At 58.5% G+C, this 115,343-nt stretch carries 77 protein-coding genes, 1 tRNA gene and 1 pseudogene (2 of these 79 only partly in view); 51 read left to right on the top strand and 28 right to left on the bottom strand.

What is annotated here, in order from left to right; translation table 11 throughout:
* From ybeY to ACPOL_RS10760, 5 genes are all read left to right on the top strand, one after another.
* On the top strand, positions 1 to 332 hold the 3' portion of the coding sequence (gene ybeY, locus ACPOL_RS10740) for an rRNA maturation RNase YbeY (RefSeq protein ID WP_114210755.1). It extends 199 nt beyond the left edge of the window; the window shows 332 of its 531 coding nt (coding positions 200–531); the start codon falls outside the window, past its left edge; the stop codon is at positions 330 to 332.
* The gene (locus ACPOL_RS10745; protein ID WP_114207067.1) at positions 329 to 1,609 is read left to right on the top strand and encodes a hemolysin family protein; all 1,281 of its coding nucleotides are present in this window, start codon (positions 329 to 331) and stop codon (positions 1,607 to 1,609) included. The genes ybeY and ACPOL_RS10745 overlap by 4 nt, the downstream gene beginning before the upstream one ends.
* A gap of 78 nt (positions 1,610 to 1,687) precedes the next feature.
* Positions 1,688 to 2,800 carry a GTPase Era gene (gene era / locus ACPOL_RS10750; protein WP_114207068.1) on the top strand — a complete coding sequence of 371 codons (1,113 nt, stop codon included), beginning with the start codon at positions 1,688 to 1,690 and terminating at the stop codon, positions 2,798 to 2,800.
* A gap of 52 nt (positions 2,801 to 2,852) precedes the next feature.
* A complete protein-coding gene (locus tag ACPOL_RS10755; protein WP_161557290.1) occupies positions 2,853 to 4,673 on the top strand; it encodes a DUF885 domain-containing protein in 1,821 nt (606 codons plus the stop codon).
* 35 nt (positions 4,674 to 4,708) lie between these two features.
* On the top strand, positions 4,709 to 6,541 hold the full coding sequence (locus ACPOL_RS10760; protein ID WP_114207070.1) for an amidase: 1,833 nt from the start codon (positions 4,709 to 4,711) through the stop codon (positions 6,539 to 6,541).
* 133 nt (positions 6,542 to 6,674) lie between these two features.
* Here the strand turns inward: ACPOL_RS10760 and ACPOL_RS10765 are convergent, their stop codons facing one another.
* Complete coding sequence (locus ACPOL_RS10765; RefSeq protein WP_236657390.1) at positions 6,675 to 8,378, bottom strand: alkaline phosphatase family protein; 1,704 nt, start codon at positions 8,376 to 8,378, stop codon at positions 6,675 to 6,677.
* A 173-nt stretch (positions 8,379 to 8,551) separates the two neighbouring features.
* Here ACPOL_RS10765 and ACPOL_RS10770 point away from each other — a divergent pair, with 173 nt between their 5' ends.
* Together ACPOL_RS10770 and ACPOL_RS10775 are read left to right on the top strand one after the other, a co-directional pair.
* Positions 8,552 to 10,516, top strand: a complete 1,965-nt coding sequence (locus ACPOL_RS10770; RefSeq protein ID WP_114207071.1) for an ABC-F family ATP-binding cassette domain-containing protein — start codon at positions 8,552 to 8,554, stop codon at positions 10,514 to 10,516.
* Complete coding sequence (locus tag ACPOL_RS10775) at positions 10,513 to 11,400, top strand: FkbM family methyltransferase (RefSeq protein ID WP_114207072.1); 888 nt, start codon at positions 10,513 to 10,515, stop codon at positions 11,398 to 11,400. The genes ACPOL_RS10770 and ACPOL_RS10775 overlap by 4 nt, the downstream gene beginning before the upstream one ends.
* A gap of 86 nt (positions 11,401 to 11,486) precedes the next feature.
* On the opposite strand, the gene ACPOL_RS10780 is transcribed toward ACPOL_RS10775, so the two are convergent.
* On the bottom strand, positions 11,487 to 12,098 hold the full coding sequence (locus ACPOL_RS10780; protein WP_114207073.1) for an energy transducer TonB: 612 nt from the start codon (positions 12,096 to 12,098) through the stop codon (positions 11,487 to 11,489).
* 302 nt (positions 12,099 to 12,400) lie between these two features.
* Here ACPOL_RS10780 and ACPOL_RS10785 point away from each other — a divergent pair, with 302 nt between their 5' ends.
* From ACPOL_RS10785 to ACPOL_RS10820, 8 genes are all read left to right on the top strand, one after another.
* Positions 12,401 to 12,811: a response regulator gene (locus ACPOL_RS10785; protein ID WP_236657391.1), complete on the top strand. Its 411-nt coding sequence runs from the start codon at positions 12,401 to 12,403 to the stop codon at positions 12,809 to 12,811.
* A gap of 31 nt (positions 12,812 to 12,842) precedes the next feature.
* Positions 12,843 to 13,331, top strand: a complete 489-nt coding sequence (locus ACPOL_RS10790) for a DinB family protein (protein WP_161557291.1) — start codon at positions 12,843 to 12,845, stop codon at positions 13,329 to 13,331.
* 105 nt (positions 13,332 to 13,436) lie between these two features.
* Positions 13,437 to 15,485, top strand: coding sequence for a heme lyase CcmF/NrfE family subunit (locus tag ACPOL_RS10795; RefSeq protein WP_114207075.1), 2,049 nt, complete (start codon positions 13,437 to 13,439; stop codon positions 15,483 to 15,485).
* The gene (locus tag ACPOL_RS10800; RefSeq protein ID WP_114207076.1) at positions 15,485 to 15,976 is read left to right on the top strand and encodes a cytochrome c-type biogenesis protein; all 492 of its coding nucleotides are present in this window, start codon (positions 15,485 to 15,487) and stop codon (positions 15,974 to 15,976) included. The genes ACPOL_RS10795 and ACPOL_RS10800 overlap by 1 nt, the downstream gene beginning before the upstream one ends.
* A 36-nt stretch (positions 15,977 to 16,012) precedes the next feature.
* Complete coding sequence (gene parS / locus ACPOL_RS10805; protein ID WP_161557292.1) at positions 16,013 to 16,423, top strand: type II RES/Xre toxin-antitoxin system antitoxin; 411 nt, start codon at positions 16,013 to 16,015, stop codon at positions 16,421 to 16,423.
* A complete protein-coding gene (locus tag ACPOL_RS10810; RefSeq protein ID WP_201759157.1) occupies positions 16,416 to 16,895 on the top strand; it encodes an RES family NAD+ phosphorylase in 480 nt (159 codons plus the stop codon). The genes parS and ACPOL_RS10810 overlap by 8 nt, the downstream gene beginning before the upstream one ends.
* On the top strand, positions 16,892 to 17,164 hold the full coding sequence (locus ACPOL_RS10815) for a hypothetical protein (RefSeq protein WP_114207078.1): 273 nt from the start codon (positions 16,892 to 16,894) through the stop codon (positions 17,162 to 17,164). Before ACPOL_RS10810 ends, ACPOL_RS10815 begins: the two co-directional genes overlap by 4 nt.
* Before the next feature lie 44 nt (positions 17,165 to 17,208).
* The gene (locus ACPOL_RS10820) at positions 17,209 to 18,591 is read left to right on the top strand and encodes a carboxypeptidase-like regulatory domain-containing protein (protein ID WP_114207079.1); all 1,383 of its coding nucleotides are present in this window, start codon (positions 17,209 to 17,211) and stop codon (positions 18,589 to 18,591) included.
* A 95-nt stretch (positions 18,592 to 18,686) separates the two neighbouring features.
* On the opposite strand, the gene ACPOL_RS10825 is transcribed toward ACPOL_RS10820, so the two are convergent.
* Positions 18,687 to 22,271 carry a TonB-dependent receptor gene (locus ACPOL_RS10825; RefSeq protein WP_114207080.1) on the bottom strand — a complete coding sequence of 1,195 codons (3,585 nt, stop codon included), beginning with the start codon at positions 22,269 to 22,271 and terminating at the stop codon, positions 18,687 to 18,689.
* 227 nt (positions 22,272 to 22,498) lie between these two features.
* On the opposite strand from ACPOL_RS10825, the gene ACPOL_RS10830 reads away from it, so the two are divergent.
* From ACPOL_RS10830 to ACPOL_RS10845, 4 genes are all read left to right on the top strand, one after another.
* The gene (locus ACPOL_RS10830; protein ID WP_114207081.1) at positions 22,499 to 22,876 is read left to right on the top strand and encodes a hypothetical protein; all 378 of its coding nucleotides are present in this window, start codon (positions 22,499 to 22,501) and stop codon (positions 22,874 to 22,876) included.
* 66 nt (positions 22,877 to 22,942) lie between these two features.
* Positions 22,943 to 24,817 carry an ABC transporter ATP-binding protein gene (locus ACPOL_RS10835; protein WP_114207082.1) on the top strand — a complete coding sequence of 625 codons (1,875 nt, stop codon included), beginning with the start codon at positions 22,943 to 22,945 and terminating at the stop codon, positions 24,815 to 24,817.
* 285 nt (positions 24,818 to 25,102) lie between these two features.
* Positions 25,103 to 25,972, top strand: a complete 870-nt coding sequence (locus ACPOL_RS10840; RefSeq protein ID WP_114207083.1) for a zinc metalloprotease HtpX — start codon at positions 25,103 to 25,105, stop codon at positions 25,970 to 25,972.
* Positions 25,973 to 25,974: 2 nt separating this feature from the next.
* The gene (locus ACPOL_RS10845) at positions 25,975 to 26,478 is read left to right on the top strand and encodes a DUF4149 domain-containing protein (RefSeq protein ID WP_114207084.1); all 504 of its coding nucleotides are present in this window, start codon (positions 25,975 to 25,977) and stop codon (positions 26,476 to 26,478) included.
* Between the two features lie 365 nt (positions 26,479 to 26,843).
* Here the strand turns inward: ACPOL_RS10845 and ACPOL_RS10850 are convergent, their stop codons facing one another.
* Positions 26,844 to 27,371 carry a DUF6580 family putative transport protein gene (locus ACPOL_RS10850; protein WP_114207085.1) on the bottom strand — a complete coding sequence of 176 codons (528 nt, stop codon included), beginning with the start codon at positions 27,369 to 27,371 and terminating at the stop codon, positions 26,844 to 26,846.
* Between the two features lie 215 nt (positions 27,372 to 27,586).
* On the bottom strand, positions 27,587 to 28,723 hold the full coding sequence (locus tag ACPOL_RS10855) for a metal-dependent hydrolase (RefSeq protein ID WP_114210759.1): 1,137 nt from the start codon (positions 28,721 to 28,723) through the stop codon (positions 27,587 to 27,589).
* A gap of 255 nt (positions 28,724 to 28,978) precedes the next feature.
* Here ACPOL_RS10855 and ACPOL_RS10860 point away from each other — a divergent pair, with 255 nt between their 5' ends.
* Together ACPOL_RS10860 and ligA are read left to right on the top strand one after the other, a co-directional pair.
* Positions 28,979 to 30,520 carry a DcaP family trimeric outer membrane transporter gene (locus tag ACPOL_RS10860; RefSeq protein ID WP_114207086.1) on the top strand — a complete coding sequence of 514 codons (1,542 nt, stop codon included), beginning with the start codon at positions 28,979 to 28,981 and terminating at the stop codon, positions 30,518 to 30,520.
* A 154-nt stretch (positions 30,521 to 30,674) separates the two neighbouring features.
* Positions 30,675 to 32,975: an NAD-dependent DNA ligase LigA gene (ligA, locus tag ACPOL_RS10865; RefSeq protein ID WP_236657392.1), complete on the top strand. Its 2,301-nt coding sequence runs from the start codon at positions 30,675 to 30,677 to the stop codon at positions 32,973 to 32,975.
* 105 nt (positions 32,976 to 33,080) lie between these two features.
* On the opposite strand, the gene ACPOL_RS10870 is transcribed toward ligA, so the two are convergent.
* The 4 genes from ACPOL_RS10870 to ACPOL_RS10885 all read right to left on the bottom strand — a co-directional run bounded on the left by ACPOL_RS10870 (position 33,081) and on the right by ACPOL_RS10885 (position 35,956).
* The gene (locus tag ACPOL_RS10870) at positions 33,081 to 34,208 is read right to left on the bottom strand and encodes a VWA domain-containing protein (protein ID WP_236657393.1); all 1,128 of its coding nucleotides are present in this window, start codon (positions 34,206 to 34,208) and stop codon (positions 33,081 to 33,083) included.
* Between the two features lie 24 nt (positions 34,209 to 34,232).
* Positions 34,233 to 34,309 (bottom strand) — tRNA-Pro (locus ACPOL_RS10875).
* 334 nt (positions 34,310 to 34,643) lie between these two features.
* Positions 34,644 to 34,910 carry an oxidative damage protection protein gene (locus ACPOL_RS10880; protein ID WP_114207087.1) on the bottom strand — a complete coding sequence of 89 codons (267 nt, stop codon included), beginning with the start codon at positions 34,908 to 34,910 and terminating at the stop codon, positions 34,644 to 34,646.
* A gap of 296 nt (positions 34,911 to 35,206) precedes the next feature.
* Positions 35,207 to 35,956: an SDR family NAD(P)-dependent oxidoreductase gene (locus ACPOL_RS10885; protein ID WP_114207088.1), complete on the bottom strand. Its 750-nt coding sequence runs from the start codon at positions 35,954 to 35,956 to the stop codon at positions 35,207 to 35,209.
* Between the two features lie 549 nt (positions 35,957 to 36,505).
* Here ACPOL_RS10885 and ACPOL_RS10895 point away from each other — a divergent pair.
* Positions 36,506 to 36,892 (top strand): DUF6869 domain-containing protein, encoded by a 387-nt coding sequence (locus ACPOL_RS10895; protein ID WP_114207090.1) that lies wholly within the window; start codon positions 36,506 to 36,508, stop codon positions 36,890 to 36,892.
* Between the two features lie 107 nt (positions 36,893 to 36,999).
* On the opposite strand, the gene ACPOL_RS10900 is transcribed toward ACPOL_RS10895, so the two are convergent.
* Complete coding sequence (locus ACPOL_RS10900) at positions 37,000 to 38,694, bottom strand: cytochrome c3 family protein (protein WP_236657526.1); 1,695 nt, start codon at positions 38,692 to 38,694, stop codon at positions 37,000 to 37,002.
* A gap of 203 nt (positions 38,695 to 38,897) precedes the next feature.
* On the opposite strand from ACPOL_RS10900, the gene ACPOL_RS10905 reads away from it, so the two are divergent.
* Positions 38,898 to 42,242 carry an alpha-mannosidase gene (locus tag ACPOL_RS10905; protein ID WP_236657394.1) on the top strand — a complete coding sequence of 1,115 codons (3,345 nt, stop codon included), beginning with the start codon at positions 38,898 to 38,900 and terminating at the stop codon, positions 42,240 to 42,242.
* A gap of 131 nt (positions 42,243 to 42,373) precedes the next feature.
* Here ACPOL_RS10905 and ACPOL_RS10910 read toward each other — a convergent pair whose 3' ends face one another.
* Positions 42,374 to 43,579 (bottom strand): tetratricopeptide repeat protein, encoded by a 1,206-nt coding sequence (locus tag ACPOL_RS10910; protein WP_161557293.1) that lies wholly within the window; start codon positions 43,577 to 43,579, stop codon positions 42,374 to 42,376.
* 106 nt (positions 43,580 to 43,685) lie between these two features.
* Positions 43,686 to 47,242: pseudogene (locus ACPOL_RS36835) on the bottom strand (TonB-dependent receptor).
* Between the two features lie 607 nt (positions 47,243 to 47,849).
* Between ACPOL_RS36835 and ACPOL_RS10925 the strand changes: the two are divergent.
* Positions 47,850 to 48,959: a LacI family DNA-binding transcriptional regulator gene (locus ACPOL_RS10925; RefSeq protein WP_161557294.1), complete on the top strand. Its 1,110-nt coding sequence runs from the start codon at positions 47,850 to 47,852 to the stop codon at positions 48,957 to 48,959.
* 54 nt (positions 48,960 to 49,013) lie between these two features.
* A complete protein-coding gene (locus ACPOL_RS10930) occupies positions 49,014 to 49,781 on the top strand; it encodes an SDR family oxidoreductase (RefSeq protein WP_114207096.1) in 768 nt (255 codons plus the stop codon).
* 89 nt (positions 49,782 to 49,870) lie between these two features.
* On the opposite strand, the gene ACPOL_RS10935 is transcribed toward ACPOL_RS10930, so the two are convergent.
* Positions 49,871 to 53,395 (bottom strand): TonB-dependent receptor, encoded by a 3,525-nt coding sequence (locus tag ACPOL_RS10935; RefSeq protein WP_114207097.1) that lies wholly within the window; start codon positions 53,393 to 53,395, stop codon positions 49,871 to 49,873.
* A gap of 420 nt (positions 53,396 to 53,815) precedes the next feature.
* On the opposite strand from ACPOL_RS10935, the gene ACPOL_RS10940 reads away from it, so the two are divergent.
* The 3 genes from ACPOL_RS10940 to ACPOL_RS10950 all read left to right on the top strand — a co-directional run bounded on the left by ACPOL_RS10940 (position 53,816) and on the right by ACPOL_RS10950 (position 60,734).
* Positions 53,816 to 55,441: a DUF4331 domain-containing protein gene (locus ACPOL_RS10940; RefSeq protein WP_114207098.1), complete on the top strand. Its 1,626-nt coding sequence runs from the start codon at positions 53,816 to 53,818 to the stop codon at positions 55,439 to 55,441.
* Positions 55,442 to 55,564: 123 nt separating this feature from the next.
* Positions 55,565 to 58,264: a tetratricopeptide repeat protein gene (locus ACPOL_RS10945; protein WP_114207099.1), complete on the top strand. Its 2,700-nt coding sequence runs from the start codon at positions 55,565 to 55,567 to the stop codon at positions 58,262 to 58,264.
* Entirely contained in the window at positions 58,254 to 60,734 is a 2,481-nt protein-coding gene (locus ACPOL_RS10950) for a nickel/cobalt transporter (RefSeq protein ID WP_114207100.1), read from the top strand. Before ACPOL_RS10945 ends, ACPOL_RS10950 begins: the two co-directional genes overlap by 11 nt.
* A 62-nt stretch (positions 60,735 to 60,796) precedes the next feature.
* Here the strand turns inward: ACPOL_RS10950 and ACPOL_RS10955 are convergent, their stop codons facing one another.
* From ACPOL_RS10955 to ACPOL_RS10965, 3 genes are read right to left on the bottom strand one after another with little or no spacing between them, the layout of a single operon-like run.
* Positions 60,797 to 61,852, bottom strand: a complete 1,056-nt coding sequence (locus ACPOL_RS10955; RefSeq protein WP_236657395.1) for an ROK family protein — start codon at positions 61,850 to 61,852, stop codon at positions 60,797 to 60,799.
* Positions 61,853 to 61,871: 19 nt separating this feature from the next.
* Positions 61,872 to 63,248 carry a sugar porter family MFS transporter gene (locus ACPOL_RS10960; RefSeq protein ID WP_114207102.1) on the bottom strand — a complete coding sequence of 459 codons (1,377 nt, stop codon included), beginning with the start codon at positions 63,246 to 63,248 and terminating at the stop codon, positions 61,872 to 61,874.
* Positions 63,249 to 63,284: 36 nt separating this feature from the next.
* Positions 63,285 to 64,433: an SIS domain-containing protein gene (locus tag ACPOL_RS10965; protein ID WP_114207103.1), complete on the bottom strand. Its 1,149-nt coding sequence runs from the start codon at positions 64,431 to 64,433 to the stop codon at positions 63,285 to 63,287.
* Positions 64,434 to 64,714: 281 nt separating this feature from the next.
* Between ACPOL_RS10965 and ACPOL_RS10970 the strand changes: the two genes are divergently transcribed.
* The 3 genes from ACPOL_RS10970 to ACPOL_RS10980 all read left to right on the top strand — a co-directional run bounded on the left by ACPOL_RS10970 (position 64,715) and on the right by ACPOL_RS10980 (position 69,458).
* On the top strand, positions 64,715 to 65,923 hold the full coding sequence (locus tag ACPOL_RS10970; protein WP_114207104.1) for an ROK family transcriptional regulator: 1,209 nt from the start codon (positions 64,715 to 64,717) through the stop codon (positions 65,921 to 65,923).
* A 192-nt stretch (positions 65,924 to 66,115) separates the two neighbouring features.
* On the top strand, positions 66,116 to 67,309 hold the full coding sequence (locus ACPOL_RS10975) for a redoxin domain-containing protein (protein ID WP_236657396.1): 1,194 nt from the start codon (positions 66,116 to 66,118) through the stop codon (positions 67,307 to 67,309).
* 127 nt (positions 67,310 to 67,436) lie between these two features.
* Positions 67,437 to 69,458, top strand: a complete 2,022-nt coding sequence (locus ACPOL_RS10980) for a beta-N-acetylhexosaminidase (RefSeq protein ID WP_114207106.1) — start codon at positions 67,437 to 67,439, stop codon at positions 69,456 to 69,458.
* A gap of 10 nt (positions 69,459 to 69,468) precedes the next feature.
* Here ACPOL_RS10980 and ACPOL_RS10985 read toward each other — a convergent pair whose 3' ends face one another.
* A complete protein-coding gene (locus ACPOL_RS10985) occupies positions 69,469 to 70,332 on the bottom strand; it encodes a ThuA domain-containing protein (RefSeq protein WP_236657397.1) in 864 nt (287 codons plus the stop codon).
* A 307-nt stretch (positions 70,333 to 70,639) separates the two neighbouring features.
* Between ACPOL_RS10985 and ACPOL_RS10990 the strand changes: the two genes are divergently transcribed.
* From ACPOL_RS10990 to ACPOL_RS11010, 3 genes are all read left to right on the top strand, one after another.
* A complete protein-coding gene (locus ACPOL_RS10990) occupies positions 70,640 to 74,095 on the top strand; it encodes a TonB-dependent receptor (RefSeq protein WP_114207107.1) in 3,456 nt (1,151 codons plus the stop codon).
* 25 nt (positions 74,096 to 74,120) lie between these two features.
* Positions 74,121 to 75,401 carry a tetratricopeptide repeat protein gene (locus tag ACPOL_RS33115; RefSeq protein ID WP_236657398.1) on the top strand — a complete coding sequence of 427 codons (1,281 nt, stop codon included), beginning with the start codon at positions 74,121 to 74,123 and terminating at the stop codon, positions 75,399 to 75,401.
* A 72-nt stretch (positions 75,402 to 75,473) separates the two neighbouring features.
* The gene (locus ACPOL_RS11010) at positions 75,474 to 78,443 is read left to right on the top strand and encodes a glycosyl hydrolase family 28-related protein (protein WP_114207110.1); all 2,970 of its coding nucleotides are present in this window, start codon (positions 75,474 to 75,476) and stop codon (positions 78,441 to 78,443) included.
* 33 nt (positions 78,444 to 78,476) lie between these two features.
* Here the strand turns inward: ACPOL_RS11010 and ACPOL_RS11015 are convergent, their stop codons facing one another.
* Positions 78,477 to 79,241 carry a ThuA domain-containing protein gene (locus ACPOL_RS11015; RefSeq protein WP_236657399.1) on the bottom strand — a complete coding sequence of 255 codons (765 nt, stop codon included), beginning with the start codon at positions 79,239 to 79,241 and terminating at the stop codon, positions 78,477 to 78,479.
* A gap of 132 nt (positions 79,242 to 79,373) precedes the next feature.
* Here ACPOL_RS11015 and ACPOL_RS11020 point away from each other — a divergent pair, with 132 nt between their 5' ends.
* The 3 genes from ACPOL_RS11020 (at position 79,374) to acnA (ending at position 85,847) form a co-directional block, all read left to right on the top strand.
* Positions 79,374 to 80,480, top strand: a complete 1,107-nt coding sequence (locus tag ACPOL_RS11020) for a YncE family protein (RefSeq protein WP_161557296.1) — start codon at positions 79,374 to 79,376, stop codon at positions 80,478 to 80,480.
* 79 nt (positions 80,481 to 80,559) lie between these two features.
* Positions 80,560 to 82,566, top strand: a complete 2,007-nt coding sequence (locus ACPOL_RS11025; RefSeq protein ID WP_114207112.1) for a copper amine oxidase — start codon at positions 80,560 to 80,562, stop codon at positions 82,564 to 82,566.
* Positions 82,567 to 83,051: 485 nt separating this feature from the next.
* Entirely contained in the window at positions 83,052 to 85,847 is a 2,796-nt protein-coding gene (gene acnA, locus ACPOL_RS11035; RefSeq protein WP_114207114.1) for an aconitate hydratase AcnA, read from the top strand.
* Between the two features lie 388 nt (positions 85,848 to 86,235).
* On the opposite strand, the gene ACPOL_RS11040 is transcribed toward acnA, so the two are convergent.
* From ACPOL_RS11040 to ACPOL_RS34030, 4 genes are all read right to left on the bottom strand, one after another.
* Positions 86,236 to 86,454, bottom strand: a complete 219-nt coding sequence (locus ACPOL_RS11040) for a hypothetical protein (protein ID WP_114207115.1) — start codon at positions 86,452 to 86,454, stop codon at positions 86,236 to 86,238.
* Positions 86,455 to 86,603: 149 nt separating this feature from the next.
* On the bottom strand, positions 86,604 to 87,659 hold the full coding sequence (add, locus tag ACPOL_RS11045) for an adenosine deaminase (RefSeq protein WP_114210765.1): 1,056 nt from the start codon (positions 87,657 to 87,659) through the stop codon (positions 86,604 to 86,606).
* An 8-nt stretch (positions 87,660 to 87,667) separates the two neighbouring features.
* Complete coding sequence (locus ACPOL_RS11050) at positions 87,668 to 89,182, bottom strand: amino acid permease (protein WP_236657400.1); 1,515 nt, start codon at positions 89,180 to 89,182, stop codon at positions 87,668 to 87,670.
* Positions 89,183 to 89,405: 223 nt separating this feature from the next.
* Positions 89,406 to 89,561, bottom strand: a complete 156-nt coding sequence (locus tag ACPOL_RS34030) for a hypothetical protein (protein WP_201759162.1) — start codon at positions 89,559 to 89,561, stop codon at positions 89,406 to 89,408.
* Positions 89,562 to 89,797: 236 nt separating this feature from the next.
* Here ACPOL_RS34030 and ACPOL_RS11055 point away from each other — a divergent pair, with 236 nt between their 5' ends.
* Complete coding sequence (locus ACPOL_RS11055; protein WP_114207117.1) at positions 89,798 to 92,530, top strand: protein kinase domain-containing protein; 2,733 nt, start codon at positions 89,798 to 89,800, stop codon at positions 92,528 to 92,530.
* A gap of 69 nt (positions 92,531 to 92,599) precedes the next feature.
* Here ACPOL_RS11055 and ACPOL_RS11060 read toward each other — a convergent pair whose 3' ends face one another.
* Positions 92,600 to 93,160, bottom strand: a complete 561-nt coding sequence (locus ACPOL_RS11060; protein ID WP_114207118.1) for a DUF4760 domain-containing protein — start codon at positions 93,158 to 93,160, stop codon at positions 92,600 to 92,602.
* A gap of 351 nt (positions 93,161 to 93,511) precedes the next feature.
* Positions 93,512 to 96,325 (bottom strand): ATP-dependent helicase, encoded by a 2,814-nt coding sequence (locus tag ACPOL_RS11065; protein WP_114207119.1) that lies wholly within the window; start codon positions 96,323 to 96,325, stop codon positions 93,512 to 93,514.
* Between the two features lie 336 nt (positions 96,326 to 96,661).
* Between ACPOL_RS11065 and ACPOL_RS11070 the strand changes: the two genes are divergently transcribed.
* A complete protein-coding gene (locus ACPOL_RS11070; protein ID WP_114207120.1) occupies positions 96,662 to 97,174 on the top strand; it encodes a VIT1/CCC1 transporter family protein in 513 nt (170 codons plus the stop codon).
* A gap of 9 nt (positions 97,175 to 97,183) precedes the next feature.
* Here the strand turns inward: ACPOL_RS11070 and ACPOL_RS11075 are convergent, their stop codons facing one another.
* The 4 genes from ACPOL_RS11075 to ACPOL_RS11090 all read right to left on the bottom strand — a co-directional run bounded on the left by ACPOL_RS11075 (position 97,184) and on the right by ACPOL_RS11090 (position 102,354).
* A complete protein-coding gene (locus ACPOL_RS11075) occupies positions 97,184 to 97,846 on the bottom strand; it encodes a LutC/YkgG family protein (RefSeq protein ID WP_114207121.1) in 663 nt (220 codons plus the stop codon).
* The gene (locus ACPOL_RS11080; protein WP_114207122.1) at positions 97,839 to 99,344 is read right to left on the bottom strand and encodes a LutB/LldF family L-lactate oxidation iron-sulfur protein; all 1,506 of its coding nucleotides are present in this window, start codon (positions 99,342 to 99,344) and stop codon (positions 97,839 to 97,841) included. The genes ACPOL_RS11075 and ACPOL_RS11080 overlap by 8 nt, the downstream gene beginning before the upstream one ends.
* On the bottom strand, positions 99,341 to 100,087 hold the full coding sequence (locus ACPOL_RS11085; protein ID WP_114207123.1) for a (Fe-S)-binding protein: 747 nt from the start codon (positions 100,085 to 100,087) through the stop codon (positions 99,341 to 99,343). The genes ACPOL_RS11080 and ACPOL_RS11085 overlap by 4 nt, the downstream gene beginning before the upstream one ends.
* Before the next feature lie 134 nt (positions 100,088 to 100,221).
* Positions 100,222 to 102,354 carry a beta-galactosidase gene (locus tag ACPOL_RS11090; RefSeq protein ID WP_114207124.1) on the bottom strand — a complete coding sequence of 711 codons (2,133 nt, stop codon included), beginning with the start codon at positions 102,352 to 102,354 and terminating at the stop codon, positions 100,222 to 100,224.
* A gap of 182 nt (positions 102,355 to 102,536) precedes the next feature.
* Here ACPOL_RS11090 and ACPOL_RS11095 point away from each other — a divergent pair, with 182 nt between their 5' ends.
* From ACPOL_RS11095 to ACPOL_RS11150, 12 genes are all read left to right on the top strand, one after another.
* Complete coding sequence (locus tag ACPOL_RS11095) at positions 102,537 to 103,322, top strand: ABC transporter ATP-binding protein (protein WP_114207125.1); 786 nt, start codon at positions 102,537 to 102,539, stop codon at positions 103,320 to 103,322.
* Entirely contained in the window at positions 103,323 to 104,069 is a 747-nt protein-coding gene (locus ACPOL_RS11100) for an ABC transporter permease (protein WP_114207126.1), read from the top strand.
* 25 nt (positions 104,070 to 104,094) lie between these two features.
* On the top strand, positions 104,095 to 104,724 hold the full coding sequence (locus ACPOL_RS11105; protein ID WP_114207127.1) for a TetR/AcrR family transcriptional regulator: 630 nt from the start codon (positions 104,095 to 104,097) through the stop codon (positions 104,722 to 104,724).
* 416 nt (positions 104,725 to 105,140) lie between these two features.
* Positions 105,141 to 105,839, top strand: a complete 699-nt coding sequence (locus ACPOL_RS11110) for an L-ribulose-5-phosphate 4-epimerase (RefSeq protein ID WP_114210766.1) — start codon at positions 105,141 to 105,143, stop codon at positions 105,837 to 105,839.
* Between the two features lie 162 nt (positions 105,840 to 106,001).
* A complete protein-coding gene (locus ACPOL_RS11115) occupies positions 106,002 to 107,714 on the top strand; it encodes a sodium:solute symporter family protein (RefSeq protein WP_114210767.1) in 1,713 nt (570 codons plus the stop codon).
* 24 nt (positions 107,715 to 107,738) lie between these two features.
* Entirely contained in the window at positions 107,739 to 107,951 is a 213-nt protein-coding gene (locus ACPOL_RS11120) for a hypothetical protein (protein WP_114207128.1), read from the top strand.
* A gap of 55 nt (positions 107,952 to 108,006) precedes the next feature.
* Positions 108,007 to 109,434 carry an L-fucose/L-arabinose isomerase family protein gene (locus ACPOL_RS11125; RefSeq protein ID WP_114207129.1) on the top strand — a complete coding sequence of 476 codons (1,428 nt, stop codon included), beginning with the start codon at positions 108,007 to 108,009 and terminating at the stop codon, positions 109,432 to 109,434.
* Between the two features lie 3 nt (positions 109,435 to 109,437).
* Positions 109,438 to 110,589 carry a M24 family metallopeptidase gene (locus ACPOL_RS11130; protein ID WP_114207130.1) on the top strand — a complete coding sequence of 384 codons (1,152 nt, stop codon included), beginning with the start codon at positions 109,438 to 109,440 and terminating at the stop codon, positions 110,587 to 110,589.
* 69 nt (positions 110,590 to 110,658) lie between these two features.
* Positions 110,659 to 111,792, top strand: coding sequence for a DegT/DnrJ/EryC1/StrS family aminotransferase (locus tag ACPOL_RS11135; protein ID WP_114207131.1), 1,134 nt, complete (start codon positions 110,659 to 110,661; stop codon positions 111,790 to 111,792).
* 160 nt (positions 111,793 to 111,952) lie between these two features.
* On the top strand, positions 111,953 to 113,392 hold the full coding sequence (locus ACPOL_RS11140) for a TolC family protein (RefSeq protein WP_236657401.1): 1,440 nt from the start codon (positions 111,953 to 111,955) through the stop codon (positions 113,390 to 113,392).
* Positions 113,393 to 113,412: 20 nt separating this feature from the next.
* A complete protein-coding gene (locus ACPOL_RS11145; RefSeq protein WP_236657402.1) occupies positions 113,413 to 114,723 on the top strand; it encodes an efflux RND transporter periplasmic adaptor subunit in 1,311 nt (436 codons plus the stop codon).
* Positions 114,720 to 115,343, top strand: partial view of an efflux RND transporter permease subunit gene (locus ACPOL_RS11150; protein ID WP_414633342.1) — the start only. It continues 2,517 nt past the right edge of the window; only the first 624 of its 3,141 coding nucleotides appear in the window; the start codon lies at positions 114,720 to 114,722; its stop codon lies beyond the right edge, outside the window. Before ACPOL_RS11145 ends, ACPOL_RS11150 begins: the two co-directional genes overlap by 4 nt.

Consider the following 115,343-nt stretch of genomic DNA (forward strand, 5'->3'; position numbering starts at 1 on the left):
TCTCATTCCCGTCATTTGACGGTCAGCGAAGCCGGAGCGCGGGCGACCTCGCCATCTCCCTCGATACCGCTGCTCGCCAGGCCGAGATTTTCCAGCATTCCCTCGACACCGAAGTTAGAGTACTAATCCTTCACGGAATCCTGCACCTCGCCGGCTTCGACCATGAAACCGACGACGGAGAGATGGCGAAGATCGAGAGACGCCTGCGCAAAGAGTTTGGCCTGCCCTCGGGACTGATCCAGCGCTCCACCAAAGAACCAGCCAAGGTCAAGCCACCCGACCGGCGATCGCTGCGAACCCCATTACCAGTCATCAGCGAGCGCCATCCATGAGCATTGTCCTGGCTCTCGTGATTGTCGCGCTGCTGTTCACTTTGACGCTTGCCTCTTATGTCGATCGCCTCTACTCCGAGATGGGTAAATTCCTCGCCCGCGAATTCCAGGAAAATATCGACGCCTGGGAGCAGCGGGTAGAGCCTCGCCTCGGTTTCAATCGCGAACGTATTGCCCTCTCCGCCGCCGTTCTCACCCAACTCTCGCTCGCCTGCTTGACGCTGCTTTTCGGCGCCATGCTCTTCGATCGCTCCTCCATCACCGACCGTCCCACGATCGGGGAAATCGGCCAGGTCGTGCTTGGCGTGGTGATGGTGATCGTGCTCTTTAACCGATTGCTGCCTTTCGTCTTCTTCACCCGGACGCGTGGTCTCTGGATGATCCGTTTCCGGTTCATTCTGCGGCTGCTGTTTCTCATCGTCGCCCCAGTCACTTTCCTGCTCAGCTTTTTGCTCTCCATCGCCGCTCTCGCCGAGACCCCCCAGGCCCAGGAAGCCGATGACAGCTCCGAAGCCGTCGACGCCCTCATCGAAGCAGGTGAGGAAGAGGGCATTATCGAGAAGGGCGACCGTGATCTGGTTCGTTCCGCTGTGGAGTTCGGCGACAAAGTAGTGAGCGAAGTGATGACCCCGCGGCCGCAGCTCTTTGCTGTCCCGGATACGTTGACCATTGAAGAGTTTCTTCAGGAGCTGAACCAGCACCCTTACTCGCGAGTCCCGGTCTATCACGAAACCATCGACCAGGTCACCGGCATCGCATTTTCGCACGACCTGCTCCAGATCCCTGACACGGTCGCCGGCACCCGCACTGTCGCCAGCATTCAACGCCCGGCCGCCTTCGTTCCCGAGACCAAGAAGGTCAACGAGCTTCTCCGCGAAATGCAGCGGGCTAAACAGCACATGCGCATCGTCATCGACGAATACGGCAGCGTCGCCGGCGTCGTCACCATCGAAGACCTGCTCGAGGAGCTCGTTGGCAACATCACCGACGAGCACGAAGAAGATGCGGAGAAAGATGAACCGGTCCATGAGCAGGACGGTTCCTGGACGGTTCCCGGAAGCCTCAATGTCGAACGTCTCGAAGAACTCTTCGGAGAAACCTGGCAGATGCCCGAGGATTACGAAGCGACCACGGTGGCCGGCCTGGTCAGCGAGACCGCAGGCCGCATCCCCTCTGCGGGCGAGGTCGTCGAAGACGACCATCTACGGTTTGAGGTGCTAGCCTCTACCGACCGGCGGATCGAACGAGTGCGGGTATCGCGGCGTACTGTAGGATGAGCCTCCGGCAGAAGCGACTTTCGCCGAAATGCTCTAATACTGTAGGCGTATCTCCCAAACGCCAAAGAGGCGCTTGCTTTGAAATCCGGATTTGTATCTATCCTCGGCCGTCCGAACGCCGGCAAATCGACGCTGCTCAACGCCCTCATTGGCGAAAAAGTGGCCATTGTCACCCCCAAGGCGCAGACCACGCGCACCCGCATCCACGGCATCTACGACGTACCAGCGAAGAAGGGTAAGCACCAGGCGGCGCAAATCGTCTTTGTCGACACCCCTGGAGTTCATACTCCCGGCACACTTCTCGACAAGCGCATGATGCAGGAGGTCTACGATGCGCTCGAGACCCGCGACATTGTCGTGCTCATCGTCGATGCCACCCGCAACTACAATCTCGCTGCGCCCGGAGAGAAGCCTGCCGAGACTGAAAATGAAGCCAACAAAAGCCAGTTCACCAAGTCGCAAAAGGAGCGCGAAGAAGACGAGTTCGTCTTTCGGCTCGTGCGCAAGCTTGACTGCCCTGTCTTTCTGCTGATCAATAAGATCGATCTTATCAACGCCGAGAAGCTCGCCCCGCTCATCGCGCAGCTAAGTGCTCAGCATCGCTTCACCGAAGTGATCCCAATCTCGGCGACCAAGAAAAAGGGACTCGACATCCTGGTCGAGAAGCTCATTGAGCACCTGCCGGTAGGCGAGCGTTACTTCCCGAAAGATCAATTTACGGATCAGCCGGAGCGCTTTATGGTCGCTGAGTTGATCCGGGAAAAAATCCTCTTAGAGACCGGGGAAGAAGTCCCTTACGCCTCGGCTGTCGTTGTGGAGAGGTTCGAAGAACCACCGCCGCCGCCCAAGAACCCAAAGCCGTTGAAAGCGGGTCAGCTCCCACCCAAGCTGCCCGTAACCAGGATCGCCGCCGCCATCTATTGTGAACGCGAAGGGCAGAAGGCCATCCTCATCGGCAAAGGGGGGATCAAGCTGAAAGCCATCGGCACGGCCGCCCGCAAGGAGATCGAGTCCCTCTTGGGAACCAGGGTCTTTCTCGAGCTCTTTGTCGTTGTTCAGGAAAACTGGCGTGAGTCAAAAGGTTTTCTCGCCACCCTTGACTGGCGCAACCAGTTAGAGGAACTCGCCAAGCAGGACGATGAAGCCAGTCCGCCGAAGCTGCTGAAGTCCGAGGTCTCCGGCAGCGAGTAGGTCTCCACTCCCGACTGCTTGCCGGCGTGGTATTGTGACAAGCATGTTTCCCATGCGGCAAGTATTTCTGGCGACATTCTTTCTCACCCTCGTCACCCACTCCTGCTTTGCCGCGGGCTCTAATTCGGATGCCTTTTCCTGTTCTCTCTCTGCCAACGAGACCTTTCTCGAACAAGCCGACCGCTTCATGCTTGCCACTCTTCGCTACGTGCCGGTAGAGGCGACTCAGGCCGGCTATCACGGAGACGCGAAGGCTCCTCTCGATACCTTGCTTGACGACCAGAGTCCCGAGACGATCGCCGCCCAGCGCACCCTTTTCCTTACCGGCAAGAGCTGTTTCGCGGCCGTTAAAACGAGCTCTCCCGAAGATGCCGCCGATCTCGCGCTGCTTCGGGACAGTATCGACTCCAGCCTTTTTGAACTTGACACGTTGCAGACCTACCGTTTCCGGCCACAGGACTACATCGAGATGATCGGCTCTGGCCTCTTCTTTCCTCTGACTTCAAACCGTGGCACTGAAGCCGATCGGCTCACCTCCGTTGTTGCCCGCATGGAGCAGATTCCGCGCGTGCTCGAAGAAGGGCGGCAGAACGTTCGGCAAGCCGATCCTCTGTACATCGACACCGCCGTGCAGGAAAGCCCGGGAGACATCTCGGTCATCACCCAGATCGGCAGCATGATCCCGGCAGGCTCTCCGCTTCGCTCTCGATATGAGGCGGCCTCGCAATCCGCCCAGGCGGCGCTCTCGAGCTACAGCGTTTGGCTCAAAGAGGATCTCGCCCGCAGACCGCACACTGTGACTTGGCGGAATGGTTCATCCAAGTACGCCAAGATCTTCGCATTTGCGCTCGGGCCAGGGACCCACGAGAGCCCGGACTCCGTTCTCGCGTCCGCTGAAGCAGATTTGAGCCGAGTCCGCGCCCAGATGTACACCGTGGCGCTTCCGCTGCATGAACAGTGGTTCCCGGACCATCACACCCACGCCGATCTTGCCGGTGATGCACTTCAAAATAAGGTGATTGGCGAGGTCATCGACCGCATCAATGACGACCATGTCGAGCCCGGCCAGCTGCTCGATAAAGTGAAGAGTCAAGCGGCCGGTATCCGGGCATTCATTCAGCAGAAAGACCTCCTGACCCTAAGCGACCGGGGCAACATGAAGATCGTTGCCACCCCTGAATTTCTACGCGAAGAGTTTTCCGTCGCCGGCTTCCACTCCGCTCCCGTACTCGACCCGACTGCCGAGGCCGAATACTGGGTGACGCCTCTCGACCCAAAACTACCCAAAGAGCAGGCCGAATCGAAGCTGCGCGAGTACAACAACTGGATGCTCCAATATTTGACGATGCACGAAGCTCTGCCCGGCCACTATACGCAGTTCGAACACGCGAACAGCTTGCAGCCATCTTCCCGCCGCGTGCTGCGCGCCCTTCTTGGCAGCGGTTCCTATGAAGAAGGGTGGGGAGAATACGGAGTCAAGGAGATGGAAGACGCCGGATACGCGAATCACGACCCGCGCTTCGTGCTCATGGTCGACAAAATCCGCCTGCGCGTGATCGCCAATGCCATCCTCGACATCCGCATGCAGAGCCGTGACATGACCGACAGTGAAGCCCTTGACCTTATGCAGAACAAGGCATTCCAGACTCCCGCCGAAGCGAATGGAAAACTGCGCCGGGCCAAGCTGACTGCCGGCCAACTCATCACCTACTACGTCGGATACCATCAGTGGATCGAACTTCGGAATCGGATTCAACAACAAGAGGGCAGCGCCTTCAGCCTGAAGAGATTCAACGACGCTGCGCTCGATGAGGGTCCGCTCCCAATTCCGATCCTCGAACCGTTACTAACGGCCAGGCTTGTCTCGCACTAGCTTACCTTTCCGCGTTTTATCACGTCAGGACGAATATGCCCACATCCCGCAGAGAGTTCCTTGCCCAAAGTTCCTTTGGGGTATTAGCCGCTGCCGCCAGCCCGCTCGCCGCTCAGCAACCCGACCATCCTTCCAGTTCGCCAGCACCTGCGACTCCGTCCACGGCTTCTCCCGCTGGGCAGCCACCGGCCTTTGGAACCGCGCCCGCAGTCGGGCCGCCGGTTACCCCGGCTACCTTTGCCGAAGCTGAAAAGCTCGTCCAGTTCGAGATGAGCAGCAACGATCGGGCCTTGGCTGCAAGCAATTGGCGCATGCAGATGGCGCCCCTCTACGAACTTCGAGTGGGCCCGCGCAAACTCGCGCTTGAACCCACCCTGGCTCCCGCAACCTTATGGAATCCTTTATTGCCGGGAATCCAGAAGCTGCCCTCCGCGAACGAATTCGTTCGCTCCACCAATAGCAGCGATCCGCTGCCCGCTGCCGAGGAGCAGATCGCCTTCGCTCCCGTCACCCATCTCTCGCGTTGGATCGAAGCCCGCCAGCTCACCTCGGAGCGGCTCACGAACATCTACCTGTCCCGTCTCGAGCGCTTCAATCCCAGACTGCGCTGCGTCATCACTCTGACTCGCGAACATGCTCTCGAGCAGGCACGGCGGGCCGACTCCGAAATCGCTGCCGGTCACTACCGCGGGCCGTTACACGGCATCCCCTGGGGCGCCAAAGATCTCCTCGACACTGCCGGCATTCCCACTACCTACGGAGCGGAACCATACCGCGACCGCGTCCCCAGAACCGACGCGGCCGTAGTCCAACGCCTCAACGAGGCTGGAGCGGTCCTGGTTGCCAAGCTGAGCCTCGGGGCGTTGGCGCTCAACGACATCTGGTTCGGCGGCCAGACGATGAATCCATGGCTGCTCGAAGAGGGCTCGTCCGGCTCTAGCGCGGGACCCGGCTCCGCCACTGCTGCCGGACTGGTGGGATTCGCGATTGGCAGCGAAACCGGGGGCAGTATTGTCAGCCCCTCGATGCGCTGCGGGGTCACCGGCTTGCGACCGACGTTTGGTCGCGTAGCTCGCACCGGCGCGATGACGCTTTGCTGGTCTCTCGACAAACTTGGGCCGATGACTCGCTGCGTTGAAGACACCATGCTCATCCTCAATGCCATCTCCGGGCCCGACACCGGGGACCTCGGCAGCGTTCCCAGTCAACTCGCTTTTCATGCTGGAGCCGACGTTGCGGGCCTTCGTATCGGCTATTTTCCGGCCTGGATGAAGGAAGCTCCGGCAACCGAAGTGGACCGCACCGCGCTTGAAACGGTGCGGCGCTTGGGCATGGTTCCGGTTGAAGTCTCCTTGCCCGACTGGCCCTATGATTCGTTGGACCTGATTCTATTCGCCGAAGCCGCCGCCGCTTTCGAAGAGCTCACCTTGAGCCATCAGGTCGATCAGCTGAAGTCTCAGGTTCCTGATGCGTGGCCGAACATCTTTCGGCAATCCAGATTTTTGTCGGCCGTCGATTTTGTCCAGTCCGACCGCCTCCGCAGAAAGGTCGCCATTGAAATGGAACGGATCTTTTCTAGTGTGGATTTGCTCCTGGTGCCGTCGCTGCGGGATGAAATGCTGGTCATCAGCAACTTCACCGGTCACCCCTCGCTGACCTTCCGCGCCGGCTTCGTCGAAATCTCGGAGGCGCGCAGCGACTGGGCGCCTGATCCGAACCATCCTCTACCAAAGTTTTCCCCGCCTCGCCGCGTGCCATACGGCGTCACTCTCATCGGCCGGCTCTTTGATGAGGGAACCATCGCCCAGGCAGGAATGGCGCTGGAAAAAGCCTTCAAGGTCGCCCGCGAGAATCCGCCCGGCTTTTAGCAAGACCCTATTTTGGAATGCGGGGGGACTGAGCATCGACGCGTTGCTATTTCTTTTGTCGCTCACCGGGAACGTCTCCTGGCGGAGTGTTCCCGGCAAACAACATAGAGCAGTACAGAGTCGCGACAGTTAGTTAGAAGAGTGGAGGAAGTCCAGGCAGGGCCTGGGTATGCTCGACTCGAACCGCGGCCAAAGCGTTTGGATCAAGTCCAAGCGCACTTAGGATCGTGGGCGCAACCTGCGAGGTGGTGACTTCGGAGAAGATGGTGTTGCCCTTGAAGGCGGGGTTCGAGACCAGCAGAATGACGTTGGTATCGTCGTGGTTGAATCCGCCATGCTCAGACAGTTTCTTAGTGCTGCCGGAATACGTCACGCCCACATTCGGCGTCACGATAATGTCCGGAGTCCGGGGATCGACGGTCGGCCGGTTGAAGTTCAAGGCCAAGCTCGGTCCATAGTAGATCTGACCCAGAGCGACGCCGGTGGGGCCAGCGTTGTCTTCGAGAATCTTGACGGCCGCGTCGGTGTCGGCGGAATCCTTCAACCAGAGCAGCGAAACGTCATCTTCCGTTGGGCCGATGCCGGTGGGGTTGTTGGTCGACTCGGAGTTGGGAATAAAGCCCGCGTTCGAAAGTAAGGTCGCCGGTGAAGTACCCACATTCAGCTGGGGGATATAACGGCTGGGATCGATGGGCGACTGACCGTGTTTGGCGGTAATGACGATCAAGGTCGAGTCATAGAGCCCCTTGGCCTTCAATTCGTTGATCCATTCTCCGATCGAAGCGTCCACGAACTTGATTTCGCTCAGCAGCGCTGGACTGGGAGTTCCGATCGCATCCAGATACCCGCCGGTAACACCGTTGCTCTTCTCAACGAGCTTCTGGCCAACGCTGACCGCCTGGAAGTTCATGCCGAAGATGGTGGGTACCTGGGTCGTGGCGGTGCCAAGGTGAGACTTGCCATCGATTTCATTGAGGATCGCTTTGACCTTCAAGGTGTCGTAGCACTGAATGTTCTGGAAGCTGTTGGTCCAGGCAGTTGTATCAGAGCCGGGATCGGGAACAGTTACACAGGAAAGCCCCGTCGGGGTCACAACGCCAGGAAGCGGCACAACGTTCGAATTAATTTCCGGAGCGTAAAAGTCGTCGAGGGTTCCCGGACCATTACCGGCAGACACTGCGGAGTAAGCAGGGTGCTTATCGGACCACGCGGCGTACCCGCCAGCCTGGTGAATAACACTAAAAATGGTGTTGGTGCGAACAAACTTCCAGGGAAAGACCGGGGCGCAACCGTTGGCTGGGTCGCGGACCAGTTTGGCGGGATCGATCGAGGCGATTCCGCCGTCGGTCAGTGACGCCCCCGGCGCTCCACCGTTGAGTTTTGTCTGATCGATGTCGATGCCTTCTTCATATTCGGTGGTGGTGCCGGTCGGAGTTCCACCAGGAGTGCATGGACCCGCGGCTAGACCATTTCCGGTCGTCTTGGCAGGAGCGTCGAGCGAACGATCGTACGCGACGTCATAGTAGACACCGGCATAGCGCGAGGTCCCGCCGGTGACGATGCTGATCAAGCCTGGAAACGAATCCGATGGCTTGGAAGTTGAGGCGGCTGCGTAATTGATTGCCGTGCTGTTGAGGCCGGCCAGCGCCGGGCAATAGGACTTGCCATCATTCACCGTGCTGATGCCGCGAATGCAATTGTAGTAATCGACTGCGTGCATGCCGTCAACGCTGACCAAGAGAACGCGTTTCACAGGTCCTGTACCAGGAGCTTGTGCAAAAGCGCCGCTGGTCGAGCAGGCGGCTACTAGGGAAAGGACTGCCAGAGACTTCTTCATATTTACCTCCGGACATAAGAGTTACTGAGCGCTTCTGGTCGATACATCGCTGCGAGGTTAATATCTCTTGAATGGAAATTGACAAAGAAAGCCTAGCGAAATTCAGTGTGGCTTAAGCATGCAGTCTGCAAAGTCCTGGAATGCTCGACGACGCTCTCCGCTAAAATAGAGGGATGCTGCAACTTTCTGGCGCCGGCAAGCGCTTTGGCACCAAATTGCTTTTTGAGAACGTCAACTGGCTGATCACGCCGGATGAGCGGACCGCTCTGGTCGGCGCGAACGGCACCGGCAAATCGACGTTGATGAAGATCCTTGCCGGAAACGATTCTCACGAGGGCGGCCTCGATTACGGGGTCATGCATGTCACCAAGGGGATGTCGATCGGCTACCTGCCGCAGGACGGCCTTTCACTCTCCGGCCGCACCGTTTTTGAGGAATGCCTCTCGGTCTTCGATGAACTCCGGGCGATGGAGACCGAGCTTGAGGGTCTCTATGCCGCGCTCGCCGAGCTCGATCCCGAGAGTGCCGAATACCAGACCGCGGCCGACCGCTTCTCGGAGATCGATTCCCGCTTCAGCGCCAACGATGGCTATGCTCTCGACGTCAAAGTCGGCACCGTGCTCAGCGGTCTTGGCTTCAGCAAAGAAGACTGGCAGCGGCGCACGGAGGAGTTCTCCGGCGGCTGGCAGATGCGCATCGCTCTAGCAAAACTTCTTCTGCAAAAGCCCGATCTACTGCTGCTCGACGAGCCGACCAACCATCTCGACCTCGAGACTCGTAACTGGTTAGAGGACTATCTTCGGACTTATCCGAAAGGCTTCATCCTGATCTCGCACGATCGCTATTTTCTCGATGTTACCGTCAACAAAATTATCGAGATCTGGAACAAGAACATCCACGTTTATCACGGGAACTACGAGAAATACCTGACGCAGAAGGCCGAGCGGCGGGCGCAGCTGGAGAATGCTTATAAGAACCAGCGCGATCAAATCGAACACCTGGAGGCCTTCATCAGCCGGTTCCGCTATCAGGCGACCAAGGCCAAGCAGGTGCAGAGCCGGATCAAGGAACTGGAGAAGATCGAGCGCATCGAGATCCCTGAAGATGAGCCGGTGATCCACTTCACCTTTCCTCAGCCGCCGCCTTCAGGCCGCACCGTCGTAGAGGTAAACCATCTTTCGAAGGATTACGGTCCCAAGCAGGTGCTCAAGGACGTGAGCTTCACCATCGACCGCGGCGATCGGATCGCTTTGGTCGGGGCGAATGGCGCGGGTAAGTCCACGTTGATTCGCATGCTCTCGGCGCAGGAAGGCCCGACCAGCGGCTCAATCAAGCTCGGACACAACGTGCTCGCAGAATATTTTGCACAGGACCAATACAAGGTGCTCAACCCGGAAGCGCGCATGCTCGACGACATCAGCGGCACCGCGCCGAAGATCGCGCAGACCGAGTTGCGCAGCCTGCTGGGGTGTTTTCTGTTCTCAGGCGACGATGCTTTCAAGAAGCTGGGAGTGCTTTCCGGCGGCGAGCGCAACCGTTATGCTTTGGCGCGGATTTTAGTCAGTCCGGCCAACTTTCTGCTGCTCGATGAGCCTACAAATCACCTCGATTTGCGTGCAAAAGATGTCCTTTTAGAGGCGGTTAGCTCGTTTACTGGAACGGTTATTTTCGTCTCCCACGACCGCTATTTCATCGATCGGGTCGCGACCCGGGTCTTTGAAGTCGAGGGCGGCCACGTGCATGTCTACCCCGGCAACTATGAGGACTACCTCTACCGTAAGGAAAATGGGCAGGCGATGAGCGGAGCTTTGCCATCGTCGAATGGATTCAAGCCGCCCGCCGCCGTGATCGCACCCCCGCCAGTGCCGGAGCCGGTGAAAGAAGCGAAAGACGTCAAACGCGTGAATCCGATCAAGCTGAAACAGATGCAAGACCGCTTCTGGTTTCTGGAAGAGGAGATCCCGCGCCTGGAAAGCTCCATTTCCACGACCGAAACAGCGCTGGGCAGCTTCACCACTTCGGAAGAGACGCACCGGTTGAGCCGCGAACTTGAAGCGCTGCGAGCCCAACACGCCGCTCTGAGCAGTGAGTGGGAAGAGTTGATGGTGCAATTGGAAGAGCAGTCAGCTGTCCTGTGAGCCTGCCCGGTCTGCTGCGGCATATTCTGGATCACCCGATGAACCGGGGCCGCAGTCTGGGAGCAATAAGCGATTTTCTTTCCTGGCAGGTCCGAAGCCGCCTGGTTGCAGGTCTCCGAGTCATTCCTTTCGTGAATGACTCGGTGTTGATGGTGCGGCGTGGCATGCATGGCGCCACACTGAACATCTATTGCGGACTGGCGGATTTCAGCGAGATGAGCTTTCTGCTGCATCTGCTCCGCCCTGAAGATCTTTTTGTGGATGTGGGCGCGAACGTCGGCAGCTACACCGTGTTAGCGTCGGCCGCAATCGGCGCCCGATCGATTGCCTTTGAACCCAACCCCGAAACTCTGCCAGGGTTGGCTGCCAATATCGAGGCGAATGGGATCGGAGATCGGGTTGAGATCCACCAGGCGGGAGTGGGGGCCAAGTCTGGAGTTCTGCGCTTTGCCGCAAATGGTACCCAAACCCGCATCGCCCCGAATGGCGGGGCCTCTGAGTCCATCTTCCAATCGCCGGTAACGACATTAAACGAGACCCTCGCGGCATCCACTCCCGCGCTGATCAAAATCGACGTTGAAGGCTTTGAGAGCGATGTCCTCGCCGGCGCTGGCAGTGTGCTTGGTCGTCCTGCGCTACTCGCGCTGATCATCGAGAACAACGAGGACTGTGTGGCTTTCGGCTTCGCGTCCGACCAGGCACACAAGACCCTGGTCTCGTATGGATTTGTGGCTGCTTCCTATTCACCGTTGGAGCGAAAGCTGATGCTGGTCGAGGATTGCGATCCGCGTCCCCAGAATTCGATCTACGTGCGGAGCCGATCCGAAGTCGAGTCGCGACTGCGCTCCGCTCCAGCTTTTCGCGTGAGAGAAACCCTGATTTAGCGGCAGCGGTTCTAAGTCACTATGGGCAACTGTGGTGCGCGAGCGCAGGGTCATGCGCTCGAAGGATCTTCCGTGAATCCACCGGGCTAGGCCGGTCCATAGTGAAAATGAAGTTCCTGGATCGAGGCTACCGGAATGCCATCCTTGGTGGCTGGCCGAAACTTCCAACCTCGTACGGTGTCCGCTACCATGCCTTCCACACCATATCCAAGTGATTGAAGAATCTGCAGATCGGCAACTTTCCCGGTTGGATCGATGGTGATATCGATGACCACATCGCCTTGGGCGCCGCGGGGAAGGCGCGAGAGATCCGGTTTCGGACTTGGAGAGTAAGTGGTAAGAGCGATCTGGATGTCTTCGTTCCCGAGAGCGTCGTTGGCTTCGGTGCCGGACTTGCCGGTACTAGCAGAGGTGGCTTCGTTCGTCAGCACGGGCGCCGGTGCTGTTGCAGGCAGCGTCAATTTAGGTTTCGCGGGGCGAACCGGAGCTGACTTCCGTTTGGGTGCGGGTGGCGATGAAGCGGTTCCGCCGGGCAGGTAGGATAGTTCGATCCGAGTACCGTGAGAGGTGCCGGGCAGCGAAGCTCGATAACGCACGGCTCCAGTCGGCCTTAGAAGAAGAGCGAGTAAGAGGCCATGAACGACCACTGACAAGATGATCCGTCGCTGCACTGGAGTTCGAATCGGAAGTTCAAACATGCTTGAAGGTCCTTAACTCGTGGCTCAGAGCTGTTACTTAGACTCAGAGTTTCCTTTTCGGGCGTCAAGCCCTAAGAGGAAAGCGCGTATTTCGAGTGTCCATATGGTCTCAGAGTGAATGGTCTCAGAGTGAAAACCATCTCTAAAAGCAGTATTCTTGTTACTTGCAGTACTTACTTGCCGATACCTGGATGAGGTGTAGGATGACTCGGAGCGGCCGAGAAGACCCCTAAGCTCCACAGCTCGGGCAACCTCTCGTAAACAAACTACATCTATACCCCTGAATACAATAGGACATCACTTTGACAGTTCCCATCTGCAAGACTGAACGAACTCCTGTGAACATCCTGCTCGTTGATGATGACGCCATTCAGGCATCGACGCGGCAGGCAATTCTCGAGCGCGCCGGCTTGTCAGTGGACGTAGCGACAAATGGCCGCGACGCCCTCTCGTTCGTTCAGTCGCCGGATGGATATTCCGTAAGCTTAGTTATTACCGACCATCTGATGCCGGTGATGAATGGTCCGGAATTCGTTCGATCGCTGCGCGAGAGTGGATACAAATTCCCGGTCGTAGTACTAAGCGGTTATGCGGATGCCGAGGAATCATACGACTCGCTCGAGGTTGTCTTCCGCGTCAAACCTTTTCCTCCAGATCAGTTGATCGCGCTGGCGCAGTATCTGGTCGGCAACTCGGAGCGTCGCACCGCCTAAGGTGTGGTAGATTGCCGAGGAGGGAACTTCTTTGGACGTCTCTCCTTCTACTTTTGGACCTGAGGATGACGGGCTCGTTCGGGCCTTTGACATTCATTCCCGAATCACCATCTACCTTATTGAAAATCTCGACCCCGCCGCCTGGAGGGCCGAGCCGCCAGGTGGTAAGGGCCGTAACATTGCCGCGTTGGCGGCCCACATTCACACCGTTCACGGGATGTGGCTGAAGGCATCCGGCAGCACTGAGTTACCCATTCCGCTTAACAAGATCACCGTCATGCCTGATGAAGCGATCGCCGGATTGAGGGCGACGTCCGCGGCTTTAAGTAAACTGATTGCGACCTCTCTCAAATCGGGAAACCGGGTCAAGAACTTCAAGCCCGATACCGCGGCTTTCGTCGGATATCTGATCGCGCACGACTCTCATCACCGCGGACAGATGGCCACCCTCGCCCGTCAGGTGGGGTTCCCACTTTCGAGGAAGGTCAATTTTGGATTGTGGGAGTGGGGCGTGCGCTGAAATCGCCTCGCTGTCATAGCTCCGGTTGCAAGTCCATAAATTGACAATATAACTTGCTACATTGCGGCAACAGGCATCGCTCTGCGAAGATAGTGAGAGAATCCTATGCCGGAATTAGGTAGCTTCGCCCTTTTGCTTGCCCTCGTCTTGAGCGGCTATACGCTTGTGGCTGGAGCTATTGCTCTCCGCCAGCTCTCCACCGGGCGCGGCGGAAGGATCTCACCGGAGCGTCTCGCGGAGACTGCCCGGCGGGCTGGCATCGCGAGTTTCCTCGCGGTCTCGGTAGCGGCGTTCGCGTTGCTGTGGGCGGCGTTCACCAATGATTTTTCGGTCGCCTACATCCTTCACCACACCAATCGCGCGCTTCCGGGCCCCTACAAATTTGCCGCGCTTTGGTCGGGACAAGAGGGTTCGCTTCTACTCTGGGCATGGCTGCTGGCCACCTACGGATTGGTGCTACGGCTGCGGCATAAGGTGGACGTGCGACTGACCGCTTTCGCTTCGACCATCCTCGCGGGCATTCAGCTTTTCTTCCTTTTGCTACTGAATTTTGCCGCGACGCCGTTTTCGCTGGTCTCGGGAACCATTCCTCCTGATGGCTTCGGTCTCAATCCGCTGCTTCAGTATCCCGAGATGGTGATTCATCCGCCGATGCTCTATCTCGGCTATGTGGGCTTCAGCGTGCCGTTTGCTTTTGCCCTCGGCGCGTTGATGATGCGCTACCCGGGCGAGAAGTGGATCCACATTACGCGGCGATGGACGATGGTGACCTGGCTTTTCCTGACCTGCGGCATCGTGCTCGGTATGCACTGGGCTTATGCAGTCTTAGGCTGGGGCGGCTACTGGGGCTGGGACCCGGTCGAGAACGCCTCGCTGATGCCGTGGCTCACTGGCACCGCTTTTCTGCATTCGGTGATGATGCAGGAGAAGCGCGGCATGATGAAGTCGTGGAATGTCTGGCTGATCTTCTCGACGTTTCTACTGACGGTGCTGGGAACGCTGCTGACGCGGTCGGGACTGGTCAGCAGCGTTCACGCTTTTGCCGAATCGAACATCGGGACGTGGTTTTGGATCTTCATGGTGGTGGTGCTGGCGGTCTGTATCTTTACGTTCGTCCTCAACCGCGACCATCTGAAGACGGAGCACAAACTCGAAGCGCTGGTCTCGCGCGAATCGAGCTTCTTGTTCAATAACCTGGTGTTGCTGGCCGCCTGTTTCACGATCCTGTGGGGAACGCTCTTCCCGGTGCTGTCGGAGTATGTGCAGGGCAATAAAGTCACGATGGGTGCCCCCTGGTATAACCGGGTTGCGGTGCCGATCGGCCTCTTTTTGCTGTTCCTCACCGGCGTAGGCCCGGTGCTTGCCTGGCGTAGCACTTCGTTCAAGAGCATTCGCAAAAACTTCCTATTGCCGAGCGCCGCTGGTCTCGTCACGGCGGTGGTGCTGATGCTGGTTGGGGTTCGTCCGTGGCAGGACGAAGGCATGTTCTACTCGTTGGTCTGCTATTCGCTGGGCGCCTTGGTGATCACTGCGATCTCTTCGGAGTTTCTGCGGGGCGCGGCGGTGATCCAGCGTCATACCGGCCAGAACCTCTTTGCTTCGATGCTGCAACTCACTCGACGCAACTCGCGCCGGTATGGCGGCTACATCGTGCATCTTGGCATCGTGGTGATGTTTATCGGCTTTGCTGGGCAAGCCTTCAACCAGAGCGTCGAGAAAGAACTCGGCGTAGGAGAAGCGCTGAACATCGGGCCGTATCGCCTTGTTTCGCAGAGCTTTACCCAGGATTCCAATCCGAACTTCGACACGGAATATTCGCTGCTGGATGTCTACCGGAAGGGCAACAAAGTGACGCAGCTCGCGCCCGAGAGACGGTTCTACCAGGCCAGCCAAACCACGCAGACGATGGTGGCGAATCATTCGACGTTGGCGTGGGACCTCTATGTTGTCTATGAAGGAAAGAATCCGGATAGCGGGCTGCCGATCATCAAGGTCTTCTTGAATCCGTTGGTCGCCTGGATTTGGATTGGCGTGTTTATCGTCATTGTCGGCACCGTTGCTGCGTTGACGCCCAACCTGCAGACGGCATTGGCAACGGCGCGGGTGAAGGCTGTCATTCCCCGGGATGCGGCAGTGGCAGGGAGTGGCGATTGATGTTTCGTTCTAGAGCGGTTTCGAGAAAAAATGGATTTACGCGGATCGCCCAACTATCGGTCCTGGCGATTATAGTGGCTCTGACCACAGCGGCGGCGGATCCCACTGCGCGCTTCGACAAGCTCGGTCATCAATTAATGTGCAGTTGTGGTTGCAACCAGATTCTGCTGGAATGCAATCACGTGGGCTGCCCACTTTCCGACGGTATGCGGCACGAACTGATGGCCGGCGTGGACAAGGGCGACAACGATAGCCTGATTTTTCAGTCCTTCGTGCAAAAGTATGGGCCGACGGTGCTCGCCGCGCCTGGCGGGACCGGCTTCAATATCGTGGCGTGGATCATGCCGTTTGCAGTTTTATTATTGGGCATTGGCGGTACGGCGATGTTGATTCGTCGCTGGAGGCTGCGGAGCGTCCCCATGCCGTTGCCGTCGACGGTATCCCGGTTCGGGGACATCCGGGAACGCATCCGCCGCGAGACGGAAATATAGGCCACTCTGCCGACATCGATGTGGCATAATGGCCCTATGGCCACTTTAACGGAAGGCGGCGCGCCTCGAATCGATGCCCCACCTCGGATCGATTTGGATGCGCTTGAAGCTGGGCTGCCCCTGACTACGATCAATGACTTCCTGGAGGGTTCCGGTCTCCAGTTCAAAGACATCTATGATGTCGTGATCCCAGCCCGCACGCTTAAGCATCGCAGGGCCCGGCAGGAGCCGCTCAATCTTGACGAGTCTGACAAGTTTGCCCGGCTGGTTCGCGTTTATCAGGTGACTTTGAGGGTGTTTGGGGATAAGGACAAGGCGCTTCACTGGCTGAATCGGCCGAAGCACCGCTTTGATGAGCGGACGCCAATCCAGATGCTGCGCACGGAAGTCGGCGGACGCCTGGTGGAAGAGATGCTGATCCAGATAGACGAAGGTATGTTTGCCTGAAGGGATCGATCTTCGCGAATTATGGAGGGTTAGCAATTACCATTCGCTAGCTGGTCTAGGTGGCAGACTTGCCGGCGGCCGCTGGCATACTGCCGGCCATTCGATTGTCTACCTTGCAGAATCGGCAGCCGGGGCGCTGCTTGAAGTGCTGGTTCATCTCGACCTCGAAGACGCCGAACTGCCAACTTCGTACAATCTCATGAGAGTGGTGGTCGCTGGAGATATCGAGATAGAACAGTTGCAAAGTCCAGCGGATTCTTCCTGGAGACACAACTGGAAGACGACTCAGTGGATCGGGGATGAATGGCTCAGATCGGCTCGAACTGCGCTCGCGGAGGTCCCGTCTGCAATCATGCCCAAGACCAGGAATTACCTCTTGAATCCAGAACATCCTGAAGCGGAGCGAACCCAAATAGCCGAGGTCATCCCGGCCGATTTCGACCTTCGCCTCATCAGAAAGGCCCGACCATGATCATCGTAGCCTGCGGAATCCTTCTCATTGCCGTCTTCACCTATGTTTTTTGGCCGGAGCGGAACAGTGCGCAGCAGCCGCAGAAGACGCGGCTGGAGTTCCTCGGCGAACGGAAGCAAGTCGTCTACGATAATCTTCGCGACTTGAATTTCGAATATCGAGCCGGGAAGTATCCCGAAGAAGACTATGCTGCCCAGCGCGCCTCGCTTGAGAATGAGGCGGCTGAAGTGATCGCCGAGATCGATTTGCTGGAAGCGCAGCCGCGCTGAAGGGGCACGTCTCCGGAAACAAATTAGAATCGCTGCTAGCGATCATGAACCCACACTTCCGCGTACGCCGCCTTGTCAGTCTTCTCCTACTCCTCACCCCTTTCCCTGCGTTGGCCGCCTCGATCACCGGGACGGTCACCAACAAGACGGTCAACAAGCCAGCGAGCGGCGATAAGGTCGTGCTGATCCAGCTCGCGGGCGGGATGAAGGAATCGAACACCACGACCACCGACGCCCATGGTGCGTTCACACTGGAGCTTCCCGATGCGGGTCCCCATTTGATCCGGGTCGACCACGAGAAGGCGGGATACTTCCATATCGCGCCGCCCGGTACGCAATCCGTGGATGTCGACGTGTACGACGTTGCCGAGAAGGTGCAGGGGGTGACGACCGAGGCGAACGTGATGCGGCTCGAGGCCGATCAGCAGGGGCTGCACGTCATTGAGAATTATTTCGTCAAGAATGCTTCTACGCCGCCTCGCACTCAGCTGAGCACTCACGCTTACGAGATCTACCTGCCGGATGGCGCTCAGTTGGAGGGTTCAGCGGCGATGGCGCCGGGTGGCATGCCGGTTTCTTCTTCTCCAGTGCCGCTCGGCGATAAGGGCCACTATGCCTTTGTCTTTCCGATTCGACCAGGCGAGACCCGTTTTCAGGTGAGCTATAAGCTTCCGTATACGGGCAGCTATAAGTTCGAGCAGCGGGTTGCGATCCCGGCTGAGAATTTCGCAGTGCTGATGCCGAAGAGCATGAAGTTCACGCCGTCAACGGCGACGCCCTTTCAACCAGTCAATGATGATGTGAACGCGCAGACGTTTCTGGCGAAGAATGTTGCTCCGTCGCAGCCGCTGGAGTTTACTGTCTCGGGATTGGGGGCGATGCCGCGAGAGGCGCAGGGACAGCCGACCGAGGGACAGGGTGGCCCCGCGGCCGGGGCTCCTGCGCAAGCTGGAGGCGCCGAGCAGCCGGCCTCCCCGGAAGCAGGCAGCGCGGCGGCGGCGAGCGATACGCGGCCTGGAGGCGGTCTGGGAAATCCCATCGACACTCCCGATCCGCTGACGAAATACCGGTGGTGGATCCTCGGCAGCTTGTCGCTGGTGCTTGCCGCGGCTGCGGCTTTCTTTCTGAGGAGCCAGCCAGCGGCTGTCGCTGTGGCTGCAAGTTCCGGGTCAACGGCTTCGCCGTTCATGCCAGCGCCGGCAGGAGACTTCGCCAATGCCAGCAGCCCGGCGCCGGTATCTCCAATGCATCCCGCAGCAGCTACGCCGCGGGCGGCGCTACTCTCGGTGCTGAAAGAAGAACTCTTCGCGCTCGAGACGGAGCGCCTGGAGGGCACGCTGACGGATCCGGAATACACCGAGCTGAAGGGGGCATTCGAGACGGTGTTGCGGCGAGCGCTGGCGCGGGAGACTTCCACCTCCGCTTAGGAGAAGCAGGGTGCGTGAGATCCTAGGCAGCCAGACGCAAAAAAGGATGGCCCAAGTGGAGGCCGTCCTTTTTTGGTATGGGTTGGAAAAACCGGTTAGAAGGTCGCCTTCAGTCCGAATTCAAGTTGGCGTGGAGCGCCGAGAGCGAAGACTCCAGTACCGAGACCGAGACGAAATGGCTCCTGGCTAGCTGCGGTGGTGTTGTTTGCCGAACCTGGCTGGCCATTGAGCACGCCATCCTCCCGAACCGACCCCAGAGGACCGGGAGCATCGAAGTTGGCGGCATTCAGGACGTTGAAGGCATGGACGCTCGGCTGAATGCTGAGTCCTTCGCCGACCTTGAAGCTATAGCCGACGCCGACGTCCCATACACGAAGGATGTCATTGCCTAGCTGGTTCGCGGGCGCTAAGGGAAGAGACTGGGCGACCGCACCCAGGCTGGTCAGATTGGCAGCGGAGATGCCAACGTTTGCGTTGACCAGGGCATTACCCGCCGGGGTCAGCTTTCCTGAATAAGCATTGTTGTAGTTGGTGATGAGATTGTTGATGTTGTGTGGTGTGACTCCACGCATGAACGACCCGATATTGCTTCCTGGCACCACATCCCCAACGGTACCGTCACCGTCCAGATCGCTGATGAAGATGTCACCGGCACCCTGGGTTGGTAGCGAAAGAGTCAGCGGCAAAGAGGAGTACAGATGGGCGATGGTATCGATACGCAGCCCCTTCCAAACTTCGGCGTCAAGTCCGATCGAAAACTGCTGATGGCGGTCGAGCGAATTGGGTCCGTAGTATTTGTTGGGATTGTTGTAGCTCAATGCGTTGGCGCCGAAATCCTGATCGCCGCCAGAGGCACTAAGACCGGTGCCGACCATGGCGTTCGAGCCGGTTCCGTTAAAGTGGCTGTAGGTGTAAGAAGCAGTCAGGTTAGCGCTGATGACTCCGGGAACGGGGTGGTGGGCCTGCCCGTTGACAGTGACCGCAAGGGCGTTATAAGAAGAGCGTCCGCTGGGTGTAAGGAAGCTCATCTGGCCATAGGTCGTGTTCTTACCCGCGAACGCAAAGTTGGCGGCGGGCGCTCCTCCGTTCGATGTGCTGATGGAGTCGAGCCCGTTGGCCGCAAAGTCGCCGAGGACCGCTCCGCCAACAGGCGTGGTCGCCGTTGCGGGATGGAGGCCAGGGCAAGCGAGGATGGCAGAGGATGCGTCGGCGGCCCCACAGGCGGCGACGGTCGTCGCAACCGCTGCTGCTGCGGCAGTTGGGTTGAAGTTGCTGACGTCGCCAGCGTGGTTCTCGTCGATTCCTAGCAGGAAGTTTTGAGCAGTATTGCGAAGATAGTCGACGCTGACTACGACGTTCTTGACGATTTCCTGCTGCACCCCAATGTTCATCTGATAGGAGCGTGGCGTGCGGTATTGCGGCAGGAAGAGTTGATCTCCGTTGACCGCCGGGCCGACGGCCAGCGCGCTGTTAATGTAGTTGCCATTGGCCTGGGGACCGGCAGCCGTGACTGCGGCCTGATAGGCCTTTTCTAGGTCGCCGAGCTGCTGGGAGTAGAGGCCGATAGGAGAACCGCAGATAGAGCTTAGAGGCACACCATCGATAGAGGTGATCGTGCCGCCACCGGGAAGAGGGACGGTCGTATTCGGGCACAGCGTGGCCAGGCCGAAGAACAGTCCCTGGCTCAGGCGCACCGGCCGATCAAAGAGAACGTTGTTCCATACATTGTTCTCGTAGTAGATGCCGGCTCCGGCCCGGACAATCGTCTTGCCTTTTCCAGTAGCATCCCAGGAAATACCAGCTTGCGGGCCAAAGTTCTGGTTCGGCTGTCTCACTTTGTTTCCCAGGCCGGGAGCGATCGCGTCCAGAGAGGGGATGGCAGGAAGGTCGCTATCGTTGCGCCCAGTATCGCGGATATAGCGAAGTCCATAATTTACATTGAGGCGGGGCGTAAGCTTCCACTGGTCTCCGACATAAGCAGTAAAGCGCCAGTCTTCCTGGCCGCCTCCGGGGTATCCAAAGAGAGACTTCTCCGTGTTATAGCCCTGTCCGTTGCCTAGATAGACGCCCACGGTGGCCGCCGGACTGGGATTAACGATGTAGTTGGCGGGGTTAGCCGCGCCGCCGGCGAAGGGGCTATTCGTCGGATCGTAGCTGGAGTAATCGAGCGGGACATACGGCTGAATTCCGTAGAAGGAAGCAAATCCGCCGCCAAGCAAGTGATTGATCCCAGCTCCGTAGCGGAGGGTATGGCGGCCCTTGGTCCAAGTACCGTCATAGCGGAACTGTTTGTTTGACTGAGCGGTTGCTTGTGGGGCCAGGTAATTCGCCCCAGAAGAGAATGCCCCAATCTGCAGGCTTACGCCGGGCGTTGTGTTGAAAAGAGGATTCTCGGTGACTGTGGTTGCATCGGTGATGTGGTTGAAGAACTTAAAATAGCCAACCCGGAAGCTGTGGCTGAAATTGCCAGTGACAAAGTCCACCCCGCCGCCGACATTCGGGGTGTTGTTCTCGTTCAAGTAAGGGGAGTAGTTGTTCCCACCGCCGAAGCCGCCGACATCCTTATTGTTGTGATAAGCACCGCGTACGAAAGCATGCGCTCCGTAGGGAAGGTTGAAGTCGGTGCGCCCCAAGAGCTCCATCTCAGAGTATGGAGCGGTGTAAGACCCGGAAAGCTGCGGAAAAGGTGTTCCGCTCAGATTAACTGGAGCATCGAGGTGCTGGATGAAGCGCTCCGCCGACATAAAATAGAAGGCCTTGTCGGGAACGAATGCACCGCCGAAGCCGCCGCCTACGTTGTTCCGCTGCAGGTAATTGTCTTGGCCACCGGGAAAGTTCGCCCCGCCGGCACGTTTGTCGCGGAAGTTGTAAAAGCCGTCACCGTGGATCCGGTTCGAGCCGGAGCGGCTGATGACGTTCACCGATCCGGACGAGGTGATGGAGGTCGAGATGTCGAGGTTTGATTGCGCGACCTCAAATTCCTGGATGGCGTCTTCGGAGATGTTCTGGGTGGTCGTGCCGACGTTTTCGTCGGAGATGTCTAGTCCATCCAGCAGGATGCGAGCGGTGCGTCCGAAGCGGCCACCGAACGAGATCGACGAGAATCCATTCTTGGTCGGGTCGAAGTTGGTGCCGTCTTGAATCTGCACACCTGGCTGCAGTTGCGCGAGATCGAGAAAGTTGCGGCCGTTCACGGGCAAATTAGCAATCTGTTCCCGGCTAAGGACACCGGCAATCTGGGTCTGCGTCGTATCGACGGAGACTTCATCCGCTTCCACTTCAATCTGGGTTGTGGAGCTGCCTACGCCGAGCTTGAGATCTCCATTGGAGACGACACCGATTTGGACGGTGACCACCTCATCGGAGCCGGCAAAGCCGGGCGCGTCCACTTGGATCTTATACTGGCCCGGCGCCAACGATCCGGCGGAGTAGTATCCGCTGCCGGAGGTGGTGAACACCTTTTGCAATCCAGTTGAAGGCTCGGAGATAGTGACCTTTGCACTTGGAACCGCGGCGCCTGAAGGGTCTGTGACAGTGCCCTGGATGGTGCCTGCCGCGTTGCTGGCTTGCGCAAAGAGGGAAGACGGGGAAACCCCTGCAACGACAAGTGCACAGAAGAGAAGAGCCGTCTGTGCTACTCGGTCAGAGAACCGGAGGGAAGAAGTGACAGGCTTGAACATATCCAACACTTAGCAATCAGCATGCCGTTTACTATGTGAATAACGGGTCAGCAGGATTTATTTGATAACTGACACACTTACTTCTTTATTCAAGTTTTGGGGAACTTTTACATTCATACGAGAAAGCGCATAGGATTTAGCCTTTTTCTATGATTTCCCATAGCGCTTTACTGGGCTTCCGCGTCTGATGGCACCGCTTCGCTTATGATCGAGAAGAGGCGCATTCGATGGCTCGTATCACGATCTTGTTCGGCATTGTTCTGGTTCTGCTTGGAGGCTTCGGCTATGTGGCGACCGGCAGCCACTTTCCTACGGCCCTGATCCCCTCTTATGTGGGCATCGTGTTGGCTCTACTTGGCTTCTTCGCCTATACCCCGGACACCAAGCGGCGCATGTTATTCATGCATATTGCCGTAACCATCGGCCTGCTGGGGTTTCTAGGCACGGTGAAAGGCGGCATCATTGATTATGTAGCGATGCTGAACGGGCGCCAGTTTCCGCATCCCGCGGCAGTTGAAGAGAAGGCAGCCATGTCGGTGCTGCTGCTGGTATTTGTGGTGCTCTGTGTGCGCTCGTTCGTGGCGGCGCGGCGTGCTCGGGCGTAATCGTATAAGCGTCCCTCAACGTGCCCTCTGACGCTCTGCCAAAATTGAAACGCATACAATCGAGACATGCGCCCTGCTTCAATGATGTCCATGCGCGCCGAGCGGTCCCCTAGCGGTAAAGCGATGACGGCCGCTGCGGGGAGCGGAGAGAAGAAGAAGGCCGACCTGCGCAAGGTAATGCCTGAGGTCTGGAAGCTGATCCGGCCGCGGCGCTGGCTGTTGCTCGGCGGGTTGATGTTGATGGCGATCAACCGTGTTGCGGGGCTGGTTCTGCCGCTTTCGACAAAATATTTTTTTGACAATGTGCTTCATGCAAATGGGAGCAGACTGCCGCTGTTCGTGACCGCGGTATTTACGGCGACGGCGATCCAGGCGATCACTTCTTTTTCGCTGACGCAGCTGCTCTCAAAGGCGGCTCAGCGGCTGATCGCCGATATGCGCAAACAGGTGCAAGAACATATCGGGCGGCTCTCGGTCAGCTTTTATGACGCCAACCGCAGCGGGATGCTGGTGTCGCGCATCATGACTGACGTAGAAGGCGTCCGGAATCTGATTGGAACCGGACTGGTCGAGTTCGTCGGCGGGATGCTCACTGCGGCGATGGCCTTCGGCTTCCTGCTCTATGCGAGCCGGAAGATGACGTTGATTGTTTTCGCGGTCGTGCTCCTTTTCGTTTTCGTGCTGCAGAAGGCCTTCAAGACCATTCGCCCGATCTTCCGGGAACGGGCCAAGATCAATGCTGAGGTGACGGGCCGACTGACAGAATCGCTCGGCGGCATTCGCGTGATCAAGGGCTACCACGCCGAACAACGCGAAGCGTCGGTCTTCGCCGGCGGGGTGCAAAGGCTGCTCGAAAATGTGATGCGCACGTTAACGGCGACGAGCTTGCTTTCCTTTGCCGCGACTTCAGTCATGGGTGTGGTGGGCGGCATCGTGATGCTGCTCGGCGGCCATGCGGTTTTGAATCATCAACTGACTCCGGGAGGATATCTGCAATACACCATGCTGCTGGCCTTCATGGTGGCGCCGGTCTTCCAGGTCGTGAATGTTGGCACCCAACTGACCGAGGCCTTAGCCGGCCTGGATCGGACAGTGGAGATCCTTTCGGAGAAGGATGAATTTGCCGATCCGAATCGCACCGTGACGCTCGGAGAGATTCGCGGCGATATTCGTTTTGACGATGTGCGCTTCTCGTACGAGCCTGACAAGCCGGTGCTGCATGGAGTTTCTTTCCACTCGCGGCCGGGAACGGTGACTGCTTTAGTCGGGTCTTCCGGGTCGGGCAAGTCGACGATCATCTCGCTGGTATGCGCCTTCCATGTGCCGGACTCGGGCCAGGTCCTAGTTGATGGTATCGATCTCTCGACCGTGCGGCTAGATAGCTATCGCGGCCAACTGGGCGTGGTGTTGCAGGACTCGTTCTTATTCGATGGGACGATTCGGGAAAATGTTTTGTTTTCGCATCCGGAGGCGACGGAAGAGCAATTTTTGAATGCCTGCCGCACCGCGCGGGTGGATGAGTTCGCCGAGCGCTTTCCGGAGGCCTACGACACGATTGTGGGCGAGCGTGGCGTGAAGCTCTCTGGCGGCCAGCGGCAGAGATTGTCGATTGCGCGCGCGATTCTTGCGGATCCGCGCATCCTGATCCTGGACGAGGCGACTTCGTCGCTCGACTCGGAGTCGGAGGCAATGATCCAGGATGGATTGAGCTACTTGATGCAGGGGCGGACGACGTTTGTGATCGCGCACCGGTTGTCGACGATTCGCCGCGCCGACCAGATCCTGGTGGTTGAAGGGGGCGAAATCATTGAGCGCGGCACGCATGAGACGCTCTATGCGCTAGGCGGCCGCTACTACGATCTCTATACACGGCAGCATGGACTGGAGATGAATCTCTTCCTGGCGCCTGGCGAGGGCGATCCGGTTCCGCAGGAAAAGTAGGACTTTCCGGAAGCGAATTCAGGGCACATTTTTGGTGAGAAAAGCGCACCTTTTGTGCGCTTTTTGTCGTGCTGGAGAGGGTCTCTGTAGCCCTTGGGTAGGAGTCGACCTATGCCTATAAGGTTTGAAGCCAGCCCGATCCTGACTTGAACCATTTGCGGAAGTCCGAAGGACGGATGGGAGCTGGGTGAATCGAAGAGTCGAAGCAGTTGAGCTCGCCAAGCTTATGAGTTTGGTTCGTGAAAGAATGTTATTAGGTGGTTCTGGAAATGGAGGGCCCCTACGATGAATACCTTCAAGACTGCTTTGCTGCTGACGACGTTGACCATTGGTCTGATGTTGATTGGCGCGTACTTTGGCGGGCGGAATGGCGTGGTGATTGCCTTTCTGGTGGCCGCGGTTACTAACTTCGTCAGTTATTTCTATTCCGACAAGATGGCGCTGGCCATGTATCGAGCGGTTCCGGTTACCCGCGAGGAGCTGCCGCGGGTGTACCAGGTGGTGGAGCGGATGGCGGGCCGGATGAACATTCCGCTGCCGCGCATTTATGTAATCCCGGACGATTCACCGAATGCGTTTGCGACCGGCCGCAACCCGAACCATGCCGCGGTGGCGGTGACGCGGGGCATTCTGAACCTGTTGAACGATGAGGAGTTGGAGGGTGTGCTGGCCCATGAGCTGGGCCACGTGAAGAACCGGGACATCCTGACGAGCTCGATTGCCGCGACTCTGGCGGGCGCGATCACGATGCTGGCGAGCTTCGCGCGCTGGGGCATGATCTTTGGCGGCATGGGTGGCGGCGACCGGCGGGAACGGGGCGGCGGCGGTATTGGCGCGCTCTTCATGATTATCCTGGCTCCGATTGCGGCGACGCTGATCCAGCTGGCGATCTCGCGTTCCCGCGAATATGAAGCGGATGCGACGGGCGCGCATATTACCGGCAATCCTTATGCGCTGGCGAGCGCGCTCGAGAAGCTGGATGCTTATTCGAAGCGGCTGCCGCTGCAGGCTTCGGCGTCGACGGCGCACTTGTTCATTGTGGCTCCGCTGATTACTTCCGGGGGGATTGCGAGCTTGTTTGCGACCCACCCGCCGATCAAGGACCGGATCGCGCGGCTGCTGGGGCGACCGAGCATGACGGGGACGATCGGCTAAGCATGAAGACCCTGATACGCACGATGATTTCGCTGGCGATCGTCTTCTGGCTCGGCGGGCTGCTGTTTTTCCCGGTGGTGGCGGCGGTGACGTTTTCGCACTTGAGCGATACGCATGCGGCGGGTTCGATCGTCGGCGCTTGCTTGCGGATCCTGCATCAGGAGGGTCTCTTCGCCGGCATTCTGCTGGCGGTGTTGTTCATTGCAGCGACCCTGATGGGGGTGTATCCGCGGCAGGTGCTGCGGGGACCGATGTTGATGGTGGTGGCGATGCTGCTGCTGACGGCGGTCTCGCAGTTCGGCATTATCCCGCGCATGGAGACTTACCGGATGGCGGCGGGCGGGGTAATCGATGCGGCGGCGGCTTCCGATCCGAACCGGATTGGCTTCAATCGTCTGCATAGCTTATCGACTTATGTGGAAGAGGGTGTGATGGTGGCGGGGCTGCTGCTGGTGATTCTGCTGGCGCGGGCGGAGGGGAAAGAGTTCCGGTATTCGGGACGTTAGAGGACGAATCTAGATCTATGTTCTAGTTCGACCCTGACGTGGAGTTGTTACCCGAGATTTGTGGTCCAACAGTTGTGACCCCACTCAAGCATGCTTCCGCAGCTCGCCGAATCTGAAGCGTGGCTGAGAGTAGCGAGCGGTGGCGAAAGCTTCGGCGGACAGCCAAAGAAAACGCAGCTGGTGAAACAGGTCTTGCGCTGGTCCCAGGCAGGACTGGCCGGCGACCCTCAAACACATTCCCTTCATAAGGGCGGAGTCCCTTCGAAACGTGGGCCCCCTTCAGGCGGCAGCGCCCCTTCAATACGACCCGCAGCTTGTTCAAACGCTTGCCTTCCTCAGTTGGCCTCTCCTTCATCAGAGGGTCTTTAGAGGGTTTGAGCTTGTTTCGCGGCTTCGTGGTGTTTGGTGTATAGGGGTATGCCGAAGACCAGGCCGGTGACGATGGCGGTCGAGACGAGATCGTTGCGGTAGAAGGGCAGGGCGGCGGTATAGCAGGTCATCAGTCCATTCGCGGTATGCGGATACATCCCTCTCTGGCTGACCCAGACGGCGTAGTTGCTGATCAGGAAGAAGGAGGTTGGGGCGATCGCAGTTGCGGCGGCGATCCTGGCGACGGAGGTCTTGCTGCTGAGCAGGATGGCTCCTAGAACGATGACGGCGGCGTACCAGGCCCAGGTGAGCAGGTAATCCTGTGCTCTGAAGGGAAAGTTGTAGACGTGCGCGGTGAGGTAGTAGTCGGAGAGCGCGAGCAGACCGACGGGAACGATTCCCTGCCAGTGCGGACGGCGTGCACCGAAATACAGCAGCGACCCACCCACGGCGGTGAAGGGCAGCCAGGCATGCGGTACAGCGTGGGCGAGGACCCCGAGAAGCGTTAGGAGATAAGCGAACATTTCAGCCTCAAATCCTCAAATCAAATCCTGGTGGACCCGTATTTTTCATGCTCGAGAGAGCGAGGGTCAAATTTATTGTTTCATATCGCCATCATTGTTGTGGGAGAGTTTGATGCCGGGCTTGTGGTGGCTGAAAGGTTGAGGTCGCTTGGGCTTGCACGGATGACGGGTTCGTTTGGAGGTGCTTGTGGGTTTCGCGGCGGGGGATTGTGGGCTTATTTCTGTTCCCGTCCGCTGAGAACCATGGCCTCGACCTCCCGGTTGGGCCCGATGTAGACGGATCCTGAGAGCGGAGGGGCGCTGGCGTTGCGGAGCGGTAAGGTTGTCGAGGAGAAACGCAGATCGCGGAACTCGACGGTGTGCCAGTCGAGCGGAATCGGCAGCGGCAGGTTAGGGATTGTTTCGGCACCGGGGGCGGGCTGGCTGCCCAGGTCGGTGACCAGCGGCCAGCTTGACCAATCCAGGTAGGCCCGGCCGAGCCAGGAGCGTTTCGCGGTCAACGTGGCAAGGGTGACGGGCGGCTTGTAGAAGACCTGGCCAGAGTCGGTGTCGACGCTGTCGGCGCGAGTGTCGATGGCGGCGGTCTGGTAGAAGTCGGCGGTTTCGGCGAGCCCCTGCCAGTGAAAGGGATTGAGGGGGTTGGGTTCGGCGGCAACTCGAAGGGTGGGTTCGACGAGGGTGTTGGCGCGGAGCAGGTTGAGGGCGCGCTGGTGCTCGGCGTTGCGGACGGTGTAGAGGACCGCAATGAAGGCAAGGGCAGCAATGGCCCAGCCGCGTCCGCGAAAAGGCTGGCGCTGGGCGCCGATCTCACGATCGGCGAGGCCAAAGATCGAGGGCATGAGCAGCGCGGCGATGAGCGCGATCCACATCAGCGGCTCATAGATGAAGACGATGTCCCAGGAGTACCAGCGCGGGTTGAAGGGGAAGAACGGGCGGAGTCCGTAGTTGTTGGTGAAGTCGAGCAGCAGGTGGCTCAAGGCCGCTATCAGCGAGAAGAGCCAGAGGAGGAACCAGTTGGGCTCTGGTCCACTCGATCTGGAAGAGGGCTTGTTGGGGGCACCCTGACTGCTCCGAGTTGCGGCGGAGCCATGAGACTCTCGCGATTCGCGGAGATGGTGCCAGGCGTAGACGACTCCGGTGACGGCGAGGGCGACGAAGGGTGCGCCGAGGAAGGTGTGGGTGATGCCGCGGTGATGTTCAAAAGCGGCGACGGGACCGGCGAATCCCCAGAGCACATCGAGGTCGGGGGCTTCCGCGGCGAGGGTCATGGCGAGGGTCGCGTAGGCGGTGCGGCGGTTGAAGCCGGCGCGGGCGAGGCAGGCTCCGGTAAGGAAGTGAGTTACGGGTTCCATGACGATCCTGTTCGGAGAGTAAAGCAAAAGCGGGGTTCCCGCGAGGTTGCGTTCGGCCGCGGTGTAGGACTGAGGCCGGGACTCAGGCGGGGACTGAGTCTCGCGGTATTGTGTGGCTCGAGTGGACGCCTCTGAGTATAGCTCTTGGATTTGTGTCAACAATTTACGGGGGACGCGGCAGGATGCGGCTAACCTGATACCGGCTTCGGCGGGGTTGCCGCCGCTGGCGCAGTTGAGGGTGGTGCGGAGAGGCGAATGTCGCGAAAGACGATCTCTTTATGGTTGGCGTGGTGTCTGGCCGGTACGGCCATGGTGGCGAGTGCGCAGTCACAGGGGGCGGGTGCCTCGCAGGGCGGCGGGAGAGGCAATCCGAGTATCGACGTCCAGGGTATCGACGTCCAGGCGCTGCGCGAGGAGATGCGGGCGATGGAGAGCCAGATGGAGCTTCTTCAAAACAACCTCAACCGCATGCGGGCGAAATTGGACGCGGTAGGAGCGGCGGCTTCGCTTCGTTCGGGCGGGGCAGTTCCTGGACCGGGAGTTTCTGGTGTGGCGGCCTCGGGAGCGGCGGCGGCGGCAGACTCGCAAACAGCGTTGGCACAGCCTCCGCCACCGGCGCCGAAGGAGAAGCGGCAGATGCCGGCGCCTCGGGAGATGATCTCGCAGGAGCTGAGCGCTGCTCCGCGAATCGACAATGCTCCTTATGGAACGGAGTCTGGCGAGATCATGATTCCCGGTACGGAGATTGGGGTGCGGCTGGGCGGATTTGCGCGGGTGGATATGATCCGTGATCTAAAGCCGGCGGGCTTTGCGACCGGGTTTATTCCTTCGACGATCCCGATTGGCCCGACGCTGGCTGGAGACGATACGCGGCTGGACATCAACCAGTCGCGCATCAGCATGGACATCCGGAGGCCGACCAGGTTTGGAACGCTGCGGGTCTTCTATGCCAATGACTTCTTTGGCGGGACGACCAGCGATCCGATCTATCATCTTCGCGACTTGTATGGCCAGGTGGCGAATGTGCTGGCGGGTTATACGGATTCCACGTTTCTCGATGTGGATGCGACGCCTGAGACCTTGGACAATCAGGGGCCAAACGGCAACACGACCGGTTCGGCGGCGCAGGTGCGCTACACGCACCCGTTCGGGCGCGGGCATAGCCTGGCGATCGGCGCGGAGGGAGCGGTGGTGGACGTGGATGCGAGTCCAGACGACGCTCAGTTCACCTCGCAGATCCCGGACATCGCGCTGCGCTACCGTTATGAGGCGGAGAAGGGGCACTTCCAGTTTTCCAGCATCTTTCGCGATATTCAGGGGAATGTGGGTGGGTTGATCCATCCCCATGTTTTTGGATGGGGAGTGACGGCGGCGGGGACGCGGACGATGTTTTCGCGAGATACGGCTTTGTTCCAGTTCACCTATGGGAGCGGGATCGGCCACTACTTGTCGGACCTGGTTGGCGAGGGTTCTGACGTGACGATCGACGGCGACGGCGAGCTGGTGACACTGCCGGCGCTGGGCGGGTTCGGGGGCTACCAGCACAGTTGGAATGCGCGGTCTCGTTCAACGCTGACTTATGGCTATACGAAGATCGACAACACCTCGGCACAGGATGCGACGGCCTTTCACAGCAGCCACTATGCGGCGCTCAACTATATCTGGAATCTGGATAAGACGATCTCGTTCGGGGGAGAATTTCTCTATGGGCGGCATACCCAGTTCGACCGCACGGCGGCGGACGCGACTCGGCTGCAGTTGAGTATTCAGTACGATTTGTTTCCTTCGGAGCGGTGATGGGGTGCAGGCATACCAAAACACTGTGATCCGGTGATTTGAATTTGGCTCACGTTAGGGTGCCAGGCTAGCTTCGCGGGCTTCGGTTTGCGAAACCAGGTTACCCGCTGTTGTGGCTCCGGATTGAGTTCAATTCCTTTCTATAATCCTCTGCATGAGTTCGAAGAGTGTTGCGGGAGAAGTCGGGCAGCAGTTGGAGGATCTGCGGGAGCGGATTCGGCACCATGAATATTGCTATTACGTGCTGGATGCTCCGGAGATTTCGGATGCGGCATTTGACGCGTTGATGCGGGAGTTGAAGGCGCTCGAGGCGGAGCATCCGGAGCTGGTGACGGCCGACTCGCCGACCCAGCGGGTGGGCGGCAAGGCGGAGGGCAGCTTTGCCAAGGTGGCGCATTCGCGTCCAATGCTCTCGATCGACAATGTGAACAGCGAAGAGGAGCTGCGCGAATGGGTGCGGCGGGTGGAGGAGCTGGCGGCGAAAATGCCGAATGCTCCGGCGGTGAGCTTTGTTTGCGAGTACAAGCTGGATGGGTTGTCGATGGCGCTGCATTATGGGCCATCTGGCGAGTCGGTAGAGCTAACGAAGCTAAACAGCGGACAGCTAACAAGCGGTCAGCTTAAGAGCGAGGAGCTTAACAGCGAGGAGCTTAAAACCGGACAGCTTAACAGCAAGGAGCTTAAAACCGGACAGCTAACAAGCGGTCAGCTTAAGGGCGAGGAGCTTAATAGCGAGGAGCTTAAAGCCGGACAGCGGGGGGTTGATGGGGCGGCTCATCTTTTGCGGGCTTTGACTCGGGGCGATGGGACTACTGGTGAGGACGTTACCGGCAATGTGCGGACGATTCGCTCGGTGCCTCTTTCGATTCCGGCGGCGAAGTTGAAGGCGGCGGGGCTGCCTTCGGCGTTTGAAGTTCGTGGCGAGGTGGTGATGCCGGTGGCTGCGTTCCTGCGCTGGAATGAGGAGCGGGAGGCTGCGGGATTGGCGGCGGCGGCGAATCCTCGTAACGCGGCGGCGGGGACGATCCGGACCAAAGAGCCGAATGTGGTGGCGCAGCGGCGGCTGGATTTCTATGGATATTTTGCGTTGACGGCGGCGGGTGCGGATGGAGAGGCGCGGCCTGGCGGCGAGAATCTTTTTGCCGAGCAGCATGAGGCCTTGGACGCGCTGACGGCGGCGGGCTTTCGGGTGAATCCGCACCGGGAGGCGGTCCAGGATGTGGAGGGGCTGCTGCGGTTCATCGCCAAGGCGGAGTCGCAGCGGGCGACGCTCGGCTACGAGATAGACGGCGTGGTGATCAAGGTCGATTCGGCGGCGCTGCAGCAGCGGCTGGGGTATACAGGTCGTGCTCCGCGGTGGGCGGTGGCTTACAAGTTCACGGCCCGGTCGGGAATTACCCGGGTCGAGGACATCCGGATCCAGGTGGGGCGAACGGGGAAGCTGACCCCGGTGGCGGTGCTGACGCCGGTCTTAATTGGGGGCACGACGGTGAGCCGGGCGACGCTGCACAACGCCGACGAGATTGCGCGGTTGGGATTGAAGATCGGCGACGAGGTGCTGGTCGAGCGCGGCGGCGATGTGATCCCCAAGGTGGTGGAGGTGATGCCGGCGCGCGATGGGGACGCGGTGGAACGCCGGGAGTTTGCTTTTCCGGAGAACTGCCCAGTGTGCGGGAGCGCGGTGAAGCGGGCGGAGGGCGAGGCGGATTACCGCTGCGTAAACGTGGATTGTCCGGCGCGGCTGCTCGAGAGCCTGCTGCATTTTTCGGCGCGCAAGGTGATGAATATCGATGGTCTGGGCGAGGCGCTGGTGGCGCAATTGCTTGAGAAACCGGTGGTGGATGGCCATCCGGTTTCGAGTATCGCCGACTTGTATTCGCTCGACGAGGCGGGGTTGTTGTCGCTGGAGCGGATTGGCAAGAAGACGGCGGACTCGTTGCTGGCAGAGATTGCGGCTTCGAAGAAGGCATCGCTGGCGCGGGTGCTTTTTGGGCTGGGGATCCGGTTTGTGGGAGAGCGGACGGCGCAGCTGCTGGCCGAGGAGTTTGGTTCGATGGATGCTTTGATGGCGGCGTCGGCCGAGGAGCTGGAGCGGGTCAACGAGGTGGGGCCGCGGGTGGCGGCGGCGGTGCGCGAGTTTTTCGATGAAGCGCGCAATGTGGAGCTGATCGAGAAGCTGCGGGCGGCGGGGTTGACGTTCACGGCGGAAAAACGGAAGCGGTCGTCGGAGTTGGACGGGCTCACGTTTGTGCTGACCGGGACCTTGGCGGGGATGACGCGCGAGGATGCCAAGGCGAAGATCGAGGCAGCGGGCGGCAAGGTCTCCGGATCAGTGAGCAAGAAGACGGATTACGTGGTGGCGGGAGCGGAGGCGGGTTCGAAGCTGGAGAAGGCGCAGGGGCTGGGGGTCAAGATGCTGGATGAGGCGGGTTTGGTGGGGTTGCTGGGCGGGTGACGCTCAAGGCCAGGGTAGAGTTGCATTTCCCAGACCTGAGAGAGAGCCACAGATCCGAGAGTACCCAGGTTAGCTTCGCGAACCTGGGACACCCAGCTGAATATCTTAGCGCTTTGGCGCGAAGTAGCCTTTGCTGACCCGGACGGTGTAGCGGCGTTGGTTGCAGTAGAGGTAGATGGGGCGGAAGGAGCCGTCGGGTTTGAAGTCGGCGGGGCGATAGGCGAGGGCGTACTGGCTGCGGAGTTCGTCGCCGATGTCGTGGAAGCCGTTGCTGATGTCTTCGAGGCGCTTGGGAAAGAAGGTGATACCGCCGGTCGAGTCGGTGATCTTCTGGAGGACATCGTCGCCGCGTTCGCGGCTGGGGCTGGTGTTGGTACTGATGGCGTAGACGATGGTTTCGGCGCGCTGGCACATCTTGATGGCTTCGTCGAGATAGACGCGGCTCTGATTATCATTGCCGTCGGAGACGAGGACGAGGGCCTTGCGGGTGGGTTCCTGGCCGCGGGCGCTGTCGGCGAGCTTGTCGCGGCAGGCGGTATAGACGGCGTCATAGAGCGCGGTGCCGCCGCCGGGGCGGAGGGCGTTGATGCCGGTTTCGAGCAGATCGAGGTTGTTGGTCCAATCCTGCTTGAGATCGGGCGTGACGTCGAAGCCCATGATGAAAGCTTTGTCGCTGCGCGGCTTGATGGTCTGGAGGATGAACTCGGTCGCGGCCTGCTGTTCAAACTGGAAGCGCTGGCGAATCGAGGTGCTGGCGTCAATGAGCAGGCCGACGCGGAGAGGCAGGTTGGTCTGCTGTTGGAAGCTGAAGACCTGGGCGGGGGCTTTCTGATCGTCGAGCAGGGCGAAGTCGTTGAGTTGCAGGTCCTTGATGAAGTGACCCTTGGAGTCGGTCACGGTAAAGATCAGATAGACCTCATTGACGTTGATCGGAATGGTGTATTGCGGGCTGTTGGGATTTCCAGTGTCCTGGCCGGGGGGTGCGGGAGCCGTTTGCGGCGCGGGCGGGTTCGGCGGAGTGGCCGCTGGGGGTGGTGTCTGGGGATTCGACGGCTGGGGATTCGCCGGAGTGGAGGACGATGGCGCGGCGGGACTGGCGGTCTGACTGGAGGCGGCGAGAGCCGTCGCGCCGAGCAAGGCTAACGTGAGGGCGCAGGCGAGCTTCCGATTGTGCTTCATCATGGGTGGAGTCAGTTTACAGCGGGAAGGGTGAGTCGTGCTGAGAGTGGTCATGCTTCGATGGCGGGGTTGATTCGATGGTCGGGACGACTGGATTCGAACCAGCGACCTCACCCACCCCAAGGGTGCGCTCTACCAGGCTGAGCCACGTCCCGACGGCTTTACAGCTTGGTGCAAGCTTGGGCGGCGAGCCCAGACCTCCACCACGTTCGGACAGATTCAAGTGTACATGAGGGATGGGGAGAGTTGGGTTGATGGACGGTTCGATGAAGTTTTTCTAAGCAAGCCGCCGGGTCTTTGGCACGTCTCTTGCGACTCGATCAGAGAGCGGATTTCCTCAGAGAGTCATTTGAGCAGCCTCTAAAGAATCATAGCCAGAACCGCAGCCGGATGTGCCGCCGGCTCCGAGCCCTGGCTGGAGTGAGATTCTGGCTGCCCAGCAAAGGAGCACGATCTCCGAAAATGGCGGCGAGATGTGATGCCGCGACCTCAATGGCCGGAGGGTGGAACGTATTCTTTGGGCAGGGCGGCGCCGTCGCCGAAGAAGTAGCTTTGCATTTGTTCGACGAGAAATTCCTGCGACTCGCGTGTCCAGGGTTGGAGCCGGTACTCATTGAGCAGCATCTTCTGGTGCTCGACCCATTCACCCCAGGCTCGTTTGGAGACGTTGTTATAGATTTTGTGGCCAAAATCGCTGTCGAAAGGTGGCTCGTCGAGGCCTTCGAGTTCCTGTTTGTACTTCGCGCAGTAGACCATGTGTGCCTTGCGGTGGGGAATTCTCCTGTCATTGGCTATTGTAACGGGAGATGGGGGCGAGTCGTGCTTAGGCGAGCCAAGGGGGAGGTCCGTGTTTTCGGGAACCAAGCTTCTGAGACCGAGCCTTCTTGAGGCCTAGCTTCTAAGAGAACCGAGCTTCTAGAGGATGCAGGCTTGCGCGCAAGTACAGATGGAGTCATGTGCGGGAAGTGAGTGCCATTGAGTTCGGCAGGCTCTCCTGAGGAAAAGACCTGCCGAGTTTAGTTCAATCGATCACAGTGACCGATACTTCTGGCTTAGCGGACGCCGCCTGAAGCGAGCAGGGTCTCGCCGGTGAGCCATCCCGAGTCGGACGAGGCGAGGAAGACGGCGATCGGAGTGATGTCGCCGGGCAGGCCGGTGCGGCCGAGCGGGGTTTGCGCTACTAACTGGGCCTCAAATTCACCGCCGACGGTACCGGCAGTATGCGTTCCTTCGGTCTCAACCAGACCGGGATTCAAGCCGTTGACGCGGATCTTTCGCGGCCCCAGCTCCTTCGAGAGCACATGAGTCACCGAGTCGACCGCGCCCTTGGTGGCGGTGTAGACGGTGGTCGAGGGCGGATTCAACGTGGTGATGGTCGAGCCGATGTTGATGACGCTTCCGCCTTCGGGGCTGAAGTGCTTGACGGCTTCCTGCGTGGTGAGGATCAGACCGAGGACGTTAAGGTTGAAGTGCGAGTGGAAGTCGGCCTCGGTGATCTCTTCGAGCGCGGCGAACTTGTAGATGCCCGCATTATTCACGAGGATATCGAGCTTACCGTAAGCCCGCTTGGTCTCGGCGAAGAGGCGCTGAATGTCGGCGGTCTTGGAGACGTCTCCCTGCACGGCGATCGCTTTGCCGCCCTTGGCGATAATCTCTGCAACGACCTTGTCCGCGCCTTCTTTACTTGACGCGTAATTGACGACAACGGCGGCGCCTTCCGCGGCGAGGCCCTTAGCAATATCGGCTCCGATGCCCTTCGAAGCTCCGGTGACGACTGCGACTTTATTGGTTAGCTTGCTCATTGTCTTCTCCAGTTCAAACCTTTGGTTGTTAAACAATTTGATAACCGTCTAATTGATGAGCCTGAGAGGAGGAAAGGTTCAGGAATGTTAGCGGGCTCTGCATCTGGCGTGTTTCTCTGAGAGCTGGCGCGCGGGTTCCTGCCCGACAGTCCAGACCCCGACTGGGTCAGTGCCTGCTCCGGAAAGTGTAGCTGATCACCAGCGGGGACAAGGGGATTGAATATGGCGGCGTCAAGCGCTTCGCTGGGGCCGAAGCCGTGCTAAGGTTCTCTCGTTGGCTGCTACGTGTTTGAAGGGGGCAGAATGGGCTTCCCCGGTGTCAGCTCGCCACAAAATAGCCAAACTTGCCGAGACTCTTTCGATAGGCATAGGGAGCGATACGCATGTCGTCAAGGCCAGATGCTTTGATGGCGGAGTGTCCATAGAGATTCAAGCGATTCCAGAGTATTTTCTTTTCAGTTTGCGAATTCCGCAATAAAGGGAGAGCGTAAGCGACGCGCAAGATTTTCACACGGGAAGTTTGGTTTTGCGACCAAATAGGACGGCACCATGGCTGCGCACAGAGAGCTTGCTGAGGCTTATCTTCGGAGCCGGAACAGCGAAGCAGGAAACTTCGATGATTTCTGGGCCTTTGAGGAAGTTAGCGAAATCGTCCGGCGTGACCCCGAAGTGGGATGGGAGGTGATCACTATTCTGCTGGAGATGGCCACGACAGATGAGGTCCTTGCCCACGTCGCCGCAGGGACTCTAGAGGACTTGCTGACAAAACATGGGCTAGTAGTGATTGACAGGATTGAATCCCTCGCTCGTCGCGATCAGCGCGTACAACTCGCTGTGAGCGGCGCATGGATCAATTCATCCGATGAGATTTGGCCTCGATGGAATTCAATGATGGAAGAGTTTGGTTTCCGCAGCGGCAGACGCGCTGCTTTGTAATGTGAATGGGTTAGTCAGCGTAGTTATACCCTATCTAATGTAAGTCTCGGGAGTGGGCGGTAATCCAGGTCTTTTCGACAATACTGTTCCACCCTCATCAACTTGTGTTATGGATTTTCTAACTTCAGCTGAGGATGCTCTGGGATACATTGTTGCTGGCCGGTTTGAATGGCGTTGAGCTTTCTCCTTGCCCCCGGAGCGTCCGGGCTGTATTGCAAGACTGTGGTCCATACACTTATCGCGCGGCTTTTCTCCCCCAGCAGGCATTCGATGGTAGCTAGATTTTGCCCCAGGGCGAGTACGTCTTGATTGCGCTCGAATGCCGGGCGCCATAGAGATGCGGCCGCGGCAAGGTCGCCGGACTTGGCCAGCAGAGTACCGAGGTTGGTGGTTGAAGGGAGTGAATCGGGGTCTTGCTTCAAGACATGCCGGTAGAGGCTCGTGGCGCGGCTGCTGTCGCCGTCCGATTCGGCAAGAATGGCAAGCGCCTGCAGAACGGCGGGATCGTCGGGCGACGCCTGGGCGGCCGCGGTAAGCAGCGCCAGGGCGCGCTTCTTCTCTGCCGGATTTCCGTTTACGGTGAGATCGTAGTAGGCGAGGGCAACGTTACGGGGGCTTGTGCCGGCGGGCAGGATTGGCACGAGTTCTCTGGGACGATCGTCAAAAGAGCTGAGTAAGTTGTCTTGACCAGGCTGGCGGCGGATGCGGTGATCCGTCCAGGCGACATGGGCGATGTTCTGGGCGCTGGTTTTGGGCATGTGGCAGCTGGTGCAGTCCCGCCGATCGGGGAAGTGGGTGCTCGCATATCTGGCCGCCGTATGACAGGTCAGACACTTTGCGCGGTAGTAATCAACGCGCTCGGCTGGAGCCGGTGAGCGATGGGGGTCATGGCAGTTCATACAAGACATGGCCGAGCCACTGGCCTGTTTGCATTTGCTGGAGGTGAATTGCTCGATCTCGCTGACGCCGCGCTCGGTCGTATTCTCCCGCTCGTATGCGAAGTAGGAGATGTAATCGGCGATGTCCTGGCCTGGCTGGTAGTCGAGAGCCGAGCGGCCGCGGTGCTGGACGTTGGTCGCGCCCTCCAGATGACAAGCGATGCAGATGGAATCGCGCTTTTCTGCTTCGAGCTTGATGGGGTTGACGACGGCAGCTACTCCACTGGTCGCCACGTGTCGGGTGCTATCGCCGTGGCAGCTTTCGCAAGTGATGCCGGTGTGGAGGAAGGGCAAACCTCGATAGCGATTTTCAGTACCGGGGTCGACGGGTTGAGCCGCGCTCATGTGGCAGCGCAGGCAGCCAGAGTCGACGGGGAGGGCGTCGGGAAGACGGGTGACTCTCTCGAGGCCAGGCTTCATGGCATAACTGTCGGTAGCCGGGTAGTAGGCGACCGGGGACTCCAGCAGATACTGATTCTTTGAGTAGAGATAGGTAATCCCCAGATGACCCGACCCGAGAAAGTATTCGAGTTGCTCGCGGCCATTGAGGCCATCGCTGCCGGGTTTTCGATAGCTTAGCCAGGCGGAGTGTCCGTCGCTTGAGACCTGGTACTCGACCGCGGAAGGTGAGTGCAGGAAGACACCGGGGATGAGGCGTTCGCCGGCCAAACCGCTGGCGTTGGCCATGGGCGTCGTAAGGTAGCTGCGAAAGATCGACTGATGACATCTGCCGCAGGCGGCGTCCGCCTCACGCACCGGCGTGGCGCTCTGGCTGGCTGCTTGCGCGCCCGGCAGGAGGGCCCGAAAGAGCAAGGGCAGGAGACAGATTGCGAGCCGGCATTGGTCCACGGAGACGCCCTGCATGAGCAACAATCATAGCTCCTTATAGAATCGTGGTGCGGCGCGCAGTCTAGTCGGAGGATGGGGTCCCGTTCTTTGGATGGCGTTTTATGGCGCGAGGTGGAATCGTTTCCATTTTGGCAGGCCGCTCATCTATAATCCGTCCGAAACCCGTTCCACCAGAAAAAGCTTTGCAGCACGCCGTAGCTTTCCATAGGAGATTAACAGTGAACTCTCGACGCAGGCGCTTCCTGCCCATGACCGGCTTTTCCAAGCTCTCCGCTATGGCCATCGTAGCCGTGGCCATGCTGTCCGTACTTCCCTGCTTTGCACAGTCGCCGGAGGAAGTTGCCAAGCTCACCCAGGCTTTGCCCGCGAACACGAGGACGGTGGTCGACCGGTTGGACGAACTCAACGAGCTGCCTCTGGCGAGTTGGCGCTTTCATTCGGGGGATGTCCCGCATGGCGAGGCGACGACGCTCGATGATTCCAGCTGGCAGCTAGTGGAGCCGAAGAGCAACGCGGCCAAAGATGCGGCATGGTATCGCAAGGAAGTCGAGGTGCCGAAGACGCTCCACGGCTACGACCTGACAGGAACGCGGATCTGGTTTCAGTTCCATGCCTATGCCAACGGGCCGATGCCGCAGATCATCTACTTCAACGGGCGGCGGGTTGCGATGGGCGACGATCTTGAACCGATTGTGCTCTTCGACGACGCGAAGCCCGGGGACAAGATCCTGATTGCGGTGAAGCTGCTGCAGACGGTCGACGATAAGCGTTTCGGAGGAGCGGATGCCCGGATCGACTTTGCTGCCAGCCGGCCCAATCCTGAAGATCTGCGTAAGGAATTCTTGTCAGCCGCGGTGCTGCTGCCTTCGCTGGCGCCGGGGTCTTCGACGCAGATCGATACGCTGACGAAAGCGATGGAGAGCGTCGATCTGAAATCGCTTGCTGCTGCGGACCAGAAGACGTTCGATGCGTCGCTGGTGAGCGCACAGAGTCAGATGGAGACGCTTCGCCCGCTCCTGCAGCAGACGACGCTGCATTTGACGGGTAACTCCCACATCGACGCCGCGTGGCTGTGGCCGTGGACGGAGACGGTCGATGCGGTCAAGCGCACGTTCGGTACAGCGGCGCAGTTGATGAACGAATATCCGAGCTATACCTACACGCAGTCCGCCGCGCAGTACAACCAGTGGATGGCAGACAAGTATCCTGCCTTGAACGACCAGATCAAACAGCGGCTCGCGGAGGGGCGTTGGGAAATTGTGGGCGGCATGTGGATCGAGCCAGACCTGAACATGCCGGATGGCGAGTCTCTAGTTCGCCAACTGCTGGTGGGACAAGCGACCTTCAAGAAGCTTTATGGAGTTACTACGCGCATCGGATGGAATCCAGATTCGTTCGGCTATAACTGGCAGTTACCGCAGATCTACAAACGGTCGGGATTGGATTATTTCGTCACTCAGAAGATGACCTGGAACGATACCAACCAGCTACCTTTCAAGCTGTTCTGGTGGGAGTCGCCGGATGGCAGCAAGGTGCTGACTTACTTTCCGCATGACTACGCTAACAACAATCTCAATCCTGTGAGGCTGTCGGCAGATCTGGCGACGGCGCGGGAACGCTCCCCGGGCATGACCGAAATGATGGACCTCTACGGCATCGGCGATCATGGCGGAGGCCCGACTCGCTCGGTGTTAGACGAAGGACTGCATTGGATGGAGCCCGGCAAGGTCGTGCCTAAGATGGAGTTCGGCACGGCGCAGCCATTTTTCTCGAAGGTGGAGAAGCAGATCAACCCCGACTCGCCGACCTGGAATTATGTCTCGATCGCCAAGGGAGATACCAAGCTACCTGCACCGGCGGCAGGACAAATGTCGATTCCTACCTGGAAGGACGAGCTTTATTTTGAATATCACCGTGGCGTGATGACCACCCAGGCCGACCACAAACGCAACATGCGGGAGAGCGAAGAGTGGCTGCTGAATGCGGAGAAATATTCTTCGCTGGCGTGGCTTGACGGACGTCCTTATCCGGCGGCTGAATTGACAGATGCGTGGAAGCAAGTGCTCTTCAACCAGTTCCACGACTTAGCTGCGGGATCCGGTATCGGTATCATCTACAAGGAAGCGCAACGCGACTATGATCGTGTGCGCTGGACGGCCAATGAGACCTCTCACGGAGCCCTCGAGACCCTCGAGGCCAAGGTGGATACGCGGACGAAGGCGGGTGTTCCGGTATTTGTCTTCAACTCATTAGCGTGGGAGCGATCGGGCGAGGTCGCGGTCGACGTGGAACTGCCTTCAAGTGCCGAGTCGCTTTCGGTGCTGGATAACCATGGCAAGGTGTTGCCCTCCAAAGTCATCTCGCACGAGCCTGGGACGAATCGCTATCACGTAATGGTCCAGGCAGGGATGGTCCCGTCGATCGGTTATAAGGTGCTGCAAGTAGTGCCTGGAACGCGCTCGTTCGACAGCGACCTGAAGGCGAACGGCACGACCATCGAGAACTCCGCGCTACGGGTGACGGTGGATCCGCAGACAGGCTGCATTACATCCATCTTCGACAAGAAAGCTAACTTCGAGACGCTTGCGGCCGGCGCTTGCGGCAACGAGTTACAAGCCTTCAAGGACACTCCGAAGGACTATGACGCCTGGAACATCGATCCAGGAACACTCGATCAGCCGCCGACACTGATCCATGCTGTCGATTCGGTGAAGGTGGTGGAGAGCGGCCCGATGCGCGCTTCGATCCAAGTAGCGCGGACCTGGCAGAGTTCGAAGTTCGTTCAGGAGATTTCTCTAGACGCCGGAGGTGATGAGGTCAAGGTCACAAACGACATCGACTGGCACGAGACGCACGTTCTGTTGAAGGCGGCGTTCCCAGTGGCGGCGACCAGCGACAACGCGACTTATGAGATACCTTATGGAACGATCAGCCGCCCGACGACTCGTAACAACAGCTGGGAGAAGGCGAAGTTCGAAGTGCCGGCGCTTCGCTGGGGGGACCTGGGGAATGCGCAGCAGGGGCTAAGTCTGATCAATGAAAGCAAGTACGGCTATGACGCGGTGGGGAATGTTCTACGGCTCTCGCTGTTGCGTTCGCCGGTCTGGCCGGATCCGGATGCGGACCGCGAGCATCACCACTTCGTGTACGCTCTCTATCCGCATAGCGGCGATTGGAAGCAGGCGTTCACGGAGCGGCGCGGTTATGAGCTGAACTATAAGCTGACTGCGATTCAAGTGCCCACGCACAGCGGCCAAATGCCGGCGGAGCATTCTTTCTTCGGCGTGCATGGCGACAATGTGGTGCTCACGGCAATCAAGAAGACCGAGGACGGTAATGGGCTGCTCTTCCGGTTCTTTGAGTGGGCCGGCAAGGACGGGCAGGTTACGCTTCATGTGCCTGATGGCGCGACGAGCGCCACGGTCACGAACCTGATGGAGACACCGGAGGGATCTCCGCTGACAGTAAGTGGCGGTGATGTGACGGTGCCAGTGACTCCTTACCAGATACAGACTGTGCGGGTCGACTATCCTGCGCAGCAGTCAGCAGGAAGCGGCCAGTAGCTGGCAAGTAGAAGCGTCGAGCGCGGCAGGTCATCCATTAGCCTTTGGGACCTGTCGCGGGCGTCGAAGTCCGTTCGCCTCATTTGCAACACAAATTGCGTCTTCACGCTATAGTGACTGTTTTGTCTGCCTTAATGCGCGGCGTTCTTGATGTTAATCACATCGCTTGCTTGCGCGGCGGTTGCTTCACTGGCCTCGCGCTGCAGCTTTCCGTAGGTCTCTATTTCTTCGCGGGCCTCTGAAGACTTGCCAAGGGCTTTGTACGCTTTGGAGAGAAGGTAGTGGATCGACGGCTCGTTCGGGCTATCCTTCTCGGCGAGGAGCAGATCATCTATGGACTTTTCGGGCTGCCCGAGCTTGATCAGCGCACTTGCGCGATCGACTCGGGCCTGCATCAGGCTGCCGCAGAGCTCGACCGCCTTGTTTAAGTGAGGTAGAGCCTGATCGGCCGGCTGGTTCGCCGAGAGAATGGTATTTCCCAACTTCCACTGCGTTGTGCAGTTCTCCGGATCATTTTGTAACTCGGCTTCAAACTCGGTCCGGGCGGAATCCCACTTACCCTCCAGCCAGAAAGCATTGCCGAGATGATAGTGTGTGCCTGGTTGGCTGGGAGCTGCTTGAACTGCCTTGTTATACTCTGCCAACGCGCCGTCGTAGTTCCGCATGCTCTCGTCTATCTCGCCGGCAACCTCATGAGCAGTTACGGAGTTAGGATCGATGGCATTGATCTTTCCCAGCGAATCTTCCGAGAGCTGAAGATAGGTCTTGCCGAGGAGATACCAGGCCTGCTGGTCGTGTGGATTACGGGCGAGATAAGTGCGTAGCCGCCCGGTGGCCTCTTCCTTTTGGCCGGTGGCGATCAGCAGACGGGCGAGCGCCATCTCTGCATTATCGTCGGCGGGGTTAGCGGCGAGCGCTTTTTCGAGTGCGGCTTTCGCTTCGTCATTCTTGCCAAGATGGAATTCGCTGATTCCGAGCATTGCTTGCGCGGTGTTCATAGCCGGATCGACGGCCAATCCTTTCTCGAGGACTTCGGCCGCCTGGGCGTAGTTATGCTGGTTGAAATACAGCATGCCGAGATTGTTGTAGGCCGGGGCCAGATGGGGAGCGAGCTTTAGCATTTTCTGATAGTGCGCGATCGCTGTCTGGATGTCTCCGCTTTTCTGCGCGGCTTTGGCTTCCGCGTAGAGTTGTTGCACTTCGGGCGTGACTTCGTCGCTCGGATCCTGAGCTGCTGCTTTCTTGCACAAGAACGCGGGTGTAGCGGTGATCAAGACGAGCGCCAGGGAGGCGCGCATCGAGCGAGAGCCGAAGCTGGAGATGCGGAAGGGACTCATGACCACCTCATTATAGGATTGCTGTTGCGGGTCTCGCTGCAGAAGAAAATGCGGGCCGCTATTGCAGCCCGCATCATGACTTCCAGTGTTGCAAGGAGAGAAGAGGTCAAAACTCCAATCGGAAGCTGACCTCGCCTTGTCGGTTGTTGGGAGTGTTTTGCGCGCCCTGGGTGATGACCTGACCGAAGGTGCTATCGCTCTTGTTGGGGTCCGGAGTTTCGAACTGGGTGCGGTTGAAGAGATTGAAATAATCCACCTGAAGAATACCTTGGAAGCGATCTCCGAAGTAGAAGTGCTTCCGGACGTTTCCGTTTTCGTTGTAGAAAGCGGGCCCGCGAAGCTCGGGGTAGTTCCGCTTTGCATCGCCCAGGACGTACTGTGACGGAGTCAACGCAAAGCCGGCGGGGTTGAATATCTGCGCCACGCCGATTTTGCCTACGAAGTAGTCACGGGCGCGTTTATAGGAAGCGGTGCTGAGTTTGACCGATGGAACGCGATCGGGACGATTGAAACCATTTGGGAAGGGCGTACCGTTTTCGCCGATCCTACCGTTGTTGCAATCGCACAAAGGCTCCCCGGCCTCGTAGTCGAGGATCCAGCTGACCTGCCATCCGCCGAGCAGTTGTCCGGTCACCCCATGATTGTTGAAATATTTCTTCCCCGGGCCGATGGGGAGTTCATAGGTGCCACTGGCCTTGAAGGTATTTGGCTCATCGGCGCCGGAGATCGACCATTCGGGCCTTTGGTTATAGCGGTTGATACCGCCCGAGGTGAAGCTGGAAAAGCCGCTGCTGGTGTTGTCCATCAGGCGGGACAAGGTGTAGCCAGTCAGGAAAGAGAGGCCGTTGGTGAAGCGCTTCTCCGCCTGGACCTGGAGGGCTTGATAGTAAGTGGTTCCGGAGCCTTCGAAGTTGTTGAAGATGTAGGAATATTGGGGGAAGGGTCCGAGCGCCTGGCCGACGGTTGCCGAGCCGCCAAAGTCATTGACGAAGGTCGGGTAGGGCAGGCTGAAGCCGGCCGCCTGGGCCGAGCCGTCAGCGTAGCTCAAACCAAGCTGGGAGCCGAGAGCGAGATACTTGGGATCGAGCTGTCCGGGCTTATTCAACTGGCTAGGGAGATGGATGACACGATTGCCAACCCAGGCGGCGGTGATGAACATGTCGTAGGGCAGGCGACGCTGGACATTGACATTCCATTGCTGGCTGTAGGGCGCGAAGCCATCATTCTTGCTGAAGGCGTCGATCTGAGTGCCGAGGCCGAGACTTGGGCTGAAGGGGGTAGCGGGAGGATTGATGAGCTGGGTAGTATCCCAACTGCCGAAGGACGATTGATTGGTGCCGGTGGTCGCGCGGGTGAAGGAGCCGGTCAGCAGGTTGCCGTAGTTGACGGCGACCTTGCTGGTCCCGTATTCGTAGGCGCCACCGTTGAGGAAGGCCACGCTGAACCCAGCCTGTAGGACGGTTTTGTCGTTGAGCTGGTAGGCAAAGCCGAGCCTCGGCCCGAAGTGCCCCCAATGGATATCGGCGCGAGTATAGCCGGCGCAGCCGGTGCAGTGACCAAACTTGGTAGCCGCGCCGGGAATACCACCGGCCGCCGCGTTGGGCACGCTGGGGTCGACGAAGACGATGAGGTTGTTATTTTCAGTGAAGGGCACCTGAATGTCCCAACGCAGGCCGACGTTGACGGTGAGTTTAGGAGTCAGCTTGATGTCGTCCTGGATGTAGGGAGAGTAATCGAGATTACGCAGGCGCAGTTCCTGCGAGTTACTGCGGTTCACGGAATCGGGGAGGCCGAGCAGGAAGCTGGCAAAGGAGCTTCCATAGGTGCCGAAGTTAGGATCATTGGGATTGGGGGTTGAGGTGGTGTGCTGGCTGAACTGGAAGCGGCCGCCGGCGGTTTGCTCTTCATTGTCATCCTGGTAGGAGCGGCGGAACTCGTGGCCGATATTGAAGGTATTCCGGCCATGGGTCCACAAGTAGTTATTCACGATAGCAATGCCGAGCTTGCGATTGACGGATCCGAGCCACGCGCCATCGGTACCCCAGTTGGTGGGCGCGTGTTGCCCGTCGAAGGTGATGTTGGCAGGAATGGTGCCCTGCTGGACGGCGGCGAAGCTGAACTTGGTTTGGTTGAACTGGTTGTTGATTTCGCCCAGCCAGCCGAAGCCGGCGGTCATGACCAGATTCGGGGTGATGCTGTTGTCATAGGTGAGCATGAAGCCACTGCCCAAGGAGGGTTCGAATTTCATGGCGTTCAAAGGATCCGGGGCGATGACGAAATCCCGCGTCGGGGTGCCGTCGAAGCTGTAATTGCTGTAGCTGTTGCGCCACTGGCTGTAATGCACCCCCTGCTTGGCGTTCAGTCGCTGGTCAATGGTGAAGCCCCACACATGTTGGATGTGCGGATTAATGAAGGGGGCAAAGCTCTTGTTGCTGTCATGGCCGCCTACGCCACTGCCGGGGCGGTCGGGATCGGGGATAAACGGCAGGAGGACGCTTGAATTCGCACTGATGCGTCCCGGCGGAATGACGTTCAACTTGCCGTTATATTGAAACTGCTGACCGGTGGTCGGATCGTAAATGGGAATGAGGGCTCCGGTGGATCCGTCGACAAAGTCGCTAAAGTCACCGGTCTTTTCTGCCGCGGTAGGGACGGTGTTGGGCGCGACGCTTTCGCTGGTTGCTTGTACCATTCCTGGCTGTAGTGAAAGAAGGTGCGGTCGCGGCCGTTGTAAAGTTTGGGTATCCAGACCGGGCCACCAACGGTAAAGCCGTAGTTGTTTTCGTGATCGGTAGGTGGCTGCCCGGTACCGCCCCAGGATTTTCCATTGAAGAAGCCTACGGAGTCGAAGAAGCTGTTGCGGTTGATTTCGAAGAGGTCGCCGTGATAGCGATTGGTCCCGGAGGCCATCTGGTAGGTGAGCGCGCCTTGACCGAGTCCGAACTGAGCGGAGAAGGTGGAGCGTTCGACGCGGAACTCCTGAACCATTTCGTAAGGCGGATTGAAGTTGGTGGTGTAGCCTTCGGTCTCGGGCTGGGGGGCGGGAATGCCGTTGTAGACGATCTCCTGTTCGAAGTCGACGCCGCCTCCGATGCGGTGCGAGAAGGTGCTGCCGGTAATGCCGGGGGCGAGAAACTGCAATGCATCGATTTGCCGGCCGCGGCCTGAGACTTCGTTGGGGAGGGCGGCGACGACGGTCGGCTCGATGGTGGAACCGAGTTGTGGCTGGGTAGTATTCAGCGCGATGGCGTTGGAGGTAACTTCGACGGTTTCGGAGGTAGCGCCGGCGGAGAGGCTGATATCGATGGTGGCGGTGGTGCTGACCTCGACCCGGACGGAGTTCTGTACCTGCTTCTTGAAACCGTTGGCCTCGACGGCGATGGAGTAGACGCCCGGGGTCAGGCCGGTCACGGCATACGTGCCGGCACTGCTGCTGGTGGTTTGAATCTTTTGGCCGGTGCCGGTGTTGGTGATGGTGACGGTGGCTCCGGCAAGGATCGCGCCGCTTGAATCGGTGATCGTGCCGGTTATACCGGCATTGGCTTGCGCGTAGAGGCGGGGAGCGGAGAGGGCGAGCAGAAGCAGAACTCCGGCGGAACAGGTCAGGACGAATTTCTGTAGGATTTTCGGCAAATTTCGAGCGAAACGGTGTATTCCAAGCATCACGTTATCTCCTCCCAAGTTGCAAACTGCTAGGTGTCTGGCCGGCTGCAGCGACGAGCGCCACGTGCCGGACCGAGGTTGGTTAAAGCCGATGTGGTATCGATTCCACTTTTTGGTAATTCGGCTTGCTTGATGACTTCGTTCGACCGCAAAAAACCAGATTGACTAACGGTTGCGAGATAACTTTTGAATGTCCCCAGCCGGGGGCGAGGAAATAGCTGATGCGTCAAAACAGATCAGCATGGTATCGTTTCCAACTATGACTGGAATTATGACCAGGAACACGCGTTTTGATTGTCCTTGCGACGATAAAACTGAATTCGCACGGATGTCAAGAGTACTTTTCGCAAGCTTAACCTGAGCAGAAAGAGAGTTCCCTTCATGCCAACCAAAAATTGACCATGCAGGCTTTGTACGACAGGAAAGGCCGACCGTCTCAAGGCGCTTGGCATTTCCATTCACTATACTTCTACTCTTATGCAATTTTTACGTCGCGCTTCGAGATTGCCTGGAATGGCCGTCAGGAAGAACTTCCCGGCCACTCACTCGTCGATGTACACCTAGAGGAGAACTTTCCTCGCAATTAAGAATGAAAAGACCTCCTTCAATGAAACGCGAGCGGCACCCTACCCTGTTCGATGTCGCCCGCCACGCCGGCGTGGGTACAACGACGGTCTCGAGAGTGATCAATGGCGGCTCGCGGGTCAGCCCCAAGACGCTGGAACAGGTGCGGAGGGCGATCGACGAGCTGGGCTTCGTTCCCAACCTGGCGGCGCGGGTGCTTAAGGGGGAGCAGAGCAAAACCATCGGCTTGATCGTGCCGAGTATCGCGGATTCGTTCTTTGCCAGTTGTGCCGAGGCGATCCAAAAAGTGGCACGCAGCTTTGGGTCTCTGGTGGTGGTTACGGTCACTCATAACGATCCAGCTTTGGAGATGGAGAATATCCAGACGCTCTTTCGAAGGGCGGATGGGTTGCTTATCGCTCCGTCAGACTCGAACAATCCGAAGTTGATCGGGCGGTTGACGAGGCTTTCAATACCGGTGGTATGTTTCGACCGGCCGCTTCACGACGAGCGTATTCCTGCAGTCTTGACGGATAATTATCATTCCGCAAAAACTGCTACCCGGCACCTGCTGCAGCACGGGTACAAGCGTATCTTGTGCCTGGGGGGCGAAGCGGCGTTTCATACCATGGAGGAACGAGTACGCGGCTATGAAGCGGCGATGCGCGATGCGAATCGACCCACAACCATCGATATCTCTGCTCATGATCCGAGTTCGGAGGAGATCGCGGCGATGCTGGCGCGGCATCTCACCGGCAAGGCCCCTCCACGCGCGGTTTTTTGCCTGAAGAACGCGACTACGATTCATACCTATGACGCCTTACAACGATTCGGGATGCATATTCCGCAGCAAGTGGCGCTGGTTGGCTATGACGACTTTCTGCTTGCAGCGACGCTGCGGCCGTCGATTACGGTGATTCAACAGCCGGTAGAGGAGATAGGCCGGAAAGCGGCGAAACTTCTGTTTGAGAGGCTAGCTGCGAAAGCAGATCATTCTTCCTTGCTGCGCGCGGAGAGCCACGCAAAGAATGTCCGGCTGAAGAGCCGGCTCATCGTTCGGGCGTCGTGCGGGTGTCGGGAGTTCAACGTGGACGGGCTGCCGGTTTCGCAGAAGCTGCAAGGCGGGGCATTGGCCGCGACGACGGAGATGTAGTCCACACGGTGGGACAATCCCGCTGGAGCGCCTACCGCAATGAGAGGAAATACTATGCCTGATGCAGAGAAGAGTAATCCAGGAAAACGAACGGCACTCGTGACCGGCGCCTCGCGTGGATTGGGCGCGGCAATTGCGACGGAACTTGCCGCAAAGGGAATGCAGGTAGCGGTCAACTATTTTCAGAGTCGAGCGGCCGCCGAGGACCTCTGCCAGAGGATTCGCGCATCGGGTGGAAGCGCCGAGGCATTCGGCGCGGATGTGCGCGATGAGGAGGAGGTAGCAACCCTGGTCGCGGCGACTCGCGCCCACTTTGGAGAAATCGATTGCCTGGTGCTCAACGCGACCGGGCCCCAGCCGATGCTTCCGATCGAACAGCAGACGTGGCAAATCTATCTCGATCAGCTTGAGTTTTTTGTGAAGTCGCCGCTGCTGCTGGTGCAACAGGTGCTACCACAGATGAAGAAGAGAGGCTTCGGGAGAATCATACAAATCGGGAGCGAGGTCGTGGAGCTCGGCAATCCGAACTTCGCGAACTATGTCGCGGCCAAAGGAGCGCAGCTGGGGCAGACGCGGTCATGGGCCCGAGAATTGGCGCCGTTTGGGATCACGGTGAACCTGGTGGCTCCCGGCTGGATTCCGACGGAGCGGCACGTCGATTCGAGCCAGCAAGAAATGGATCAATACATAGCCGGCGTCCCGATGCGGCGCATGGGAACCGCGGAGGATGTGGGCAGGATGGTCGCCTATCTCGCGAGCGACGAAGCAAATTTTCTTACTGGACAGAAGTTTGCCGTAAACGGCGGCAACACGCTGTTGTGATGCTCTTCCGAATCTGACGGCTTATTCGACTTAGATAAGACGGCCGTCCTGCAGCTCAGATAAAGCTGTCGGCAGGAAAGACGATTTCCCTAGAAATTAAATTTTGCCGCAAGTTGCATGAGGCGAGGCGCGGCGGCATTGACGATGTGGCCGAAGTTGGGATCTTGGACTTGCGCATCCACAGCTGTTGGACCGTAGAACTGCGCATGGTTGAAGACGTTGAATGCTTCCGCACGAAATTCGAGATATTTGGATTCGGTCAGGTGCACACTTTTTTTGAGCGCCATGTCGTAGTTGTCGATGCCGGGTCCGTGGAAGACGCGGCGTCTGGCATTGCCGAGCTGACCGAGGTTTTCAACCGGAAACAATGCGACGTTGAAAGCGGACCTGCCATTGCGGCCGTTGGTGTTGATTCGAAGCGGTCCTGGTAACTGCTGCGGGGTGTCGAGCAGGTAGTTGTTGACTCCGTTGCCAAGGGTGCCGAGGAGAGAGTTATCGGAGTTGTCGGTTAACGTGACCGGAAAGCCGGTTGCGAAACGGGTAGTTCCGGAGAGGCTCCACTCGGAGGTCAGGCGGTTCGAGCTGCGAAAGATGCTTTCAATAGGAAGGGCAAGGGTATAGCTGCCGACGAAGGTGTGCCGTTGGTCCCACGCGGAGATCGCCCGGCTTTGGCGCGGATCGATTGGATTCAGCTGCTCGCCGATGTTGGAGCCTTGATCGATCGACTTGGCGAAGGTGTAACTGAGTAGCAATTGCGAGCCGCCGCGGCGATAGCGCAAGGTGGATTCGAGGGCATTGAAGTTCGAGTTGGCGATCGAGCTGTCCGAGGTATTTTCGCCATAGTTTTCGCCATCGCCGACGCGTGCTCCATTGTTTTGGCCGGAGCGGGTGCCGTAGACGGGCTGGCCGGTTGCGCCGGTATAAGTGGTGTCTTCGCCAAAGGGGCCGCAGCCTGGAAGGCTGAGACATAAGGATGGATTGCCGAGGTTGACGGAAGAGACAGCGAGGATGTGGTGCCCCTGATTACCGACATAGCTCACTGTCAACACCGTCGTTGGAGTGATTTGCCGCTGCACTGACAACATGTAGTTGTTGATGTAAGGCGCCCGATTCCGGTAGTAGAAAAATGGGTCCGCCGACAACGGGGCGAAGTTGGCCCAGTCGATGGAGGTGTCCGGACGGGACCTCGACACGCTATGCGGAGGAAAGGGAAATGGGAATCGCTGCCCATTATTGACGCCGCTGGCAGCGGTAATGAAGGGTGTGGCCAGCAGCGGAGGCCCGGGACTGAGGTAGTTATATCCAAAGGGCGGCACGGCGTACATGATGCCGGCAAGCAGCCCAGGAAACTGGGTATAAAACTTGCCATAACTTGCGCGAATGCTGCTCTTGCCCTGGCCGCCAAAGATCCTGCTCCATAGCCCCTGGTCGAAGCGGGGCGAGTAGGCAAAGCCAACTCTGGGGGCAAAGTTTTTATAACTTGCGGGCGCGAGGGTTTTCGGGATTCCAGGATCACCGGCGACCAACAGTCCGGGAAGCGCTCCAGGATAAAGTGTGGATTGCGCCCCGGGAATCCAGGTCTGCAGCTGGTTGTACTTCTCCGAGAAGGGAATGATCAGGTCCCAGCGGATGCCGGCATTGATGGTGAGGTCACTTCGAGGGCGCCAACTGTCTTGCGCATAGGCGCCCAGGTAATGGTTGCGCAGGTAGAAGGGCTGACCAGATGACTGGGTGTAGTTGCTAGGAACACCTATAAGCAGATCGGCGTAGGGATTTCCGGTTTCGGTCCCGTTGATATTGAAAGTACCGTTGAAGGTGGCATTCGGATGCTCATTTATCTGATCAAGGTGGAACTGCATGCCGGTTTTCAACGTGTGCGCGCCGATGACTCGGGATAGTCCATCGCTTAAATAGAAGGTATTGTTCACCTGGGTTTCATTGGTGATCGGAACGCCCATGACGAAGGCCGGAAAGGTAATGTTTTCGATGCCCTCGAACTGCGGCGCCTGCACGTAGATGCCAGGGGTGCCCGCGCCGGTGGTAAATCCCTGCGACGCGAGACTGACGCCGACACCTCCTTTCGGTTGGCCGATGATATTGGCATTGCGGAGATAGCCAAGGTGAAACTCGTTGACGGTGTTTGATCCGATGACCTTGGTGTCGCCGAGCGAGAGCAATTGTGCGCGTCCGATGAACAGCGCGTCGAATCCCGGGATGCTGGCCCCGGCGACGGAGCCTGGATAGGGATTATCGAGGTTGTAGTCGTCGATGAAGTAATAGGCGGAGATTTCACCCAGCCTGCTGCTCTTGTCGAGGCGAACCGAACCCTTGTCGTCACGAACCGTTTGCGCAAAAGCAGAACTCGAATACTGGCTGGCGCTGGTGTTGGGAGAAGGAATGTATTGCAACAGATTCTGTCCGGGCGCCGACCAGGCTGACTTGGGAACCACTCCGTTGGGAAAAACATTGGAGTACGGTTCTCCCGAGGTGACGGCGTAACCTAACTTCTGGGTGAGGATGGAGGCGAGATAGGGGCCGCTGACTGATCCGGTGAGGTTGTCGAATACCCCGGTGCGTTCGGCGACGGTGGGTACGGAGATGTTTCCGGTAGAAACGCCCTGGCTGGTGCGAGTGCCCTGATAGTCGCCGAAGAAGAAAAAGCCGTTGCCGCTTAATTGACTGCTGACGGGTCCGCCCAGGGTGCCACCGAACTGATTCTGCTTAAACGCCGACCGAGTTGGGTCAAAGTATCCGCGGGCGTCGAGGTTCGTATTGCGAAGGAACTCGAAGGCGTTCCCATGAAATGCGTTCGAACCCTGGCGGCTGACGACGGTGACCATGCCGCCGTTGTAGTTCCCGTATTCGGGATCGAAGTTGTTAGTGAGAACGCGGAACTCCTCGATCGAATCGAGGTTCGGGATGATTGAGGCGCCGCCATTCATGTGTTCCTGAACATCGATGCCGTTCACGATGAATCCGTTAGAGGATTCGCGCTGGCCGTTGATGGAGAGGTTGCCGGGATTCAGATCGCCTGACGGATCGAGGGCACCAGTGACACCGGCCATGATGACAGAGTTCGGCAATAAGGTGGAGATTGGCGAGACTCCGGGCTGAATCGCGAGCAGATCGGTATAACTTCTCCCATTGAGCGGGAGCGAGGTCAATTGCGCGCTGGAGACGACCTCGCCGAGATGGGTGGCGATGGTTTCGACGGCGACACTCGAGGCGCCGGTCACGACGACATCGTCCGATCGCTCGCCGAGCGTAAGCGATGCGTCTATGCGAAGAGCGGAGTCGGTGTCGACCGCCAGATCCATCCTCTGCTGGATGGTGAATCCTTTCGCGGAAATGGCGAGATCGTAGTGCCCAACCGGAAGGTTTGGGAAGGCAAAAGTCCCCTGACGATCGGTGACTGCATGATGGGTTGTCCGTTGAGCGTTGTTGACGAGGGTGAGGGCGGCACCTGGAATGACTGCGCCGCTGGGATCGGTGACGGTGCCGGAGATGCTGCCACCGGTCGCTGCCTGCAACTGCAGGGTCATGAGAAGAATGAAAACGAGGATTGTCGGAGTCAGGTAGGTCGTACGTAGGCAATGCGACTTCGAGGCGGACATCGTTTTTCTCAGACCGAATAAAGCCGTTGGTCCGCGCGAAGGCTGTTATTGCACAGACTCTTTAACAAGCCAGCCTTTTAGAGCGAGGGTGACGGCGTTTATGAATATCGTGTGACGGCGGGTCGAGAACTTCTTCTCTAATTCAGACGCCAGGCAAGGAGAATTTTGCCTCGCCATCCATATGCTACTCCATCCATTCCCAACCTATGCTCCGAGTACGCGGTAGCTTGCTCGAGCAGATTGCGCCGGACGGGAAAAGTTAAATGTTATTTCTTGCTTCCAAGGCAATCCGAAGGATAAGGTACTCCGTACTCAGGGAAACGAACGGTAAGCTCCTGAACCCCAAGACAATTCATTCATTCACATCCTGTGCAGGCTCTTCCCGTTCCCGAACGCACGATGAAGTTATGGGAGAGTCGTATGTCGAAAGTAAGATCCTTCGCCGGACTCGCTTTGAGTCTGCTTATCGCTGTGCCGCCCGGAGCCTTGGCATCAAGCCATCGGGAAGCACCTATTACTGCACTGGACCACGCCGCTGACATTACCGATTTTTATGCCTTTGTCAGCTACGATCATCCGGACCGCGTCACCTTCGTCCTGAATGTGGATCCGTTTCTGCAGCCGAGCAATGGACCCAACTACTTCCCCTTCGACCCCTCGATCGTTTACCAGATCAAAATCGACAACAATCATGACGCCGTGCCGGACGTCACTTTTCAGTTCCGGTTCCAGACCACGATCCGTGATCCTCAGCTCTTTACCGGCTTTGCCGGTGCGGGAGCCGGCATCGATGCGCCCGCAAATTCGCCTGCGCCGGTCCCGCCGGGTACTCCGATTATTCCTCCTGCGATCACTTCGCTCACGGGGCCGGGATCTGCCGGCTTGAGTCTGGAACAGACATTCGCCGTCAACATGCTTAAGGGCGATCACAACATTGCGTTGAAGAACAAGACGGGCAGTCCGCTGATCGCGGTCCCCAGCAACGTAGGCCCGCGCACCATGCCGGACTATGACGCCCTGGCGGCACAGGGGATTTATAACCTCCAAGGGACGGATGCTTCCGATATCAAGGTCTTCGCGGGCACCGTGGCCGATCCGTTCTTTATCGACCTGGGCGCGGCCTTTGACAGCTTCAACTTCCGCGCGGCTGCGGGCGGGGGTGTTCTTACCAAGTTGCAGGATGCCAACGACCAACTCAACACCGCCCCTAATTCGGTCGCTGGCTTCAACGTCAACACCATCGTCATCGAGGTGCCCATTTGCCTGCTGACGAGCGATGGAGCCCAACATAAGTCCACGGATCCGAAGGCGGTCATCGGGGCATGGGCAACCACCTCCAGGTCAGAGATGACGATTCGACCGCCCCACACACCGGCCGAAAATTCAGGCCGCCTTGCCCAGGTTCAGCGCCTTGGTAATCCACTGATCAACGAATTGATTATCGGAACTGGCAGCAAGGATTACTGGAGCATGTCGCACCCGCTGGACGATAGTCAATTCGCGGCCTTCGACCTCGATCCGCTGCTTGCCAGGGTCTTCAATGCGGTGTTTGGCATCAATATACCGGCTCCCCCCAGAACCGATCTTCTCCCGCTGGTCACTTACGCGGCCCCGATAGCTCCCCCGGACACTCCCGCCGGGCCGATCGCCGACCTGTTGCGGCTCAACACTGGTGTGGCACCGACGCCCTTGGTAAGTCGCAGGCGCCTGGGTCTGCTCGACGGGGATGCTGCCGGATTCCCGAATGGGCGGCGGCTCACCGATGATGTCGTCGACATTGCCGCGAGAGTGGTCGCGGGCGGCGTGCTGAGCCCGGGATTCAATGTCGCGCCGAACAACCTGCTCGGCGATGGCGTGAACGCGCCAGACGTCCCGCCACAGGAGACGTTTCCCTATGTGCACTATGCGTATAGCGGACGCGACAGCCGTCACATCAGTCCGGGCGATCCTACTGGCTGCGGCGATCAGCCGCCGTCGTCCAGCTCGCAGAACTCGGATGCTCCGCCTGCCAACCAGGGCGGTCCCGCGCCCTGCCCTGTGAACTAGAACAAGGTTGTCGCGATGGACTGCTGACCTCTGCGTGGAGTGTCTCTCTGCGCAGAGGTCGAAATCTCACACGGCGGTACAGCGGTTTCTTAGTACAAGGGTTTCTTAGTACAAGGGTTTCTTATGAGATTGCGATATACATCGCTTCTGATTGGTGTTGCCCTCGCATGCGCGTCAGGATTCGCCGAGCAAAAGGAAGGCACTCCGGCGCAGCAGAGCATTGCGGCGGCGCAGCAGCAGATCAAGCTCGATCCGAAGAAGGTGCAGGCTTTCAACGAACTGGCGCTGGGGCTGCTGCGAAGAAGTCGCGAGACTGCGGATGCCAAGTATCTAAAGGATGCCGAAGCCGCTCTCGCCCAAGGTTTGCAACTGGCGCCCGGGGACTTCCAGATGCAGCGGACGGAGGTGGCGCTGATGCTGGGGCGTCATGATTTTGCTCAGGCGAAGGAACGCGCACTCATTCTTCACCACCGCACGCCGGACGATGTAGCCACCTATGGAGATATCGCTGAAGCGGACATAGCGCTAGGCAACTATCCGGATGCGGAGACGAATGCGCAGTGGATGATGAATCTGCGGCCCAACAATATTCCGGCGCTGATTGCTGGAGCGGAACTGCGGGTGCTGTATGGAGATCCTGCAGGCGCCATCGATTTCCTGAACCGGGCATCGTCGGAGACCTCGCCGGCCGAGGTCGAGGAGCTCGCTTGGATTGCGAACCGCGTTGCGTCGATCCAGGTCGAATCAGGACAAGTCGACGCGGCCGAGCAGACGCTCGAACAGGCGGAGCGGATCTTTCCCGGATATGTCTCCACAATGGAGAACCTGGCTGCGGTTCGGATGGCGCAGAATCGCGCTAACGATGCGGTTGAACTCTTGACGAAGGCCGCCGAGGTCGATAGCGATCCGCACGTGATTTATCGATTGGCGGTGGCGGAGCAGAAGGCGGGGCTGTCTGATGAAGCCCAGGCAAAAGAAGCGCAGGCGAGCTTTGTGGAATTCGAGAAGATGACGAGCGAGCCGGGAAAAGCGACGCATGAGGCGAGGCTTGATCTTGTTCTGATGGAAGCGGGATTGCCGGCGAAGGCTCCGGATGCATTGAAGCTCGCGCAGGCGGAGATGGCGGAGCGCCAGGACGTGTGGACGCTCGATGCCTATGCGTGGGCGCTGTTTGCCAACGCGCAATATCAGGCAGCGGAGGCTGCAGAGCAGAAGGCAATGGCCATTGGAATTCGAAGCGCACAGATCTTCGATCATGCCGGCCATATCGCGCAGAGGCTGAACCACAGCGAGGATGCTGCCAGGTACTTCAAACTTTCAATACAATCCAATCCCATGTCGGATTATGCTTCCGATGCTCTTAAGTCAGCAGGAACGACGGTGCTGGCTTATGCCCCGGAGCAAAGATCGGTTCAGACTGCAAGTGGTTCGCCGTTAGAGCCGGAATCACCCGATGTCTTGCCGCGTCCGACGATTGCTTCGAAGGAACAGGCTGCGCGGCCGGGCGAAGTGGCAACGGTGGCCGCATCTCTGGTGTTTGCTCCAGTTCCGGAGGCGCTGCTTACACCACACCCTACCGGCACCGACCGGCTCATCCAGAGCGCTCAAGCTACTGCGCTGCGGAATCCCAATGACGCCAAGGCGTACTCGGGACTGGGAGCTGCGTACTTTCAGCGTGCCCGTGAGACTGGCGACGTCAACGATTATCAGCTGGCCGAACAAGCGCTTACCAAATCGCTCGACCTGGTTTCAGCTGACTTTTCGGCAGATGCCGCGCTGGGCACGATGGCCTCGGTATGCATGGGAGAGCATCGCTTCAATGATGCACTTAGCTATGCGCAGCGAGGACTGTCGCTGGGAACGGGTGACGTCTCCTCGTTCGCCATTGTAGGGGACGCTTATGCGGACATGGGCGAGTACGACAAGGCCGCGCTTGCCTATAGTCGACTGACGCCGCGCGACATGACTCTGGAGCCGCGCGCCGCCTATGCGCGGGACAGCCGGCTCGCCTATTTGAAGCTCATTGCGGGTGACACGCCGGGAGCCATTCTGTTGATGAAAACCGCGGTCGCGGAGGGAGTAGAGGCCCAGCTTCCGAGTGAGAATCTTGCCTGGTTGTATTACGAACTGGGAGAGTTTTCTACGCTGAGCGGCGACACCGCCTCCGCGAATAGCGCCTACATGGCCGCGATCACGATTCATCCCGGAGATTATCGCGCGCTGGCGGGTTTAGCAAAGCTCAGAGCGAACCACGGCCGATCCGCCGAAGCGATTGGGCTTTATCAGAGAGCGATCGCCGTCGTCCCGATGCCAATCTTCATTGCCGAACTCGGAGACCTCTACGCACAAACAGGCAATGAGTCCGAAGCCAGAAAGCAGTATGCACTGGTTGAGTACATCGGGTTGCTTGGGCACATCAATCAAGTGCTCCATAATCGCGACCTCGCGCTTTTCTATGCGGACCACGATGTGAAACTCTCCGAGGCGCTCGAGCTCGCGCAGAAAGAGCTTGAAGTCCGGCACGACATCTATACCTACGACGCCCTCGCGTGGGCGCTCTGCAAGAACGGCAGGCTGACCGAGGCTGCGGACGCGAGCGCGAAGGCGTTGCGACTCGGAACCCAGGATCCGCTTCTGCTCTTCCATTCCGGAATGATTGCCGCACGTCTCGGTCAAGTAGAGAAGGCCCGCGCTGATCTCGAGCAATCGCTGCACATTAATCCCCACTTCGGCCTGATCGATTCGACAGTTGCCCAGCAACAACTCAATAGGCTGGGAATTCAATCTGCTTCGAAGGAAGGTTCTGGCCAATATGCTCGCTAAACGACTCGATCAGCTCTGGCCGTTGCTGCTGGTGATGGTTCTTGCGCTCCCGGCCTGGGCCCATCCGATGGGCAACTTCAGCGTGAATCACTATTCGAAGATTGACTTGCAGAGTGACCGAGTGGTGGTGCGATATTTCATCGATCTTGCGGAGATTCCCACCTATCAGGAGCTGCAGCAGGGCAATATCGCAACGACTGCGCTCAAGCCGGGCTCCGCGTCAGGCATGAGCTACGTTGCGGCGCGCGGCACTGAGCTGGGACGGGGTCTGGTTCTCGAGATCGATGGTCAACAAACTTCACTGCGAATGATTTCGAGCGCTGTCATCTTTCCTCCCGGCGCCGGCGGGCTTCCGACCATGAAGATGGGTTTCGTTTATGAAGCGGCGATTCCATCGGGCATTGACCGTCAGCGGGTCAACCTGCACTATGCCGATCACAACTATCCGGGACACACGGGATGGAAAGAAATCGTGGCGCTTGCTTCGGCTGGTTCTTTGCTTCAAAGTTCGGCTTCGGCTACGGACCGCAGCGGGGAACTGAGCAACTATCCAACGGATCTGCTGACCAGTCCACCGCAGGATCTGGATGCTTCGGTTGTTGCCGCGCTCCCCATAACAACTGGAACGGTCACCAAGACAGAGGCTCATCGGGCATCTCCATTGGCTTTGAAGGATCCTCCAGCGGCTTTGAAGGATTTGCCAACGGTCTTGAAGAACGGGGGCGCAATCGTTGCTCGCCGGGTTCGCCCCGGGAAGATGGAACAGAGTGCTCCTGCGCTCGCGTCTACCCCAGCTCGACCGATTGGCGCAGCGCAGGGGGCTTTGCAGGCCACGACTCCAGCTTCGGTTCCGGTGCATCTCGAGGCCAACCGGCAGCAGACTCCGCGCAGCAGATTTACTGAGTTGATCACGGCCCAGCATCTTAGCGCCTGGTTCCTCTTCACGGCGGCATGGATTGCTGTCGGACTTGGAGGATTACATGCACTTGAGCCCGGCCATGGGAAGACCATTGTGGCTGCCTACCTGGTAGGTTCGAAAGGCACTGCGCGGCATGCCTTCCTGCTGGGGCTGATCGTGACTGTGTCTCATACTGCCGGTGTTTTTGCGCTGGGAGCGATCACGCTATACGCTTCCCGATACATTCTGCCCGAGCAACTTTACCCCTGGCTTGGCGCTTTCTCGGGAATCACGATTATGGGGCTGGGTTGCTACATGCTGCTGCGGCGTTTGAGCGGCGCGGTCACGGAGCACTCTCATGCCCCGGGCGCGCCCTCAGCCCATTGGACTCTTTGGAGGCCCAGACCGGTGGGGCAAGAGCCTGACGCCACGCCGAGCGCCGGCAACCCTCAGCCGGTGAGCATGACTCAACTTTTCACGTTAGGAATTACTGGCGGAGTGATTCCCTGTCCGGCCGCCCTTATTGTGCTGTTGAGCGCAGTTGCGCTGCATCGCGTGGGGTTGGGTTTCTTCCTGATTGTGGCCTTCAGTCTGGGGTTGGCCGCAGTGCTTATCGGCTTCGGCATGTTGATGGTCTTCGCACGCCGCTTCATGACTCACCTGCGGATCGACGGGCCGCTCACTCAGCGCTGGCTTCCGGCGGCATCGTCGGGGTTCATTACGATCCTCGGCATCATCCTGACTGTTCAGGCATTTTCGTCGATGCACTTGCATCTGCCTATGGTTTCCGGTGCGAGGCTGGGACCGGTGCTGCTGGTCTCCGGGCTGGGCCTGGTCCTAGGAATGCGGCACTCGACCGACGCTGATCATGTGGTCGCTATTTCAACCATCGTCAGCAAGCAGCGGAGTATTCGCAATGCCGCCTTCATCGGGTCAGTGTGGGGGCTGGGTCACACGCTGACGATCTTTGTCGTCGGCTCGCTCATCATTCTCTTCGGTGTCGCGATCCCGCCGAGGTTAGGCTTGTCGATGGAGTTCAGCGTAGCCCTCATGCTGATTCTGCTGGGCGTTCTCAACCTTACTGGTGTCATGCAAAGGATCACCACTTACTTCACGCCAAGCGGCGCAACCAACTTGAATACAGCCGAGGCTGGGACGACCGGTCGACAAGAGACGAACGCGGTACGAAGCAATCGGACACGAAGCATCTACGACAGTTCGGTAGGCCGTTTCGGTTGGTATCAGTGCATTCGCCCGTTGGCGATTGGGTTGGTGCATGGGCTCGCGGGGTCCGCAGCGGTGGCTTTGCTGGTCTTGTCCACGATTCACGACCCGGTTTGGGCGACCGTTTATCTGCTCATCTTCGGTGCTGGAACCATGATTGGGATGATGTGCATGACGGCCGCAATTGCTTTGCCTCTCGCCTACGCGGGAGATCGATCTGCCATGTTCAGCCGCTATCTCGGGGTGACCTCCGGCGTGGTCAGCCTTTGCTTCGGATCATTTCTGGCGTATCAACTGGGTTTCCTGGGCGGACTGTTTACCGGTCACCCACAGTGGACTCCCCGGTAGATTCGCCGAGTTCGGTTCGGACGGATAGCGGAGAACTGCAACGCGACCGGAGGCTTGCCTGGTCACAGAATCGGAGGGCGTCCGGAGACGGCGGCTGTGAGCAGCGCGAGACGGATGGCGCCGATGAGCTGGGCGTCGACTCCAAGGACGCTGTGGAGCAGGCGCGGGGGTGTTCGCATATTCAGCGTGGCAAGGGCTGCCCGGGTGGCGTCAATTAGCGCGGGATGCATGCCGACACTGCCGCCAAGCACAAACAGGGGGCAGTTCAAGACGAGGGCGATGTTATAGATTGCCCGCGAGAGCGCGACGGCGGTTTGTTGAAGAAGGGCCTGGGCTGGGGGATCGCCGTCCAATGCGCGGTCAAATATCTGGGTGGCGGTCAGATCGTCGGCGGGCGCATTTGATTCGGGGCGAAAGTGATTCTGCCATTGGGCGCGGATGCCCTCACCGCCGCTCATGCTTTCGAGCGCTCCGGGCTCGCCACGTTTGGCGGAAACGTCGGGCACGCCAGAGATGAGCATATAGCCGATCTCGCCGGCAGCCCAGCTAGCTCCCCGAAAGAGCTGCCCATTGAGCATGATGCCGGCGCCGATTCCGGTACCAATCGCGAGGAAGACGAAATCACCAGCGTCTTTTGCAGCGCCTGCCCAACTCTCGCCAAGCGCTGCGAGATTGACGTCATTATCGACGACGGCGGGGATGTCGAAGGCTTCCTCAAGCATTGCGCGGAGGGGAACGTCGCGCCAACCCATGAGATAGGAGGTGGCAATGACAATGCCCGCCTCAACGTCGGTGATGCCGGGCGCACCGGCGGCAATGGCCCTCAGGCTTTGGTTGGCTGCGGGATGTTGCGCGAGGAGGTGCTCCACGCCCTGCTTGATGAGCTGGACCACGACCTCAGCATCGCGGAGACCGGCGGTGGAGCAGGCCCATCGCGCCTCGATGGCGCCATTTCCATCGGCAAGAGCGAGGCGCAGGTTTGTCCCACCAATATCGACGCCAACTACGTAGCAGGGATCGTCCGTCGCGACGGAGCCGCGGTGGGTTGTGTCGAGACTGCGGATACGATCATGCGTCATTTGCAGGAGTGCCTCTTCATTAAAGATTCTTCGCGTCACATCCGCTCCCCCGACGGGCTCAGGACGCGACTGCAGTGGTGGTCGAACTAATGCTTTCCAGGGCGCGTCCCTTGGTCTCCGGGACGATGAAGCGGACGAACAAGAGAGTGAGGATACAGAAGATGCCGTAGATGATGAACGTAACGGAATTGCCGGCTGCCTTGATGAGCGAGAGAAAGGTCAAGGAAACCAGGAAATTGGATGCGCCGGAGCCCAGGGTCGCCGCGGCAACGCCGCGACCGCGCAGTTGCAGGGGAAATACCTCGGAGACGAGGATCCATGCGATGGGTCCCATGCTGAAGGCGAAGCAAGTGATGTAAACCATCAGGCAGACAGTGGCGACGGCGCCGGGCGCTGCCGAGAAGGCCGACGGATTATGGAAGGAATAGGAGAGCAGGAAGAGGGAAGCGGTCATTCCGCTTACGCCGGCGTAGAGCAGGGGCTTGCGTCCGACTTTATCGACGAGCACCAAGGCGATGATGGTGGCGAGAACGTTAATAATGGCGACCAGGAGTGTGGCGAAGATTGCATTTTTGTCGGAGGTAATTCCGGCCAGCGAAAATATCTGGGGTCCATAGTAGATGATTGTGTTGATGCCGGTGACCTGCTGAAGGACGGTGAATCCTACGGCGATCAGGAGCGACCCGCGAACGGCAGGACTCCAGAGGGCGCTCCAGCGCTTTTCGACTTTGGTGTTGAGGGCGGTGCGGATGTCTTCGACTAACACTTGAGCGCCCGCCTCATCGGTGTAGGAGAGCAGGATGGCTTGTGCCTCGGTGGCCCGGTTCTGGGAGAAGAGCCAACGCGGGCTCTCGGGTAGAGCAAGAAGGAGGACGACAAACAGCAATGCCGGCACGGCGCCAATGCCGAACATGAGCCTCCAGGCATGATGGGAGGAGAGCAGATAACCGGCGAGGTCGGCGAAGGCGATGCCGAGCGTGAGAGCAAACTGGTAGAGGCCGATGAGGGTGCCTCGGGACCTGGGTGGCGCCAGTTCGGAGACGTATACGGGAGCGGTCACGGAGGTGAACCCGATGGCCAGGCCTAAGAGGGCGCGAGCACAGATCAGCGTAGCGGGATTTTGGGACGCGGGAGCGAGCAGGGAGCCGACGAGGAAGATGGCTCCTCCCCAAAGCAGCGTGGAGCGTCTGCCGATGCGATCCGCGATGCTACCGCCGACGAGCGCGCCGATCATGGCCCCGACGAGAACGATGCTGACGACCCACTCCTCCATGCGGGTGGAAAGCGAGAAGGTCTCTCGCACGTAGATCAGCGCGGCCGCGATGATGCCCATGTCGAAGCCGTAGAGGATGCCGCCGAGACCTGCGATCAAGGACACTTTCCAAATGAAGCGGCGATGCCGCGATGTGTGTGAGATGGTCGCTGTGTCGGTCATTCCGTGGTGCTCCTTGCGCCCGCTGCCGGAGGTCGTTTACTGCTCCATCACACCATATTGAAAGCGGGGCGGGAGACGGCATCCATTTCTTTCCACCATGCCAAGGGTGAGTGCCTGCGGCACCAGAAGCGACGTAATGCTTTCCCAGGGTTCGGGCACGGCTTCGATGCGAACCGGGAACAACTGGCCGGTAGCCTTGCGGTCGTCGTTCGAGACGAGAATTACTTTTCCGCCGCGGCGATTGCACTCTTCGGCGAGCTTGATCCCAAGTTCCGCGACCCGGCCGATGGCGAAGATAATGGCGACGTGCGACTCATCGACATCGAGGTTGGGACCGTGTTTGAAGCCGGCGCCGGTATGCGCGGCTGCCCGGTGCCCGGTCATTTCGCGGATACAGAGAGCGCTCATGATCGCGCTGCCGTAGGCGGCGCCGCGGCCGATGATCTCGGTGTTCGCCGCGCCTCGACAGAAGGCTTCGAGCTCGGCACGCCGGGCGAAGATCGGATCAAGGCTAGCGGCAAAGATGTCTGCTGCGCGATCGGCATCCTGCTGCCAGGGAAGATCGAGGATTTCGGAGGCGAGAATGATGGCGGCGGCAGCGGCGTTGGTGTAGGTCTTGGTGGCATTGCCATACTCGGGGCCGGCGAGGATCGGCAGTTTATAGCGGGCAAGGTTCCAGCAGGTACTGACGGGATTGTTGCAGATCAGGCCAATGGCCCGTTCGCCGGCTTTCTCGAAGAGCGCGACCAGTTCGGCGCTTTCGCCGGAGGTGGTAAGCAGCACGGACAACGCGGAATCGTCCCACACCGAACGCCCGTAGTGCAGCCACTCGCCCGCATCGAGCGAAACCGAGAGTCGATTGTGAGTCTGGAGAAGGACGGATCCGGAGAAGGACGAACAGAAGGAGGCGCCCATGCCGATGAAGAAGATGGGACCGTCCTTTTTTGCCAGCTCACGGAAGCTCTGGAGTTGCGCGCGAATGGCGGGATCGCTGCGGTACGCCTGGATGAGGTCGCGCAGACGCCGGGGCTGCTCGCGGCACTCGTATTCGAGTATCTGTATACCATTCGCGGCCAGGAGCTCTCCGGGGGGTTCGACGCCGTTGATCCACCTGGGCGATTGGCGATGGGCTAGGCTCGCGTGGCCTGGGGATGTGCCAGGGCTTTGCTGATCGACTTCCTGCATTCGATTCCTTACTTGAGATCAAGAGTGTGCTTTGTCCAGGGCGGCGGCGGAAGGAGGCGAGCAGGCAAACGATTCACATACACCGGAGAGCGCACATGGCAAAGCTTAAAAATCATACTTCGTAACGATAACTTAGTATCTATGGTCTGAGTGAGGAAAGCAAGGATTGGTTTATGGCGCGGCGGCCGGTATGGGGCGGATGACTCCCGCAGTTTCCGGATGACGGCACTGTCTCGCTGGCATATATTGATCTCTGGGATCCATACCGTTCCCTAGCCCGAGTGAAGAAGAAATCGATCCCAATCGGCAGGCCGTCGGTCCTGCGATACGCGAACGCGCATGGCATTCTGAAGCTTTTGCGCGAATGCGGTTCCTGCTCGCGGGCCGACCTGGTCCGGGCCTCTGGGCTGAGCGCCCCAACTGTCACGAATGTTGTCAAGGACCTGCTGGCGGAAGATCTGGTAGAGCCGCTTGGCGAGGGTGAGTCGAGCGGTGGACGGCCACCGGACATGATCCGCTTCAAAGCGGAGCGGGGCTGCCTGCTTGGCGTGGAGCTTTCGGCGGAGAGTATTTCCTTTCTGCTGACAGACCTGAACGGCAGTGAACTTGACATGAAGGAGCTATCGATCGCGAAGCGGAAGACGACGCCCGAGGCGATTTGCGGCTACATCGGGGAGGAGCTGAAACTTCTGCTGCGAAAGCACAGGAAGACCCGAGAGCAGCTACTTGCGCTGGTGGTTGGAGTGCCGGCGATCACTAATGTGGATGAGGGCAGCGTGCTGTCGATCAGTACGCTGGACGGCTGGCGTTCTGTTCCGCTGCGGGCGATGCTGAGCAAGGTCGTCAACTGCCTGGTCATCGCCGAAAACGACATCAATCTGGCTGCACAGGGCGAGAGCTACTGCGGAGCGGCCCAGGCCGAGAAGGACTTCGTCCTGATTCACATTGGGACTAATGTGGGCGCCGGTATCTTCCTCGGCGGCAAGATCCATCATGGCTCGCAGTGGTCGGCCGGGGAGATCGCCTATCTTCGCCTTCCCTCTATTTCGCGGCGGCAGCCGACCATTCACGAGTTCGGCGAATTGGAGACGGTGCTGACGAGTTCCGGCATTTTGAGAAGCTGGCATGAGGACAAGGGCAAACCGGCTTCAGGGGTGATGCGGAGCAACCGAGAGGTGGACGCGGCCGGCATTCTGAATCTGGCGCAGGCGGGGGATGTCCGCGCGGAAAAGATAGTCCACCGGCGGGCGGAGATCGTGGCGGACATCATTATCAATCTTTCGCTGATTTTGAACCCCGGGCTGATCCTGCTGGGAGGAGAGATTGGAAGTCACCCGGTGATGATTGACTTCGTGCGGAAGCAGTTGGAGGGGGGCGAATTCGCCCTGACGCGCGTGATGTCGAGCGCTCCCGGGAACCGATCGGCGCTGTGGGGGGCCATTGCGCTGGCGCTGCAGGCGGTTCCGGGTGTTCTACTTCCCCAGCCATGAAATTGCTCCTAGCACTGCCCCTGCAGTTCGCGCGTGACAACTTTGTAAAATAACGTTATAAACAATTGCAATGGGATGCGGCGTCCTTATTTCGAAGGGTACAGCTGTTGCTCGCGGCCAGGGATCGGTCCAGGGATCGGTCCAGGGATTGGTCCAGGGATCGGTCTAGGGATGGATGTTGGGGGAGAGATCTTGGACGCCCTTTTGCGGCGAAGGCTGCATGGCCTTGAGATCCTCGGGGGAGATGGGATGCGCAAATTCTTCGGCATGGTTTTGATGTTGGCGGCTTCGTTGACTCTGCGGGGAGAGACAACGCACCCGATCCTTGCAGTGGGTTCGCAGGCGCCGGACTTTTCGCTGCCCGGAGTTGACGGAAAGATCCATAAACTAAGCGACTATGCGAGCAGCCCCATTCTCGTTGTCGTGTTTACCTGCAACCACTGCCCGATTGCCCAGATGTATGAGCGCCGCATTGAGCAGCTCTATGAGGACTATGGCAAACGCGGCGTCGCGGTTGTCGCCATTCAGGGGAATGACCCCAATGCGACCACGATCGATGAGCTGGATTCTTCCGATCTGGGCGATACTTTGGACGACATGAAGACGCGGGTCCAATACAAGAAACTTCACTACCCGTATCTCTACGATGGCGCCACTCAGTCGGTCACGCGCGCCTATGGGCCGCAAGCGACACCCCATGTCTTCGTGTTCGACAAAGAGCGGCACCTGCGATATGAGGGCCGCTTCGACAATAGTTATCGAATTGAGAAGGTGACGACCCAAGATGCGCGAAATGCGGTCGATGATCTCTTGGCGGGGAAGCCGATCGCAGTGACGCATACCGCGGTGTTCGGGTGCTCGACGAAATGGCAGGAGAAGGAAGCGCTTCGCGCGGCCTATGAACAGAAGCTCGAAGCGCAGCCGGTGAATCTGGATTTAGTGGACGCGGCGGGTTTGAAGAAATTGCGCGCGAATGCCGGAGACCACTATACGCTGGTGACCTTCTGGGCGACCTGGTGCGGCTCCTGTGTGGCGGAGTTTTCCGATCTTCAAGACATCTTTCGGATGTATAGCGACCGCGACGTCAATCTGGTGACGGTTTCAGCCAATATGCCCGACGAACGGCAGAGTGTATTGAAATTTCTCGAGAGAAAACACGCTACCAGCCGCAACCTGTTGTTCGCCTCCGATGATACTGCAGCGCTGCAGGCGGCATTCGATCCTAAGTGGCAATCTGCTGTACCGTACACGGTGTTACTAGGGCCGAACGGCACCGTGCTCTACAGCTCATTAGGTTCGGTGGACATACTGCAGCTGCGGCGAAAGATCCTGGCGTCGGTGCCGTCCGATTACATCGGTTTCAATAAATACTGGACGACGCCGTAGTGATGTTATCTGCTGGTTCTGCGTTCAGATAGGAAGTAAAAAGGCTGGCTCTGAACATGGGCCGGCCTTTCTTCATGGATACGGCGACTTCTTATTCGGGGTCTAACTTGTGCGAAGCTCTTTTCCGATGAAAGTCTGCGGGATAGCGTTCTGTTTGCTGATCGCCGGGCCGGCAGGCAACGCGGCGGATCTCAACCTCATGCCGTGGCCGTCGGCGGCGATCGTGCAGGACGGGTTTCTCACTGTTGACCATGCGCTACGGATTGAAGTCACCGGTGGAGATGACCGGGTTCGGCGCGCGGTTGCGCGATTCCTCAAGAACCTCTCGACGGAAACCGGCGTCCCCTATGATCGTCGTTTTGATGGAACGCCCGATGGAGCCACTCTTTCCATTCGCTGCACGGGCGTCGGTCGCCGCGTCCAGGCGGTGGACGAAGACGAGAGCTATCATCTGTCGGTCAGCGGGACTGGCGTCGAGCTGACGGCAGCGAACCCATTGGGGATTCTGCATGGCCTCGAGACCTTGCTGCAGCTGGTTGAGCCGGGACCGCATGGATGGAGGATCCCCTATGTCCGGATCGACGACGCGCCGCGGTTTGCTTGGCGGGGGATGATGATCGACGTCTCGCGGCACTTTATGCCACTGCAGGCCATCGAACGGAACGTCGATGGGATGGCTGAAGTCAAGCTCAATGTGCTGCACCTGCACCTGTCGGATGATGAGGGGTTTCGAGTGGAAAGCAGACGCTGCCCGAAGCTTACGGGAGCGGCATCCGGCGGTCTTTTTTATACCCAGAGCCAGATACGGGAGTTGATTGCGTATGCTCGCAACCGCGGAATCCGCGTGGTTCCGGAGTTCGATGTGCCGGGCCATGCGGTGAGCTGGATCGTCGCCTATCCACGGCTTGCGTCCGGGACTGCGCCTGCCCGGTTGGTGCAGTCGCAACATGACGATCTGCGGCCGCCGCTCAATCCTACGCAAGACTCTACTTATAAGTTGCTGGAGACGGCGTTCGGCGAAATGGCGAAGCTGTTTCCCGATGCATATTTTCATATTGGCGGCGATGAGGTGGATGGCAAGTACTGGGACCATGACCCGGAGATTCAAAGATGGATGCGGAGCCACGGCATCAAGGACAACCATGCGTTACAGACTTACTTCACCAGAAGGGTGGAGAAGATTGTTCACAAGGACGGCAAGATCATGGAGGGTTGGGACGAGATCCTGGATAGCGACCTGCCCAAGCAGTCTCTGATTCAATCCTGGCGTGGCGCGGATTCACTGGCGTCCGCGGCGCAGTCGGGTTACAAGACAATTCTGTCGGCCGGATATTACCTCGATCTGATGCATTCGGCTTCGTACCATTATGCTGTCGATCCCCTGGCGGGTAAAAGTGCGGCTTTGTCGCCGGCGGAGAAGGCGAACATTCTGGGTGGGGAGGCGGCGCAGTGGACCGAGTATGTCACGCCGGAGAACCTCGACAACCGCATCTGGCCTCGAATGGGAGCGATCGCGGAGCGGCTCTGGTCTGCCGAAGGGGTGACGGATGTTGATTCGATGTATCGGCGACTTTCGGTTCTGAGCAGGAGTTTGGCATGGCGCGGTCTGGAACATGAAACTGGCAGCCGCATGATGCTGGGCCGCATTGAAGGCGATGACCTGCCGGCGCCGCTACTTGAGACACTGGCGATGGCGGTGGAGCCGGTCAAGGAATACGATCGCGAGCAAACGCAGGTCTATGATGTGACGGCGCCGTTGAATCGGCTGGTCGATTCCGTACCGCCGGAGAGCGACTACTCGCGGTCGATCAACGCGCTGGCGGCGAGGGCAGCTCATGATGCGTCTGTCCGCCTGGAGTTACGGCGGCAGTTTTCGCAATGGCGTGACAACGATGCGCGGCTCGAGCCTTACCTGGCAGCGTCGCATTTGCGCTTGGGACTGGCCCCGCTGTCGCAGGATCTATCGAAGCTGGGAGTGCTGGGGCTAGCGGCGCTTGACGCTATCGAGGCGGGAAAGCCAATCTCCGTAGACAGCCGCAACGAGCAGCTTGCCCTGGTGCAGGCAACGGCTGCCCATCATGCGGAGCTGCTCCTGGCGGTTACGCCGTCGGTTCGCGTGCTGATTGAAGCAGAACCTGGCACTCAGTAATGCATGCAGGTTATTGCTGCGCGGCCCAGTAGATGGAGTTGGTGAAGATTCTGGTGAAGGCCGGATTCTGGAAGAGCTCGGGATGATGGCCCATGAAGATATAGATGTTACGGGCCTTGTAATTCGGGTTCGTCCAGATGACGGGGTGGTCGCCCATCTTTGTCTTGGTGTCTGGCTTGTAAGTGCTTTCATCGACACTGGCGAGCACGTGAACGTTGGGCCGCGGGGATTTGTCCCAGGTGTACCACTCTTCCTGCTGGATGAGGAATGGGCTGGCAACACCTTTCATTGTTGGGTGGGCGGGATCCTCGATGGTGACGACGCCATCCGCGAAGGTGGGAATATAGGCGGTGAATCGAATGCCGCCCATGAATTTAGAGAACCAGGGCCACATCTGGAAGCCATCGAATTCGCCGAGCAAAGTGGCATGATGGAAGCCGATCCACCCGCCTTTGCCTTGCTCGATGTATTTAATGAAGGCCGCCTGCGCGGTTGGCGTCCAATTGTACGGAGCGTAGTTCAGCTGAATGAATAACTGATATCTGGCGAGAAATGCGTCGTTGACTGGTGCGGTGTCCTCAATGTAGTCAACGGCGAAGTTATCCTTTGCTGCTAATTCATTAAGCCAGATCTTTCCTGCGTCGACGAATGGTTGATGGATGCCGCCTTTTTCCGCGAGCACGATGACCCGGAATTTTGGGGATGTCTCCGCAGAGAAAGCGGATTGCGCCGCTGCTGCACAGAGGAAGAGCAGAGCAAGCAGTGTGGATATTGACGGTCGCTTCAAGGCGCCTCCATTTTCTTCACAGACTTTGTGCTGCATTGGGTCGATTCCCTGCGCCGAAGAAGTAGCGATATACGCTGGGCGCGCCATGTTGCCATAGCTTCCCGCGATCCATCTTCAGGGCGAGGTTAACATCGGGTGCCGAGGTTACAAAAAAACCTTGCCAACCGGTTGTGAGTGAGAGTATATCCTAACTAATCATTACGAAGTATGTCGGCTCTATCAGCACTTCATTGGAGCCTCTCGGCGCGTGGAACCTTTAGCAAGCAGAGAGGGACGGACGCAGGAAGTTTTGAAAGCGCCGTCACAACAGGAAATTCCAGCCTGGTAGCCCCGCACCGCTGCACAGCAGGGGCCTGAGAGCAAGTACGAACGCATCACCGGGAGGACGAAGAACATGAACCTTATTCAAAGCGGGCTTACTTCTAAAAAGACGAAGTGGTGGTGCGGCTGTTTGATCGCGGTTTGTCTATCGCTATGTACGGGAACGGTTGCGCGAGCTCAGAGTTCCGCGAGTGGCGCGATCCGCGGCTCGGTGACCGATCCGACGGGTGCGGTGATCCCGGAAGCATCGGTATCGGTGGTTAATGTAGATACGGGGGAAGAGAAGCTCTTCACCACGAACAAGGACGGGCTCTACGACACGGTCTCGACGCCGCACGGTCAGTACCGGGTTACGATCACGGCGCCCGGCTTTGAGGCCCTGGTGCTGGGCCCGATTACGCTTGATATCGGCACGATCACATTGAACGGCCACATGAGTATGGGGAGCCAATTTCAGCGAGTTGTCGTAACCACCGATACCGCGGCGCTGTTGCACACCGAGAGCGGGGAGCAGTCGACTACGTTCGATGAAAAGACGATGCTGCAGCTGCCGCAAGTGGGGCAAGATTGGGCAAACTTTACTATCCTCCTGCCAGGAAGCGCGGGCGCTTCATCGGCGAATGGAGTTACAACTCCGGGAGCAGCAGTTTCGCTGAACGGAAGTATGCCTTACAGCGGCAACTTCCTTTCGGATGGCGGTTCGGTGACGAACCCGCATAGCGCCGATGTAGAGACTGATACCTTCGACACGGTCGCAGAAGTCGACATCGAGGACTCGAATTTTTCCGCTCAGTACGGGATCGGCGGGGTTGTTTTCAACCAGATTACCAAGGGCGGCACGAACCAGTTTCACGGCTCGGCCTACGAACATTTTCAGAATGATGCTTTGAATGCGCGCAGCTACTTCAATGCGCCCGATCAGCGGATACCGCCGCTGAAGTTCAACCAGTTTGGCGGATCGATCGGCGGCCCCTTCTGGCGTAACAAGATGTTCTTCTTTTTCAACTACGACAAGAGCATCGATAACCAGTCCTATACTAACTTCGCCTCCATGCCGACCGACGCCCTGAAGGGCGTGAATACGGCAAACGGACAATTTGACCTGACGCAGCTGATGCCGCTGGATGGTAATGGAAACAAGCTGCCGGTCACCGACAGCAACGGGAACAACATCATCAACCCCTGCAACGGCAATGTCGTTTATCAAGGCGAGATTTTCGATCCGGCGACCCAGACGACGGTGAATGGGCAGACATGCCGTTTGCCTTTCGCGACTGACAACGTCATTCCCGCAGGCCGCGTCGACCCGGTCGCGCAAAACATGCTGAAATACTTCCCTCAGCCCAATCAAAATACCACCCAGGGAATCAACGGTGATTACTACTATGTGGTGCCGACTCCGTACCCCTCGACGCGGATTTTTGGACGGATCGATTATGACTTCAACAGCAAGAACCGGTTGACGTCGTCGATTGCGGTGCGGGACGCAAATTCCCCGGTGTATTCGGAGTGGGTATGCCCGGTGGCCTGCTATCACGATGACACTTCGGATTATTCGAGTCAGACCTCCGACGTATGGTCCTTCAGCTCGAACCTGGTCAACGAATTTCGCTTCAGCTTCAATCGCCAGGGGAGTTATTTGACGCCGTTTTCGAAGGGGCTCGGCATACCAGCGGCGATCGGACTGCAGTATGCGAAAGCCGATGTTTTCCCCAACCTTACGATCAACGGGAACGTTTGCTGCGATTCGCCTTACTCGGGCACGAACACGGACTATGTGCAGAACGTGTATCAGCCATCGGATGTTGTGACGTTGATCCGAGGCAAGCACGTTTTGCATTTCGGCGGCGAGCTGATCATGCTGGAGGATAACTCAACCAACTGGGGCAATGTGGATGCGGGAGACTTCACTTTTTCCGGGCAATACACGCAGGCGAGCCAGGCGGCTACGGGAAGTGGCGCGGGTTGGGCCGACTTTCTATTAGGCGATGTGCAGAGTTGGGGCGCCACCAATTCGCCGCTGTTCGGCGGCCGGCAGAAGAGCCCGCAGGTTTTCGTTCAAGACGACATCAAGCTGCGGCCCAATCTAACGGTGAACGTTGGCTTGCGGTATCAGATTCAAGAAGGCTGGCGAGAGGTGAAGAACCGGATGGGAGACTTCGATCCGACGATCTTCAATACGGTCTCCGGCAACTACGGGGCGATGTGGTTCTCGCCGGCGGCCAACCGCACCCAGGCACAGGCGAATGTCTACTCGGGTGTGCTGCCGCGGCTGGGGTTCGCATATTCGATCAAGCCGACGATGGTGATTCGCGGCGGATGGGGAATGTACACCACGCCTTGGAGCGTCGACCAGTACGGGAACGCAAAGGGGGTCGGATACGGGCAATCAGGAAGCGCGCAGGACCAGACCAACGGCATTACGCCACTCACGACGCTGTCGGGGCCGGGAAATTTTTATGGCACCGTGACTCCGCTGCCCTACCTCAATGCGTCGACCTCTGCGACGGCGTACAACGGTCAGAACGCGCCGAACTATGACCCGTATCATACCCCGTTGACTTATTTGTATTCATGGTCGCTGGGAGTGCAGCGGGAGTTCGCTCACGGGATTGTGTCGGAGCTTGCCTATGTCGGAAAGCACGGCGCCAACATGCAGTTCAAAGGCGATATCAATCAGGTGCCGGTACAGAATCTGTCGCCGAACGACAATCCGACTGGCCGGCCTTATCCGCAATATCAGCAGATTGGCGGAAGTACTTTCAACGCTATCTCCAATTACAACTCGCTGCAGGCACAGATCAAGAAGCGGCTGGAGGGCGGCATCTCGTTCAGCGCTGCCTATACGTGGTCGAAATTCCTGGATGACATGGACGTGTCACCATTCAATGGCCAGGGCGGCACGATTAACTTCCAGAATTTCCATGATCCAGGAAGCAATTATGCTCCCTCCAACTTCGATATTCGGGAGTCTTTGAAGAGCAGCATTGTGTATCAGCTGCCGTTCGGCATCGGGCAGAGGTGGTTGAACCAGAATCACCTGCTGGATGAGGGGATAGGCGGATGGCAGGTTTCGGCCATCGTGATCAACCAGAGCGGGAACCCGTTCACGGTGGTCTATAACGGCCCGAACAACTCCTACTCCCAGGCGGGCGCCTGGTATCCGAACGTGCTGCGGCCTGCCCAGTACATCAACAAGAGCATTAACGAGTGGTACGATCCGACGGCGTTTGTCACCGCGGCGAATGCGACTTTCGGCAACTCGAGGAGAAACTCTCTGCGCGCGCCGGGGATCGATACGACGAACTTCTCGATGGGCAAGACCTTCCATTTCACCGAGGGGGTCGGACTTCAGTTACGCGCGGATGCGACGAACATCTTCAACCATCCTGATTTCGATGCTCCGGATGGGAACTTCAACGACCCTGTCAATTTATCGACACCCGGCAGACCGCAGGGCGCGGGAACCATCAGCTCAACCACGGTTCTCGGCCGCACGATGCAGATCAGCGCACGGGTCTCCTTCTAGGTTGTCATTGTTGGAGGGCGATGGCTTGCCGCGTCGCCCTTCGTCACCATTTACGGGACTGGCTGACTCAACGCCTGCCTTGCGTCAATCGCGATACGATTCCGAAATGATCCGTTTGGGTATTCGTGGTTCTCTTTTGCTGATGCTGGTGGGTATCTCCGCCTATGGGGTATGCCAGTCGAGCTCAGCGACCGAGCAGGTAGAGGCGCATATTCGTGAGGCACATCGATTGCTGAGCGAGAACCGGCCCGCGGAGGCAGTTCCAGAATTTGAGGCGGTGGTTGCGCTTGACCCTGCCAACGTAGACGCTCGCGGCAACCTGGGAGTGCTGCTCTTTTTCGAGAAGAACTATGCAGCCGCGATCCCTCAGCTTCGCGAGGCGCTGCGGTTGAAGCCGGACCTATGGAAGATCCAGGCGCTGCTCGGCATGGCGGAGCATCGATCCGGTGATAATGCAGCCGCGCGCAGCGACCTTGAGAAGTCTTTGCCGGAGCTTCAGGAGAAGAAGATTCGAATTGAGGCAGGGCTGGAGCTGGTTGAGCTTGACTCGGCGAGTGACGATCTGGAGAAGGCGGCTGCGGTGGTAAGTACGCTGCTGGCGCTCGACCCGGAGAATCCACAATTGCTTTATACCGCGTACCAAATCCATTCCGACCTGGCACGGCAGGCGATTCTCAGCTTATCGCTGGTGGCGCCGAAGTCGGCGCTTATGTACCAGGCGGCGGCCCACGAAGCCGCCAGACGCGGCGACACCGCCAGCGCGATTGTGCATTATCGAGAGGCTTTGAAGATCGATCCCAAGTTGCCGGGGCTTCATTTCGAGCTGGCGGAGATGTTAAGCAGTCTGCCAGCTACGGCCGCATCGAGCGTGGAAGCCAAGTCGGAATATGAAGCGGCGCTAGCGCAGAATTCATTCGACGAAAGGGCGGAGCTAAGACTGGCGGAGATCGCAATGCAGGCGAATGACCAGACGAAGGCCTATGCCTTTGGTGCACGGGCGCTGCAGTTGCAGCCGGACGACGCGGAGGCGAACTACGAAGTGGCGAAAATGCTGCTGGCGATGGACCAGCCTGCAAAGGCAGAACCACTGCTGGAGCATGCCGTGCGGCTGGATCCGACGAATGCCGTCATTCACTTTCGCTTGAGCACGGTCTATCACCGGCTGGGAAGAAACGTGGATGCGGAGCGCGAGGTCCAGGAATATCACAAATACAAGGACTTGAAAGAGCATCTACGGGTCACCTGGAAGGAACTGCAGTTGAACCCCGAGAAGCAGGGTGTGTTCGAAAGCAAGATAGAGAAATAGATGCGGGTGCTTCGCGATGGTCTTACCTACCGAAGTTAGCGCGACCATATTTTTTCAAATTACCGAGGCGGAATGATCTCTCGTTTTCTGGTTGTTTGTTTGGCGGGGTGTTCGGTTCCATCTGCTCTCGCGGCGTCGTACTACCCGGAGCGCCTGGACGATGCGAAGGCCACTTACTTAACGGCACCGACGTTTGCAGTGCATGCTGATGGAAGAGTCGATGATACGGCGGTGATTCAGCAGGCGATCGATCAAGAAGAGGCGCGCAACCACGAAGGCATCGTCTTCATTCCGTCTGGACGGTATCGTCTCAGCCATACAATCTATGTCTGGCCGGGTATTCGACTGATCGGATATGGGCCTACCAGGCCGGTTTTCACGGTCGCGCCAAGTACGCCGTTTTATCAGAACGGCCCGGCTTATATGGTTTTCTTTGCGGGCGACCGTCCCTCACGGCGAAGCAACATAAGCGGAGCGATTGCCAAGATTGCGGATGCGAATCCAGGGACGTTTTACTCGGCGTTAAGCAACGTTGATATCGAGATACAGGCGGGTAATCCTGGCGCGGTGGGAGTGCGAGGACGGTATGCGCAGCACTGCTATCTGGCCCACATGGACTTCCATATTGGATCCGGCCTGGCCGGTATTCATGACGGCGGCAATGTCGCGCAGGATGTGCACTTCTTCGGCGGGCAGTATGGAATATGGACGAAGAAGCCTTCGCCCGGCTGGCAGTTTTCGGTCATCGATGCGACCTTTGACGGCCAGCGTGTCGCCGCGATTCGCGAGCATGAAGCTGGTCTTACTTTGATTCGCCCGCAGTTCCGTCATGTTCCAAGCGCGGTCGAGATCGATCCGGGCTATGCCGATGAACTCTGGGTGAAAGATGCGAGGCTTGAAGATATCAGCGGGCCTGCATTCGTTATCAGCAACGAACATAATGCGCATACCGAAATCAATATGGAAGGGGTCGTCTGCCAGGATGTGCGCTCCTTTGCCTTGTTTCGTGTAAGCGGCAAGCGGATCGATGGGGCTGGCGCTTTGTATGACGTGAAGGTGTTCTCGCATGGTCTGCACTTTCGAGACGCCGGGGACCCGGGCACGATTCAGGACGTGTTTGACGCTTCTGCGTTAACCGGTTTGCCGGCTCCGGTTGCGTCTGACATTGTGGAGTTGCCGCCCATGAATACCTGGGTGAATGTCCGGAGTCTTGGTGCGCGCGGGGATGGAATTACGGATGATACCGAGGTCCTGAAAAAAGCTATCGCTGCACACAGGACGCTGTACTTTCCGTCAGGGCAATACCTGGTGACGGATACGATCCAGCTGAAGCCGGACACGGTCCTGGTTGGCCTGCATCCGAGCATCACGCGCATTCTGATCGCTGATTCGACGCCTGCCTTTCAGGGGGTCGGCGAGGCTAAACCGCTGATCGAAACGCCGCAGCAGGGGACGAATATCGTCACAGGGATTGGCTTGTATACCAATGGCATCAACCCGCGAGCGGTCGCGGCGAAGTGGATGGCAGGCAGCAGTTCGATGATGAATGACGTCAGATTTCTGGGCGGCCATGGTACATCGGACCTCACTCCGGTTCCGAACGAGAATCATCATGGGTGGAGCATCTACAACAACACTCACACTGCCGATTCGAACATCAAGCGGCGCTGGAATGCTCAGTATCCCAGCTTATGGGTCACGAATGGCGGGGGTGGCACGTTTGTGAATATATGGACGCCGAGCACCTTCGCCCAGGCGGGTTTGTATATCTCGAATACGTCAACGCCGGGAAGAGTGTATGAGCTGTCGAGCGAGCACCATGTTCGCAACGAAGTGATGGTGCGGCATGCGTCGAACTGGAATATTTACGCGCTGCAGACCGAAGAAGAGAGCGGCGAAGGGCCGTTCGCTCTGCCGATCGAGGTCCAAGACTCGAGTAATATTACGTTCGCGAACTATCATTCATACCGGGTAGTGAGCACCTATCAGCCGTTCCCGTATGCGGTGAAAGTGACGAACTCCCGCGATATCCACTTTCGCAACTTCCACTGCTATAGCGATAGCAAAGCGTCGTTCGATAATGGCATCTACGATGAGACCCATCATGTGGAGATCCGAGACCGGGAATTCTCCTGGTTAGACATCTCGGGGTTAGACATCTCGGGCGATGCGCCGGCTGCAGAGCCGGAGGGTAGCGCTTCGGCCATTGTCCAGCCGGGTGCGACGGTGCAGAAGCTCGCCGGTGGTTTCTTCAATGGTTCGGGCGGTGCGGTCGGGCCGTCCGGCGATCCGTATTTTGTCGACGCGCGATGGAACGCCATCTACCGGTGGAACGAGAGCTCGCACTTTCTGACAAAGGTCCGAGATAATCCGCTGGAGCCCGTCAACCTTGCCTTTGATAAGTCGGGCGACTTACTGGTGGTATCTTATGCAGGCAAGTCTACGGTGTACGCGATCAAGCCCGAATCCCGGGATGAGAGCATTTCAATTTTGACGCCGCAAGCGTCGGCGCCGAGGCCGGGAATGGCAGTCGTGCTTCCGGTCGATTACTGGCGAAGCGAGAATGATTTTTCGCAGGCTATCGTTGCACCGCGCCCCTGGCAGTTTATCTCGCCGGACGGAAGCGTCTTTATCCCGGTCAAGCAGGACTTTATCGACGACGATCTGTACTACGGAATCCGGATGCAGGATGTCGTCCGCGCCTTTGGCTTATCGCCTACTATGCCGGGGGCGCCATTTTATGTTTCAGACGAGTCAGAAGAAAAGACCTGGCGTGTCACGGTAGGCGCCGATGGAGCAATTTCCAACCCAGTGCTCTTCGCAGAACAGGGCGGAGAGGGCGGCGCGGTTGATGCGGACGGCAATGTTTACCTCGCCGCCGGCCAGGTGTTTGTCTATGATGCGGCGGGGAAGCGAGTCGGCGAGATCAAGGTGCCGGAGAGACCATTGCAGCTACTCTTCGGCGGGAGCGATGGCAAGACACTTTATATTCTGACGCACACGAGTTTGTACTCGGTGAGAACGATGGTGAAGGGGCGGTGACCCCGGGGCTAAGATTGGGCACGGTTTTGATCGCTATCCACGGCCACCAAGCCGCAGCAGGATGTTCTCGATGAAGGAGTTTTGCAGGGGTTCGGTGAAGATCTTATTGCCGTGGCCTATGTTGGTGTAGATCATCTTGTATTTGGTGTTTGTCCAGGTCACAGGAATATCGCCCCCGGTGAGGGTGTCTTTAAAACCCAGCGGATAGTTGGAGGGATCGAGCGTCATGAGCACCTTGATGTATGGGGTTTGCCGGGGATCGGGCTTCCAGCTGTACCACTCGTTGGCTGGAGAGAGGTAGTGTGACGGCAGTCCTTTAGTCACGGGCGATGCGGGATCATCGATGTCCAGAGTTGCGGGAAGCGGCGGCCAGCTGTTGCCGTAGAACACGGCGCCGAGGAAGTCGGCAAACCATGGCCAGGTCTCGCGGCGATCGATGTAACCGGAAATGTGAAAGCCTAGCCACGCTCCTCCATGCTCCATGTAAGCCTGGAAGGCCTCTCGCTGAGCGGGCTCTGATGGAAAGTCGTCCAGCCACACGACCACTTGATATTGCTTCAACACTTCCGGATTGAGATCGTTCCAATTCGACGTAGAGCGGAAGGTGAAGTGGTCACGTTCCGCCGCCTGCGCGTAAAACTTTAAAGCCTGCATGGCGAAGTCGACATGGTCCTGCTCGACGTTTGTGGAATAGAAGGCGAGGACCTGAAACGGCTTGTCCTGCGCGAAGGCGGTCATCGCCGCGGCGAAGAACACGGCAATGAGAATCTGGAAGCGGAGAGCGGGAGTCTTCGACAAGGTTTTTCCTGCTTATCGGTTTTTGTTTATCGTGTTTTGCTTATTAAGGATTGTGCTTAATAAGGATTTTGCTTGACCCTTGAGACTTTGTAATGTCTGCTAATATAGTCCATGCTGAAGCCAAGTCACAAGATGAACTTGAGTTCCCGTTCGGTACGAATAGCTTCGTTGCCGGCGCGCGCCGCCCTGTTGACTGCCATTCTAGGTTCCGCGGTCTGCGGACTCCATGGTGAGGAGAGTGGGCCGAGCGGTAGGCTGATCACGAGCGCCGGCGTCGCCATTCATGCTGCGACGCATAAGGTCTATGCGGTCGATGAAGATGACGGCGCAATCCTTGTCACGAACGAAGTTACCGGATCGAAGAAGACGATCAAGGTCGGTGATGGCCCAGTCGCCATCGCCATCAATCAAGTCTTAGACAAGATTTATGTCGTCAATACTGGCAGTGATTCGGTCAGCATCATTGATGGACAGCAGGACAAAGTGATTACGACCGTCAAGGCTGGATCTCATCCCTACACTCTTGCCCTCAACGAGGTGACTGGCCAGGTCTTTGTGACCTACACCTACGACAACATCGTAACAGTGATCGATGGGGCGACGAATGCTTCGCGATCCATCAAGACGGGGAGCGCGGACGGGATCGCGGTCGATACGCGCAGCGACACGCTCTACCTTACGACGTATGAAGCTCCCGAGATCCGGATTGTCAATGCGGAGACCGGCGTCCTGAGTAAAGTGACAGTGGGCGGCCACATCTGGGGCACGACTCTCGACCAGGCTTCCGACACGCTGTACCTGGCGCATACCGGAACCGCGGACATCGTGGCGCTGAATGTGAAGACGCATGAGCTGCGGACGATCGCGGTCGGAAATATTCCCTGTGCGGTTGCTGTCAATCCTTCTACGCATATGATCTATGCGGTGAATTACGGCGATGAGACGGTCAGCGCCATCGATGCATCGACGGCGAAAGTGGTCGCAACGCTGAAGGCAGGTCGGCATCCGCAGGCGATTGCGGTAGACACGGCCCAGAACCGGGTCTATATCGCGAACGTGCATAGCGGCAGCGTCACTGTGATCGACGGCGCTCGGAACAGCGTGACCGGCGAGTTCCGGACAGGCGATCACCCCTATGCGATTGCCGTCGATCGAACTCTCGGCAATGTGTATACCGCTGATTACGGTTCGTCCGCATCGACCAAGGTTGACGTGCCACTGGCCGCGGTTCCGCAGTAGCGACTTCGCTTTCACGGGCCGCGACGCGTGTGACTTGATCGCTTCATAGTCGAAGTTCTCGACGAGAAAGGTTTTCCTCATGGGCACTCTTAAGTCTCTTCTGGCCAACTCCACTTCAGTCAAGTCTGGCCTGTTCAAGTCTTCTCTGGCGATGGGGATAGTTGCTTGCATTTCGTTGAACGCGCCTGGGCAACAGGCATATCCTCATCACCCGCTGGATGGCTTGTCGACGGCGGAATATTGGACTGTTCATGATGTTCTTGCGCAGAGTGGCCACCTTACCGAGAGTACGTTTGTGGGCAGCCTGCTGCTCCACGAACCGGTGAAGGACGTTGTCTTCGCCTGGCACCCGGGGGACGCGATCCCGCGCGAGGCGGATGTAGTGCTGACCAGTGAAGGCAAGACGTTCGAAGCTCGTGTGGATATCAACAGTAGAAAACTCGAGTTCTATAAAGAGATACCGGGCGTGCAGGCACCTATCTCGGAAGCCGAACTTAATGCGATTAGTGAAATAGCAATCAAGGATCCGCGCGTGCTGGCGGCACTCAAGGTACGCGGCATCACCGACCTGAGCACGGTGGCATGTGAGCCGATCCCGCTGACGTTCCGCGTCTTTCCCGAAGAGGAAGGTCATCGCATCGGCTACGGCGACTGCACTGACCAGCATGGGGCCTATCATGCATGGGGCCGGATCATTGAAGGCCTGTACATTCTCGCGGACTTCGGACAGCAGAAGATTCTGAAGGTGATCGATACGGGCGCTCTGCCTATGCCTCGCGAAGATATTAATTTCGAAGAGGCCGACGCCCGGGCGCGGCCCGGCACGACTCCGTTGACGGTGTCACAGCCGCAGGGTCCGGCTTACACGATCAGCAATACGGGAGACATATCGTGGCAGAACTGGCATTTCCGGTTCCGGCTGGATCCGCGAATTGGGACGGTCATCAACCAAGTTTCCTATCAGGACGGGGATCGGCTTCGGCCGGTGATGTACGAAGGATCGCTTTCCGAGATGTACGTCCCTTATATGGAGAAGGATGCTGGATGGAGCTGGCGCTCCTTCCTGGATGCGGGCGAGTTTCTCTACGGGGGGCTGATCAAGCCTTTGGGCGCGGACGATTGCCCGGAGCGGGCGGAGTTCTTCACCGGCTATGCTCCGTCTTCGAAGGGACAACCGCTGCGCCGAGAAAATCTTGGATGTCTCTTCGAGCGAGTCACGGACAACCCCGCATGGCGTCATTTCGAGAACGGGAACAGCGGCCGGATGAGTCGCGAATTGGTCTTGCGCAGTGCCGCGGTACTTGGCAACTACGACTATCTTCTTGACTGGATTTTTCAGCAGGATGGGACGATCCGTGTCGCGGTTGGCGCTACCGGCGTGGTTGAGACCAAGGGTGTAAAGGAGACTCATGTTGAAGACAAGATGGGCGTTGGGCCGGCAGAGCCGAGCTACGGCACTCTGGTCGCGCCCAATCTGATGGCGGTGAATCACGATCACTACTTCTCCTTTCGACTGGATCTCGATGTAGACGGAGCGAAGAACAGCTTTATGGTCGATCGCATGGTCCCGCAGACCATCTCCACCAACAACCGGACGAGTATCTGGGCGGTCCAGCCTTCGATTGCAAAGACCGAAAAAGAGGGCATGATCAACCTGGACTACAAGCGTCCGGCGATGCTTACTTTTATCAATCCAAGTGTGCATGGCAAGCTGGGGTACGCGACGGGCTATGAGATCATGCCTGCGGCGACCGCGGTGCCGATCGTCTCTCCGGATGACGCGTCGCAGCGCGTTGGCGGCTTCTCGCTGCACCAGATGTGGGTCACACCATATGAGCCGGAAGAGCGTTACGCGGCGGGCACCTATGTGAGCAGTAGTCCGGGCATGCAGGGTCTGCCGGAGTGGACGAAGGCGAATCGCAACATCGAAGATACCGATATTGTGGCCTGGTATACGCTAGGTTTCCATCACATCGTGCGCCTGGAAGACTGGCCTGTCATGCCGACTTTGTGGCACGACTTTTTGATCCGTCCGTCCAACTTTTTCGATCAGAATCCGGTGCTGACTCTACCTCACCAGCCGTGATTTTATGCCGGTTGAAGGACGACGCGTTGGTATCGGGTGAAGGCTGACCCCGCAAACCTGTAGGTCTTCAACAGACGTCTCGTGCGCTTTCACAAGGTAGTGACGACCTGGTAGAAATCGGTGTTGCGTCCAGGAACCTCCGTGTGGAGTTGTATCGAGGCGCCCGCGTCGCCGCGGGGATGGCGGGATGGGGTTACAATTTGGGTAGATTCCTATGAGATCCCGGGATCGCCAATCCGCACGCACTGCCATACCAGGACGCTTGAAGGTTGTTTCTCTCAGGCGCTTTCGCCGCGGCCGTCCCGATCGTGGACGAATTCTCTCGAACTAACTTAAGCTTTAACGTTGCCGAGGATCGACAGCTCTGCGCTCCGAAGGAGAGTGGCGGAGCCGGGACCGTGCGTGGAAAATCCTCGAGCGAAATCGGCCACAACCGAACTGCGAAGCCACTCCGGGAATGAGGGCCTCGCCAAGGAAGGACTAAGATGAATAGCTTTGATAGTCAATCGGAATTGAAGTCCGGCAGTCGCACTTATGAGATCTTCCGTCTGCAGGCACTTGCGGCAAAAGGGGTGAAGCTCAATCGGCTTCCTTATAGCCTTCGCATTTTGCTTGAGAACCTGCTTCGTCATGAGGATGGTAAATCGGTCACCGCCGAGGACATTCAGTTTCTGGCGAATTGGGACCCTAAAGCTACGCCATCGCGGGAGATTGCCTATATGCCAGCCCGGGTGCTGATGCAGGACTTTACCGGGGTGCCGGCGATCGTGGATCTGGCGGCGATGCGGGATGCGATGAAGCAGCTGGGCGGCGACCCGGAGAAGATCAACCCGCTGCAGCCGGCGGAGCTGGTCATCGACCATTCGGTGCAGGTGGATGAGTATGGCACGAAGGGCTCCTATGACATCAACGCGGCGCTTGAATTCCAGCGCAACCGGGAGCGCTATGCGTTCCTGAAGTGGGGGCAGTCGGCATTCCGGAATTTCTCCGCGGTGCCTCCGGGCATGGGCATCTGCCACCAGGTGAATCTCGAGTATCTGGCGCGAGTTGTGTTCACGACGGAGATTGGCGGCAAGCAGCGGGCGTATCCAGATACGCTGGTCGGAACGGATTCGCACACGACGATGATTAATGGCCTGGGCGTTCTCGGCTGGGGCGTGGGCGGAATCGAAGCCGAGGCGGCGATGCTCGGGCAGCCGGTATCGATGCTGCTGCCACAAGTCGTCGGGTTCAAGCTGAGCGGAAAGCTCAAAGAAGGCGCGACCGCGACCGACCTGGTGCTGACCGTGACCGAGATGCTGCGCAAGCTGGGTGTCGTCGGCAAGTTTGTGGAGTTTTATGGCGCGGGAATCAGCGAGCTTTCGCTGGCCGACCGGGCGACAATCGGCAACATGGCGCCGGAATATGGGGCGACCTGCGGGATCTTTCCAGTGGACGCGGAGACGCTGCGCTACCTTCGGCTGACAGGGCGGCCCGAAGAACAGATTCAACTGGTTGAGACCTATTACAAGGAGCAGGGGCTCTTTCATGCTCCGGAGGCGGAAGAAGCGGAATACTCGCAGACGATCGCACTGGATTTATCGACGGTGCAGCCGAGCGTGGCGGGGCCGAGACGCCCGCAGGACCGCGTGTTGTTGAAGGATGCGGGCGCTAGCTTCAAGCAGCAGCTTCCTTCACTGCTGGGTCCGACGGCCAATAAGAATGGCGAGCGGCAGGTAACTCGCTGGGAGAGTGAAGGCGGGCACCGGTCGCTGAATGGCAATCTGGAGAGCCCGGAAGGCGAGCCCGAAAAGGGGCCGATCACGACCGTGAAGGAGCGTTTCCATGTCGATGTCGACCAGTATCTCGATCATGGTTCGATCGTGATTGCGGCGATTACCAGCTGCACCAACACCTCCAACCCTTCGGTGATGGTGGCGGCTGGAATCCTGGCGAAGAAGGCTGTCGAGAAAGGTCTTTCGGTGCCGCCGTGGGTGAAGACTTCGCTGGCGCCCGGGTCGCGGGTGGTCACGGACTATTACCAGAACGCGGGATTGCTGCCGTACCTGGATAAACTGCGCTTCAATGTGGTTGGGTACGGATGCACGACCTGCATCGGCAACTCTGGACCGCTGCCGACCGACGTCACCAAGGCGATCGACGATCACGGGCTCGTCGCGGTTTCGGTGCTGAGCGGCAATCGCAACTTTGAGGGCCGGATCAGCTCGGACGTTCGCGCCAACTACCTGATGTCGCCACCTTTAGTGGTGGCTTATGCGCTGGCGGGACGGATCGATCACGACTTCGAGCACGATGCGCTGGGAACGGGCAAGGATGGAGATTCGGTTTACCTCAAGGACATTTGGCCGACGCAGCAGGAAGTCTCGGACGTGATCGCCAGCGTGATGAAGCCGGAGCTGTATACCAAGGAATACTCGACGGTGACGGACGGCGACTCGAACTGGCAGGCGTTGAAGTTCCCGCACAGCGAAGTTTACGAATGGGAGCCGGACTCGACTTACATTCGCAAGGCGCCCTACTTCGATGGAATGAGTGCGGCGGCGGAAGCGGTAGAGGACATTCACGGCGCGCGGGTGCTGGCGGTACTTGGCGATAGCGTGACGACCGACCATATCTCTCCGGCGGGCTCGATCAAGCTCAATGGGCCAGCGGGAAAATACCTTACGGAACATGGGGTGAAGCCGGCCGATTTCAACTCTTACGGCTCGCGGCGGGGCAACCATGAAGTGATGGTGAGGGGTACCTTCGCCAACGTGCGGCTGAAGAACAAGCTTGCTCCGGGAACGGAAGGCGGCGTGACCCGGCTGCTGCCCGAAGGCGAAGGGATGAGCATTTTCGATGCGAGCGTCAAGTACGCGGAGCGGGGAGTGCCGCTGGTGATCCTGGCGGGCAAGGAATATGGATCGGGATCGTCGCGGGACTGGGCGGCGAAGGGGCCGAAGCTGCTGGGAGTGCGGGCGGTGATCGCCGAAAGCTACGAGCGCATTCACCGGTCGAACCTGGTGGGGATGGGCATCCTACCGCTGCAGTTCGGTGAAGGGGAATCGGCCGCGAGCCTGGCTCTGGCGGGAGAAGAGGTCTACGAATTCAGCGGACTTCGCGACCTGCTGGATGCGAAGTTTGCGAATGGGCGGGTGCTGACGGTCGAAGCGACGGCTCCGGATGGCAGCAAGAAGTCTTTCCAGACCACGGTGCGCATTGATACTCCGCAGGAGATCCTCTACTACGAAAATGGGGGAATTCTGCAGTATGTTCTGCGGCAGTTGGCGGGGAAGAACTAGAGACGTCGCCATATTTCCAAGAGGGTTTCGGCTTGAGGTTGCCGAAACCCCTCTTGGGGAATAAAGCCGAACCGCGTGGAAGAGGCTGAAAACGCAGATCCTTCGCTACGCTCAGGATGACAAGAATCGCTCAGGACGCCAAGATTCGCTCAGGATGACAAGGGTGGTTCAGAACCACGAGAATCGCCCAGGACGACAAGATTCGCTCAGAACGCCAAGAGTGGCTCCGGATCACAAGAATCCCCCAATATGACAAGCATCGCTAAGGACGCCAAGAGGGGCTCAGAGCGACAAGAGTGGCTCAGGATGAAGAATCACTCAGGATGACAAGCATCGCTCAGGACGAAGATCGCCCAGGATGACAAGAAACATGTTCGGAGCCGGATGCTTAGATTCCCATGCCGAATTCTCCTACTAAAGCTTCATCGCCGGCGTGGGAGAAGCGATCATAGGGCGTACGGCGCTTGAATTTATAGCGGGAGCGGAGCTCGCGGCCTAGGTATATGCCGAGTGCGGCTGCGCCTACGGCTACCGAGGCTAGACCGATGGTTTTGAAGGGCAGAGAGTTCTCCCGTTTCACGAGGGAGAGGGAATCGGGGAGAGACATAGCTGCCTTCTTTCTCAGCCGGCATAGACGGCGAAGTCCTTGGCGCTTCATATGGTCATGATAACGCAGCTTCTCAATCGCCGGCTCTAGGGTAAGTCTGGCCTACACTCCAAAGTTTGGTGATGGGAACATTTCGGACGGATCCCGGATCAGGGCAGCGCGTCGAGCCGGTGCAAGTACTTGACCTTGTCTTCCGGAGGCAGAAAGCTGGCCTCAAAGGAGTTGGCGGCGAGCTCGCGGAGGTGCTCAAGGCTAAAGTCGAATTCGCGCTGAGCGAGGAGGTATTCGGCCTCGAGATCGCTCTCGAACATGGCGGGGTCGTCGGAGTTGAGGGTGATCATCAAGCCGGCGTCGAAATAGCTGCGCACGGGATGCATCATGGCGGGGACGCAACAGCCGGTGCGGAGATTGGAGGAGATGCAGATCTCGATCGGAATTTGACGCTCGGCGAGCACTTCCATGAGCTCAGGATCTTCGATGGCGGTGAGGCCGTGGCCGATCCGCTCGGCGCCAATATTGAGGGCCGCCCAGATGCTTCCCGGTCCGACGGTCTCCCCGGCATGGGCGGTCAGGCGCAGTCCGGCGTCGCGGGCTTCGGCATACAGGTCACGAAAGGGTTCGGCGCCGGTCCGCCGCTCATCGCCGCCGATGCCGATCCCGACTATCGACGGAAACTGAGGACGCATTGCGGCTGCTTTGCGAAAGACGGTGGCCGCTTCTTCGACGCCGAAGTGACGGACGGCGTCGAAGATCCAGAAGAGGCTGACGCCGAAGTCGCGTTCTCCGCGAACCCGGCCGGACTCCATGCCGCGAAAGATGCGGTCGAACGTCCCGGGATCGGCATCGATCTCCGCCTTGCGCCAGTAGTAGATGACGCCAACCGAGACGTAAACTTCGGCGTGAACGACACCCTGGGCGGCGAGCTGGGCCATCATTCGATAGGTGATGAGCTCGTAGTCTTCAGGGGTGCGCAGACGCGCGGTCACGGCTTTAAAGGCGAGCATGAAGCCGCTGAAATCGGTGTAATGGTAGAGGGCCTCGGCCTCGGCAAGACTCAGCGCGGATGCCTCCTGGCCAGCCGACGAGCGCCGGCTGAGCTCCACCAGCGTTTCGGGACTGACCGTGCCTTCGAGATGAAGATGGAGTTCGGCCTTAGGGAGGCGGCGCAGCCAGGCGCGAGAGACCTGAGTGGTTCCGCCGATCATGCTGGTATTCATCCGTTCACCCTGTTCCGGGCATTCTTGGAACCAAATTCGCTCCGGTGCCGGCTGTAACCAAAGTAAATCGCCAGTCCAATGACCAGCCAGATCACGAACCGCGACCAGGTAATGATTGGCAGACCGGCCATCAACAGTCCGCAGAATACGATGCTGAGAACGGGGATGATGGGGCCGCCGGGTACGCGGAAGCTGCGTTTGCGCTGGGGGTCGCGGATGCGGAGAATCAAGACCCCAATCGAAACCAGCACGAAGGCAAAGAGGGTGCCGATGTTCGACAGGTCGGCGAGTGTACCGATGTCGAAGAGGCCGCCGGGAATTCCGACCACGAAACCGGCGACCCAGGTGGCGATGGCGGGAGTGCGAAAATTCGAATGGACGCGGCTGAACACCCCGGGTAGCAGGCCGTCCCGCGACATCGCGAACCACACCCGCGACTGCCCCATCTGGAAGACCAGGATGGAGGAAATCATTCCTAACATGGCGCCGCAGAGGACCACCAGGCGGACCCAGTGCAGGCTATGTCCTCCGGGTGCAAGGGAAAGCTTCTTGAGTGCATTCACCACCGGAGCCGCGTCGTCGACCATCGAATGCCACGGCACCAGGCCGGTAAGCACAACAGCGACGGCGACGTAGAGCAGCGAACAGACGATCAGGGTTGCGATGATGCCAATCGGCAAGTCGCGCTGCGGACGGTTGCATTCCTCGGCGGCGGTCGATACGGAGTCAAAGCCGATGTAGGTGAAAAAGATGATGCTGCCGCCGGTGAGGACGCCCGACCAACCGTTCGGATAATAAGGGTGGTAGTAGGCAGGCTTGATGAAATGGGCCCCTGCAATCACGAAAGCCAGGATGGCCACGATCTTCAACATCACCATTGTGTTGTTGGCCTTCGCCGATTCGCGAATGCCCCGAACCAGAACCACGGTGATCAGCATGACGATCAGGAAAGCAGGGATATTGAAGCCGAAATGCCATCCCGGGTTGTAGATGACGTTGCCTTGCAGGTCCTGCAGGCCGGTCGGCAAGTAGGCAGGGGAGATCCAGGTAGCGGGAGGGTGGAGGCCAAACCAGTCAAGCAGATCGACCATGTGGGCGGCAAATCCGACACTCACCGTCATGTTGCTTCCGGCGTATTCGAGAATCAGGTCCCATCCGATGATCCAGGCGACGAGCTCACCCAAGGTTGCGTAGGTGTAGGTGTACGCGCTGCCGGCGATCGGGATCATGGAAGCCAGTTCGGCATAGCAAAGTCCAGTCAACGCGCAAACCAGCGCGACGAGCACGATCGAGACGGCGATTGCCGGTCCAGCGCCTGGCCGGCCGATCAAGGCCTGGTGATGAATAAGGAAGTCGAGCAGCGGGGTGTTGAGAATGGAGGAGGTATCGAACTTCTCCCCGGCAATGGCGGTCCCAATGACCGTGAAAATTCCAGAGCCAATGACCGCGCCGACGCCCAGTGCGGTCAGCGATACTGGGCCCAGCGTCTTTTTGAGCGCGTGTTCCGGCAACTCCGAATCGCTGATCAGCTTGTCGATCGACTTGGTCGCGAAGAGTTGTTTCGCCAGGTGTGTGGCTCCTGCTATCGAATTGTAAGGCGCTGCCTAAAAGGGCGCTGGTGCTCTAGATCAGAAGTACGGGCGGTGTCATGTGCCGGAAGGTAGCTTGTAGGCTTTTTCCTATTGAAAAAGCCTACTGCGGAGGTCCTTCGCACTCTAGTAGCCGTACTCTGCTCTAACGCTTGCTGGTACCACGGCTGGCTTTCTTCAGCTTCTGCTTGTTCTCGCCACGGGGGCCGGTTCGCGGGGCCTTGGGGGCTGCTTTTTTGCGGGCGGTGCGCTTCAACTGCTTTCGTTCGGCCTTGTCTTCAATCTTGGTCGTGTTTGCCATGTGTCCTCGGTTGCGGGTGAGTCGCCGCATCTTTTCTGGTGCGAAGTTTTATTAAGACTAAACTACCGAGCCAGTAAATTCGTTGGAAATCGACTGATTCAGGGGCATCCGCGGGCGAGCGCAATTCGCTTGTCAAGCCGGAAGCCGCGAATTAGGCTGGTCTTGGCTTAGGCCACTGGCAGAATCGCCGGTTCGGGTGAAAATGTTCGGAATTCTTCCAGGTTTGGACAGCTGAGATGCCGCTGCCCGGAAATTCCCGGTTGGGCCCGTACGAGATCAAATCGGTTCTCGGAGTCGGCGGCATGGGCGAAGTTTATCGCGCCCGGGATTCCCGTCTGACGCGCGACGTGGCCATCAAGATCCTGCGCGAGGGGACCGCCGCCAGCGCGGAACGGCGAAGCCGGTTCGAGCTCGAGGCCCGCGCGGTCGCCGGACTCAATCATCCAAACATCGTCACCGTCTACGACTTCCGGGTAGAAGAGGGGCGACAGTACATCGTCAGTGAACTGGTCGAGGGCGAGTCGCTGCGTTCGCTGCTCAAGGAAAAACCGCTCGGCTACCGGCAGATGCTGGAGATAGCGACCCAGGTGGCGGACGGCCTAGCAGCAGCCCATGCCATCGGCGTGGTTCACCGCGACCTGAAGCCGGAAAACATCATGGTGGCGCGCGACGGCCGGGCCAAAATTTTGGATTTCGGTTTGGTGCGGAAGGCGCGTCCTTCGAGTTCCTCGCCGATGCTGATGGGGCTGGAGGAGACCTTCATTCCGGACGCCGAGTCCACCTTGCATGCAACCACCGAAGGGGCGGTGATTGGCACCGCCAGTTACGTCAGCCCTGAACAGGCTATTGGACGAGAGGTGGATTATCGCTCGGACCAATTTTCCTTTGGACTGATCCTGTACGAAATGGCTTCGGGACGGCAGGCGTTTGCCCGAGACAGCGCGGTCGAGACGATGGCCGCAATCGTTCGCGACGAGGCTCCGTTCATTGAGGAGAAGCTGCCTACAACCCTGCGATGGATCATCGACCGGTGTCTATGCAAAGCCCCTGAACAGCGGTATGACTCGACCCTCGATCTCTATCGCGATCTGAAGAATCTGCGCGACCGGGCGCCCGAGAGCTCCTCCAGCGTTTCAAAACGTTTACCTCGGCTGCGGCAAGGGAATATGCGATGGAGACTGGCGATTGCCCTGACGGCGTGCTTTGCTGGGGGAGCCATCTTCACATGGCTGCTGATGCCGGCCGGGCAGGCGAGCAATCACTACCAGTATCTTCCATTTGCCGTGAACGCCTCCAATCCAGTGTGGTCGCCCGACGGTAAGGCGGTCGCGTACAGCAGCCCGATCAACGGCAGCGATCAGGTATTTCTCCGCTATCTCAACTCTCCGTTGCCGGTCCAGCTTACCCAGGAACCGTGGGGAGTGCGACCGCTGGGATGGTCGAACGATCGCAGCCACCTTCTGGTGCTGCGCGGCACGGCAGCCGAGACGAGCGATGTGACTCTGCTGTCAGTACCGGTGACGGGCGGGGATCCGGAGACGATCCTGCAAGCGCGATGCATCGCGTGCGCGCTTTCGCCGGACGGCCGGGTCTTCGCTACCTTCGCCACCATTTCTCCGGGCGTGGACAGCGTTTCGGTTTCCGATCCGCTAGGGTCGGCGTTACGAAGATACACACCAGACCCTTTTGTCGTGAAGGTATCGCGCGGCGATCCGCAGCTGCATTTTTCCCCGGATGGCAAACAGCTGTTGCTGATCCGGGCGGGCGATCAGCGGGAAGCAGAGGCATGGCTGCTCCCGTATCCGGCAAGAAGAGCAGTGCAGCCGGTGCATCTTCCGCACCGTATCTTTGGTGCTCGACCGACGTTTGACTGGATGCCGGACAATCGGGAGATCATTTTGTCGAAGGCCGCGGATACCCGTTCGCCAGAGCACCTCTGGATGGTGGACACGCAATCGAAACGCGAGGTGCAGCTGACCTCGGGAGTGACCAACGAGATCATGCCCGCGGTTCGGCCGGATGGCGGCGGTCTCTTGTTTTCGACTTACGATCGTTCGCTTGACGTTCTTTCCCTTTCAATTGTCGATGGCGCCCTCGAACGAATTGTCTCCACCACCCGCGAAGAAGGGATGCCCAGCTGGGCGCTCAAGGAATCGAAGCTTGCCTGGGTGACGAACCGGAATGGTCCTTATGAAATTTGGGTGAAGGGAGCGAATGACCTAGGAAGGCCGGTGGTGACGGGCGACGATTTCTCCGATGGTCCTACGCGAGCATTCATGAATCCGGCGCTTTCTCCCTCTGGAGACAGGATTATTTATTCGCGGGCAAACTCGGCGGGTGAGATCCATCTTTGGATATCGTCGCTTCTTGGGGGACCCCCGGTCAGGCTCACCGATCGACCGGGAGCCGCTCATGAGTTCGCGGGAAGTTGGTCGCCGGATGGACGGAACTTTGTTTACCGCGAGAAGAATGCGTCTCCGGATGGAGGCGAGACTAACTTCCTGATGATGGTGAAGACCGGTGGCGCGGAAACTCCGGTGGCCCTGAAACGAGGCGGATCCGCCTATTTACCTAGCTGGTCCCCGGATGGGGAATGGATCACTTATCGCGGCGAAGATGGTTGGCAGCTGGTGAGTCCGACGGGAAAGGCGGACAAGTTCCTGGGCAACTTCCGGACGCAGTCGCTGGTCTTTTCGAAGGACAGCAAGGTGCTCTACGGCATCACGGACGACGACGAAGCCGACTTCTTCTCCGTGGATCCGACTTCGGGAAAGACAACGACGATCAAACGACTCGGCAAGGACACCAGACCTGCCACCAGCATGCGCCCGGGTCTCCACCTAAGTCTCTCCCCGGACGGGAAGAGCCTGGCATATAGCGCAGAGCAGAGCCGCTATCACCTGTGGATGCTCGAGGGTCTTCGCGAACCAGCGTGGTGGGAGCGATTGCGCGGCGTACTCGCGCGGTAGACGCGGAGTTGGCTGCTGCTTACCCCGGACCGAGCTGGTCCCATATCGGCAGATGCGTTGGATCAAACGCTATTTTAATGACTTGAGGGGGTGCTTCCGCCGCTTTTCGGCCAAATGCTCAAAGTCTTGAAATAGAGTGTCTGCTTTATGACCGAGCGCTGGACCGTGCTCTTTCCTGTATTTCTCCCGATAGCGCAGCACGAAATCCTCGAGAATGACCCAGTTGTCGAGAACGTTGTTGTAGTATATCCGTTTGTAGGTCTTCTTGTCGAATGCGCCAGTCTTCAACCCTGTAGCTATGAATTCGTAAGAGTTCAGCACAGTGAAGAACGCTTGTTGCTGAGGGGAATCGGGGGGAACCAAAATAGCTTGACTGTCGATGCCACCGGGTGAGTTTTTGAGATTTCGAACTAGCAGGCGGGCTTTTACCAGTGAGTCGTCTTTTAGTTGGTCTAAGACAACGTCGACTGTCGCTCTGCGTCTTTCGTGGCGGGAAGAAGAGCGAAGAGTAAAAATTGCGATGGCTGCTGTAACGGCAAGGACGAGGTTCTGGAACCAGACTTCGTTGAAGGCGCTGGAGTGGAGGTAAACAATGAGATGCTGTAGCCAACCGGAGGCGGCTCCTGCCATTTCTAGTTTACGACACCATCCCGGCCGATGTTAACGACACCATCTCGCATTCTCATGTTGGTCTCCTTCCGCTCGGATTATACCCTTAGGATGCCTCCTTGGGGTATTTAGTTCCAGGGCCACTAGATGGGGCTTGGATCCTCCTAGACTTATCGGCGATACCGAGTGGGTCTGGAGGGGGGTTGTCAGAGTCGAATCGCCGGACCCATGTACACCGGAGCGTTGATCATACGCTATGCCAGCATGCAGAAATTAAGCTTAGCCAGGTATGCTGTTGCCCATCTACACTCTTTTTAATAAAACGTTTGGCAGAAATTTGCGCACATACGGGCAAATCCGATCCTACCCTCTCTAGACCTTTTCAAGGTTGGCAAACTTCTCCACTAGTTTTTTGACGCCGAACTTGGCGAACTGCACCGTGACCTTTGTCAAATCCCCGTCACCCTCGGTCCGGAACACGACGCCATCGCCGTATTTCGGGTGGCGGACGCGTTCGCCGCTCTTGAATCCAGTTGCGCCTTCGGCTGGAGGTACTTCGAGCTTGGGCCGCGGGGCGTATCCTGATTTGCCCTTCGCCGAGAAGAACTGGGCGATATTGTCGAGCGATCCTGCGGGCGCGCCTGACTTCCCTGTTGGCTTGGCCGGGAAACCGCCGCCGTAGCGCGACCCGGCAGCCGCTGAAGAGGACGCTCGAGCGCTCTGGTCTTCGTCCTCGTAGCTGTAGTGCCGGCCCGATTCCATATCGTCATCGCCGTAAGGCGAACGGCCGCGGCTATTCCAGTCGGCGCTTCGTCCGCCACTCCAACTTTGGGTGCGTGCCCGGACGGGGCTCAGGTCTTCCATCAATTCGGCGGGAATTTCCTCGAGGAAGCGAGAAGGCAGGCTGGCCTCCGGCATATCGTTGCCATAGCGCCGGCGATAGCGAGCGCGGGTGACGAGAAGAGTGTCCATCGCCCTGGTCATTCCGACGTAGCAGAGCCGCCGCTCCTCTTCAAGTTCGTTGGGGGCATTGAGTGTGCGCGAATGCGGGAACAATCCCTCCTCCATACCGGCGAGCAGCACCAGCGGAAACTCGAGGCCTTTGGCTGCGTGAAGGGTCATCAGCGTCACTCGTGAACTTGGATCATATTTGTCGACGTCGCTCACCAAAGCGGCGTGATCGAGGAACTCATGCAGGGTCTCGCCGCGCGCCTGGGCATCTTGAGCGGCATTGGCAAGTTCCTTCAGGTTTTCGATCCGGGAGAGCGACTCGGGTGTTCCTTCTTCTTCCAAGGCACGGATATATCCCGTTCGATCGATCAGGAAACGAATGATCTCGGGGAGGGTCGCTGCGTCGCCGGGCTTGCGAAAGGCTGGCCGATCGTCCGAGGTAGCGAGAGCGGCCAGCTTCTGGGCCGAAACTCTGGCAAGCGAGGCTTGTTCGAGCGGAGTGGGTCCTTTTGCCGCCTGAAATCCGGATTCATCGACGACTTCAAGAAAAGGATTGAACTCGGTGGCATCGACTTTCAGCTCGTCGCCGAACGACTCGAGGCCGAGCAGTCCCTGGCCGTCGTCATCGAAGTCGGCGAAATCAAAGCTGGTATCGACGTCTGCCGGATCCTGTTCCAGGCTGCTTGCCGGCTCTCCTTCCATGCCGGAGCCGGCTGCTTCTGAAAGTTCCTGATCGGGCTGATTTGCCAGATCGGCGGCGAGCTTTTCGTCGAATCCGGGAGCGAGCATGGCGCGCGCATCTTGAATCAGGCGGCGGAAGTTCTCAAGCGCAAGCAGGGCCCGCTGCGGCAGCAACCGTCCTTTGACGGCTTGACCAGTGGCTGTCCAGAGACTAGTGCCGGTCTCAAGCGCCAGCCGCTCGATCGTCTCCATTGTGGTTTTGCCGATGCCGCGGGGGGGCGTATTGATGACTCGCTGCAGGGCGATCGAGTCGTCGGTATTCTGGACCAGTTTGAGGTAGCTGAGCAGGTCCTTGATTTCGGAGCGATCGTAAAAGGAGAAGCCGCCGACCATGGTGTAGCTGATACCGTAGCGGCGCAGCGCTTCTTCGACCAGGCGGGACTGGGAATTGGTGCGATAAAGAACGGCGGCGCGGGGTGGTTCGCCCGAGCCGTCGCTCTCCTGCCCGGCCTTACGTAGGTATTTGTTGACCTGGTCGGCGATGAAGAGGGCCTCGTTTTCTCCATCTGGAGCTTCATAGTAGCCGATGAGCGAACCGCCCTGGCGGGCGGTCCAGAGATGCTTGCCTTTGCGCTGGGCATTGCGCGAGACGACGGCGCCAGCGGCTTCGAGAATCATCTGAGTAGAGCGGTAGTTCTGCTCCAGCCGAACCGTCTTGACGTTCGGGAAATCCTTTTCGAATTCAAGAATATTTTTGATGTCGGCGCCGCGCCAGGAGTAAATGCTCTGGTCTTCGTCGCCGACGACGCAGACGTTCTGTCCCGTGCCGGCGAGCAGCTTCATCAACTCATATTGGGGGCGGTTGGTGTCTTGATATTCGTCGATGAGGAGATAGCGATAGCGGCGGTTGTAGCGTTCGCAGACCTCGGCAGAGGACTTCAAGACGCGCACTGCTTCAAGCAGTAGATCGTCGAAATCGAGCGCGTTGGCTTTGCGCAATTCCTTGCGGTAGGCCTCGAAGACGTGCGCTACTTTCTCACTGGTCGGGTCGGCCGAGCCGAGGTAGTACTCCTGCGGATCGAGCATGTGGTTCTTGGCCCAGGAGATGCGAGATAGCACGACCCGCGGGGTGAGCTGTTTGTCATCCAGGCCCATGCGGCGCATGACCTGCTTGACCAGCGACTGCTGATCGGATTCGTCATAGATGGCGAAGGTGCGGGTGAGGCCCTCGCCGCCGATGCGGAGCGACTCGATGTCCCGCCGCAACAGCCGGACGCAGAACGAGTGAAAGGTCGAGAGCTGGGGCTTGGCGAGCGATCCGTGGGCGAGCAGTTTGTCGACCCGCTCGGCCATTTCGGCGGCGGCCTTGTTGGTAAAGGTCACGGCCAGAATGGAATCCGGCGCGACATTGCGTTCCTCGATAAGGTAGGCGATGCGGTGCGTGATGACGCGGGTCTTGCCCGACCCCGCGCCGGCGAGAATGAGCACCGGACCATCGACGGCCTCGACCGCCTCCCGCTGCTGCGGGTTCAATTTGCTGAGCAGATGCTGCAAGGACTACTACCTGGCTTCTCGTGAGGGTTACGCCTGGAACGAAGGACGCTCTCTCTAGTGTAATCGCAGGAGGGAGGGCACCAATTCCCTGAGTGTCGGGTTGGTGTTCTTTGGACGCACCAGGCTGGCCAACATATGCAATCGAGCAGCAAAGCCCTGCCATTTGGGGTCTCCGCGTCCGGGATTCCCGGCGGATCGCCCTTTATCGGGACTGAAGGCAAATAGGAATGAGCCTTGCCGAGGCGGTTTCGGCCTAATCATAGAATGATGGCTGCGAATGATGGCAGCGAAAGATGGCTGCGGGCAATTGCAGCGATCATTCCTACGTGAGGGTGTATGTCGGAGCTACCTGGATGGAGAGAATTAGGCGCGATCTTCCATAACGACCGCAGCTTTGTGTTGCGCATTGTGCAGCCGGGCCTGGCTGGGTTGATGGACGGCTCGGTTTCGACCTTGGCGCCGATCTTTGCGACCGCGTTTGCCACGCATCGTTCGCACACAGTGTTTCTGATCGGCGCGGCGTCGGCGGTGGGCGCGGGAATCTCGATGGCCTTTTCGGAAGGTCTCTCCGATGATGGCGAATTGACCGGCCGCGGCAATCCGGTCTTTCGCGGCATTGTTACTGGTCTGATGACCTTTGTAGGCGGATTCCTGCACACGCTCCCCTTCCTGATCGGCAACGTCCATACCGCTTTGACACTAGCCTACCTGGTCGTCGGAGTGGAGTTGCTGGTGATCTCATGGATCCGCTATCGCTATTTCAAGACCAGCTTTGGCATGTCGTGCTTCCAAGTGATTGTTGGCGGAGGGCTGGTATTTGCGGCAGGGATTCTTATCGGAAGTTCGTAGAAGCGATGATTATTGCTCCGGCTTTGCGACGATCAGGACATCCAGGAAGCGCGGTCCGTGAACGCCCTTGATGCGGGTCATCTCGATGTCGGCGGTGGCGGAAGGCCCAGAGATGAAGGTGGTGGGTAGGGTTGAGGTCGACGCGAGCCGGTCGAAGGCTTCGGAGACGGTTTCGACGATTTGTTCCTCGAAGACCACGCAGAGATGATAGTCAGGGATGAGCGAGAGCTTGCGGGGACCCTGGGCGGCGGCGTTCTGGAGAACAATGGTACCGGTGAGGGCGATCGCTACGGTGCATCCGGTGACTACGCCATCGAAGCTGTCGAGTTCGCGATTGGAGAGAGTATCTCCTTCGGTGAAAGAAACAGATGCAGGCAGCCAATCGCTGGGAGTTCCCGAAGGAATGACGATTCGCGAGGCCCCTCGTTCCCGGATGGCGGCGCCGATCACAGCGGAGAGGGCAGTTTCGTTGACCTGAAAGACGCGGGCGCCATATTCGATGAGCCGCTCTTCGAATATCTGCAGGCGTTCTTCGGGAGCGAGTGAGCCGCTGCGGAGATAGGCGCGTGGGATCCGGTCATACTCCTGGCCGCCGGATCGAGCGTCGGCCGGGGCGTGCGGCCCGCGAATTCTGGATAGGATCGCCTGGCGCGACGCGGAGGTTTCACTCATGGCTAGTTCGATCTGAGCGTTCGCTCCACCATTCGCGGAAGGACTGTTCGGGCAGTGGAGCGAGATCGCGAGTCTGGGTCCAGCCGCTCAGCATGAGCGGCAGATGCTCGATGAAGTCGTTTTTGGAGACGAAGGGAATCTGCCCAATCCGGCCGAGGCGTTGGGCGAGTCTGAGGCGATCTCCGCTTTCAAAGACGGCGGCAGCAGTCTGCATGCCGATATTCCAAAGACCGAACAGTCCGCTGATGGTCCCCTGATCGCGTTCGACGACTTTGCGGCGCAGGTGGATGAGTACTTCAGGGATATTGATCTTGACTGGGCAGACTTCGTAGCAGGCTCCGCATAAAGAGGAGGCGTAGGGCAGTGAATCTCCGTCGCCGAGACGGCCGTCCGCGGTCTGGTGGAGTTGTGGAGTGAGGATCGCGCCAATGGGGCCGGCGTAGACCGACGCATAGGCGTGGCCACCAGTCTGGCGATAAACCGGGCAGGCGTTCTGGCAAGCGGCGCAGCGAATGCACTTTAGCGTCTGCTTGGCTTCGGCGTCGTGCAGGATGGCGCTGCGGCCATTGTCGAGCAGAATGACGTGGAACTCCTGCGGGCCGTCGCCGGGGCGCACCCCGGTCCAGATGGAATTGTATGGATTCATGCGTTCGCCGGTTGAGGAGCGCGGCAGCGTCTGCAGAAAGACTTCGAGGTCGCGAAATCGGGGAATGACTTTCTCGAGGCCGACGACGGAGATGAGCACATCGGGCAGGGTGAGACACATGCGTCCGTTGCCCTCAGACTCAAGAATGCAGACGCCGCCGGTTTCGGCGATGAGGAAGTTCGCCCCGCTTATGGCGACTTTGACGCTCAAAAATTTTTCCCTTAGATAGCGGCGGGCCGCATCGGCGAGATCCTCGGGCGTATCGCCGAGATCGGGTAGATTCATTTCCCGTCGGAACATCTCACGCACTTGGCCACGGTTTTTATGCAGGGCTGGCACGATGATGTGCGACGGCTTGTCATGGCCCATCTGAATGATCAGTTCGGCAAGGTCGGTCTCGGTGGGATGAACTCCAGCGGCTTCCAGGGCGTGGTTGAGCTCGATCTCCTCGGTAGTCATCGATTTGATCTTGATGACTTCGCTGACTTGATGGCGGCGGACGATTTCGACAGCGATGCGATTGGCCTCGGCGGCATCGACGGCCCAGTGGACATGGCCTCCAGCGGCGGTACAGGCGGCCTCGAACTCGAGGAGATATTGGTCGAGATGGTCCAGGGTGTGCTGCTTGATCGCGCTGCCCGCATCCCGAAGATGCTCCCAGTCAGGCATTTCGCCAACAACAATGGCGCGCTTGGCGTTGATCACGTTGGTGGCGTGGCGGACGTTCTTGCGAAGCTGAGAATCTTTGAGCAACTGGTGAGCGGCGGTGGGGAAATCGCCTTGCGGCCACTCCACTTGCGGAGGAGCAATGTTGATCAGGCCGGCGGCTGGAGTCGTGCCAGGAGTCGTCATAAGGCGGCAGCCGGTTCCCCTTGAGAGGCGAGAATCTCCGCCAGATGGGCGGTGCGAACGTAGGTGCGCTGGCGGTGCAGGGAGCCGTAGACGTGCATCAGGCAGGAGTTGTCGACGGCGGTGCAGACCTCGGCGCCGGTGTTCAATACGTGGCGGGCTTTGTCAGCGAGCATGGCGGAGGAGACATCGGCGTTCTTGATTGCGAAGGTGCCGCCGAATCCGCAGCATTGGTCGATCTCGGGCAGGTCGACGAGTTGGATACCTCGGACTTTCCGAAGCAGACGTATCGGGATGTCACCGAGGTGCAAGCTGCGCAGCGAGTGGCAACTGGCATGGTAAGTGACGCGATGCGGGTAAGTGGCCCCGACGTCGAGGACGCCGAGCTTGTTGACTAAAAACTCTGAAAATTCGTAGACCCGCGGCAGGAGCGCTTCAACCTCGGCGACGAAGGCATGGTCACCGGAAGCTACGGCGGCTTTGTGGTAATGCTCGCGGATCATCGCCACGCAGGAAGACGAAGGAATGCAGATGGCTTCAGCATCGCGGAAGACTTCAACGAAGTGGCGAATAATCGGGATGGCTTCGCGATGGTAGCCGGTGTTCCAATGCATCTGGCCGCAGCAGGTCTGGTCGGGCGGGAAGTCGATGGTGTGGCCGAGGCGCTCGAGGAGATGGACGACAGCTTTGCCAGTCTCGGGAAAGAGAGTGTCGTTGTAGCAGGTGATGAACAGCGACACGCGCACTGGCTAGCTCCCAACAATGAATAGGATGAGTGTATCGGCTGGGGCAGCGCTCTCACAACTACCAAAAGAGAATTTGTTTATCAGTAGGAACGCAATGCGCTCGTAGCTCTTGGTCGTAAGAAGGGCGCTTGCGGCTATTTACTTATCTCCACTACTGCGACCCCGTACTTGGGCAGATCCTCAGAGGAGACCGACGGAGTTCCGTTGGCGAGCAGGTCGGTGGCGGCGTTCGGTAGCGTGACGTGCTGTTCGGATGTCGTGTGATTGATGAGGATCGCGACGGCATGACTTCCCTTGCTGCGGACGCAGACTTCGACGCCGGCGGGGACGTTGGGTATTTTGGGCTGGACCCCGGCTTGCTGAACCAGCTGGTTGGTTAGCTTCGCCAAGAGGGCGTCATCGAGCCAGACTCCCAGGTAGGTGATGCTGCCTTTTCCAATCTTCCGGGTGATGGCCGCGGGCTGGTTGTCGAGCCAGCCGTTGCTGGGGCCGTAGGTGAGGATTGTTTTAGTGTCGCCGCTGTTGCCGGAGACCTGAATGTTGGGGATCGAGAGCTGTTCCGCCCAGATCTTAGCCGTGCCAGAACCCAAATCTGCGGTCACTGGGACTTCGTTTTCGAGGGCGTAGAACTGCTCCACGTGGCCGCCGAGGAGATTGGATAAATCTCCGGGCTGCAGTTGGGTGTTGAGTGCATCGTATTCGTCTTTCATGCCGGATCTAGGGCCGAGCAATAAGTTGCCGCCTTGCTGGACGTAGGCGACCAGTCGGACGGCCGTTGCTTTGGGTAGCACGTTGAGGGCTGGAGCCTCGACGAGCTTGTAGCCGTCGAGCGGGGCATCCGGCGAGACGATGTCGACGGTTTGAGCGGCTTCGCTGAGTGGCTTGTAGAAGGCCACCAACTCTTCGACTGGATCGAATTTCTCGCTATGGCGCTGAAAGTTGATGGCCCAGCGGCTGTTGTAGTCGTTGAGGATTGCGACCTCGGCGTGAGGCGAGGTGCCGGCGAGAGCAGCTCCGGCCTTTTCGAATTCTTCGCCTACTTGCTTGACTTCGTCGTAGACGGGGACCGGGTTGCCGTCTGCCCCAACGAGCACGCCGTGGTATTGCTCCTGCCCGTTGAGGGCGGCGCGCCACTGCCAGTATTCGACTGCATCGGAGCCGTGGCCGATGGCCTGCCAGGCCATATCGCGGACCTGCCCCTTGTCGAGCGGGTTGTTGGTCTTGCGCCAGTTCACGAAAGCGGGTTCGGTTTCCATGACCCAGAAGTTCTTGCGTTTATAGCCGCGGGTGAGGTCGTGGCGGGCGCCATTGTCGAATGGATCGTAGACCGGGTCGCTGATGTAGTCGTCCCAGGAGGCCATATCGAGCACGGTGTGAACGACATATTCATCGAAATTGTCGAACCAGCCCATGGTGTTGGTGGTGATGAACTGGCGTGGATCGGCGAGCGGACGGATCGCTTCGATCTGGTTGACCGAGTAGCTTTTCCATCCCTGGCTGACGAAGTGGCGCCAATCAAGCAGCAGCGCGGGATTCTCATTCTTGGGCCTTACAGGAATTTCGTCGAAGCTGTCGTAGGTCTGGCTCCAGTACGTGGTGGCCCATTTTTGATTGAGGTTCTGGATGGAGCCGTACTTCTTTTTCAGGAACTCATGGAACTGGGCCTTGGCTTCGGGATCGAAGGAGTCGTTGGCATATTCATTGTCGAGCTGCCAGCCAACGACATTCGGATTATGGCCGTAGCGCTTGGCCATCTCGCCAGCGATTCCACGAGCGAGCTGACGGTATTTTGTGTTGATGAAGGAGAACTGCTGACGATTGCCGTGTTCGTCTCGGACTCCATTTTCGTCGACGCGGAGGGTCTCCGGGTATTTGGTGGTGAGCCATGCGGGAGGGGCCGCGGTCGGTGTGCCGAGGACGACAACGATGTGGTGAGCGGCGGCCTTGGCAATCGCGTGATCGAGCCACGTGAAGTCATAGTGGCCTTCCTCGGGTTCCATGGTGCTCCAGGCAAACTCGCCCATGCGGACAAGGCGGATATGCGCCGCCTCCATCTTGGCGAGATCGCGGTCCCATTGCGCCTCGGGCCACTGCTCCGGATACCAGGCCGCGCCGAGCAGTAGTGGAGGCGCATTAGGATAGGCGGTGGCTTGCGCCTGGGTGGTTGAAGGGAGTAGAGCCAGAAGAAGGGCAGTCAGAATTTCGGCGGCGGCAAGCCAGTTCCGAGGGCTACGGCGGCGATTTGCCGAGGTGGGCAGACTGGGCATGTAAACGGATCCATTCTTAAGACTTCTTTTTATGACCTGCGGTGGTGCGCCGTTTTTATTGTAGTCAGGACGTTGGGAGGCGGGGGAGCGCAGGCTGCGGAGTTTTTTTGCAGGGTTCTCCGACCAATCTTCTTGACGGGATAAACGAAACCGTTCAGTATTGTTACGGCGGAGGATCCAGGATGATCCGAGTTCAAAATCTCGTGAAGAACTTTGGCGATTTTGCTGCTGTCCGGGACATTTCCTTTGATGTGGCGCAGGGAGAGATCTTTGCGTTTCTGCGGCCGAACGGCGCGGGAAAAACCACCACGATCAAGATGTTGACCACGCTGCTGCCGCCGACGAGTGGGACGATCGAGCTGGATGGCCTCGATCCGCGCACGCATAAAAAAGAGGCGCGCGAGCGCTTCGGCATCGTCTTCCAGGACCCGAGTCTGGATGCCGAGCAGACGGCCTACGAAAACATGATCCTGCATGGGGTTCTATATCGTGTGCCACGAAGCTTGAGGGAGAGCCGGACCGAGCATCTTCTGAAGCTATTCGAGCTATGGGACCGGCGGGACAGTTATGTCAAAACCTTTTCGGGAGGGATGAAGCGGCGGCTGGAAATCGCCCGTGGGTTGCTGCATACGCCGCGAATTCTATTTTTGGATGAGCCGACGCTGGGGCTCGATCCGCAGAGCCGGAATTTGTTATGGACGCATGTGAAGAGCTCGAATGAGTCGGAGCGGACGACCGTCTTCCTGACCACCCACTACATGGATGAGGCCGAGCGCGTGGCCCATCGGATCGCGATTATCGACCACGGGTCGATCGTTGCCCAGGGAACGCCAGCGGAGCTGAAGGCCCAGACTGGGACGGACTCACTCGAAGGCGCATTTCTGGCATTGACGGGATCGTCGCTGCGCGATGAGGCAGCTAACTCAGCCGACGGGTTACGACAGGTCGCCAAGATGTGGAGGCGCTAGATGGGAGCGATCTACATCCTGTGGTTGCGGGAGTTGAAGCGGTATATCCGGTCGCGGGTCCAGATTGTGGTTTCGCTCGGCCAGCCTTGTCTCTACCTGCTGGCATTGGGCTTTGGCCTGGGTCCGGTCTTTCGGCAGGCCGGCCACGGCAGCTATCTGCAGTTCATGGCGCCCGGTGTCGTCGGAATGACGGTCTTGTTCAGTTCCGTGTTTTCAGGGATCGCGATGCTCTGGGACCGGCAGTTCGGGTTTCTTAAAGAGACGCTGGTCGCGCCGGTCTCGCGGCTGCAGATCATGATCGGACGGACCCTCGGCGGTGCCACCGTGGCGATCATTCAAGGCTCGCTGATCCTACTCATCTGCCTCATCGCCGGCTTTCGCCCTCAGCATTGGCTTGCAATTCCTAGCGCGTTTCTCTTCGTGGTGTTGATCGCGGTCGTCTTCGCCGCGCTGGGGACGGCGATCGGATCGACGATCAAGGACATGCAGGGATTTCAGCTGGTGATGAACTTTCTGGTGATGCCGCTATTTTTCTTATCGGGCGCCCTATTTCCTTTGGCGAACCTGCCGGCGGTGATGACCTTTCTGACCCGGATCGACCCCTTGACTTACGGAGTCGATGGATTGCGGGGCGCGCTAATCAACGTGTGGCACTTCAATGCCGCGCTGGATCTCTCGGTTTTAGCGGGGATGGCGGCTGCATTTATCGGGTTGGGAGCTTATCTGTTTTCTAAAATCGAGGTTTGAGAAGGGACAAGACCGATTCACCGCGATGGCGAGACCGAAGAGCCAGCGAGCCCACAGTCAGATCATAGAAGCAGCGGTCAGCCTGTTCGCGGAGGGTGGCATCGAGGCCACGAGCATGGACGCCATTGCCCGGGGCTCAGGCGTCAGCAAAGCGACCATCTATCGCCATTGGCCAGACAAAGACGCACTCATCCTCGAAGTGCTGGTCTATCTTCACGGTCTCGACCGGGAGCTGCCGGTCTTCGATTCAGGGGACTTTCGCGGCGATCTGGTGGCGCAATTGGAATACGACCCGGCTGCGGACCGGAGGGCGATGCGGGAACGTATTCTGCCTCACCTGATGGCTTACGCCTCTCATAATCGGGTCTTTGGGGAGGCATGGCGCAGCCGCGTGATCTCGCCGGCACGGCTGGCCCTGGGCAAAATGATCGAGCGTGGCAAAGAGCGCGGCATCTTGCAGCGGGCGCTTGATCCTGAGGTGGGCCTGGCCATGCTGCTGGGGCCGCTGATCTATCGCAAGGTCTTCGTCCTGAAACAGGGCGGCAGGGCGCCGAAGGATTTTGAAAGCATCGTAGCGGACAGCTTTATTGCCGCATTTTCAGCCCATCGCGAAGTTCAAGGCAGATCCTCGAAGGAAGCCGATCCGGATATTTGACCGCGGGTGGCGGAAGCATCCGCTGTGGGGAGTTCGTATGCATTTGGCAATGTGATCAGGAGGGGCGGGTGATGCCGACGTTGCGTCAGGAGCGGAGCTACTCGTTTCACCGAATGACCAAATCGCCAGGCGTGGTCCTGCCGCGAGAATAAGCCGGCGGGTGGCAAGCGGCCCCCGGGTGATCTCCTGGGTTTCAGAGCCTGCTCATAATGGTTGACAGTTACCTCGTAAATGGATTTACTTGAGCGAATGAGCTGCTCTCTAATTTTCCGTGACGAGGGATGGGCCGAACGAGCGGCGGGAAATCAGTCGAATTTTTCCGGTCTTGAATTTGAGGATTTCGGCAAAAGGAATCATGTAGACTCAGGGTGTTCAGGAAACGTTTACTGCGATTGCCTGATTTCGATTGGAGCACCATGCTGCTGCCTACATTGAGAGAAGAAGTCCTTGATGCCAACTTGGAGCTGGTTCGGAAGGGGCTGGTCCTCTACACCTTTGGCAATGCCAGCGGCATCGATCGCGAGCAAGGACTGGTGGCCATCAAGCCTAGTGGCGTGGCTTATGAGCGCCTCACCGCTGAAGATCTGGTGGTTGTCGATCTAGATGGCAAGATCGTTGAAGGAACGCTGAACCCTTCCTCCGACGTGAAGACCCATCTGCTGCTGTACCGCGAATTTCCAATGATCGGCGGGGTGGTCCATACGCATTCCGAATTTGCGACTGGCTGGGCGCAGGCGGCAACCGCCATCCCTTGTTTTGGAACGACCCATGCGGACTATTTCTATGGCGAGGTTCCGGTCACGCGGCCGCTCAGCGATGAAGAGATCGAGGCAGATTACGAATACAACACCGGGGTGGTGATTGGGGAGAGGTTCAAGACCCTCGACCCGCTTGCGGTTCCGGGTGTGCTGGTTGCGAATCATGCTCCGTTCGCCTGGGGAAAGACGGCATCGGCGGCGGCTTACAACGCGGTTGTCCTGGAATATGTAGCGAAACTGGCATTCCGCACTGTCGTAATTGACTCTGAAGCTGCTAAAGTTTCGTCCAGACTCCTGCGCAAACACTATGAGCGGAAGCATGGACCGAAGGCGACCTACGGCCAGAGGGATAGTTAGTAACTTCGGGCGGCGGTAGGAGTCTGGAGTGGATACCGATTGTGAAGGATTCGCGGGAGCAACGATGACGATGGAGAAGACCGGTAACTCCGGGTGGTGTAGCGAATGAGCGGAACGTTTGCAGGGCTCCAGCCGGGCGGAGCGATCGCTCCAGGCCTGGGCATGTTCGTTGAGGGACATCACGAACTCGCGAAGCTGTCGTTTCTCGATGTGATTGTGATCGCGGTGTACTTCGCGATGGTCATCTGGATCGGCTTCTATCTGAAGCAGAAGGCCAATACCAGCGAAGAGTTCTTTATGGCTGGCCGGGAGATGACGGCGTGGATCGCCGGTCTCAGCTTTGTCTCCGCTAATTTAGGTTCGCTGGAGTTAATGGGTTGGGCAGGCTCGGCTTATCAGTATGGAATCCTGGCTGCGCACTGGTACTGGATCGGCGCGATCCCGGCGATGCTGTTTCTCGGCCTGGTGATGATGCCGTTCTACTACGTGTCGAAGACGCATTCGGTGCCTGGATACCTGAAGTTGAGGTTCGGTGAGCCGAGCCGGGTGCTGGCGGCGGTATCGTTCGGCTTCATGACCATCTTGATGAGTGGCGTGAATATGTTCGCCATGGCGGTGGTGATGAAGGTGGTGCTGGGGTGGGACATCACCTTCAGCATCCTCATGTCGTCGCTGGCGGTCGCGGTGTATGTGACGCTCGGCGGTTTACGCTCGGCGATCTTCAATGAAGTTCTACAGTTCGTGCTCATCTGGGGCGGCGCGCTGCTGGTGCCAATCTTAGGATTAATCGAAGCAGGCGGATGGACGAAGCTGCAGGCGAACATCCTGGCGAACTATCACGGCCTCGACTATACCCATATGTGGCGCGGTCTGGCGCATTTTTCAACGAACCCGATGGGTGTGCACTGGACCGGCATTGTCTTCGGCTTAGGCTTTGTCATCTCTTTTGGATACTGGACGACGGACTTTCTGGTCGTGCAAAGGGTTCTGGCTGCGGATAGTCTGCGCTCGGCGCAGATGGCGCCGATCATCGCGGCGGCCTTCAAGATGGCAGTGCCTTTCATTGTGATCCTGCCTGGGCTTTTGGGACTGGTGATCCTGCATAACCCGGATGGCACGTTGATGCATCTGGTCGGAGAGAATGCGGTGAGCGCGGCGAATCCTCACAGCTATAACGAGGTGTTGCCGCTGATGTTGGTGCGTTACTGCGGGCCGGGGCTGTTGGGATTGGGCATCACCGCCCTCATTGCCGGCTTTATGTCGGGGATGGCGGGGAATGTGAGCGCCTTCTCCGCGGTCTGGACCTACGACATTTACCAGCCGCTCATCAACAAGAAAGCAACCGATAAGCACTACGTGGCGGTGGGCCGCTGGGCGACCATCCTGGGCGTGGTGGTGAGCATTGGCACCGCTTATCTAGTCATGCACGCGCAGGGCATTATGGACTACGTGCAGGCCTTGTTCAGTTTCTTTATCGCACCATTGCTGGGAACGATCCTGCTCGGGATGTTTTGGAAGCGGGCCACCGGGGCGGGCGGCTTCTGGGGATTGCTGGCGGGGACGGCCACTTCGATCTCTCTATATGTCTGGGTGAAGCTCGATCCTGCAGCGCTTTCAGTCGTGGCCTTCTCTCCCGATGCGAAGGACATGGCGGAGAACCTGTACCGCGCGTTATGGTCCTGGGTCATCTGCGTCCTGGTTACCATCGTGGTGAGTTACATGGGGAAGGCGCGGCCGGAGAGCGAGCTCAATGGTCTGGTCTATGGGGCCACGGTGCTGCCCAATGAAGCACCGGTGCCATTGATCAAGAATCATTGGTTCTGGGCTTCGATCGTGATCGTGGTGTTTTTTGTCCTTAACCTGATGTTCTTTTAAGCGGCGACGAGCTAGAGGTGTTTCATGCATGGTTCGGGTATTTCGATCTGGTTTTTTATCGGGGTGTTGCTGGCCATCTACGGCTTCTTGATCTGCGGCTACGGCATTTATGAGCTGGTCACGGGACATGTGGCGAATGTCGCTTTGGCGAACCTGCACGCGCCCGTGTGGTGGGGAGCAGTAATGCTGGCTTTGGGGGCTTTTTACTGCTTGCGCTTCAATCCTAGAAGGAACTAAGCGGGCAGCGACTGAACTTAGTGAATTTTCACGACTACTTATCTGAGGAGAGACAATGGCAGCGCCCAAGGCAGTGACATTCGGAGTGATCGTCGGAAACCGGGGCTTTTTCCCCGATCACCTGGCGAAGACGGGTAGAGAAGAGATGATCGCCGCAATTGAGAAGGCCGGCCACCAGGCAGTGGTGCTCAATGCGGAAGAGAGCAAGCACGGCGCGGTCGAGACCTATGACGAAGCGCTGCGCTGCGCGGAGCTTTTTAAGCGCCGCCGAGAAGAGATCTCAGGGATCATCGTGACGCTGCCGAATTTCGGCGAAGAGCGCGGCATCGTCGATGCGATCCGACTCGCCGGGCTGAACGTGCCGGTGCTGGTGCAGGCGACGCCCGATCGTACGGCGAACATGACGATCGCGTTCCGCCGGGACAGCTTCTGCGGCAAGATGTCGCTGTCGAACAACCTCATGCAATACGGCATTCCTTACTCTCTGACTACGCTGCATACCGTCGATCCGGCTTCGGAGAAATTTCAATCCGACCTGAGCTGGTTCGCGGCCGTCTGCCGGGTGGTGCGGGGTCTTAAAAACTTGCGCATCGGCGCGATCGGCGCGCGCCCGGCGGCTTTCAACACGGTCCGTTACAGCGAGCGCATTTATGAGGGGCGCGGAATCACGGTAGATCCCATCGATCTCTCGGAGATTCTGGGGCGCATCCATCGAATGGACGATAACGACGACGCCGCCCAGGGCAAGCTGGCCGCGATCAAGAAATACGTTACGACCGGGGGGATTCCGGATGCGGCGCTGCTCAAGATGGCGAAGCTGGGAGCAGTCATCGATATATGGATGAAGCAGAACCACATCACGATTAGCGCGATTCAATGTTGGACGTCACTCGAAGAGTATTTCGGCGTGGTGCCCTGCACAATCATGAGCATGATGAGCGAGGACCTCATTCCAAGCGCCTGCGAGGTCGATGTACCTGGAACACTCAGCATGCACATGCTGGCTCTCGCGTCAGGGACGCCAAGCGCGCTGCTCGATTGGAACAATAATTATGGCGATGACCCCAATAAGGCTGTCTGCTTCCATTGCAGCAACCTTCCCAAGCACTTCTTTACCGAGGTAAAGATGGATTATCAGGCGATCATTGCCGGCACGGTCGGTATCGAGAATACCTTTGGCACGTGCGTGGGCCGGGTGAAGGCGGGGGCGATGAGCTACGCCCGCTACTCCACCGACGACCGGCGGGGTGTGGTGCGCGGTTATACCGGCCATGGCGAATTCACGAATGATCCGCTGGAGACCTTTGGCGGCGCCGGCGTGGTTGAAATTCCAAAGCTGCAGTCGCTGCTGAAGTATATTTGCCGGGAAGGCTTCGAGCACCACGTGGCGGCCAACTTCTCGCATGTCGCACCCGCCATTCATGAAGCCGCTCTACGATACCTTGGCTTCGAAAGCCACTATCATCCCGAGTTAGAGGACTAGCCGATGCCGCCGCTTACCGTTGAAGAACCGGACCTCGCTACTGAGGCGGAGTTACAAGCCGAGGCCACTGAGAAGCAGGCTCGACTCGCTCAATTTTTCGAGGATCAGCAAATTGCGGCCGTGTTGCTCAGGCATAGCCGGAACATTGCCTGGGCCACGGGCGGAAGAGTGGACGCCCGCGTCCTCATCCCCTCGGAGACCTGGGCAACCTCTGTCCTGCTGACCAAGGATGGCAGGAAGTACTATTTTGCGCCGAAGAATGAGGGGCCGCGGCTTGCGGCCGAAGAGTTTGCCGGCCTCGGCTTCGAGCCCGTTCTGTCTCCCTGGTATGACGACGACTGCGTAGCGGCTGCGCAGAAGATTGTGGGGTCGGTCGAAGTCGCGAGCGACATTCCGAGTCCTGGCTTCATCGCGGTCAATCTCGCACCATTGCGAGCCAGTCTGACCTCCGCCGAAGTTCAGCGCTACCGTTGGCTGGGGCGCAAGACGGCAGAGGTGACGGCTGCGGTGCTTCAGGAACTGGAGCCGGGAGTCACAGAATTTGAGATGGAGGCCCTGGTCTCCGACGGACTCCTTTGCGAGGGAATCTTGCCGTCCGTCCTATTGATGGCGGTGGACGATCGCATCCTCAAGTTCAAGCACGCCGTCGCTCGCGGAGAGCGGCTGCAGCGGTTTGGCATGCTGAACCTCTGCAGCCGCAAGTGGGGGCTGGCAATTTCAATTACCCGTTTTGTCCACTTTGGCGAGCTGCCAACCGAACTGGCGGACCGGTTTGGCTCGGCGGCGCGGGTCAATGCCGCATTGCTCGATGCCACTCGTGCCGGAGCGACCTCTGCTCAGCTTTTCAAAGTCGCTCGAGGCGCGTATGTGGCCGAGGGATTCGCCGGCGAAGAGGAATTTCATCATCAAGGCGGGGCGACTGGCTATGGGGAGCGCGAGTGGCTGGCGACTCCGTCAGGCCGCGAGGTAGTTCAGAACCATCAGGCGTTTGCATGGAACCCGAGCATTCGCGGTGGCAAGGTCGAAGATACGGTGATCTTACGAGACGGCGTCATCGAATCACTGACCGACACGCCCGAGCTGCCCATAGTCGAGACCGCCGTGAACGGGACCAAGTATCGCTCGGCCGGTGTCCTGATCAAGGATTATTCCTAAGGGGAGACTTGCAAGAGGAGACTTGCGGAACAAGACGTTCGATGGATGGCTCTGAAATAATCATGAGTAATGGAATTCATCGACCTCAAGACCCAATATCGCAATATCAAAGAATCGGTCGACCGGCGTATCCATGCAGTGCTCGAGCATGGCCAGTATGTCATGGGTCCCGAGATCTCGCAGTTGGAAGAAGCCCTGGCCGCTAGGACCGGGGCAAAGCACTGTATCGCTTGTTCCAGCGGGACCGATGCTCTGTTGTTGGGAATGCTGGCATTCGGGATCGGCCGCGGGGATGAAGTCGTTACGACGCCATTCAGTTTTTTTGCTACGGCGGAAATTATCACGCTGCTTGGCGCGACTCCGGTCTTTGTAGACATCGACCCTTCCACTTATAACTTAGACGCGAAACGCTTGTCGCACGCCATCACGACACAGACTAAGGCGATCCTGCCGGTATCGCTCTATGGCCAGTGCGCCGATATGGATGCGATAGTGGAGACGGCCGGCGACATCCCGGTCATCGAGGATGCAGCGCAGAGTTTTGGCGCCACTTACAAAGCCAGGCAATCGTGCAATCTCAGCCTGGTGGGATGTACGAGTTTTTTCCCGTCGAAACCCCTGGGCTGTTACGGAGAGGGTGGCGCTTGTTTTACCAGTGATGATGAGCTTGCGGAGAGAATGCGGATGGTTCGCAATCACGGACAAGACCGGCGATATCATCATCCGATGATCGGCGTAAACGCCCGGATGGATTCGATCCAGGCAGCGGTACTGTTGGCGAAGCTCGAAGTATTCGATACCGAGGTACAACGGCGCGCGGATGTTGGCGCCCGCTACGGCGAGCTCTTACAAGGGATCGTCAAGACTCCGGAAATCATGGAGGGATCTGCGAGCGTCTATGCGCAATATACGATTGAAGTGGAGGACCGCGATGCTTTTCAAGAAGAAATGAAGAGACGCGGAGTTCCTACTGCGGTTCACTACCCCGAGGCACTTCATCTGCAACCGGCTTATAGCTCTCTTGGCTACCGGGAGGGGGATTTCCCTGTGGCAGAGGCGGCTGCCAAACACGTAGTAAGTCTGCCCATGCACCCCTATCTCTCGGACGAAGATTTAGTGAGTGTTGCAAAGATGGTCGCTGAATCTATCGAAACTTTGAGAAAGCACTCCGCAGCAACGAGGCCGGAACTCATCGCCGGATAGGTTGTGTTCTATCCGCGAGGGAACGCTGAACCCGTGATTCACTGCAGGCTTTCGGAGCGAGGTTCTCCGGGACTTCATCTTGCCTTAAGGTCAAACCACTAGCCTTTGCTCATGAGCAAGTGCATCGGTGTCCCTGTCATTCCTGTACGGTGAGTGAGTTTTGAGATTTAATCCTGAACATAGATGGGTGATCGAGCGGGATCTTGCCCTTGTATGGGGCCTCCCAATTGCCGTTGCTATGTCGCTTGCGGCTGCAAGTTCAGGGCTCGCGCAGGGACCATTCGTATCTCCCACAACAATCCTCTCTTCCTCGAATGCTGCTGTTCCTTCCGATGATGCTGCTCAACCGCTGGTCATCACTCTCGAAGAAGCGATTCGACGTGCCCTGGTCAACGACCCAGCGTATGCGGCAAGCGTCGCCGAGAACGGCTCCGCGAGGCTCGACCATTCTCTGGCCCGCTCTGCTTTGCTACCGCAAGCATCCTTTCACGGACAATATCTATTTACGCAACCAAACGGATCACGGAATCAGGCTGGACAAGGAGTATCGGCGCAGCCTGCTCCCCGGTTTATCGCCAACAATGCCATTCGTGAATATGCCAGCCAAATTCTGGCGACTGAGACGATCAGCGCGGCTAACATCGCAGACTATGGACGCACTGCCGCGCTCGCTGCCAGGGCCCAGGCTGATTTAGAGGTTTCGCGGCGAGGGTTGATTGTTACTGTCGTCTCTGAGTATTTCGAAGTCGTCGCAGCGAGGCAAAAGCTTAGCGTGGCCGCACGGGCCGCACGTGAGGCGGATGCATTTGTTGAACTTACGAAGAAGCTTGAGGCCGGCAGGGAAGTCGCTCACGCCGACGTAGTGAAGGCCAGCCTGGAGGCCCAACAGCGCGGCCGTGAACTCGAGGACGCGCAGTTGGAGGCGGAGAAGGCTTCGCTTCATCTGGGAACTCTGCTCTTCCCCGATCCGCGGACTGCGTTCCAAACAGCGGACAGCGCAGTTGTGCCGCCGCCCTTGCCGTCGCGTGATGACGCTCAGGCCGCAGCGGGTAGAGGCAATCCTGACCTTCGCAGCGCGCTCGAGGCGGTACGCGCGTCGAAGAGTGAGGTGTCGGCTTCGAGGGCGGCTTATCTTCCGGCGCTTTCGTTCAATTACATCTATGGCATCGATGCACCGCAATTTGCAATCAACGGACCGGAAGGCGTCCACAACCTTGGTTACTCGGCATCCGCCGGCATCGACGTGCCTCTGTGGGACTGGTTTGCGATCCATGATCGCGTGAAACAAAGCGAATTGCATGAAAAGGCCGCGCAGGTTGTGCTCACGTCGACGCAGAGACAATTAGTTGCGCAACTGGAGGAGTACTACAACGAGGCCAGCGTGGCCGACCGGCAGTTAGCTTCACTGGACGCCAGTGTTAGCACGGCCCAAGACAGTCTCGGGCTGACGAAATTACGCTATAGCGCGGGCGAGGCGACAGCGCTTGAGGTTGTGGACGCGCAGAATGCGTTGACGATTGCCGAGGATGCACATGCAAATGGCGTGCTTCGTTATCGGGTGGCCTTAGCTAATCTGCAAACACTCACGGGAGCGCTCTAAGAATGGCGAGATGTCTAAGAATGGCGAGCTCTCAGGGTGGCAACAAACCCGGTGCTGTGTCGCTGGTTCGCAGTTGCACTGTTATGTTGCTTGCCGTGCTCTTGCCACTGACTGGATGTAAGCAGAGTGAGAGCACTCCTCCTACTGAGGTGGAGGTGGAATCGGCCCCAGCCGCCCAGACTAGGATTACCGAACATATCATCGCGGATGCGGTGCTGGCGCCGCTCGCTCAAGCCGCCATTGCGCCACGCATCACTGCGCCGGTCAGCAGGTTCTATATACAACGAGGGTCGAAGGTCAAAGCCGGTGAGTTATTGGCGACACTGGAGAATCGCGACCTGCAAGCGGCGGTTACTGATAGTCAAGGCAGCTACGATGCCGCTCAGGCTTCCTATCAGACGACGACCAAGGCGGTCGTTCCGGAGGATTACCAGAAGGCGGAACTCGATCTTGCCCAGGCGAAGGCTAACCTTGAATTAAACCAGAAGATTGTCGAAAGCAGGAAGCAGCTCTTTGCACAAGGCGCTCTTCCGGGGCGCGATCTTGATACAGCAGAGGCGGCGCTGGTCCAAGCACAGGCGGCCTTCGACTCCGCACAAAAACATCTGGCCGGTATGCGAGAGGTAAGTCGCGAAGCCGCGTTGAAGAACGCGAAAGGTCAACTCGAGTCAGCGGAGGGAAAGTATAGCGGCGCACAGGCGCAGCTGGCGTATTCCGAAGTCAAGAGTCCGATAGCGGGCGTCGTGACGGAGCGCCCTCTGTTTGCCGGGGAGACTGCGGCCGCCGGAACTCCGTTGATCACGATCATGGATACTTCAGCGTTGCTGGCTAAGCTTCACTTGTCACAATCACAGGCACAGTTGCTTCATCTCGGCAACCCGGCTTCAGTAACAGTGCCGGGAGTGGCGGAGCCGGAGGATGGAAGAATAACGTTAATCAGTCCGGCCCTTGACCCAGGCAGCACCACCGTGGAGGTCTGGGTGCGAATCGGGAACTCGGACGGGATGCTCAGGCCAGGCACGGCGGTGAAGGTCTCTCTTGCCGGGAGGACGGTTGATCGAGCGGTGGTGGTTCCGGCTCAAGCGATTGTGACCACTCAGTCAGGTAAGAAAGCAGTAATGGTCATCGGCAAAGACCAAGTGGCTCATCGCACCCCTGTCGAAACTGGCATTGAGGACGGCGGCCTCGTACAGATTGTAAGTGGTGTGACAGCCGGCGCGCAGATAGTAACCAATGGCTCTTATGCGCTTGACGATGGCGCCAAAGTTAAGGTGGTGCAACCTTCTGAGAAGGACGCGGACGAGAAGCCTGCGGCAGGAGAGTCGAAGTGAGCGACCCTGGAGATCGCTTGCTGCGGAGACCCGAAGTAACCCGCCCGTTCTGGCTGGTAAGCTATGCCCGGATTATATTTTTCTTCACCATTGTGCTCGCGGCCGCCGGCTTGTTGTTAGCGTTTCAGATACCTATCTCGGTTTTCCCGGAGACTAACTTCCCTCGGGTCGTGATTGGCATCGACAACGGAGTGATGCCTGTCGACCAGATGCAAGTAGCGATCACGCGGCCGGTGGAAGAGGCAATCAATAGTGTTCCCGGGCTCCAAGTGGTGCGCTCGACGACTAGCCGGGGGTCGGCGGAAGTCAGCCTGTTCTTCAACTGGAACGTCGATATGTTTCATACGCTGCAACTGGTGCAGGCAGCGACCGCAAGCGTGACTCAGACGTTACCGTCGACGGTGCGGTTGACACTGAATCGCCTCACATTTGCGACGTTTCCAATTCTTGGTTACAGCCTTACCTCAAGTACGGTTTCGCAGACGAGGCTATGGGAAATTGCCACCTACGATCTGAAGCCAGCGTTGAACCGCCTCCCGGGAGTAAGCACGGTGACCGTCCAGGGAGGGAAGGTTCCGGAATTTCACGTTGTACCGGACATGGCTAAGTTGCAAGCCTCC

The sequence above is a fragment of the Acidisarcina polymorpha genome, assembly GCF_003330725.1.
GTDB lineage: Bacteria > Acidobacteriota > Terriglobia > Terriglobales > Acidobacteriaceae > Acidisarcina > Acidisarcina polymorpha.

Bases quoted from the DNA above. Each gene is read 5' to 3' on its own strand.
- ACPOL_RS10745 (WP_114207067.1), top strand. From the start codon at position 329: ATGAGCATTGTCCTGGCTCTCGTGATTGTCGCGCTGCTGTTCACTTTG.
- ACPOL_RS10755 (WP_161557290.1), top strand. From the start codon at position 2,853: ATGCGGCAAGTATTTCTGGCGACATTCTTTCTCACCCTCGTCACCCAC.
- ACPOL_RS10760 (WP_114207070.1), top strand. From the start codon at position 4,709: ATGCCCACATCCCGCAGAGAGTTCCTTGCCCAAAGTTCCTTTGGGGTA.
- ACPOL_RS10765 (WP_236657390.1), bottom strand. From the start codon at position 8,378: ATGAAGAAGTCTCTGGCAGTCCTTTCCCTAGTAGCCGCCTGCTCGACC.
- ACPOL_RS10770 (WP_114207071.1), top strand. From the start codon at position 8,552: ATGCTGCAACTTTCTGGCGCCGGCAAGCGCTTTGGCACCAAATTGCTT.
- ACPOL_RS10780 (WP_114207073.1), bottom strand. From the start codon at position 12,098: ATGTTTGAACTTCCGATTCGAACTCCAGTGCAGCGACGGATCATCTTG.
- ACPOL_RS10795 (WP_114207075.1), top strand. From the start codon at position 13,437: ATGCCGGAATTAGGTAGCTTCGCCCTTTTGCTTGCCCTCGTCTTGAGC.
- ACPOL_RS10800 (WP_114207076.1), top strand. From the start codon at position 15,485: ATGTTTCGTTCTAGAGCGGTTTCGAGAAAAAATGGATTTACGCGGATC.
- parS (WP_161557292.1), top strand. From the start codon at position 16,013: ATGGCCACTTTAACGGAAGGCGGCGCGCCTCGAATCGATGCCCCACCT.
- ACPOL_RS10815 (WP_114207078.1), top strand. From the start codon at position 16,892: ATGATCATCGTAGCCTGCGGAATCCTTCTCATTGCCGTCTTCACCTAT.
- ACPOL_RS10820 (WP_114207079.1), top strand. From the start codon at position 17,209: ATGAACCCACACTTCCGCGTACGCCGCCTTGTCAGTCTTCTCCTACTC.
- ACPOL_RS10825 (WP_114207080.1), bottom strand. From the start codon at position 22,271: ATGTTCAAGCCTGTCACTTCTTCCCTCCGGTTCTCTGACCGAGTAGCA.
- ACPOL_RS10830 (WP_114207081.1), top strand. From the start codon at position 22,499: ATGGCTCGTATCACGATCTTGTTCGGCATTGTTCTGGTTCTGCTTGGA.
- ACPOL_RS10835 (WP_114207082.1), top strand. From the start codon at position 22,943: ATGCGCCCTGCTTCAATGATGTCCATGCGCGCCGAGCGGTCCCCTAGC.
- ACPOL_RS10840 (WP_114207083.1), top strand. From the start codon at position 25,103: ATGAATACCTTCAAGACTGCTTTGCTGCTGACGACGTTGACCATTGGT.
- ACPOL_RS10845 (WP_114207084.1), top strand. From the start codon at position 25,975: ATGAAGACCCTGATACGCACGATGATTTCGCTGGCGATCGTCTTCTGG.
- ACPOL_RS10850 (WP_114207085.1), bottom strand. From the start codon at position 27,371: ATGTTCGCTTATCTCCTAACGCTTCTCGGGGTCCTCGCCCACGCTGTA.
- ACPOL_RS10855 (WP_114210759.1), bottom strand. From the start codon at position 28,723: ATGGAACCCGTAACTCACTTCCTTACCGGAGCCTGCCTCGCCCGCGCC.
- ACPOL_RS10860 (WP_114207086.1), top strand. From the start codon at position 28,979: ATGTCGCGAAAGACGATCTCTTTATGGTTGGCGTGGTGTCTGGCCGGT.
- ligA (WP_236657392.1), top strand. From the start codon at position 30,675: ATGAGTTCGAAGAGTGTTGCGGGAGAAGTCGGGCAGCAGTTGGAGGAT.
- ACPOL_RS10870 (WP_236657393.1), bottom strand. From the start codon at position 34,208: ATGACCACTCTCAGCACGACTCACCCTTCCCGCTGTAAACTGACTCCA.
- ACPOL_RS10880 (WP_114207087.1), bottom strand. From the start codon at position 34,910: ATGGTCTACTGCGCGAAGTACAAACAGGAACTCGAAGGCCTCGACGAG.
- ACPOL_RS10885 (WP_114207088.1), bottom strand. From the start codon at position 35,956: ATGAGCAAGCTAACCAATAAAGTCGCAGTCGTCACCGGAGCTTCGAAG.
- ACPOL_RS10895 (WP_114207090.1), top strand. From the start codon at position 36,506: ATGGCTGCGCACAGAGAGCTTGCTGAGGCTTATCTTCGGAGCCGGAAC.
- ACPOL_RS10900 (WP_236657526.1), bottom strand. From the start codon at position 38,694: ATGCAGGGCGTCTCCGTGGACCAATGCCGGCTCGCAATCTGTCTCCTG.
- ACPOL_RS10910 (WP_161557293.1), bottom strand. From the start codon at position 43,579: ATGAGTCCCTTCCGCATCTCCAGCTTCGGCTCTCGCTCGATGCGCGCC.
- ACPOL_RS10925 (WP_161557294.1), top strand. From the start codon at position 47,850: ATGAAACGCGAGCGGCACCCTACCCTGTTCGATGTCGCCCGCCACGCC.
- ACPOL_RS10930 (WP_114207096.1), top strand. From the start codon at position 49,014: ATGCCTGATGCAGAGAAGAGTAATCCAGGAAAACGAACGGCACTCGTG.
- ACPOL_RS10935 (WP_114207097.1), bottom strand. From the start codon at position 53,395: ATGTCCGCCTCGAAGTCGCATTGCCTACGTACGACCTACCTGACTCCG.
- ACPOL_RS10940 (WP_114207098.1), top strand. From the start codon at position 53,816: ATGTCGAAAGTAAGATCCTTCGCCGGACTCGCTTTGAGTCTGCTTATC.
- ACPOL_RS10945 (WP_114207099.1), top strand. From the start codon at position 55,565: ATGAGATTGCGATATACATCGCTTCTGATTGGTGTTGCCCTCGCATGC.
- ACPOL_RS10950 (WP_114207100.1), top strand. From the start codon at position 58,254: ATGCTCGCTAAACGACTCGATCAGCTCTGGCCGTTGCTGCTGGTGATG.
- ACPOL_RS10960 (WP_114207102.1), bottom strand. From the start codon at position 63,248: ATGACCGACACAGCGACCATCTCACACACATCGCGGCATCGCCGCTTC.
- ACPOL_RS10965 (WP_114207103.1), bottom strand. From the start codon at position 64,433: ATGCAGGAAGTCGATCAGCAAAGCCCTGGCACATCCCCAGGCCACGCG.
- ACPOL_RS10980 (WP_114207106.1), top strand. From the start codon at position 67,437: ATGAAAGTCTGCGGGATAGCGTTCTGTTTGCTGATCGCCGGGCCGGCA.
- ACPOL_RS10985 (WP_236657397.1), bottom strand. From the start codon at position 70,332: ATGGCGCGCCCAGCGTATATCGCTACTTCTTCGGCGCAGGGAATCGAC.
- ACPOL_RS10990 (WP_114207107.1), top strand. From the start codon at position 70,640: ATGAACCTTATTCAAAGCGGGCTTACTTCTAAAAAGACGAAGTGGTGG.
- ACPOL_RS11010 (WP_114207110.1), top strand. From the start codon at position 75,474: ATGATCTCTCGTTTTCTGGTTGTTTGTTTGGCGGGGTGTTCGGTTCCA.
- ACPOL_RS11020 (WP_161557296.1), top strand. From the start codon at position 79,374: ATGAACTTGAGTTCCCGTTCGGTACGAATAGCTTCGTTGCCGGCGCGC.
- ACPOL_RS11025 (WP_114207112.1), top strand. From the start codon at position 80,560: ATGGGCACTCTTAAGTCTCTTCTGGCCAACTCCACTTCAGTCAAGTCT.
- acnA (WP_114207114.1), top strand. From the start codon at position 83,052: ATGAATAGCTTTGATAGTCAATCGGAATTGAAGTCCGGCAGTCGCACT.
- ACPOL_RS11040 (WP_114207115.1), bottom strand. From the start codon at position 86,454: ATGTCTCTCCCCGATTCCCTCTCCCTCGTGAAACGGGAGAACTCTCTG.
- add (WP_114210765.1), bottom strand. From the start codon at position 87,659: ATGATCGGCGGAACCACTCAGGTCTCTCGCGCCTGGCTGCGCCGCCTC.
- ACPOL_RS34030 (WP_201759162.1), bottom strand. From the start codon at position 89,561: ATGGCAAACACGACCAAGATTGAAGACAAGGCCGAACGAAAGCAGTTG.
- ACPOL_RS11055 (WP_114207117.1), top strand. From the start codon at position 89,798: ATGCCGCTGCCCGGAAATTCCCGGTTGGGCCCGTACGAGATCAAATCG.
- ACPOL_RS11060 (WP_114207118.1), bottom strand. From the start codon at position 93,160: ATGGCAGGAGCCGCCTCCGGTTGGCTACAGCATCTCATTGTTTACCTC.
- ACPOL_RS11070 (WP_114207120.1), top strand. From the start codon at position 96,662: ATGTCGGAGCTACCTGGATGGAGAGAATTAGGCGCGATCTTCCATAAC.
- ACPOL_RS11075 (WP_114207121.1), bottom strand. From the start codon at position 97,846: ATGAGTGAAACCTCCGCGTCGCGCCAGGCGATCCTATCCAGAATTCGC.
- ACPOL_RS11080 (WP_114207122.1), bottom strand. From the start codon at position 99,344: ATGACGACTCCTGGCACGACTCCAGCCGCCGGCCTGATCAACATTGCT.
- ACPOL_RS11090 (WP_114207124.1), bottom strand. From the start codon at position 102,354: ATGCCCAGTCTGCCCACCTCGGCAAATCGCCGCCGTAGCCCTCGGAAC.
- ACPOL_RS11095 (WP_114207125.1), top strand. From the start codon at position 102,537: ATGATCCGAGTTCAAAATCTCGTGAAGAACTTTGGCGATTTTGCTGCT.
- ACPOL_RS11100 (WP_114207126.1), top strand. From the start codon at position 103,323: ATGGGAGCGATCTACATCCTGTGGTTGCGGGAGTTGAAGCGGTATATC.
- ACPOL_RS11105 (WP_114207127.1), top strand. From the start codon at position 104,095: ATGGCGAGACCGAAGAGCCAGCGAGCCCACAGTCAGATCATAGAAGCA.
- ACPOL_RS11110 (WP_114210766.1), top strand. From the start codon at position 105,141: ATGCTGCTGCCTACATTGAGAGAAGAAGTCCTTGATGCCAACTTGGAG.
- ACPOL_RS11115 (WP_114210767.1), top strand. From the start codon at position 106,002: ATGTTCGTTGAGGGACATCACGAACTCGCGAAGCTGTCGTTTCTCGAT.
- ACPOL_RS11120 (WP_114207128.1), top strand. From the start codon at position 107,739: ATGCATGGTTCGGGTATTTCGATCTGGTTTTTTATCGGGGTGTTGCTG.
- ACPOL_RS11125 (WP_114207129.1), top strand. From the start codon at position 108,007: ATGGCAGCGCCCAAGGCAGTGACATTCGGAGTGATCGTCGGAAACCGG.
- ACPOL_RS11130 (WP_114207130.1), top strand. From the start codon at position 109,438: ATGCCGCCGCTTACCGTTGAAGAACCGGACCTCGCTACTGAGGCGGAG.
- ACPOL_RS11135 (WP_114207131.1), top strand. From the start codon at position 110,659: ATGGAATTCATCGACCTCAAGACCCAATATCGCAATATCAAAGAATCG.
- ACPOL_RS11145 (WP_236657402.1), top strand. From the start codon at position 113,413: ATGGCGAGCTCTCAGGGTGGCAACAAACCCGGTGCTGTGTCGCTGGTT.